General features: G+C 62.1%; 95 protein-coding genes and 1 pseudogene (1 of these 96 cut by a window edge). 51 read left to right on the forward strand and 45 right to left on the reverse strand.

Annotated features, from left to right (window positions below; translation table 11 throughout):
- Both HX803_RS10435 and HX803_RS10440 read right to left on the reverse strand, forming a co-directional pair.
- Positions 1–797 carry the 5' portion of an MFS transporter gene (locus tag HX803_RS10435; protein WP_178920329.1) on the reverse strand. The gene continues 346 nt to the left of window position 1, outside the view, so 797 of the gene's 1,143 nt are visible here — the first part of the coding sequence; the start codon lies at positions 795–797; the stop codon falls past the left edge of the window.
- A gap of 157 nt (positions 798–954) precedes the next feature.
- On the reverse strand, positions 955–2,448 hold the full coding sequence (locus HX803_RS10440) for an aldehyde dehydrogenase (protein WP_178920331.1): 1,494 nt from the start codon (positions 2,446–2,448) through the stop codon (positions 955–957).
- 230 nt (positions 2,449–2,678) lie between these two features.
- Here HX803_RS10440 and HX803_RS10445 point away from each other — a divergent pair, with 230 nt between their 5' ends.
- Entirely contained in the window at positions 2,679–3,041 is a 363-nt protein-coding gene (locus HX803_RS10445) for a cupin domain-containing protein (RefSeq protein WP_065902480.1), read from the forward strand.
- 71 nt (positions 3,042–3,112) lie between these two features.
- Here the strand turns inward: HX803_RS10445 and rpmG are convergent, their stop codons facing one another.
- Together rpmG and rpmB are read right to left on the reverse strand one after the other, a co-directional pair.
- Entirely contained in the window at positions 3,113–3,268 is a 156-nt protein-coding gene (gene rpmG, locus HX803_RS10450; RefSeq protein WP_003176906.1) for a 50S ribosomal protein L33, read from the reverse strand.
- Positions 3,269–3,279: 11 nt separating this feature from the next.
- On the reverse strand, positions 3,280–3,513 hold the full coding sequence (gene rpmB / locus HX803_RS10455) for a 50S ribosomal protein L28 (protein ID WP_003176907.1): 234 nt from the start codon (positions 3,511–3,513) through the stop codon (positions 3,280–3,282).
- Between the two features lie 458 nt (positions 3,514–3,971).
- On the opposite strand from rpmB, the gene HX803_RS10460 reads away from it, so the two are divergent.
- Entirely contained in the window at positions 3,972–5,564 is a 1,593-nt protein-coding gene (locus HX803_RS10460; protein WP_178920333.1) for an ABC transporter substrate-binding protein, read from the forward strand.
- A 74-nt stretch (positions 5,565–5,638) separates the two neighbouring features.
- Here HX803_RS10460 and radC read toward each other — a convergent pair whose 3' ends face one another.
- Positions 5,639–6,313, reverse strand: coding sequence for a DNA repair protein RadC (gene radC, locus HX803_RS10465; RefSeq protein WP_178920335.1), 675 nt, complete (start codon positions 6,311–6,313; stop codon positions 5,639–5,641).
- Positions 6,314–6,456: 143 nt separating this feature from the next.
- On the opposite strand from radC, the gene coaBC reads away from it, so the two are divergent.
- The 4 genes and pseudogenes from coaBC (at position 6,457) to argB (ending at position 10,712) form a co-directional block, all read left to right on the forward strand.
- Positions 6,457–7,665, forward strand: a complete 1,209-nt coding sequence (gene coaBC / locus HX803_RS10470; RefSeq protein ID WP_016970585.1) for a bifunctional phosphopantothenoylcysteine decarboxylase/phosphopantothenate--cysteine ligase CoaBC — start codon at positions 6,457–6,459, stop codon at positions 7,663–7,665.
- Between the two features lie 5 nt (positions 7,666–7,670).
- Positions 7,671–8,126 carry a dUTP diphosphatase gene (gene dut / locus HX803_RS10475; RefSeq protein ID WP_178920337.1) on the forward strand — a complete coding sequence of 152 codons (456 nt, stop codon included), beginning with the start codon at positions 7,671–7,673 and terminating at the stop codon, positions 8,124–8,126.
- Between the two features lie 239 nt (positions 8,127–8,365).
- Positions 8,366–9,787: pseudogene (locus tag HX803_RS10480) on the forward strand (phosphomannomutase/phosphoglucomutase); the annotation flags it as partial.
- Between the two features lie 19 nt (positions 9,788–9,806).
- The gene (gene argB, locus HX803_RS10485) at positions 9,807–10,712 is read left to right on the forward strand and encodes an acetylglutamate kinase (protein ID WP_178920341.1); all 906 of its coding nucleotides are present in this window, start codon (positions 9,807–9,809) and stop codon (positions 10,710–10,712) included.
- 173 nt (positions 10,713–10,885) lie between these two features.
- On the opposite strand, the gene pyrE is transcribed toward argB, so the two are convergent.
- Positions 10,886–11,530, reverse strand: coding sequence for an orotate phosphoribosyltransferase (pyrE, locus tag HX803_RS10490; RefSeq protein WP_176994456.1), 645 nt, complete (start codon positions 11,528–11,530; stop codon positions 10,886–10,888).
- An 82-nt stretch (positions 11,531–11,612) separates the two neighbouring features.
- On the opposite strand from pyrE, the gene HX803_RS10495 reads away from it, so the two are divergent.
- Positions 11,613–12,392, forward strand: a complete 780-nt coding sequence (locus tag HX803_RS10495) for an exodeoxyribonuclease III (RefSeq protein WP_003195493.1) — start codon at positions 11,613–11,615, stop codon at positions 12,390–12,392.
- Positions 12,393–12,450: 58 nt separating this feature from the next.
- On the opposite strand, the gene HX803_RS10500 is transcribed toward HX803_RS10495, so the two are convergent.
- Both HX803_RS10500 and rph read right to left on the reverse strand, forming a co-directional pair.
- Positions 12,451–12,819, reverse strand: coding sequence for a DUF4870 domain-containing protein (locus tag HX803_RS10500; protein ID WP_178920343.1), 369 nt, complete (start codon positions 12,817–12,819; stop codon positions 12,451–12,453).
- A 26-nt stretch (positions 12,820–12,845) separates the two neighbouring features.
- Positions 12,846–13,568: a ribonuclease PH gene (gene rph, locus HX803_RS10505; protein WP_016975928.1), complete on the reverse strand. Its 723-nt coding sequence runs from the start codon at positions 13,566–13,568 to the stop codon at positions 12,846–12,848.
- 184 nt (positions 13,569–13,752) lie between these two features.
- Here rph and HX803_RS10510 point away from each other — a divergent pair, with 184 nt between their 5' ends.
- The 6 genes from HX803_RS10510 (at position 13,753) to HX803_RS10535 (ending at position 19,050) form a co-directional block, all read left to right on the forward strand.
- Positions 13,753–14,616: a YicC/YloC family endoribonuclease gene (locus HX803_RS10510; protein WP_178920345.1), complete on the forward strand. Its 864-nt coding sequence runs from the start codon at positions 13,753–13,755 to the stop codon at positions 14,614–14,616.
- A 10-nt stretch (positions 14,617–14,626) separates the two neighbouring features.
- Positions 14,627–15,247 carry a guanylate kinase gene (gene gmk / locus HX803_RS10515; protein ID WP_178920347.1) on the forward strand — a complete coding sequence of 207 codons (621 nt, stop codon included), beginning with the start codon at positions 14,627–14,629 and terminating at the stop codon, positions 15,245–15,247.
- Between the two features lie 167 nt (positions 15,248–15,414).
- Positions 15,415–15,678, forward strand: coding sequence for a DNA-directed RNA polymerase subunit omega (rpoZ, locus tag HX803_RS10520; protein ID WP_003176920.1), 264 nt, complete (start codon positions 15,415–15,417; stop codon positions 15,676–15,678).
- A gap of 60 nt (positions 15,679–15,738) precedes the next feature.
- Complete coding sequence (gene spoT / locus HX803_RS10525) at positions 15,739–17,844, forward strand: bifunctional GTP diphosphokinase/guanosine-3',5'-bis pyrophosphate 3'-pyrophosphohydrolase (RefSeq protein WP_178920349.1); 2,106 nt, start codon at positions 15,739–15,741, stop codon at positions 17,842–17,844.
- Between the two features lie 25 nt (positions 17,845–17,869).
- Positions 17,870–18,250 carry a RidA family protein gene (locus tag HX803_RS10530; RefSeq protein ID WP_003176922.1) on the forward strand — a complete coding sequence of 127 codons (381 nt, stop codon included), beginning with the start codon at positions 17,870–17,872 and terminating at the stop codon, positions 18,248–18,250.
- 56 nt (positions 18,251–18,306) lie between these two features.
- On the forward strand, positions 18,307–19,050 hold the full coding sequence (locus tag HX803_RS10535; protein ID WP_178920351.1) for a hypothetical protein: 744 nt from the start codon (positions 18,307–18,309) through the stop codon (positions 19,048–19,050).
- Positions 19,051–19,176: 126 nt separating this feature from the next.
- On the opposite strand, the gene HX803_RS10540 is transcribed toward HX803_RS10535, so the two are convergent.
- Positions 19,177–20,028 (reverse strand): SDR family oxidoreductase, encoded by an 852-nt coding sequence (locus HX803_RS10540; protein ID WP_178920354.1) that lies wholly within the window; start codon positions 20,026–20,028, stop codon positions 19,177–19,179.
- A gap of 188 nt (positions 20,029–20,216) precedes the next feature.
- Between HX803_RS10540 and exbB the strand changes: the two genes are divergently transcribed.
- The 6 genes from exbB (at position 20,217) to HX803_RS10570 (ending at position 27,110) form a co-directional block, all read left to right on the forward strand.
- Positions 20,217–21,197, forward strand: coding sequence for a tonB-system energizer ExbB (gene exbB / locus HX803_RS10545; RefSeq protein ID WP_178920356.1), 981 nt, complete (start codon positions 20,217–20,219; stop codon positions 21,195–21,197).
- Between the two features lie 6 nt (positions 21,198–21,203).
- On the forward strand, positions 21,204–21,629 hold the full coding sequence (gene exbD / locus HX803_RS10550) for a TonB system transport protein ExbD (protein WP_003195519.1): 426 nt from the start codon (positions 21,204–21,206) through the stop codon (positions 21,627–21,629).
- On the forward strand, positions 21,626–22,375 hold the full coding sequence (locus tag HX803_RS10555) for an energy transducer TonB (protein ID WP_178920358.1): 750 nt from the start codon (positions 21,626–21,628) through the stop codon (positions 22,373–22,375). Before exbD ends, HX803_RS10555 begins: the two co-directional genes overlap by 4 nt.
- 153 nt (positions 22,376–22,528) lie before the next feature.
- The gene (locus tag HX803_RS10560) at positions 22,529–23,449 is read left to right on the forward strand and encodes a hydrogen peroxide-inducible genes activator (protein ID WP_178920360.1); all 921 of its coding nucleotides are present in this window, start codon (positions 22,529–22,531) and stop codon (positions 23,447–23,449) included.
- A gap of 8 nt (positions 23,450–23,457) precedes the next feature.
- Positions 23,458–25,533 (forward strand): ATP-dependent DNA helicase RecG, encoded by a 2,076-nt coding sequence (recG, locus tag HX803_RS10565; protein WP_178920363.1) that lies wholly within the window; start codon positions 23,458–23,460, stop codon positions 25,531–25,533.
- Between the two features lie 176 nt (positions 25,534–25,709).
- Complete coding sequence (locus tag HX803_RS10570; protein ID WP_178920365.1) at positions 25,710–27,110, forward strand: aminoacyl-tRNA deacylase and HDOD domain-containing protein; 1,401 nt, start codon at positions 25,710–25,712, stop codon at positions 27,108–27,110.
- A 132-nt stretch (positions 27,111–27,242) separates the two neighbouring features.
- Here the strand turns inward: HX803_RS10570 and HX803_RS10575 are convergent, their stop codons facing one another.
- From HX803_RS10575 to tagH, 13 genes are all read right to left on the reverse strand, one after another.
- Positions 27,243–27,617 (reverse strand): helicase, encoded by a 375-nt coding sequence (locus HX803_RS10575; protein ID WP_176994467.1) that lies wholly within the window; start codon positions 27,615–27,617, stop codon positions 27,243–27,245.
- Positions 27,618–27,741: 124 nt separating this feature from the next.
- Positions 27,742–28,665 carry a type VI secretion system-associated lipoprotein TagQ gene (gene tagQ, locus HX803_RS10580; protein WP_178920367.1) on the reverse strand — a complete coding sequence of 308 codons (924 nt, stop codon included), beginning with the start codon at positions 28,663–28,665 and terminating at the stop codon, positions 27,742–27,744.
- Positions 28,666–28,749: 84 nt separating this feature from the next.
- A complete protein-coding gene (locus tag HX803_RS10585; RefSeq protein ID WP_178920369.1) occupies positions 28,750–30,459 on the reverse strand; it encodes an SUMF1/EgtB/PvdO family nonheme iron enzyme in 1,710 nt (569 codons plus the stop codon).
- Positions 30,452–31,636 carry an ABC transporter permease gene (locus HX803_RS10590; protein WP_178920371.1) on the reverse strand — a complete coding sequence of 395 codons (1,185 nt, stop codon included), beginning with the start codon at positions 31,634–31,636 and terminating at the stop codon, positions 30,452–30,454. The genes HX803_RS10585 and HX803_RS10590 overlap by 8 nt, the downstream gene beginning before the upstream one ends.
- On the reverse strand, positions 31,636–32,340 hold the full coding sequence (locus tag HX803_RS10595) for an ABC transporter ATP-binding protein (RefSeq protein ID WP_178920373.1): 705 nt from the start codon (positions 32,338–32,340) through the stop codon (positions 31,636–31,638). Before HX803_RS10595 ends, HX803_RS10590 begins: the two co-directional genes overlap by 1 nt.
- The gene (locus HX803_RS10600) at positions 32,340–35,324 is read right to left on the reverse strand and encodes a serine/threonine-protein kinase (RefSeq protein ID WP_178920375.1); all 2,985 of its coding nucleotides are present in this window, start codon (positions 35,322–35,324) and stop codon (positions 32,340–32,342) included. Before HX803_RS10600 ends, HX803_RS10595 begins: the two co-directional genes overlap by 1 nt.
- Positions 35,321–36,040 (reverse strand): PP2C family serine/threonine-protein phosphatase, encoded by a 720-nt coding sequence (locus tag HX803_RS10605; protein WP_178920377.1) that lies wholly within the window; start codon positions 36,038–36,040, stop codon positions 35,321–35,323. The genes HX803_RS10600 and HX803_RS10605 overlap by 4 nt, the downstream gene beginning before the upstream one ends.
- Complete coding sequence (tagF, locus tag HX803_RS10610) at positions 36,041–36,694, reverse strand: type VI secretion system-associated protein TagF (protein WP_178920379.1); 654 nt, start codon at positions 36,692–36,694, stop codon at positions 36,041–36,043. It abuts the gene before it with no gap.
- The gene (gene tssM, locus HX803_RS10615) at positions 36,691–40,191 is read right to left on the reverse strand and encodes a type VI secretion system membrane subunit TssM (protein ID WP_178920381.1); all 3,501 of its coding nucleotides are present in this window, start codon (positions 40,189–40,191) and stop codon (positions 36,691–36,693) included. The genes tagF and tssM overlap by 4 nt, the downstream gene beginning before the upstream one ends.
- Positions 40,188–41,477: a DotU family type VI secretion system protein gene (locus HX803_RS10620; protein ID WP_178920383.1), complete on the reverse strand. Its 1,290-nt coding sequence runs from the start codon at positions 41,475–41,477 to the stop codon at positions 40,188–40,190. The genes tssM and HX803_RS10620 overlap by 4 nt, the downstream gene beginning before the upstream one ends.
- A gap of 6 nt (positions 41,478–41,483) precedes the next feature.
- Positions 41,484–42,818, reverse strand: coding sequence for a type VI secretion system baseplate subunit TssK (tssK, locus tag HX803_RS10625; RefSeq protein ID WP_178920385.1), 1,335 nt, complete (start codon positions 42,816–42,818; stop codon positions 41,484–41,486).
- A gap of 18 nt (positions 42,819–42,836) precedes the next feature.
- Complete coding sequence (gene tssJ, locus HX803_RS10630) at positions 42,837–43,346, reverse strand: type VI secretion system lipoprotein TssJ (RefSeq protein WP_176994478.1); 510 nt, start codon at positions 43,344–43,346, stop codon at positions 42,837–42,839.
- Positions 43,347–43,397: 51 nt separating this feature from the next.
- A complete protein-coding gene (tagH, locus tag HX803_RS10635; protein WP_178920387.1) occupies positions 43,398–44,732 on the reverse strand; it encodes a type VI secretion system-associated FHA domain protein TagH in 1,335 nt (444 codons plus the stop codon).
- A gap of 404 nt (positions 44,733–45,136) precedes the next feature.
- Here tagH and tssA point away from each other — a divergent pair, with 404 nt between their 5' ends.
- From tssA to HX803_RS10695, 12 genes are all read left to right on the forward strand, one after another.
- On the forward strand, positions 45,137–46,156 hold the full coding sequence (gene tssA, locus HX803_RS10640) for a type VI secretion system protein TssA (protein WP_178920389.1): 1,020 nt from the start codon (positions 45,137–45,139) through the stop codon (positions 46,154–46,156).
- A 54-nt stretch (positions 46,157–46,210) separates the two neighbouring features.
- Positions 46,211–46,717, forward strand: a complete 507-nt coding sequence (gene tssB / locus HX803_RS10645; RefSeq protein WP_010207547.1) for a type VI secretion system contractile sheath small subunit — start codon at positions 46,211–46,213, stop codon at positions 46,715–46,717.
- Positions 46,718–46,719: 2 nt separating this feature from the next.
- Entirely contained in the window at positions 46,720–48,219 is a 1,500-nt protein-coding gene (gene tssC, locus HX803_RS10650) for a type VI secretion system contractile sheath large subunit (RefSeq protein WP_178920391.1), read from the forward strand.
- Positions 48,220–48,391: 172 nt separating this feature from the next.
- Entirely contained in the window at positions 48,392–48,880 is a 489-nt protein-coding gene (locus tag HX803_RS10655) for a type VI secretion system tube protein Hcp (protein ID WP_005792512.1), read from the forward strand.
- A 78-nt stretch (positions 48,881–48,958) separates the two neighbouring features.
- Positions 48,959–49,474 (forward strand): type VI secretion system baseplate subunit TssE, encoded by a 516-nt coding sequence (gene tssE / locus HX803_RS10660; RefSeq protein ID WP_005792513.1) that lies wholly within the window; start codon positions 48,959–48,961, stop codon positions 49,472–49,474.
- Positions 49,471–51,330, forward strand: a complete 1,860-nt coding sequence (tssF, locus tag HX803_RS10665; protein WP_178920393.1) for a type VI secretion system baseplate subunit TssF — start codon at positions 49,471–49,473, stop codon at positions 51,328–51,330. The genes tssE and tssF overlap by 4 nt, the downstream gene beginning before the upstream one ends.
- Positions 51,294–52,337, forward strand: coding sequence for a type VI secretion system baseplate subunit TssG (gene tssG, locus HX803_RS10670; RefSeq protein ID WP_178920396.1), 1,044 nt, complete (start codon positions 51,294–51,296; stop codon positions 52,335–52,337). Before tssF ends, tssG begins: the two co-directional genes overlap by 37 nt.
- Positions 52,330–55,008 carry a type VI secretion system ATPase TssH gene (gene tssH / locus HX803_RS10675; protein ID WP_178920398.1) on the forward strand — a complete coding sequence of 893 codons (2,679 nt, stop codon included), beginning with the start codon at positions 52,330–52,332 and terminating at the stop codon, positions 55,006–55,008. The genes tssG and tssH overlap by 8 nt, the downstream gene beginning before the upstream one ends.
- Before the next feature lie 155 nt (positions 55,009–55,163).
- Positions 55,164–57,104 (forward strand): type VI secretion system Vgr family protein, encoded by a 1,941-nt coding sequence (locus HX803_RS10680; protein WP_176994485.1) that lies wholly within the window; start codon positions 55,164–55,166, stop codon positions 57,102–57,104.
- Positions 57,105–57,118: 14 nt separating this feature from the next.
- A complete protein-coding gene (locus HX803_RS10685) occupies positions 57,119–57,553 on the forward strand; it encodes a DcrB-related protein (RefSeq protein WP_178920400.1) in 435 nt (144 codons plus the stop codon).
- 12 nt (positions 57,554–57,565) lie between these two features.
- Positions 57,566–61,990, forward strand: a complete 4,425-nt coding sequence (locus HX803_RS10690) for an RHS repeat-associated core domain-containing protein (protein ID WP_178920402.1) — start codon at positions 57,566–57,568, stop codon at positions 61,988–61,990.
- On the forward strand, positions 61,987–62,613 hold the full coding sequence (locus HX803_RS10695; RefSeq protein WP_176994489.1) for a hypothetical protein: 627 nt from the start codon (positions 61,987–61,989) through the stop codon (positions 62,611–62,613). Before HX803_RS10690 ends, HX803_RS10695 begins: the two co-directional genes overlap by 4 nt.
- Before the next feature lie 112 nt (positions 62,614–62,725).
- On the opposite strand, the gene HX803_RS10700 is transcribed toward HX803_RS10695, so the two are convergent.
- The 3 genes from HX803_RS10700 to HX803_RS10710 form a co-directional block, all read right to left on the reverse strand.
- The gene (locus tag HX803_RS10700; RefSeq protein ID WP_003213368.1) at positions 62,726–63,001 is read right to left on the reverse strand and encodes an HU family DNA-binding protein; all 276 of its coding nucleotides are present in this window, start codon (positions 62,999–63,001) and stop codon (positions 62,726–62,728) included.
- A gap of 191 nt (positions 63,002–63,192) precedes the next feature.
- On the reverse strand, positions 63,193–64,341 hold the full coding sequence (locus HX803_RS10705) for an NAD(P)/FAD-dependent oxidoreductase (protein WP_178920403.1): 1,149 nt from the start codon (positions 64,339–64,341) through the stop codon (positions 63,193–63,195).
- A 36-nt stretch (positions 64,342–64,377) separates the two neighbouring features.
- Entirely contained in the window at positions 64,378–64,545 is a 168-nt protein-coding gene (locus HX803_RS10710; protein ID WP_015886569.1) for a rubredoxin, read from the reverse strand.
- A 196-nt stretch (positions 64,546–64,741) separates the two neighbouring features.
- On the opposite strand from HX803_RS10710, the gene HX803_RS10715 reads away from it, so the two are divergent.
- On the forward strand, positions 64,742–65,305 hold the full coding sequence (locus tag HX803_RS10715; RefSeq protein ID WP_178920405.1) for a chorismate lyase: 564 nt from the start codon (positions 64,742–64,744) through the stop codon (positions 65,303–65,305).
- Positions 65,305–66,195, forward strand: a complete 891-nt coding sequence (gene ubiA, locus HX803_RS10720; protein WP_178920407.1) for a 4-hydroxybenzoate octaprenyltransferase — start codon at positions 65,305–65,307, stop codon at positions 66,193–66,195. The genes HX803_RS10715 and ubiA overlap by 1 nt, the downstream gene beginning before the upstream one ends.
- A gap of 119 nt (positions 66,196–66,314) precedes the next feature.
- On the opposite strand, the gene HX803_RS10725 is transcribed toward ubiA, so the two are convergent.
- Positions 66,315–66,692 (reverse strand): hypothetical protein, encoded by a 378-nt coding sequence (locus HX803_RS10725; protein ID WP_178920409.1) that lies wholly within the window; start codon positions 66,690–66,692, stop codon positions 66,315–66,317.
- Between the two features lie 153 nt (positions 66,693–66,845).
- On the opposite strand from HX803_RS10725, the gene phoB reads away from it, so the two are divergent.
- From phoB to HX803_RS10740, 3 genes are all read left to right on the forward strand, one after another.
- Complete coding sequence (phoB, locus tag HX803_RS10730) at positions 66,846–67,535, forward strand: phosphate regulon transcriptional regulator PhoB (RefSeq protein WP_003195617.1); 690 nt, start codon at positions 66,846–66,848, stop codon at positions 67,533–67,535.
- Between the two features lie 82 nt (positions 67,536–67,617).
- A complete protein-coding gene (gene phoR / locus HX803_RS10735; RefSeq protein ID WP_218172521.1) occupies positions 67,618–68,904 on the forward strand; it encodes a phosphate regulon sensor histidine kinase PhoR in 1,287 nt (428 codons plus the stop codon).
- Between the two features lie 259 nt (positions 68,905–69,163).
- Positions 69,164–70,504 carry a hemolysin family protein gene (locus HX803_RS10740; RefSeq protein WP_178920411.1) on the forward strand — a complete coding sequence of 447 codons (1,341 nt, stop codon included), beginning with the start codon at positions 69,164–69,166 and terminating at the stop codon, positions 70,502–70,504.
- Positions 70,505–70,591: 87 nt separating this feature from the next.
- Here HX803_RS10740 and HX803_RS10745 read toward each other — a convergent pair whose 3' ends face one another.
- From HX803_RS10745 to HX803_RS10780, 8 genes are all read right to left on the reverse strand, one after another.
- Positions 70,592–71,254 (reverse strand): M23 family metallopeptidase, encoded by a 663-nt coding sequence (locus HX803_RS10745; protein WP_178920413.1) that lies wholly within the window; start codon positions 71,252–71,254, stop codon positions 70,592–70,594.
- A gap of 217 nt (positions 71,255–71,471) precedes the next feature.
- Entirely contained in the window at positions 71,472–72,380 is a 909-nt protein-coding gene (locus HX803_RS10750; protein WP_178920415.1) for a response regulator, read from the reverse strand.
- A 163-nt stretch (positions 72,381–72,543) separates the two neighbouring features.
- Complete coding sequence (gene phoU, locus HX803_RS10755) at positions 72,544–73,305, reverse strand: phosphate signaling complex protein PhoU (protein ID WP_176994499.1); 762 nt, start codon at positions 73,303–73,305, stop codon at positions 72,544–72,546.
- A 71-nt stretch (positions 73,306–73,376) separates the two neighbouring features.
- Entirely contained in the window at positions 73,377–74,210 is an 834-nt protein-coding gene (gene pstB / locus HX803_RS10760) for a phosphate ABC transporter ATP-binding protein PstB (RefSeq protein ID WP_178920417.1), read from the reverse strand.
- Positions 74,211–74,350: 140 nt separating this feature from the next.
- The gene (pstA, locus tag HX803_RS10765; RefSeq protein WP_178920419.1) at positions 74,351–76,021 is read right to left on the reverse strand and encodes a phosphate ABC transporter permease PstA; all 1,671 of its coding nucleotides are present in this window, start codon (positions 76,019–76,021) and stop codon (positions 74,351–74,353) included.
- Between the two features lie 15 nt (positions 76,022–76,036).
- Entirely contained in the window at positions 76,037–78,070 is a 2,034-nt protein-coding gene (locus HX803_RS10770) for an ABC transporter permease subunit (RefSeq protein ID WP_178920499.1), read from the reverse strand.
- A gap of 440 nt (positions 78,071–78,510) precedes the next feature.
- Positions 78,511–79,497 carry a phosphate ABC transporter substrate-binding protein PstS gene (locus tag HX803_RS10775; RefSeq protein ID WP_053258707.1) on the reverse strand — a complete coding sequence of 329 codons (987 nt, stop codon included), beginning with the start codon at positions 79,495–79,497 and terminating at the stop codon, positions 78,511–78,513.
- Positions 79,498–79,827: 330 nt separating this feature from the next.
- A complete protein-coding gene (locus HX803_RS10780) occupies positions 79,828–81,105 on the reverse strand; it encodes an MFS transporter (protein ID WP_178920421.1) in 1,278 nt (425 codons plus the stop codon).
- 377 nt (positions 81,106–81,482) lie between these two features.
- On the opposite strand from HX803_RS10780, the gene HX803_RS10785 reads away from it, so the two are divergent.
- Entirely contained in the window at positions 81,483–81,887 is a 405-nt protein-coding gene (locus tag HX803_RS10785; protein ID WP_003176975.1) for an acyl-CoA thioesterase, read from the forward strand.
- A 57-nt stretch (positions 81,888–81,944) separates the two neighbouring features.
- Entirely contained in the window at positions 81,945–82,844 is a 900-nt protein-coding gene (locus HX803_RS10790) for a D-hexose-6-phosphate mutarotase (protein WP_178920423.1), read from the forward strand.
- Between the two features lie 116 nt (positions 82,845–82,960).
- On the opposite strand, the gene HX803_RS10795 is transcribed toward HX803_RS10790, so the two are convergent.
- From HX803_RS10795 to purE, 4 genes are all read right to left on the reverse strand, one after another.
- The gene (locus HX803_RS10795) at positions 82,961–83,497 is read right to left on the reverse strand and encodes a DUF3299 domain-containing protein (protein WP_178920424.1); all 537 of its coding nucleotides are present in this window, start codon (positions 83,495–83,497) and stop codon (positions 82,961–82,963) included.
- Between the two features lie 78 nt (positions 83,498–83,575).
- Positions 83,576–83,821: a GlsB/YeaQ/YmgE family stress response membrane protein gene (locus HX803_RS10800; RefSeq protein WP_017253508.1), complete on the reverse strand. Its 246-nt coding sequence runs from the start codon at positions 83,819–83,821 to the stop codon at positions 83,576–83,578.
- A gap of 104 nt (positions 83,822–83,925) precedes the next feature.
- Positions 83,926–85,011 (reverse strand): 5-(carboxyamino)imidazole ribonucleotide synthase, encoded by a 1,086-nt coding sequence (locus HX803_RS10805; protein WP_178920426.1) that lies wholly within the window; start codon positions 85,009–85,011, stop codon positions 83,926–83,928.
- 11 nt (positions 85,012–85,022) lie between these two features.
- Positions 85,023–85,514, reverse strand: a complete 492-nt coding sequence (gene purE / locus HX803_RS10810) for a 5-(carboxyamino)imidazole ribonucleotide mutase (protein WP_003176980.1) — start codon at positions 85,512–85,514, stop codon at positions 85,023–85,025.
- A gap of 379 nt (positions 85,515–85,893) precedes the next feature.
- On the opposite strand from purE, the gene HX803_RS10815 reads away from it, so the two are divergent.
- On the forward strand, positions 85,894–86,529 hold the full coding sequence (locus HX803_RS10815) for a hypothetical protein (RefSeq protein ID WP_178920428.1): 636 nt from the start codon (positions 85,894–85,896) through the stop codon (positions 86,527–86,529).
- A 56-nt stretch (positions 86,530–86,585) separates the two neighbouring features.
- On the opposite strand, the gene HX803_RS10820 is transcribed toward HX803_RS10815, so the two are convergent.
- Entirely contained in the window at positions 86,586–87,497 is a 912-nt protein-coding gene (locus tag HX803_RS10820; RefSeq protein WP_178920429.1) for a LysR substrate-binding domain-containing protein, read from the reverse strand.
- 182 nt (positions 87,498–87,679) lie between these two features.
- On the opposite strand from HX803_RS10820, the gene aspA reads away from it, so the two are divergent.
- From aspA to HX803_RS10855, 7 genes are all read left to right on the forward strand, one after another.
- Positions 87,680–89,104 carry an aspartate ammonia-lyase gene (aspA, locus tag HX803_RS10825; RefSeq protein ID WP_178920431.1) on the forward strand — a complete coding sequence of 475 codons (1,425 nt, stop codon included), beginning with the start codon at positions 87,680–87,682 and terminating at the stop codon, positions 89,102–89,104.
- Between the two features lie 393 nt (positions 89,105–89,497).
- Entirely contained in the window at positions 89,498–90,943 is a 1,446-nt protein-coding gene (locus HX803_RS10830; RefSeq protein WP_178920433.1) for a sodium:alanine symporter family protein, read from the forward strand.
- Positions 90,944–91,020: 77 nt separating this feature from the next.
- A complete protein-coding gene (locus HX803_RS10835; protein ID WP_178920435.1) occupies positions 91,021–91,998 on the forward strand; it encodes an asparaginase in 978 nt (325 codons plus the stop codon).
- Between the two features lie 107 nt (positions 91,999–92,105).
- Positions 92,106–96,707 carry a dermonecrotic toxin domain-containing protein gene (locus HX803_RS10840; protein WP_178920437.1) on the forward strand — a complete coding sequence of 1,534 codons (4,602 nt, stop codon included), beginning with the start codon at positions 92,106–92,108 and terminating at the stop codon, positions 96,705–96,707.
- A gap of 52 nt (positions 96,708–96,759) precedes the next feature.
- Complete coding sequence (locus HX803_RS10845) at positions 96,760–97,752, forward strand: AraC family transcriptional regulator (protein WP_178920439.1); 993 nt, start codon at positions 96,760–96,762, stop codon at positions 97,750–97,752.
- Positions 97,753–97,874: 122 nt separating this feature from the next.
- The gene (locus HX803_RS10850; protein WP_178920441.1) at positions 97,875–98,915 is read left to right on the forward strand and encodes a histone deacetylase family protein; all 1,041 of its coding nucleotides are present in this window, start codon (positions 97,875–97,877) and stop codon (positions 98,913–98,915) included.
- On the forward strand, positions 98,912–100,003 hold the full coding sequence (locus HX803_RS10855; protein ID WP_178920443.1) for a polyamine ABC transporter substrate-binding protein: 1,092 nt from the start codon (positions 98,912–98,914) through the stop codon (positions 100,001–100,003). Before HX803_RS10850 ends, HX803_RS10855 begins: the two co-directional genes overlap by 4 nt.
- A 60-nt stretch (positions 100,004–100,063) precedes the next feature.
- Here HX803_RS10855 and HX803_RS10860 read toward each other — a convergent pair whose 3' ends face one another.
- Positions 100,064–102,334 (reverse strand): hypothetical protein, encoded by a 2,271-nt coding sequence (locus tag HX803_RS10860; RefSeq protein ID WP_178920444.1) that lies wholly within the window; start codon positions 102,332–102,334, stop codon positions 100,064–100,066.
- Positions 102,335–102,407: 73 nt separating this feature from the next.
- Positions 102,408–103,949: a PLP-dependent aminotransferase family protein gene (locus tag HX803_RS10865; RefSeq protein ID WP_178920446.1), complete on the reverse strand. Its 1,542-nt coding sequence runs from the start codon at positions 103,947–103,949 to the stop codon at positions 102,408–102,410.
- 87 nt (positions 103,950–104,036) lie between these two features.
- Between HX803_RS10865 and HX803_RS10870 the strand changes: the two genes are divergently transcribed.
- Genes HX803_RS10870 through HX803_RS10880 form a run of 3 tightly spaced genes read left to right on the forward strand, consistent with a single transcriptional unit; the run spans position 104,037 to position 105,800 of the window.
- The gene (locus HX803_RS10870) at positions 104,037–104,675 is read left to right on the forward strand and encodes an FMN-binding negative transcriptional regulator (protein ID WP_178920448.1); all 639 of its coding nucleotides are present in this window, start codon (positions 104,037–104,039) and stop codon (positions 104,673–104,675) included.
- Positions 104,672–105,118, forward strand: coding sequence for a GNAT family N-acetyltransferase (locus HX803_RS10875; protein WP_178920450.1), 447 nt, complete (start codon positions 104,672–104,674; stop codon positions 105,116–105,118). The genes HX803_RS10870 and HX803_RS10875 overlap by 4 nt, the downstream gene beginning before the upstream one ends.
- A 10-nt stretch (positions 105,119–105,128) precedes the next feature.
- Complete coding sequence (locus HX803_RS10880) at positions 105,129–105,800, forward strand: GNAT family N-acetyltransferase (protein WP_178920452.1); 672 nt, start codon at positions 105,129–105,131, stop codon at positions 105,798–105,800.
- Positions 105,801–105,838: 38 nt separating this feature from the next.
- Here HX803_RS10880 and HX803_RS10885 read toward each other — a convergent pair whose 3' ends face one another.
- Positions 105,839–106,114, reverse strand: coding sequence for a helix-turn-helix domain-containing protein (locus tag HX803_RS10885; protein ID WP_176994518.1), 276 nt, complete (start codon positions 106,112–106,114; stop codon positions 105,839–105,841).
- A complete protein-coding gene (locus HX803_RS10890; protein WP_178920501.1) occupies positions 106,111–107,385 on the reverse strand; it encodes a HipA domain-containing protein in 1,275 nt (424 codons plus the stop codon). Before HX803_RS10890 ends, HX803_RS10885 begins: the two co-directional genes overlap by 4 nt.
- Positions 107,386–107,674: 289 nt before the next feature.
- Between HX803_RS10890 and HX803_RS10895 the strand changes: the two genes are divergently transcribed.
- Together HX803_RS10895 and HX803_RS10900 are read left to right on the forward strand one after the other, a co-directional pair.
- Positions 107,675–110,560 (forward strand): autotransporter domain-containing protein, encoded by a 2,886-nt coding sequence (locus HX803_RS10895; RefSeq protein WP_178920454.1) that lies wholly within the window; start codon positions 107,675–107,677, stop codon positions 110,558–110,560.
- A gap of 109 nt (positions 110,561–110,669) precedes the next feature.
- Entirely contained in the window at positions 110,670–111,956 is a 1,287-nt protein-coding gene (locus HX803_RS10900; protein ID WP_178920456.1) for an autotransporter domain-containing protein, read from the forward strand.
- Positions 111,957–112,029: 73 nt separating this feature from the next.
- On the opposite strand, the gene oadA is transcribed toward HX803_RS10900, so the two are convergent.
- Together oadA and HX803_RS10910 are read right to left on the reverse strand one after the other, a co-directional pair.
- A complete protein-coding gene (gene oadA, locus HX803_RS10905; protein WP_016971699.1) occupies positions 112,030–113,838 on the reverse strand; it encodes a sodium-extruding oxaloacetate decarboxylase subunit alpha in 1,809 nt (602 codons plus the stop codon).
- 11 nt (positions 113,839–113,849) lie between these two features.
- A complete protein-coding gene (locus tag HX803_RS10910; RefSeq protein WP_016971700.1) occupies positions 113,850–115,265 on the reverse strand; it encodes an acetyl-CoA carboxylase biotin carboxylase subunit in 1,416 nt (471 codons plus the stop codon).
- Positions 115,266–115,343: the final 78 nt, after the last annotated feature.

The raw sequence follows: 115,343 nt of genomic DNA on the forward strand, positions 1-115,343 counted from the left end.
AGAAAAAGCGTGCGCCGAGGCAGGTAGTCGGCCAGCGCGCCGATAGGCAACTGCAACAGCGCGTCGCCGACCACCACCGTGCTGACCATGGCCAAGGCGATCTCGGCCGTGAACCCCTGTTGCAGGCAATACACCGGCAGTAGCGTCAGAATCATCGCTTCGAACGCGGCGAACAAGGCCACCGCCCAGGCAATTGCCGGTAGGCTCAGGCAGAAGCGCCACAGGTCGCCCAGGGTCACGCTGAAGGATTCGGCAGTCGGAGCACCGCTGCGGCCCAGCAACAGCAAGGGCGCCACCACCAGTAACCCCACGCCCACCCAGAAACCATAATCGTGGTCGGTACCCAGCGCTCCCAGCAGCAGGGGCCCCGACAGTTGGCTCAAGGCATAACTGCAGCCATACAGCGCCACCAGCCGGCCCCGCCACTGCTCCACCACCAACTGGTTGATCCAGCTTTCACCGAGGATAAACACGATGGTCAGGATCACCCCGATCATCAGCCGCAGCACCAGCCACACCGGGTAGCTAGGCAGGATGGCCAGCAGGCCGATGGACACCGCGCCCGCCCACAAGCACAGGCGCATCAGGTTGGCGGTGCCCAGCCACGATGCCATCCGGCTGGAGACCTTGGCCCCCAGCAGGACGCCAAAGGCTGGCATCGCCGCCATCACCCCAATGGCAAAGCTGCCATAACCCCAGCTTTCAAGGCGCAGGGACACCAGCGGCATGCTCACACCCAGGGCCAGGCCGACGCTGAGGACTGAGGCCAAGACGGCGAAATAAGTCGCCCAACGCATTTCCACGCTCCTGTGGATAATTCTTAAGATCACACAAAACAGCGTGGGAGCGGGCTTGCTCGCGAATGCGGTCCGTCAGCCAGTCAATCTGGTACTGATACACCGCCTTCGCGAGCAAGCCCGCTCCCACATTTTTAACCGCAATAAGCCCTGAAAATCAGAGCTTGATCCAGGTCGCCTTCAGCTCGGTGTACTTGTCGAACGCGTGCAGCGACTTGTCGCGGCCGTTGCCCGACTGCTTGAAGCCACCAAACGGGGCGGTCATGTCGCCGCCGTCGTACTGGTTGACCCACACGCTACCGGCACGCAGTGCCTTGGCGGTCAGGTGCGCCTTGGAGATGTCGGCGGTCCACACCGCTGCGGCCAGGCCGTAGACGGTGTCGTTGGCGATCTTCACCGCTTCCTCGGCGCTGTCGAAGGTGATCACCGACAGGACTGGGCCAAAGATCTCTTCCTGGGCGATCTTCATGGCGTTGGTCACACCGTCGAAAATCGTCGGCTCGACGTAGGTGCCACCGGTTTCTTCCAGGGTACGCTTGCCACCCGCGACCAGCTTGGCGCCATCGGCGTGGCCAGCCTCGATATACGACAACACGGTATTCATCTGCTGGGTGTCCACCAGGGCGCCGACGTTGGTCGCCGGGTCCAGTGGGTTGCCTGGCTTCCAACCCTTGAGGGCCTCAATCACCAGCGGCAGGAATTTGTCCTTGATGGAGCGCTCGACGAGCAGACGCGAACCGGCGGTGCAGACTTCGCCCTGGTTGAAGGCGATGGCGCCGGCCGCCGATTCGGCAGCGGCCTTGAGGTCCGGGGCATCGGCAAACACGATGTTCGGGCTCTTGCCACCGGCTTCCAGCCAGACGCGCTTCATGTTCGACTCGCCGGAGCGGATCAACAGCTGCTTGGCGATTTTAGTGGAACCGGTGAACACCAGGGTGTCGACATCCATGTGCACCGCCAGCGCGTTACCCACGGTGTGGCCGTAGCCTGGCAATACGTTCAGCACGCCTTTTGGAATGCCGGCTTCAACCGCCAGGGCCGCGATGCGGATGGCGGTCAGCGGGGATTTTTCGGACGGCTTGAGGATCACCGAGTTACCGGTGGACAGCGCCGGGCCGAGCTTCCAGCAGGCCATCATCAACGGGAAGTTCCACGGCACGATGGCGCCCACGACACCGACCGGCTCGCGGGTCACCAGACCCAGCTGGTTGTGCGGGGTGGCGGCGACTTCGTCGTAGATCTTGTCGATGGCTTCACCGCTCCAGCTCAGGGCATTGGCGGCGCCAGGGACGTCGATTTCCAGGGAGTCGGTGATCGGCTTGCCCATGTCCAGGGTTTCAAGCAGCGCCAGCTCTTCGGCATTGGCGTTGAGCAAATCGGCGAAACGCAGCATGGCGGCCTTGCGCTTGGCCGGCGCCAGGCGCGACCACACACCGGAATTGAAGGTAGCGCGAGCGTTTTCCACGGCGCGCTGGGCGTCGGCGGCGTCACAGCTGGCAACAGTGGCCAGCAGGCGGCCATCGACCGGGCTGATGCATTCGAACGTGTCACCGGAAGCAGCGGCGGTGTATTCGCCGTTGATGTAGGCGCGGCCTTCGATCTTCAGATCCTTGGCGCGTTGTTCCCAGTCGGCACGGGTCAGGGTGGTCATGCGAGTGTCCTCCTCTTATTGAATACAAGGGCCAGGCGATGTCCCCCGGCAGCCTCACAGAATTCTTGCCCGGCCAGCCAGCTGTTCGGCTCAAGGCAGCTGCCACCCTAAACCAGCGGCTGGGGATGTTTCAATATATTTGACATAACGCCGGCAAACGCCCTTGCGATGTTCATTTTAATAAACATAGACTTTGGGCTCTCCAACCGCAGGCCAGACGGGACACGCACATGAGCATCCAGGACATCGTCGACTTCAGCCAAGCCAACACCGCCCCCGATCGCTACCGCCCCGCTGCGGAAAAAATCCTCAAGGGCGACCCGGAGCAAACGATCTACAACCACTACAACAGCCCGTGCGGCCAGATGAGCGCCGGGGTGTGGGAAGGCGAGGTCGGGCAATGGAAGGTCAACTACACCGAACACGAGTACTGCGAGATTGTGCAGGGTGTTTCGGTATTGCGAGATGCCGAGGGCAATGCCAAGACCCTGCGCGCCGGCGACCGCTTCGTGATTCCCGCTGGTTTCAGCGGTACCTGGGAAGTGCTGGAGCCGTGCCGCAAGATCTACGTGGTGTTCGAGCAGAAGGCCTGATCAGAAAATCGCAGGCAAAAAAAAGCCCGACTCGTGAGAGACGGGCTTTTTTTCACAAGGAGGAAAATCAATTACTTGATTTTGCCTTCTTTGTAGATCACGTGCTTGCGAACGCGCGGGTCGAACATTTTCTTTTCGAGCTTGTCCGGGGTAGTACGCTTGTTCTTGTCGGTAGTGTAGAAGTGACCAGTACCGGCGCTAGAGATCATTCGAATCAATTCACGCATGATAGAGCTCCTTAGATCTTGCCAGCGGCACGGATTTCGGCCAGCACGACAGTGATGCCACGCTTGTCGATGATACGCATGCCTTTAGCAGATACACGCAGGCGAACAAAACGTTTCTCTTCTTCAACCCAGAAGCGGTGATGCTGCAGGTTCGGCAGGAAACGACGACGGGTTTTGTTATTTGCGTGGGAAATGTTATTCCCAGTCACCGGACCCTTACCGGTAACTTGACAGACTCTCGACATGCCTCAGCCCTCTAAAACCACATGCCCAACCCGGCATGGGTTGGCCGCTTAATCTCTCAGTCATTTGGCGCCAGGCGCCGCGTTTCTTTAGGGTCTTACCGGCTACACCTACAAGCGAAGGAACCGGGCCCCTAGAAAAGAGCGCTGCTTTATACCAGAAAGACCCCAGTGCAACAACAGCCCGTGTGTTTTTACCGGCGTAAATCTTGGCAGCAGACGCCTGAACCGTTGCCAGGAGGGGCCGCTGTAATAGCCGACCGCTCGTCGCACAGAATGATTGACAGCGCACGCCCGCACCGAAAAGTGAAGAGCGAAACGCGCTGAGGCGTCATCAAAACAGTATTTTGGCGAAAAGCACAGGCAAAAATGGGCTAGTCATTTGCCAATCAGACCACTACGGTAGTCTTTTTCCAGACTGCACTCGCAGATGGGCCTTCGATCTGCAAAGGAAACCGAATATGCGCTTCGCTGCCCTACCGCTATTGCTTGCCCCTCTCTTTATGGCGCCACTGGCCCAGGCGGCCACCAACCTGAGTGTGTGTACCGAGGCCAGCCCCGAAGGGTTTGACGTGGTGCAATACAACTCGCTGACCACCACCAACGCCTCGGCCGACGTGCTGATGAACCGCCTGGTGGACTACGACGAGGCCAGCGGCAAGCTGGTGCCTAGCCTGGCGGACAGCTGGGAAGTCTCGCCCGATGGCCTGACCTATACCTTCAAGCTGCACCCGGACGTGAAATTCCACCGCACCGAGTATTTCACCCCTAGCCGCACCCTGACTGCCGAAGACGTGCGCTTCAGCTTCGAGCGCATGCTCGACCCGGCCAACCCATGGCATCAGATCGCCCAGAGCGGATTCCCACACGCACAATCCCTGCAATTGCCAACACTGGTCAAAAAAATCGACGCGCTCGACCCGCTGACCGTGCGCTTCACCCTGGACCATGCTGACTCCACCTTCCTCGCCGCCCTGAGCATGGGCTTTGCGTCGATCTACCCGGCCGAATACGCTGACAAGCTGCTCAAGGCCGGCACCCCCGAGAAGCTCAACAGCCAGCCGATCGGCACCGGCCCGTTCGTGTTCGTTCGGTTCCAGAAAGACGCCGTGGTGCGCTACAAAGCCAATCCGGACTACTTCGCCGGCAAACCGGCTGTGGATAACTTGATTTTCGCGATCACGCCGGATGCCAATGTGCGCCTGCAGAAACTCCATCGTGATGAATGCCAGATCGCGCTGTCGCCCAAGCCCCTGGACGTGGGTGAAGCCGCGAAAGACTCAGCGTTGAAGGTGGAAAAAACCGCAGCGTTCATGACGGCGTTTGTCGCCATCAACAGCCAGCACCCGCCCCTGGACAAGCCGGAAGTGCGCCAGGCCATCAACCTGGCGTTCGACAAGGGCAGTTACCTCAAGGCCGTGTTCGAAGGCACCGCCGAAGCCGCCAACGGACCCTACCCGCCCAACACTTGGAGCTATGCCAAGGACTTGCCGGGTTATCCACAGGACCTCGCCAAGGCCAAGGCCCTGCTGAACCGGGCTGGCCTCAAGGACGGTTTCAAGACCACAATCTGGACCCGCCCCACCGGCAGCCTGCTGAACCCCAACCCGAACCTCGGCGCACAACTGCTGCAGGCTGACCTGGCCAAGGTCGGTATCCAGGCAGAGATCCGCGTGATCGAATGGGGCGAGCTGATCCGCCGCGCCAAGGCCGGCGAGCATGACTTGCTGTTCATGGGCTGGGCCGGCGACAACGGCGACCCGGACAACTTCCTCACGCCGCAATTCTCTTGCGCGGCAGTGAAGTCCGGCACCAACTTCGCCCGTTACTGCGACCCGGCCCTGGACAAGCTGATCAGCGCGGGCAAGACCACCAGCGAACAAGGCGTGCGCAGCAAGCTGTACCAGCAGGCCCAGGCGCAGATCCAGCAGCAGGCACTCTGGCTGCCACTGGCTCACCCGACGGCATTCGCGCTGACCCGCAAGAATGTCGAGGGGTACAAGGTCAGCCCATTCGGCCGACAGGACTTCTCCAACGTCAGCCTGAAACCCTGACCCCGCCCGTGTAGGAGCCGGCTTGCCGGCGATGGCGTCCCGTTTCATTGATGCTATCGCCGGCAAGCCGGCGCCTACAGCCATCCGTACTCAGCCATCGACAGCGGGTCGCCATCACCCACGATGATGTGATCCAGCACGCGCACGTCCACCACCTCCAAGGCCTTCTGCAGCAACTTGGTCATTTTTCGATCAGCCGCACTCGGTTCGGCATTCCCGGAAGGATGGTTGTGACACAGGATCAGCGCCGCCGCGTTGTAGGCCAGGGCACGCTTGACCACCTGTCGGGGGTAAACGACCGCAGAGTCGATGGTGCCCTGAAACAACGCCTCGAACCCCAGCACCCGGTGCTTCGAGTCCAGAAACAGGCAACCAAACGTCTCGTGGGGTTCATGCCGCAACAGCGCCTTGAGGTAACTGCGCACCGCCAGCGGGCTCTCCAGTACCGAATCGCTGCGCAGTTTCTCTGCCATATGGCGCCGGGACATTTCGAGCACCGCCTGCAACTGGGCAAACTTCGCCGGCCCCAAGCCTAGATGCTGACTGAACAGCGCCTGACTGGCCTCAAGCAGTGGGCACAGGCCACCGAACTGCGCCAACAAGTGGCGTGCCAGATCCACCGCACTACGGCCGGAAACGCCGGTGCGCAGGAAGATCGCCAACAACTCGGCGTCGGACAGACTCGCCGCGCCCCCCTCCAAAAGCTTCTCCCGTGGTCGCTCCGCCAAGGGCCAATCGCGAATACTCATCCCACCTCCGTGTGTACGTGCGCCGCTGTTGCCAGGCAGACGCTGTGTTATCTTAAGCCCTCTTTTTTGCCTGCGATTTCCCCTGGGGAGGGGGCGTCGCAGGCGTCACTGAACTGGCATCACTGAACTGGAAAGGCAAACCAATGCAGCGTCTGTATCGGAAACGCATCGTTCTCGGCGTCGGCGGCGGCATCGCCGCCTACAAGAGCGCAGAGCTGGTTCGCAGGCTCCTGGACCAAGGCGCCGAAGTGCGCGTGGTCATGACCCGTGGTGGCAGCGAGTTCATCACCCCATTGACCATGCAGGCCCTCTCCGGCCACCCGGTGCACCTCGACCTGCTCGACCCGGCAGCCGAAGCCGCCATGGGCCATATCGAACTGGCCAAATGGGCTGACCTGGTGCTGATCGCCCCGGCCACCGCCGACCTGATCGCCCGCCTGGCCCAGGGCATCGCCGATGACCTGCTGACCACCCTGGTGCTGGCCACCGACGCCACCGTCGCCATCGCCCCGGCCATGAACCAGGCCATGTGGCGCGACCCGGCGACCCAGGCCAACACCCAACTCCTGCAAAGCCGTGGCCTCAAGGTGTTCGGCCCGGCCTCCGGCAGCCAGGCCTGTGGCGACGTCGGCATGGGCCGCATGCTCGAAGCCACCGACCTGGCGCTGTGCGCCGCCGAGTGCTTCCAACACTTGGCCCTGACCGGCAAGCACGTACTGATCACCGCCGGCCCGACCCAGGAAAACATCGACCCGGTGCGCTACATCACCAACCATAGCTCAGGAAAAATGGGCTTTGCCTTGGCCGAAGCGGCGGTTGAGGCAGGCGCGCGCGTCACCCTCATCACGGGGCCGGTGCATTTACCGACCCCTGATCGCGTCACGCGAATCGACGTAGTCAGCGCCCGCGATATGCTGGCGGCCTGCGAAGCGGCCATTCCCTGCGACCTGTTCATCGCCTCGGCAGCGGTTGCAGACTACCGCCCGGAAGTCGTCGCCCCGCAAAAGCTCAAGAAAGACCCTACGAGCGGCGACGGCCTGCTCCTGCAAATGGTGCGCAACCCGGACATCCTGGCCACCATCGCCACCCGTCCGGACCGTCCGTTCAGTGTCGGCTTCGCCGCCGAGACCGAACACCTGCTGGACTACGCCGCACGTAAATTGAAAGACAAAAACCTCGATCTGATCGTTGCCAATGATGTCGCCAACCCGAGCATCGGCTTCAACAGCGAGGAAAACGCCTGCAGCGTGATCGACCGCGACCTGCACGCCACCCTTTTCGCCCAGACCAGCAAGGGCAAGATTGCCCGCCAACTGATCTCTTTTATCGCCCAACGGCTGAACCAGGTTTAATTCACATGCACGCTTTGCAAGCCAAGATTCTCGACCCACGCATCGGTACCGACTTCCCACTGCCGGCCTACGCCACACCGGGCTCTGCCGGCCTGGACCTGCGCGCCATGCTCAAAGAGGACACTGTCCTTGAACCGGGCCAGACCGTCCTGATTCCGACCGGCCTGTCGATCTACGTCGGCGACCCCGGTCTGGCGGCGCTGATCCTGCCGCGCTCCGGCCTGGGCCACAAACATGGCATCGTGCTGGGCAACCTCGTGGGGCTGATCGACTCCGATTACCAGGGCGAACTGATGGTGTCGTGCTGGAACCGTGGCCAGACCGCGTTCAACATCGTTGTCGGTGAACGCATCGCCCAGCTGGTGCTGGTACCGGTGGTACAGGCGCACTTCGAGCTGGTTGAGGAATTTGTTGAAACACAACGCGGCGCAGGTGGTTTTGGGCATTCCGGCAGCCACTGACTAAGCTGAATCAGGCCGGGCGCCCTCCCCGGCCCGATGCCACCGCATGGCTTTCCAGGATGAAGAATGCGCGCACCTTATCAGCGAGATTTCGTCATTGAAATCAATGCATTACACGCAAAAAAGCACGGAGCGCGAGCGCCGATGGCATTTTTGCACCACGAACTCTCTGCCGAAAACGCCGTCATACCCTTCAGTTTGAGCCCGCCGGTCAGCCACATTCAGGCCAGCTTTGCCCCCTTCAGATGGAGTTTCCCCCCGCGATGAGTACCGCAGCCCGAGTAGCCCCGACTTTTCCCGACAGCATCTTTCGCGCCTATGACATTCGTGGCGTAGTGCCCAAGACCCTGACTGCCGAAACCGCCTACTGGATTGGCCGTGCCATCGGCGCCCAGAGCCTGGCCCAGGATGAGCCCAACGTCTCGGTAGGCCGTGACGGCCGCCTGTCCGGCCCGGAACTGGTCGAGCAACTGATCCAGGGCCTTGCCGACAGCGGCTGCCACGTCAGCGACGTCGGCCTGGTGCCAACACCCGCGCTGTACTACGCCGCCAATGTACTGGCTGGCAAATCCGGCGTGATGCTCACGGGCAGCCATAACCCATCGGACTACAACGGCTTCAAGATCGTCATCGCTGGCGACACCCTCGCCAACGAACAGATTCAGGCCCTGCACAACCGCCTGAAGACCAACGACCTGACCAGCGGCAAGGGCAGCATCACCAAAGTCGACATCCTGCAACGCTACTCTGATGAAATCACCCGTGACGTCAAACTCGCACGCCGCCTGAAAGTGGTGGTGGATTGCGGCAATGGCGCGGCCGGCGTGATCGCCCCACAGCTGCTCGAAGCCCTGAACTGCGAAGTGATCCCGCTGTTTTGCGAGGTCGACGGCAACTTCCCCAACCATCACCCGGACCCAGGCAAGCCTGAGAACCTGGTGGACCTGATCGCCAAGGTCAAGGAAACCGGGGCCGATGTCGGCCTGGCCTTCGACGGTGACGGCGACCGCGTGGGTGTGGTGACCAATACCGGCGAAAACGTGTTCGCCGACCGCCTGCTGATGCTGTTCGCCCGCGATGTGGTGGCGCGCAACGCCAACGCCGAGATCATCTTCGACGTGAAGTGCACCCGCCGCCTGACGCCGCTGATCAAGGAATACGGCGGGCGCCCACTAATGTGGAAGACCGGCCACTCGTTGATCAAAAAGAAAATGAAGGAAACCGGCGCCCTGCTGGCCGGTGAAATGAGCGGCCACGTGTTTTTCAAGGAGCGCTGGTTCGGCTTTGACGACGGTATTTACAGCGCCGCCCGTCTGCTGGAGATCCTCAGCAAGGAAAAATCCACGGCGCAGGAGCTGTTTCAGACCTTCCCGAATGATATTTCTACGCCAGAGATCAATATCCATGTGACCGAAGAGAGCAAATTCAGCATCATTGACGCACTGCACGATGCGCAATGGGGCGAAGGCGCCAACCTGACCACCATTGATGGTGTGCGAGTCGATTACGCCAAAGGCTGGGGCCTGGTTCGCGCGTCCAACACCACACCGGTGCTGGTCCTGCGTTTCGAGGCGGATACCGAGGCTGAGTTGCAGCGCATCAAGGACGTGTTCCACGCCCAGTTGAAACGTGTTGCCCCTGATCTCCAATTACCGTTCTGATTTTTTACCGGAGCCCTGAATGACCCTCGAACGCGAAGCCGCTGCCAACACTGCCAAGGTCTTGTCCGAAGCGTTGCCTTACATCCGACGCTATGTCGGCAAGACGCTGGTGATCAAGTACGGCGGCAATGCCATGGAAAGCGACGAGCTGAAAACCGGCTTTGCCCGCGACATCGTGTTGATGAAAGCCGTGGGAATCAACCCGGTGGTGGTTCACGGTGGCGGCCCGCAAATCGGCGACCTGCTCAAGCGCTTGTCGATCGAGAGCCACTTCATCGATGGCATGCGCGTCACGGATGCGCAGACCATGGACGTGGTGGAGATGGTCCTCGGCGGCCAGGTCAACAAGGACATCGTCAACTTGATCAACCGCCATGGCGGCAGCGCCATCGGCCTGACCGGCAAGGATGCGGAGCTGATCCGTGCGAAAAAACTGACGGTAACCCGCCAGACGCCGGAAATGACCCAGCCGGAAATCATCGACATCGGCCAAGTGGGCGAAGTGGTTGGCGTAAACACCGACCTGCTGAACCTGCTGGTCAAGGGTGATTTCATCCCGGTGATCGCGCCAATCGGCGTGGGTGCCAACGGTGAGTCCTACAACATCAACGCCGACCTCGTGGCCGGCAAGGTGGCCGAAGCGCTGAAAGCCGAAAAGCTGATGCTGCTGACCAACATCGCCGGCCTGATGGACAAGGAAGGCAAGGTGTTGACCGGCCTGACCACCCAGCAAGTCGACGACCTGATCGCCGACGGCACCATCTACGGCGGCATGCTGCCGAAGATCCGTTGCGCACTGGAAGCGGTGCAAGGCGGCGTGGGCAGCTCGCTGATCATCGATGGCCGGGTGCCGAATGCGGTGCTGCTGGAGATCTTCACGGATACCGGCATGGGTACGCTGATCAGTAATCGCAAGCGTCCTTAACTGCCGCACATAAAAAAGCCCCGCTCAATCAAATTGAGCGGGGCTTTTTTATTTGTACTCGGTCCAAATGTGGGAGCTGGCTTGCCTGCGATGACGGCGGCACATTCAACAATTCCGTCGCCTGATACGCCGCTATCGCGGGCAAGCCCGCTCCCACATGGGGATGATTTGGGTCAGACGCCAAATTGCTCGCGGTAGGCGCGAACAGCAGGCAGATGCTGCTTGAGCTGCGGATCATCTTCCAGGAACTGCAGTACCTGGTTCAACGACACGATGCTCACCACCGGAATGCCGAAGTCGCGCTCCACTTCCTGGATCGCCGACAATTCGCCGTTGCCACGCTCCTGGCGATTCAGCGCGATCAGTACGCCGGCGGCCTTGGCGCCTTCCTGGGAAGCGATGATCTGCATCACTTCACGGATAGCGGTGCCAGCGGTGATCACGTCGTCGATAATCAGCACTTCGCCCTTGAGCGGAGCGCCGACCAGGCTTCCGCCTTCGCCGTGAGCCTTGGCTTCTTTGCGGTTGAAGCACCAAGGCAGGTCCTGGCCATGATGCTCGGCCAACGCCACGGCAGTCGCCGCCGCCAGGGGGATACCCTTGTAGGCCGGGCCGAACAGCACGTCGAACGGAATACCGCTTTCAACGATGGCGGCCGCATAGAAACGACCCAGCTGGGCCAGGGCCGAACCCGAGTTGAACAAGCCAGCATTGAAGAAATACGGGCTGGTGCGCCCGGACTTGAGGGTGAACTCGCCGAAGCGTAAAACGCCGCGATCGATGGCAAAACGAATGAAATCGCGTTGATACGCCTGCATGAAAAAAGCCTCAGATACCACGGATTTAGCTAATTAGGTAGACGGCGTGTATCATACACGCACGCGATTTTTGGGGCCATTTATGCGGATCATCAGTGTGAACGTCAATGGTATTCAGGCTGCAGTCGAGCGTGGTTTGCTCAGTTGGCTGCAAGCACAGAATGCCGACGTCATCTGCCTGCAGGACACCCGCGCCTCCGCCTTTGAACTGGACGACCCAGCCTTCCAACTGGATGGCTACTTCCTTTATGCCTGCGATGCCGAAGTGCCCACCCAAGGTGGCGTGGCTTTGTACTCGCGGTTGCAACCCAAGGCGGTCATCAGCGGCCTCGGCTTCGAGACAGCCGACCGCTACGGGCGCTACCTGCAAGCCGATTTCGACAAGGTCAGCATCGCGACCTTGCTGCTCCCTTCGGGGCAGAACGGCGATGAAGACTTGAACCAGAAGTTCAAGCTAATGGACGACTTCGCCCGTTACTTGGATAAACAGCGGCGCAAACGTCGCGAGTACATTTACTGTGGCTCGCTGTACGTGGCGCAACAAAAGCTGGATATCAAGAACTGGCGCGACAGCCAGCAATCCCCGGGTTTCCTGGCGCCGGAACGTGCCTGGATGGACGAGATTGTCGGCAACATGGGCTACGTGGATGCCCTGCGTGAAGTCAGCCGAGAGGGCGACCAGTACAGCTGGTGGCCGGATAACGAACAGGCCGAGATGCTCAACCTGGGCTGGCGTTTCGACTACCAGTTGCTGACCCCAGGTCTGCGCCGGTTCGTTCGCAGTGCGCGCTTGCCGCGTCAGCCGCGCTTCTCGCAGCACGCGCCGCTGATCGTGGACTACGACTGGACACTGACCATCTGAGGTCTTTTTCCAGGCACAAAAAAACCGACATTGCTGTCGGTTTTTTTGTGGGCGTTCATTATTTGACCAGTCGCCAGGTCAAGGGGTAGCGATAGGCGATCCCCTTATTGGCCTTGATCGCGCCAATGATCGTCAGCACTACGCTGGCGATGGCCAGGGCCGTCATCAGGAAGAACCCGATCACCGCAAAGGCCAGCACGATGCACACGATCCAGGCGATGGCCACGGTAATCTGGAAATTCAGCGCTTCCTTGCCCTGATCATCGATGAACGGGCTGACTTCCTTCTTCATCTGCCACAGGATCAGCGGCCCCACGACACTGCCGAAGGGGAACACAAACCCCAGAAACGCCGCGAGATGACACAACATCGCACTTTGACGCACTTCGTAGGAAAGCGAGGGTTGCGGCAGTTGGCTGTCATTCATGGCGTTTCTCCTTGAGGCCGACCGGCTCAGTCAGCCAGTGCGGCGTTTTGCAGTTCGAAGATCTCGGTCATGCCTTTCTGGGCCAGCGCGAGCATGGCATTCAGCTCAGCCGGCTGGAATGGCGCGCCTTCGGCAGTGCCCTGCACTTCGATGAAACCACCGGTGCTGGTCATGACCACGTTCAGGTCGGTCTCGGCCGCCGAGTCCTCCAGGTAATCCAGGTCCAGTACAGGCTCGCCCTGGTACATGCCCACCGAAACGGCAGCGATCATTTGCTTGAGCGGGTCGCCGCCCTTCAGGCCGCCGCGCTTCTTGATCACTTTGAGCGCATCGACCAACGCCACCATGGCGCCGGTGATGGATGCAGTGCGAGTGCCGCCGTCAGCCTGGATCACATCGCAGTCGACGTACAGGGTCACGTCGCCCAGCTTGGACATGTCCAGGGCTGCGCGCAGGGAGCGGCCGATCAGGCGCTGGATTTCCAGGGTACGGCCGCCTTGCTTGCCACGGCTGGCTTCACGCTGGTTACGCTCGCCGGTGGCGCGCGGCAGCATGCCGTATTCGGCGGTCAACCAGCCCTGGCCCTGCCCCTTGAGGAAACGTGGCACGCCATTTTCGACGCTGACGGTGCAGATAACCTTGGTATCGCCAAACTCGACCAGTACAGAACCCTCGGCGTGTTTGGTGTAGTTGCGGGTGATGCGGATCGAGCGGAGCTGATCGGCAGCGCGACCACTTGGACGTTTCATAGGGGATACCTGTACTGAGGACGAAAAACTGCCGAGCATTATAGAGCCGTGAACCGCTTCGGGGCACTGCTAAAAAATTCGGTTACCAATGGTCGAGTTTGGGCGCGTCCGCCCCACTGCGCTACAATCCTGCGCCTTCTTAACCATCAGCCCGTGTTTGCGGGCTGCAACGCGAGGTACCTCCATGGTGCACAGCATGACCGCCTTCGCCCGCGTCGAAAAAGCCGGCGCCCAAGGCACCCTGAGCTGGGAACTGCGCTCGGTCAACAGCCGCTACCTGGAGCCGCACCTGCGCCTGCCGGAATCGTTCCGCGACCTCGAAGGCGCCGTGCGCGAGGCTCTGCGCCAGGGCATTTCCCGCGGCAAGCTGGAATGCACCCTGCGCTTTACCGAGGAAACCACCGGCAAGCCGCTGCAGGTCGACCGCGACCGTGCCGCGCAACTGGTCGCCGCCGCCGAAACCATCGCCGGCCTGATCAAGCAGCCCGCCGCGCTGAACCCTTTGGAAGTGCTGGCCTGGCCTGGCGTGCTGGTGGCCGACGCCACCGACCCACAGGCCCTCAACGCCGAAGCCCTCGCCCTGTTCACTCAAGGTTTGAAGGAGCTGAAGGCCGGTCGCGAGCGCGAAGGCGCCGAACTGGCCCGCCTGATCAGCGAGCGCCTGACCGCCATCGAAGAAGACGTGGTCACCCTGCGCGAACTGGTGCCGCAGATGCTCGCCACCCAGCGCCAGAAGGTCCTCGACCGTTTCGCCGACATGAAGGCCGACCTCGATCCGACGCGTCTGGAGCAGGAAATGGTGCTGCTCGCACAAAAAAGCGACGTGGCCGAGGAGCTCGACCGCCTGAGTACCCATATCCTTGAAGTGCGCCGCGTGCTCAAGTCGGCGGGTGCCGCCGGTCGGCGCCTGGACTTCCTGATGCAGGAACTCAACCGCGAAGCCAATACACTGGGCTCCAAGGCTTTCGATCCGCGCAGCACCACAGCTGCGGTCAACCTCAAGGTGTTGATCGAGCAGATGCGCGAACAAGTACAGAATATTGAGTAAGGCAACTTCCATGACCCACAGCACCGGCACCCTTTACATCATTTCCGCCCCCTCGGGCGCGGGCAAGAGCAGCCTGGTCAAGGCCCTGACCGACGCCGACGAGCAGATCCGCATCTCGGTCTCCCACACCACCCGCGCCATGCGCCCGGGTGAGGTGAACGGCGTGCACTATCACTTCGTCGAGCGCACCGAGTTCGTGAAGATGATCGAGCACGGCGACTTCCTGGAGCGCGCCGAAGTGTTCGGCAACCTCTACGGCACCTCACAAAGTCACCTGCAGCAGACCCTGGACGAAGGCCACGACCTGATCTTGGAAATCGACTGGCAGGGTGCCGAGCAGGTACGTCAGCTGATGCCCAAGGCGCGTTCGATCTTCATCCTGCCGCCGTCCCTGGAAGCCTTGCACCAGCGCCTGACCAACCGTGGCCAGGACAGCGACGAGATCATCGAAGGCCGCATGCGTGAGGCCGTCAGCGAAATGAGCCACTACGTCGACTACGACTACCTGATCATTAACGACGACTTTTCCCACGCGCTGGAGGATTTGAGGGCGATTTTCCGCACCAATCAGCTCCAGCAAAAGCGCCAACAGCAGCGTTTCGGCAAATTGCTGGCCGAACTGCTCGGTTGATTGGCTCTTCCCAAAATGGCTGCAAGGGCTTTACATTGGTGCTTGCAGCGGTTTTACGAAGGCTCGCGAAAAATCAGCGCTTCCCTAAACGCTGGTGATTTTTTAAACTGCTCAGTCCGCTCGCCCAACCGGGCAGCGCGCATCTTGCATTCGCTCCGAGGAATACCATGGCCCGCGTAACCGTTGAAGACTGCCTAGAACACGTGGATAACCGCTTTGAGCTGGTCATGCTCTCTACCAAGCGTGCCCGTCAACTGGCCACTGGCGGCAAAGAGCCCCTGGTCCAGTGGGAAAACGACAAGCCTACCGTTGTAGCCCTGCGTGAAATCGCTGAAGGCCTGATGAGCTACGAGTTCATCGCCAACGCTGAAATCGTTGAAGACGAACCGCTGTTTGCAGCGTTCGAGGACGAGTCCAACGAGGCCGTCTAAGCCTATGCCTGGTCGACGTAGCACGGCGCGGGGTCACAGCCAACGGCAGGAGTTAACACTTTGCCGAGCATAGACGCCCTCGCCGATCGCTTATCGACCTACCTCGGCCCAGACCAGGTCAACCTGGTCCGCCGAGCGTATTTCTACGCCGAACAAGCCCACGACGGCCAACGCCGCCGCAGCGGCGAGGCGTATGTCACCCATCCTCTTGCGGTGGCAAACATTCTTGCCGAGATGCACATGGACCATCAGAGCCTGATGGCCGCGATGCTGCATGACGTGATCGAAGACACCGGCATCGCCAAGGAAGCGCTCAGCGCGCAGTTTGGCGAAACCGTGGCCGAACTGGTCGACGGGGTCAGCAAACTGACCCAGATGAACTTCGAGACCAAGGCCGAAGCCCAGGCGGAAAACTTCCAGAAGATGGCCATGGCCATGGCCCGCGATATCCGGGTAATTCTGGTCAAGCTGGCCGACCGGCTGCACAACATGCGCACGCTGGAAGTGCTGTCTGGCGAAAAACGCCGGCGCATCGCCAAGGAAACCCTGGAAATCTACGCGCCCATTGCCAACCGGCTGGGCATGCACGCCATTCGCATCGAATTCGAAGACCTCGGCTTCAAGGCCATGCACCCGATGCGTTCAGCGCGCATCTACCAGGCGGTCAAGCGCGCCCGGGGCAACCGCAAGGAAATCGTCAACAAGATCGAAGAGTCCCTGAGCCATTGCCTGGCGATCGACGAGATCGAGGGCGAGGTCAGCGGCCGGCAGAAACACATCTACGGCATCTATAAAAAGATGCGCGGCAAGCGCCGGGCCTTCAACGAGATCATGGACGTGTACGCGTTCCGGATCATCGTCGACAAGGTCGACACCTGCTACCGTGTGCTGGGCGCTGTACATAATTTGTACAAACCCCTGCCGGGGCGCTTCAAGGACTACATCGCGATCCCCAAAGCCAACGGCTATCAATCGTTGCATACCACGCTGTTCGGTATGCATGGCGTGCCGATCGAGATCCAGATCCGCACCCGCGAAATGGAAGAGATGGCCAACAACGGCATCGCCGCCCATTGGCTGTACAAATCCAGCGGTGACGAGCAGCCAAAAGGCACCCATGCCCGTGCCCGCCAGTGGGTCAAGGGCGTGCTGGAAATGCAGCAACGTGCCGGCAACTCCCTCGAATTTATCGAAAGTGTGAAGATCGACCTGTTCCCGGACGAGGTCTACGTGTTCACGCCCAAAGGCCGGATCATGGAGCTGCCCAAAGGCTCCACGGCGGTCGACTTCGCTTATGCGGTGCACACCGACGTGGGCAACAGCTGCATTGCCTGTCGGATCAATCGTCGTCTCGCGCCGCTGTCCGAACCGCTGCAAAGCGGCTCCACGGTCGAGATCGTCAGCGCACCGGGCGCACGCCCGAACCCGGCCTGGTTGAACTTCGTGGTCACCGGCAAGGCGCGCACCCACATCCGCCACGCCCTGAAACTGCAGCGCCGCTCCGAGTCCATCAGCCTCGGCGAGCGCTTGCTGAACAAGGTGCTCAACGGCTTCGACAGCGCCCTGGACAAGATCCCGGCCGAGCGCGTCCAAGCGATGCTCCACGAATATCGTCAGGAAACCATCGAGGACCTGCTGGAAGATATCGGCCTGGGCAACCGCATGGCCTACGTGGTCGCCCGTCGCCTGCTCGGCGAAGGCGAACAGTTGCCAAGCCCCGAAGGCCCGCTGGCGATTCGCGGCACCGAGGGCCTGGTGCTCAGCTACGCCAAGTGCTGCACGCCGATCCCGGGCGACCCGATTGTCGGTCACCTGTCGGCGGGCAAAGGCATGGTGGTGCACCTGGACAACTGCCGCAACATCACCGAAATCCGCCACAACCCGGAAAAATGCATCCAGCTCTCGTGGGCCAAGGATGTCACCGGCGAATTCAACGTCGAGCTGCGGGTGGAGCTGGAACACCAGCGCGGCCTGATCGCGCTGCTGGCCAGCAGCGTCAACGCGGCCGACGGCAATATCGAGAAAATCAGCATGGACGAGCGCGATGGCCGCATCAGCGTGGTCCAGTTGGTGGTCAGCGTCCACGACCGCGTGCACCTGGCCCGCGTGATCAAGAAACTGCGCGCCTTGACCGGGGTCATCCGCATCACCCGCATGCGTGCCTAACCCACTTCATTACAAGGAGTCACACATGACCAAGACCGTTATCACCAGCGACAAGGCCCCGGCCGCCATCGGCACCTACTCCCAGGCAATCAAGGCGGGCAACACCGTCTACATGTCCGGCCAGATCCCGCTGGACCCGAAGACCATGGAACTGGTGGAAGGCTTCGAAGCCCAGACCGTACAGGTCTTCGAGAACCTCAAGTCCGTTGCCGAAGCCGCTGGCGGTTCGTTCAAGGACATCGTCAAACTGAACATCTTCCTCACCGACCTGAGCCACTTCGCCAAGGTCAACGAGATCATGGGCAAGTACTTCGAACAACCCTACCCAGCCCGTGCCGCCATCGGCGTTGCCGCCCTGCCAAAGGGCGCACAGGTTGAGATGGACGCGATTCTGGTCATCGAGTAAAACACCCGGCGCAGCCCCCAAAGGCTGCGCCGACTTTGTTTCAGAAGGATTTCGTAATGCGCAAAGCGCTTGTAGCCTCATCGTTGCTCGCCCTGTTGCTCGGCGGCTGTGCCAGCAACCCCGCCGACCTGGATGTGAGCGGCACCTGGATCAACCAGGTCGCCATCGATGCGGCAGCCAAGGGCGGCCCTTTGCGTGAAGCCCTGCAAACCTATGGCCCCAACCTTGAATGGGAAGTGAACACCAAGGCTTCGCAGGCACGCTACTACAACGGTTTTGAAGTAGCCGAAGGCAAGTTGCTCGGTGAGAAATCCGGCGCCTGGAGCGTGGACTTCTACGGCAGCACAGCCACCGAACTCAAACGCAAAGGCAAGCAACTGCTGCAAGTGGCCAATGATAACGAGCCTGAGCAGCTGTTCGCCCGTGCCAAAGACCCTGCCCCGGAAGGCGCGCCGCTGGGCGCCAACTTCGAACGCGCACTGTATGCGGCCTACATGGGCGGGGATTGGAAGATCAAGGACGGCAACGGTGACGGCGCCACCGTACAGTTCCAGGCCAATGGCCAAGTGGCTGGCCTGCCGGGCGTCGACCAGTATTCGCTGTGCCTGGCGGGCGACTGCGCCTCCATGAGCGGCGGTTACGACAGCATCTGGCTGCAACTGAACGGCAAGGGCAACCCGTGGATCTTTGCGCGCAAGGGCAAGCAACTGGAAATCTTCCAGGCGGTAAACACTGCGCAGGCGGATGAAGTACCGCAGTTCACCCCAGGCCCTCGCCAATGGCTGCTGGAAAAACAGTAAGCACGGCATCACATAGATCTGAATGTGGGAGCTGGCTTGCCTGGGATGACGGTGTCACATCCAATGCAGATGTGACTGACACACCGCTATCGCAGGCAAGCCAGCTCCCAGATTTTTTACCGCGTTTCAGCCTTTGAGAATCGCGGCATAGCCTTCGCGATACGTTGGATACGTCGGTTTCCAGCCCAACGCCTTGACCCGTGCATTACTGCACTGCTTGCTCCCCGCACGCCGCACGCTCGCGTCGTCCGCCCATTCGGTCACGCCCAAGTACTCACGCAACCAACCCACCACCTCGGCCAACGGTGCCGGCGCATCGTCGACGCCAATGTAGACCTTATCCAACGCGCCGCCCTGCTCCACGTGCCGCAACAAAAACGCCAGCAAGCCCGCCGCGTCATCTGCATGGATGCGGTTGCCATACAAAGGCGGATCGATGGCCACGCGGTAGCCCTGGCGCACCTGGGTCAGCAGCCACTCACGGCCCGGGCCGTAAATGCCCGTCAGGCGCACGATGCTCGCGGGGATGCCGCTGCTGAGCGCCACTTGCTCGGCTTCAAGCATGACCTTTCCGGAATACCCCTGCGCCTGGGTGTCGGACGTTTCGTCGACCCACTCGCCATTCTGCTGCCCATACACACTGCTGCTGGATACAAACAGCAGGTGTTTCGGCGCCTGACCGTAGTCCTGCAGCCACTCCAACACATGCTGCAAACCTTGCACATAAGCAGCGCGATAGCCGGCTTCATCGTGATCGGTCGCCGCCGCGCAATACACCAGATAATCCACGCCACCGATCGGCCAAGTGTCGGGGCAGTCTTTGTTGAACAGGTCACCAGCGATGCCGATCACCCCCTGTGGAAGCCGCGAAATATCGCGGCGCAGGCCATGGACCTCCCATCCAGAGGCGAGCAACTGGCTAGCCAGCCGACTACCCACATCACCGCAACCGGCAATCACAACAGAAGGCGCAGACATTACAAAACTCCATGACTAAAGGCGCAGATTAGCCGCCGGAGATGACCAGCGGCCAGTAAAAGGACAAATTAAGTAACTGTATTACTTTTGTTAACAAGAATTACTTGCAATAATAACCACCCATTTGTCCTCGACCCCCACGGGTCTGGCAGGACGATCACTCATTTTTTCTCTCAGGTCCGGCCAGCATGACACGTAATACAAACCCCGCTTCGCCAACCAAGCCTCACAGCCCATCCCGCGCCTGGCGCGCGATTGCTGCGTTGCTGTTCAGCGTAATGCTGGCGCCGACCGCCGCATTCGCTGACGCCACTGCCCCAGCCGCTCCGGCTGCTGCCGAGCACAACGCAGCCACCCCGGCAGCGCCTGGCGCGGCACCTGCGGCCACCGACCCGGCCCAGGCTGCAGCCCCTGCCCCAGCCGACGACTCCGGCGTCGTGCTGGAAGAAGACAACTCCCTGGGCATGGCCCACGACCTGTCCCCATGGGGCATGTACCAGAACGCAGACGTCGTGGTGAAAGCCGTGATGATCGGCCTGGCCATCGCCTCGATCATCACCTGGACCATCTGGATCGCCAAAGGCTTTGAGCTGCTGGGCGCCAAACGCCGCCTGCGCACTGAAATCGTCCACCTGAAAAAGGCCACCACCCTCAAGGAAGCGAGCGAAACCGCGACCAAGAAGGGCACCCTGGCCAACCTGCTGGTCCACGACGCGCTGGAAGAAATGCGCCTGTCGGCCAACACCCGCGAAAAAGAAGGCATCAAGGAACGCGTCAGCTTCCGCCTGGAGCGCCTGGTCGCTGCCTGCGGTCGCAACATGAGCAGCGGCACCGGCGTGCTGGCAACCATCGGCTCCACCGCTCCCTTCGTGGGCCTGTTCGGCACCGTGTGGGGCATCATGAACAGCTTCATCGGCATCGCCAAGACCCAGACCACCAACCTCGCCGTCGTTGCCCCTGGCATCGCCGAAGCCCTCCTGGCCACGGCCCTGGGCCTGGTTGCCGCGATTCCTGCCGTGGTGATCTACAACGTCTTCGCCCGCTCCATCGCCGGCTACAAGGCCCAGGTGTCGGACGCGTCGGCAGAAGTGCTGCTGCTGGTCAGCCGTGACCTCGACCACCTGCCTACCGAGCGCAGCTCGCAACCGCACATGGTGAAAGTGGGGTAATCGGCCATGGGCCTGCATTTGAATCAAGGCGACGACGAACTCGTCGAGAACCACGAAATCAACGTCACGCCGTTCATCGACGTGATGCTGGTGCTGCTGATCATCTTCATGGTGGCAGCCCCCCTGGCGACCGTGGACATCAAGGTCGACCTGCCTGCGTCCAGCGCCAAGCCTGCGCCGCGGCCGGAAAAACCGATTTTCCTCAGCGTGAAGGCCGACCAGCGCCTGTTCCTGGGCGAAGAAGAAGTCAAAGCGGAAACCCTGGGCCCGGTGCTCGACGCCAAGACCCAAGGCAAGAAAGACACGACCATCTTCTTCCAGGCCGACAAGGGCGTGGACTACGGTGACCTGATGAGCGTGATGGATGCCCTGCGGGCAGCCGGCTACCTCAAGGTCGGCCTGGTCGGACTTGAGACGGCAGCCAAGAAATGATCACGACGCGCCACAAACTGACGCGGTATGGCACCAGCCTCGCCGTCGTGCTGGGCGTGCATGCCGTCGCGATCATCATCGCGCTCCAATGGTCTGCGCCGCATCAGGTGCAGTTGCCGCCGGCGGCCATGGTCATCGACCTGGCACCGATGCCAGCTCCGCCACCTCCGGCTCCGCCCAAGGTGATCACGCCGCCGCAGCCGCCTGCACCGGTGGAAGAGCTGCCCCTGCCGAAGTTGGCCGAGGCGCCCAAGCCAACGATCCAGGTGCCCAAGCCGGTCAAGCCAAAACCCAAGCCGCAACCGCCCAAGCCCGTGGAGAAAAAGCCCGAGCCGCCCAAGGAGAAACCCTCCGAGGAGCCGCCGAGCGAAACGCCACCGACCAACGCGCCCGCTGAAAAATCGGCCCAACCGGCTCCCGGCCCGTCGCCTCAGCAGATCGCGGCCAAGGCGTCCTGGGAAGGCACCCTGCTGGCTCACCTGCAGAAGTACAAGAAGTACCCGCCAGGCGCCTTGCAGCGTGGCAAGGAAGGCATGAACCGTCTGCGCTTTGTGGTGGATGGCGAAGGCAATGTGCTGTCCTTCGAGTTGGTGGGCCGCTCCGGCAACTCCGACCTGGACCGTGCGACCCTGGCCATGATCCGTGATGCCCAGCCACTGCCCAAGCCACCGGCTGACATGTTGAAAGGCGGCAGCATCGAAATTGTTGCGCCGTTCGTTTACAACATCGAGAAACGCCGCCGCTAACACCTGTAGGAGCTGGCTTGCCAGCTCCTACATTGATTTACTGCATCAGCAAAATCCTCCCTATTCCCCGCTCAATCCCCACCAAAGTTCTGATAACGTGCGTCTATCGATTGCAGCCGGTATGCTTGGCCCGCAACCTCATGGACGCTCGCTATGACTCTTACAGAATTACGCTACATCGTGACCCTCGCCCAAGAGCAGCACTTCGGCCACGCGGCCGAGCGTTGCCATGTCAGCCAGCCGACGCTGTCGGTGGGTGTGAAAAAGCTTGAAGACGAACTCGGTGTGCTGATTTTCGAGCGCAGCAAGAGCGCCGTGCGCCTGACTCCGGTGGGCGAAGGCATCGTTGCCCAGGCCCAGAAGGTCCTGGAGCAAGCCCAAAGCATTCGCGAACTGGCCCAGGCCGGCAAAAACCAGCTGACAGCACCGCTCAAAGTCGGCGCCATCTACACCGTCGGCCCGTACCTGTTCCCGCACCTGATCCCGCAACTGCACCGCGTTGCGCCGCAGATGCCGCTGTACATCGAAGAAAACTTCACCCACGTACTGCGCGACAAACTGCGCAACGGCGAGCTGGACGCGATCATCATCGCCCTGCCGTTCAACGAAGCGGACGTGCTCACGCTGCCGCTCTACGATGAGCCGTTCTACGTGCTGATGCCGGCCACCCACCCGTGGACGCAAAAAGACACCATCGACGCCGGCCTGCTCAACGACAAGAGCCTGCTGCTGCTGGGTGAAGGCCACTGCTTCCGCGACCAGGTACTGGAAGCCTGCCCGACCCTGACCAAGGGCAACGACGGCGCCAAGCACACCACCGTGGAATCCAGCTCCCTGGAAACCATCCGCCATATGGTCGCCTCCGGCCTGGGCATTTCGATCCTGCCGCTGTCGGCCGTGGACAGCCATCACTACGCCCCCGGCGTGATCGAAGTGCGCCCGCTCACGCCACCGGTGCCGTTCCGTACCGTGGCGATCGCCTGGCGCGCGAGCTTCCCACGGCCAAAGGCCATTGAGATCCTGGCCGACTCGATCCGCCTCTGCTCGGTGGCCAAGCCGCCTGTTGCGGGCTGATTAGCCGTATGACCGAGTTGTCACAGGTGTCGGTGACGGCACTCAAGGGTGTCGGTGAAGCCATGGCCGAGAAATTGGCCAAGGTCGGCCTGGAAAACCTCCAGGACGTACTCTTCCACCTGCCCCTGCGCTATCAGGATCGCACTCGCGTGGTGCCCATCGGCCACTTGCGTCCTGGGCAGGATGCGGTGGTCGAAGGCACCGTCAGCGGCGCCGACGTGGTGATGGGCAAGCGCCGCAGCCTGGTGGTGCGCCTGCAGGACGGTACCGGCGGCCTGAGCCTGCGCTTCTACCATTTCAGCAATGCGCAGAAGGAAGGCCTCAAGCGCGGCACGCGCGTACGCTGCTACGGCGAAGCACGCCCGGGCGCGTCGGGCCTGGAGATCTACCACCCGGAATACCGCGCCATCACCGGCGACGAACCGCCGCCGGTAGACACCACCCTCACCCCGATCTACCCGCTCACCGAGGGCCTGACCCAGCAGCGCTTGCGCCAGTTGTGCATGCAGACCCTGACGATGCTTGGCCCGAAAAGCCTGCCCGACTGGCTGCCCCTGGAACTGGCCCGTGACTACCAGCTGGCGCCGCTGGCCGATGCGATCCGCTACCTGCATCACCCTCCGGCCGATGCCGATGTCGATGAATTGGCATTGGGCCATCACTGGGCCCAGCATCGCCTGGCGTTCGAAGAACTGCTGACTCACCAGTTGTCCCAGCAGCGCCTGCGCGAAAGCATGCGCTCCCTGCGCGCGCCGGCCATGCCCAAGGCCACAAAACTGCCTGCCCAATACCTGGCCAACCTCGGCTTCGCCCCAACCGGTGCCCAGCAGCGGGTGGGTAATGAGATCGCCTACGACCTCAGCCAGAAGGAACCCATGCTGCGCCTGATCCAAGGCGACGTAGGCGCGGGCAAGACCGTGGTCGCCGCCCTCGCCGCCCTGCAGGCCCTGGAAGCCGGTTACCAGGTAGCGCTGATGGCGCCCACCGAGATCCTCGCCGAGCAGCACTTCATCACCTTCAAGCGCTGGCTCGAACCGCTGGGCCTGGAGGTGGCGTGGCTGGCCGGCAAGCTCAAGGGCAAGAACCGCACAGCCGCGCTGGAACAGATTGCCGGGGGCGCACCGATGGTGGTGGGCACACACGCGCTGTTCCAGGACGAAGTGCAGTTCAAGAACCTGGCGCTGGTGATCATCGACGAACAGCACCGCTTTGGCGTGCAACAGCGCCTGGCCCTGCGCCAGAAAGGCGTGGGCGGGCGCATGAGCCCGCACCAGTTGATCATGACCGCCACGCCGATCCCGCGCACCCTGGCCATGAGCGCCTACGCCGACCTCGACACCTCGATCCTCGACGAACTGCCGCCCGGCCGTACGCCGGTCAATACCGTGCTGGTCACCGACACCCGCCGCGTCGAAGTGATCGAACGCGTGCGCGGTGCCTGCGCTGAAGGCCGACAGGCCTATTGGGTGTGCACGCTGATCGAAGAGTCCGAAGAGCTGACCTGCCAGGCGGCTGAAACCACCTATGAAGACCTCACCAGCGCCCTGGGCGAGCTCAAGGTCGGGCTGATCCACGGCCGCATGAAGCCCGCCGAAAAAGCCGCAGTGATGGCCGAATTCAAGGCCGGCAACCTGCAACTGCTGGTGGCCACCACGGTGATCGAGGTGGGCGTGGACGTGCCCAATGCCAGTCTGATGATCATCGAAAACCCCGAGCGCCTGGGCCTGGCCCAACTGCACCAATTGCGCGGCCGCGTCGGTCGGGGTAGCGCCGCCAGCCACTGCGTGCTGCTGTACCACCCGCCGCTGTCACAGATCGGCCGCCAGCGCCTGGGCATCATGCGTGAAACCAACGACGGTTTTGTCATCGCCGAAAAAGACCTCGAACTGCGCGGCCCCGGCGAAATGCTCGGCACCCGCCAGACCGGCCTGCTGCAATTCAAGGTCGCCGACCTGATGCGCGACGCCGACCTGCTGCCCGCCGTTCGCGATGCCGCCCAAGCCCTGCTCGAACGCTGGCCGGATCACGTCAGCCCCCTGCTCGACCGCTGGCTGCGCCACGGCCAGCAATACGGCCAGGTCTGACCGCTTTCCTGTGACCCTGTGGCGAGGGAGCTTGCTCCCGCTGGGCTGCGAAGCAGCCCCGTTCCCGCCGACAACCCCCTCGCCACACGCCAACCACGTCACAAACCACAGTTAGTCGACCAACAGTTGTATCAAGCTGGTTATACTTCGGGAACTGTAAGAAATTGGATCAGGCCATGTCAGAAGTAGCCCTCGCCACAGCCCCGCTGACCGCTCCACCGGTTATTCGGGCTCTGCTCGCAAAGCTCGCCATCAGCTACACGGAAGTTGCCGAACAACCTGGCCTGAATCCCGCACGAAAGGTCCAGGCGGTGCTGCTGGAAGATGCCGTGGGCGCACTCATGGTGCTGTTCCCCCAGAGCCAGTTGCTCGACCTCAACCGCCTCGCCGAGCTCACTGGGCGCCGCCTCACCGCCGTCGCGCCGGAGCGTGTCGAACGCATGCTGGGCAAACATGACCTGAGCCTGCTGCCGGGCCTGCCGGCACTGACCACCTCGCCGTGCCTGTACGAAGGCAGCCTGCTCAACGAGCCCAGCCTGCTGGTGCATTCGGGTGAAGCCGGCCTGCTGCTGGAAATCTCCAGCGACGACTTTAAGACCATGCTCACCAAGGCCAGCGCCGGCCACTTCGGCGAGCCGCTGAGCAATATCCGCCCCAACCTCGACCGCCCTAACGATGACCGCGAGGAAATCACCCAGGCGATGCAGGCGTTCACCGCCCGCCGCATCCAGCAGCGCCTGGAAGCGACCATCGAGATTCCACCGCTGGCCGACACCGCGCAGAAGATCATCAAGCTGCGGGTCGACCCCAACGCCACCATTGATGACATCACCAGCGTGGTCGAGACTGACCCCGCGCTGGCCGCACAAGTGGTGAGCTGGGCGGCGTCGCCGTACTACGCCTCGCCGGGCAAGATCCGCTCCGTGGAAGACGCCATCGTGCGCGTGCTGGGCTTCGACCTGGTGATCAACCTGGCACTCGGCCTGGCCCTGGGCAAGACCCTCAGCCTGCCCAAGGACCACCCACACCAGTCCACGCCCTACTGGCACCAGTCCATCTACACCGCCGCCGTGATCGAAGGCCTGACCCGTGCCATGCCGCGCGCCCAGCGCCCGGAAGCCGGCCTGACTTACCTCGCCGGCCTGCTGCACAACTTCGGTTACCTGTTGCTGGCCCACGTGTTCCCGCCGCACTTCTCGCTGATCTGCCGTCACTTGGAGGTCAACCCGCACCTGTGCCACAGCTATGTGGAGCAGCACCTGCTCGGCATCAGCCGCGAGCAGATTGGCGCGTGGCTGATGCGCTACTGGGACATGCCGGACGAGTTGTCCACAGCCCTGCGCTTCCAGCACGACCCAACCTACGACGGCCAATACGCCGAGTACCCGAACCTGGTGTGCCTGGCGGTGCGCCTCCTGCGCAGCCGTGGAATTGGCTCTGGCCCGGATGAGGCCATTCCGGACGCGCTGCTTGAGCGTCTGGGGCTGACCCGAGACAAGGCTGAGGAAGTGGTGGGCAAGGTGCTGGATGCCGAAGTGCTGTTGCGTGAGCTGGCGTCCCAGTTCAGTCAGGGCTGACTCTTTAGCCAGTCAGACCGCTATCGCAGGCAAGCCAGCTCCCACAGTTGACCGAGTACATTCTTTGGAATGCGGTTGAATGTGGGAGCTGGCTTGCCTGCGATGAATCCCACTCGGTTTACCTGAAAAACCCTACTTCTTTTTCTTCGGCTTCAAATACTTGGTCAACCCCTGGAACCAGATCACCAGCGCCGGGTTGCCCTTGATCTGGATCGTCTTGTCCTGAATCCCCGTCATGAACGCCAGTTGCTTGTTCTTCGCCTGCATCGTGGCGAAGCCGAAGGCGGCGTCCTTGAACGCGATGGCGAACGCCGGCGAGGGGTGAACACCCGAGCGGCTGGTAATGCGCTGGTCTTTGACGATGAAGTGACGGGCAACCTTGCCGTCGAGGGTCTGCAACTGGAACGCCAGGTCTTTGTCACCCAACTGTTGCTGAAAGGCGGGATTGGTGCGGCTGGCTTTGCCCATCATCAGGCCCAGCACCCACAGGAGAAGACGAAATTTCATGCACACGGCCTCGGTGTAATTATTGAGTGGCCGCAGCAGTGTAACGATTTGTCTGGGGAACGCCACCGATCTCGCGCTTTAGCAGGAGATCGGTTGGCGTTTAACGCTTATAGCAACATGTTACTTAGACGTTAGGGCAAGGCACCGGCGCCCAGTCAGCCAGGTTCGGATCGCGGCAAGTGCCTTCGATCTGCGCTTTACCGGCGCTGGCCACTTGCTTGCTTTCAGCTTGCTTGGCCTGCACGGTCTGGATGCTCTTCTCGGTGGTCACCGCTTCTTTCGGCACGGTAGGCAGCACTGGCTTCTTCGCAGGCTTCACGGCTTTCTTGCCCTTGGTCGGCGCAACCGGCGGCGTGGTGTCGGCTTGGGCCACAGTCACCACGTCGGTACGCTGCACACCCACTTGCTGCAGGTCTTTCTCGTAGGCCTGGGTGTAGTTGTTCAGGTCTTCGCTGGCTTTACCGTTGACCGCAACGATCAGGTCATTGGATTCTTTCAGGCCCGCGACGATTTCCGCCAGGCGCTTGCGGCCTTCGGTGTCGTTGACGGTCTTGGCCTTGCGGTCGTTAACCAGCTTGGTAAACGCACTCTGGTAGCACTGCTGCGACGCACGGGCGTAGGCGGTGCTGCGGTCAATGTCCGAGGCGCTCTTGTTGAAGTCGGTGGAGTAAGACGCGATGCGCTGGTTGTCATCGCTGATCTGCTTCTGACGCTCGGTGTAGTAACCGGCAGCACCGCCGGCCAAGGCGCCACCTGCCGCACCGATGGCAGCGTTGCGGCCGCGCTTGTCGGAGTCGCCGGTCAGGGCACCCAACAATGCACCACCCGCCGCACCCAGGGCCGCGCCGGTGACGACCGACTTGGTCATGTCCGAATCGGTGGCACGCAGGTGCTGCACCGGCTCGTAGCAGTTGGGGTAGTACTCGACCTTGGTGCTCGACGCGACTTTGGAGGTCGGCGACGTGGCGCAACCGGTCAGCACAGTGCTGAAGCCGGCTGCGATCAGCAGCAAGTGACGCTTGGAAACCGCCTTACGGGAAAAAAGCATAGGTGTGTTCTCTTTTAAGTTTGACTTGCCCAGCACGGCCCACCGCCGCCTGAGTCCCTTCCAAGCTCGCCATACAGCCAGCGATCATCGCTGTCCGCTCGCTGCGAGCAATTCCTTCAAGATCGTTGCCGGGTCGGCCCGCTGTTGCTTGCGGTAATTGCCGACATGGCGAACGAACAGTGTTGCGCGCGTCACCAGGCTCTTGCCGAGCACTGGCTTGCGATCCAACTCTTCCTTGATCCGTTGAAACTGCGCCTGGATCACCGCATCGGTGTAACGCGTGCCGGTGGCCAGGTTGTCGATGTAGATCGCCACTGCGCCATCCAGCGCGCTGCGGCCGTTGTCGATGGCCGTGGCAAACAGCTGCGCGCTGGCCTCGTCCTTGTTGTCCAGGGCCTGCTGGCGACTCTTCTGCAGGTTGGCCAGGCGAATGTTGTAGTTGCTGATGGTCTCGGCCACCAACGCGGCCGACTGGATCAGGTTGCCCGCCGCTTCTTCGCGCTGCTGGGCGATCAGCGAGACGTTGCGCTTGAGCTCTTCGTTGACCAGCCCCAGCTCGGCTTGCAGCTTGGGGTCGACGCTGGCGGCGATGATGCTGTCCAGGCGCTTGGTCGGGTCCTGGGCGTCGTCGATGGCGTCGGTCAGCGAGGCCAGGCGGCCCTCTTTCTGCCACTGGGCAAACAGCTCCTTGTAACGCGAACGGGGCGCCGACAGCGCGCCAATCGCCACACGAAACCCTGTGGTCTCGTTGCTTTGCTCGGTGCCATCGGCGGCAAACAGCGGGTACTCGCGGCGCATGCCGGTGAACAGCGTGCCCTCGCCTTCCAGGTAGTTGCCGCCCTTGACCACAAAGCCGCCGTAGGTGCCCTGGCGGCGACCGGCGTGGACCAGCTGGAAGGATTCCTGGACCATTTCTGCGGCGTTGCCGATCACATCAAACATACCGATGGGGTTGGGCAACTTGGTGCCGATGGGCATCAGGCGAGCAGCCTGGCCGGTGCCACCGGCAACCTGGTTGAACACCGCGTAATCGGCCAGCGGGCCGTCGCTGTCGCTGCCCTCGGCGCGACGAGGAAACAGGCGCCCTTCCAGGTCCTGGCGGCTCACCGCCTGGCCACCGCGTGCGGCGAACTCCCACTCCACTTCGGTGGGCAGGCGCACAAAGCCCAGGCCGCCGTCTTCGGCCGAAGATCCGCGCCCGCTCACGGGCAGCAGGTCGCGGTGGTATTTCATCAGCCAGGCGCTGTACACCGCCGAGAAGCGCTCGGCCTCGAAGCGCGACAGTTTCACCTTGGGCAAACGCGCCGCCATGCCCGTCGGTGCATCGCACGCCGGGGCCGGCTCGCCGCTGGCCAGGGACTGCGCCTGGGACATCACTTGCGCGTACTGGCGTGTGGTCACTTCGTACTTGCCGATGAAGTACAGCATCGGCTTGAGCGGGGTCTTGGCGTCGGTCTTGGGCATCAACGGCGCGATGACCTTATTCCAGTCCTTGGGCAGGTCCTTGAGGGTGAATTGGCCGTTGATGAAGTCTCGGCGGTAGCCGGAAATGAACGACTGCTGATAACCCGCCTCGCCTTCGGCAAAGGGGTAGCCGAGGCTGATCTCGCGGTCATCCAGGGTGCCCTGGGCCAGCACGTAGGCGTAGCGGAACAGCATGTTGCCGTCGCACGGCAGCGGCAGGCTCACATCGCCTTCCAACGGCTTGGGGTTGTCCAGCTTGTCGCTCGCCTCATCGGCCCAGGCCATCGAGGCCAGGCTCAGCGCCACGCAGGCGCCCAGTAACTTATACATCTCTGATTCCTTCAGAAGCCTGGATACGCGCCACTCGCCAACCCCCACAGGCTGCCGCCACGGCGCTTACGCCCAGGACAGCAACCAGGGCCAGGCCGTAGTGACGCGCCAGCAGATGGCTGGCGTATTCGCCCGGCACCTGCACAAAGAGTTGATTCAAACCCGCCTCAGCCACGCCATACAGCGCAGCACTGAGCACGGCGGCGGCACTTGCGCTGTACAGCGCCTGCACCACCACAAACAGCAACAGCCCACCGGTGGAAAACCCCAACAGGCGCAACACCGACAATTCCCGACGCTTGCGCGCCACGGCGGCCAACGCCCCGGCGAAGATCGCCGCAAACGCCCCCACCCACGCCACCCCGGCAATCACCCAGAACACAATCGACAGGTTGCGGCTCAACGACTGCACCTGCGCGATGGTCTGGGCCTGGGTCGAGACCAACAGGTTCTGCCCGGCGAAAAACACTCGCAGCCGCTCCACATCCGCCAGGTTACGGGCGTACAAGCGAAACGCCGGATACACCCGCTGCTCACCCACACCCGCCGCTTCACCGTCCCAGCCCAACGCCGGCACTGCTCGGCCATCGCGATAATCTTCCGCCGATTCCAGCAAGCCCAGGTCGGCAAACAAACCGTCACGGGCAAAGGCTTCCAGCGGCAACACCGCCAGCACCTGCAAGCGTGTGCGCCGGGCCTCGACACGCCCCGCCACTTGCCGGGCAAAGCTTGCGTCCAACCAATCGCCAGGCCGCGCCGCCAGCTTTTCAGCGGCGGTGTGGCTCAGCACAATCTGCTCCAGCCCCATGGGCATCGGCAGGCCGTTCAATAGCGGATCACCCGAGGCCGTCGGCAGCATTTCCAGGGTCAAGGTGCCCACCTGTGCCGTCGCCGCAATCTGCCGGGTGCGCGGTACGGCAAACGCCACATCGCTGCGCTCGCCAAGCTGCTGGATAAAAGCGCTGCTGAATCGACCACCGCCCAGCGGAATAATTTCACGGGTGGCGGGGTCGGTCTCCAAACGTTCGGTCAAACTGCTAACCAGTCCAAATTTCAGGCCGAATAACACCAGCAGCGGCGCGATCACCGCCACCAGCGCCAGCACTGAACAAGCCGACAGCCAGGCGTCGTTGCGATAGTCCTGCCAGGCCAGCGACGCCACCAAACCGATACGCATCAGTACGCCTCCCCGAGGGTGGCGGTGACGCCGCCGTCGGTATCACGACGGCAACTGATGCGCCTTACCTGCAAGCCACTGGCACGGGCCAGAGGTTCGTCATGGGTGGCGATCACACAGGCGGCACGGTGCTCGCGGGCCTGGGCCAGCAACGCCTGCATCACCCGTTCGGCGTTCAGCGGGTCGAGGGAGGCGGTCGGCTCATCGGCCAACACCAATTGCGGCGCATGGGCCAGGGCGCGGGCACAGCTCACGCGCTGGCGCTGACCCACCGACAAGGCGGCGGGCTTCTTGGCCAGTTGGTCGCTGATCTCCAACTGTTCGGCCAGGCGCATCACGCTGCCGTCATCCCTCAAACCCAGCAGTTGGCGGGACAACGCAATATTGCTGCGCACATCGAGAAAGCCCAGCAAGCCACCGGTTTGCAGCACATACCCCAAGTGCTGGCTGCGCAGGGCGGCCAGCGTGGTTTGCTGATCACCGCGCCACAGCCCGGCGATGTCGTGCTGATGGAATTCAAACTGCCCGACCTGATCGGGCGCCAACACCAGCGCCAGCAGGTCCAGCAAGGTGCTCTTGCCGCAACCGCTGGGCCCGACGATTGCCACTTGCTCACCCGCACGCAGCGCCAGCGCCGGGATTACCAGGCTATAGCGCTGGCTACCGACGCCCCGGCTCTTGTGCACCGCGCTCAGGTTCAACATCACGGCAACGTCGACAGCGGCACGCGGTACAACGCATCGCCCGGCTCGGCATCGCCGAAACGGACCCAGTTGGTCACGTCATTGTGGAAGGTTTCGTAGAGGCGGATTTTCGAATCCAGCTCGTCGATAAAGTCTTCCTGCTCGGCCACGCTCAACGACAACCACAGGTCCTGGGTCATGTTCAGCGACTTACTGCGGTACGGCAGGCCTTCCAGGTATTCGCCCAGAATGCCGCCGTCGGCCAGGTTGCCGCCTTTGCGCAAAGCTTGCGGGTCGCGGCTCATGTAGGCCGAAGCGCTGGCGATTTCCTGGAAGAAATCCTTGGGGGAGGTCTGGGTCTTGCGTGCGGCATCGACGATCAGTTTCAGCGACTGCTGCAGGTCGTTGAGCTGCAACTTGGTCAACATCACGCACACCTGGAACGCCGGCAGCGCCGGGTTGGTGAGGTCGCGGTCGGCGGTCCAGGCGCTGACCAGCTGCGGCGCCTGGCTTGCGCTCTTGCGACCGAGGAAGTCCATATGCATCGCATAGCCCACCGCCGCCGACTTGTCCGCCAGGCTCGGTGCACTGCTCAGCAACGGCACCGGTTGCGGCGTGTTGCTGCGCACCTGGTGCACGAGGTTGGCGAACACGCTGCCGATCTCGTCCACCCGCTCACCCAGCTTATGCACGTCGCCACCCGGCACCGGCGTGTACAGGTCGCCGATCTGCGGGTTGGCGTCTGCCGTGAGGATGCGGTACTGGCTCTCGGCGCCGGCGTGGGTTTTCTTGCCGGCATCGGTGCGCAGGTGCAGGGCGTAGATCTTGATCTGCTTGCCCAGCGCCGCCTGGCGCACCTCGGCCTCGTTCATCTGGGTGGCGGCAAACGGGTCGTTCTTGCGCAGCGCACCCGCATCGGTCACCAAGAGGATGATGCGCCCGCCGTAGCCAGACCAGTCCATGCCATCCACCGCCTGCATCACACCGGCGAAGGCATCTTCGTTGAAGGAATGGCTGGACACGGTCGACGCCTTGACCTGGCGCGCCATGTCGAGGAAGCGTTGCGGGTCGCGGCCCTGGTCGAGGGTGATCAAGGTCTTGGCCACATACTCCAGGCCCGGGGTTTTCTTGATGCTGTTACGGAACCCCACCAAGCCAAAACTCACGCTGTCCAGCTCGCCGCGCTCGGCAATACGGGTTTGCAGCTCGTGCACCACGTCGCGCACCTGGTCGATATAGGGCTGCATCGACACGGTGGTGTCCACCACCAGCACCACGGCGGTCCGGAAGGCGTCGGCGTTGGCGCTGATCACCGGCGTGGCGGGCTTGGCCGCTGCGCCGCCGGGGTCGATGGACGCCACATTGAGCAGCTGCACCGGCTGACCGTTTTCGTCGAAGCTCTCTTTGGAATCGAAGATCGGCAACAGGTAGAACTGGTTCTGCGGCACCGCGCTCGCCGTGGGTTCCAGGGCCAGCACCTGGCCGTTGTCGTCACGGTTTTTCTGCGCCTTGGCCAATACACCTTTGGCGGCTGCCGGGTCAGCCAACAGCTTTTCCACCTCAGCGGATTGGCGCAGGAACATCACCGGTGCCCGACCCGAGCGTTCGGTGAACTTGAGCACCAGGCTCTGCTTCCAGTCGCTGACTTGGGCCGCAGGCAGCCAGCCGTCGCTGCGCCCATCGGTGGCGGCACCGACGCGAACCCACGGGCTGCCGTCAACGTCTTTGCGCTGATAGACATACAACACGGAAAACGCCGGCAACGCCTTGCCCGGCGCACTGCCGGCCTCTGCCGAAAGCTTGGCGCCGGGCTTACTCAGGACCCGCTGGAACAGGGTCTTCTTGCCCGCCATCAGCAACGGGCGCTGGCCGCCATCCACCTCGGCCACCGATGCAACGGGCGTAGGCGGTGGTGTGACCGTCGGCACCACGGCAGCCGGAGGCTTGGCGGCAGGGGTATCGCTGCCACTCAACCACCAGTAACTGGCGCCGCCAATGGCCAATGCAACCGCCACCGCAACGGCCGCCAGTGCCAACACCGGACCGCGACGCTGCTCACTGTGCTGGGTGGGCGGCACCACCGGTTGGCGCACCGGCTGGGGTTTGTCGGTGGGGATCTCGATGGACTCTGGTGTGATGCCAGCCAAGTCGAAACTGACTGGAGTCGGAACCGGTATCGGCAACGGCCGTACCAGCGTCGCTTCCGGCGAGTCTGCCGGCAGTTGATCCAGCGCACGCAGCAAGGCCGCCGCATCCGGAAAGCGTTCTGCCGGGTCCTTGGCCAACAGCTTGCGCAGCACGTCCTGATAACGGCCGTGGTGCACCGGCAACTCCGGCAGGGGTTCGGTCAGGTGTGCCAGCGCCGTGGAAAGCGCATCGGTGCCGGTGTACGGCAGCTTGCCCACCAGGATTTCGTAGAGCACCACGCCCAACGCGTAAAGGTCGGCGCGGCCATCGATCTCCTGGCCTCGCGCCTGCTCCGGGCTCATGTAGCTCGGCGTGCCCACGGCAAACCCGGCCTGGGTGAACTGGGTGCGATCGTCCAGAGACTTGGCGATACCGAAGTCCGACAACACCGCCGTGCCATCGGCGCGAAACAGGATGTTCGCCGGCTTCACGTCGCGATGCACCAGGCCCTGGGCATGGGCATAGCCCAGCGCCGAGGCAATCTGGCGGATCAGCGTCACGCCCTGCTCCGGGGTCATGCCGGCGGCAATGCGCTCCTTGAGCGTGCCATTGGGCAGGTATTCCATGGCCATGTAATACAACTCACCGACATTGCCGATGTCATGGATGGTCACGGTGTGCGGGTGGGACAACCGCGCCAGGGTCTTGCCCTCGCGCAAAAAGCGTTCGCAGAAAGTCGGATCCGCCGCCAAGGCCGCCGCCATCACTTTCAGCGCCACCTTGCGCTCCAGCGAACGCTGGGTCGCCAGGTATACGCTGGCCATGGCGCCTTCGCCGATCTCGCCGTCGATGTCATACCCCGGAATCACGATGTTCATGGCGAGACCTTCACGACAATGGCGGTGATGTTGTCCGGTGCGCCCCGGTTAAGCCCCAGGTGCACCAGGCTGCGCACGATTTCGTCGGGGGCGTCGTGGCTCAGCACTTCGCGGATTTCATGGTCTTCGACGGTCTTGTTCAGGCCATCGCTGCACAGCAGGTAGCTGTCGCCGGGGGCGATCAGCAGGTCGGTGACAGCCAGGTCCAACTGCGCCTCCACCCCGATGGCGCGGGTGACGATGTTGGCGCGCGGGTGTACGCGGGCGTCGGCTTCGCTGAGCAGGCCGCTGTCTTGCAGGTCCTGCACGTAGCTGTGATCGCGGGAGATGCCTTCCAGCACGCCATCGCGCAGGCGGTACAAACGGCTGTCGCCGGCCCACAGGCACACGCCTCGCAGACCGCGCGCCGCCAGCACCACAACGGTGCTGCCCATCAGGCTCACGCCACGGTTGGCGGTTTCTTCACGCACGGCGGCGTTGATGCGGATCAGGTCATTGCGCAGGGCCGCCGAGTACTCGTCCAGGGAACGCCCCACCGGCACGCCGCGCAGGCTGTCGACGATCAGGCTGCTGACATAGTCGCCCGCCGCATGCCCGCCCATGCCGTCGGCCACCACCCACAGGCGGTTCTCCGGCAGGTCCAGGCACGCGTCTTCATTGACCTGGCGGACCATGCCCACATGGCTTTTGCTCGCGGATTTGAACGTCGACCCCATCTACACCACACCTTCTTGTCCGAGCAAAAACTGCGCAAAATCGCCGGCGGCAGGCAGGCCCTGACACCGTAATAAACCAGGGGAAATCTGTTGCGAACCGCGACCCCACCACAGGCTCGCCCCTTCGCAGGCCTGTTCGGCCAGCGCGGCCAGGCGCCCGTGGGGCACGGTGGCGGCCACCCGTTGCAGGCCAGCGAAACGGCTGTCCACCGCACGAGCCTCACTGCTCGGCAGGCCCAGGTTGTCGAGGCCCTCGTTGAAACGTTCGAAGGTGGCGCCGGCCTCCAGGGTGCTGAGCAGCAGTTCTTCTGCTTGCTCGAACCAGGTGTCCGGCCCGCCGACCAGAGACGCGGGGTTGGTGTCGTGGTCGAGCAAGGTGACCACCGCCAGCGGAAAATAACGCCCGACCCGGTCAATGCTCGGCATCACCACACCCGCTGCGGCGTCCGGCCCGCACACGCCCGGCGCCAGCACAAAACGCCACAGTGGGCTGACCAGGTAGGTGTTGAGCCAGTCACCGCCGAGGCTGTTCTGACTGGCGAGCAAACCTGCTGCCAGCCAGCTGTCCCACGGGCCGATAAAGCTCTGGGGCAAGGCACGGCTGACAAAGTCACCCCGGCTGGCCAACTTGCCGTAGAAGCCCAGCGTCGTCATAGCCGCTCCGGCAGGCTGAAGCCGCTGAGTACCCGGCTCTTGAACGGGTTGAAGGCACTGTTGGCGCGCAACTCGTAGGCGATGCTTGCGCCGTCGACCCGCAGGCGCAGGTTGAAGCGGTCCGGCGAGTTGCCGGCCGTGAGGTCCGACTGCTCCAGCAGGCGGAACCAGGCCCACGGCCCGTCCAGGGTCACGCCGGAACGGCCACTGGCCGACGGCGGCATGATGGAAATCCGCACCACGCCAATGCTGCCGGGGTTTGGCCATTGCATGGCCACCGGGCGGCTGGGGCCGTGGTCGTAGCTCAGTTGCTGGCCATCCAGATCCAGCAGGAACTGGGTGATGGTCGGGTCCATCGACACCGGCTTGAGTTCAAAACGCACGATGGGCTGGGTGCCCCCGACGCGGAAGAACGCATCCCGGATCGCCGCCGCACGCTGGAAGGTTTGCAGCACGCCCGGCGCAATCCCCAGTTTCTGCGCCGCGCCCGGCTGCCAGCGCCAGGTCTGGGCCGAAGTGTCCACGTAAGGCTGCAGGTATTTGCGGAAGTAGTTATCCATCACCCCGCCCACCCCGAAGAACTGGCCGAAGTCGTCCAGGGTGGCATCCCGTGCACTGCCCGGCGCCATCGGGTAACGCCCGGCCAGGGACTGGCGATACACGTTGACCACTTCGCTGACCCACGCCGCGTTCAGTTGGTTACGCACCCCGCCCATCATGGTGTTGGTGGTGGAGTTGACCACCGACTTGACCATGCCTTGCACCAGCGGCGGCTGACGCTCGGCATTCAGGCTGACCCGCGTGGCCGCAGCCGCCGCCTGGTTCTTCGCCTCGCCGAGCAAGGCGTCGCCACTGGCACCGACCATGGCGCTGACCTGCACGTACAGCGCATTCATGTCGGCCAGCAGGCCATCGATGGCCGCTGGCTCACCTTCGTTTTTGCTGACAATGCTGTTGAGTTCGGCAAAGTGCGCGGTCACCGGATCATCCGCAGCAGCCGGCGCGCTGGCCGTCGGTTGCTCCTGGCCGAGCAGGCTGCCCAGGCGCTCCTTGAGCTTGTCCACGCCGCCTTCCACCGGCACACCTTTGGCGGCCAGTTGGCGCTCTTCGGCTTGCAGGTCGGTTTCCTTGGCCACCGCCACCAGCAGTTTCTTCAGTGGCGAGGTCGGGCCGGAGATCACCCGCAGCACGTCGGCCGCCTGGGCCACGCTGGTGATCGGCACAAAGTCGATATCTGCCAGCAGCGCGTCCCACTGGCGTTGATAGTCCTGGAAGTACAAACGGCGCACATCGCCGGCCAGGCTCACCACGTTTTGCTGATCCGCCTGTTCGTGGCCCAGCACCCACTGCTCTTCGGCCAGGGTGCCGGTCTGGTTCAGGCTGCTGAGCAAGAACGCCTGGCGATAGCCCTTGGCGGTGAAAAACCCACTCAACGGCTCGCCCAGGGGCTTGCCGCTTTTGCGGCTGAACACCAGCGCCGCATCACGGCCTGCAGCTTCGTTGAGGCGAAAATCCGGGATGCCTTCGGGCAGTTTCTGACGTTTGACCCGGTCATACACACGCTGCGCCACCGGCAGTTGTTGCAGTTGTCGGCGCAGGTCGTCGATCAAGCGTGGGTCCAGGCGCGCATTCGGCGGATGGCGCTCGAACAGCGCCTGCAAGTGCCCGCTCAGGGCCTGGCGCTGATCGGCCGGCAGGTCGCGCGGCAGGTTGCGGTCCCAGTCGAGGGCGATCCAGGCCTTGATGAAGTCCGGGTCGTAATGCTCGCTGTCGGCCAGCATCAGGTAGGCCTTGAGGCCTTCGTAGAGGAAGTCGGAATTGCCGCCGCCGTGCAGTTGCTCTTCGATGCGCGTCACCAGGCGTGGCGCGAACACGGCGATCAACAGCTTGCGGTAGACACTGGCCGACTCGGCTTCGAGCATGTCGCCCTGGTAAAGCCCCAGCCCTTCGGACCAGCTCGGCGAGTCACCCGCCAGGTGCTTCACCGCGTTGAGCAATGGCAGCACGGCGAGGACTTCACGCTGCGCCGGACTCAGGCTCTGTACCGCCTGCCCCAGCGGCGCGACCTTCTGGTCAACCTGGGCGATGTAGGCCTGGTTGGCGCGATAACTCACCCACCACAGGCCACTGACCACCACGACCACCGCCACGGTGGCCGCCAGCACGCCACGCGCAATCCACTTGCGTCGACGCTCGACCTTGGGGTTCACGCCCACCAGCCCGCGTTCGGCAAACGCCACGGCGGTGAAGAGTTTTTCGATGAAGTAACTGCGCCCGGTGCCGCTCTGGCGCGCCAGTTGTTGGCGGTCCAGGTTCATGCTCTGGGCCATGGCGCCGATCAGGCGATCAATCGGGCTGCCCTCCTGGGTGCCGCTGGTGAAATACACACCGCGCAGCAACACGCGCTCTTCAAAGGCATTGGGTTTGAACACACCTTCGAGGAAGCTTTGCAGGCAATCTTTCAACGCGCCGAACTGCTGCGGGAAGCCGTAGATCAGGTCGCGGCGCGCCGGGTCGCGCTCCTGTTGCAGGCGTTCCACCAGGCGTTCGTTGAGGCGCTGTTCCAGCCCGGCGAATTCGCTTTGCAGGTGCGCCAGCGGGCTGTCGCTGTTCTTGCCATCGTCCAGGGCAAAGGTCATGCCCCACACCTGGGCGCGGTCTTCCTTGCTCAGGTTGTCGAAGAACTCCATGAAGCCTGGTACCAAGTCGAGCTTGGTCAGCATCAGGTAGATGGGGAAGCGCACGCCCAACTGGGTGTACAGCTCCTGGATACGCAGGCGGATGGCGGCCGCGTGGGCGGCGCGTTCCGCGTCGGTGCCCAGCAACAGGTCCGACAGGCTGATGGCGATAAACGCGCCATCGATGGGGCGGCGCGAGCGCTGCTTTTTCAGCAGGTCGAGAAAGCCCAGCCATGCGGCCTTGTCCACCGTGGAGTTGCTGTCCTGGGTGGTGTAGCGGCCTGCCGTGTCGAGCAACACCGCCTGGTCGGTGAACCACCAATCACAGTTGCGTGTGCCGCCGACGCCGCGCACGGCACCGGCGCCCAACTGGGCCGCCAATGGGAAATGCAGGCCGGAGTTGACCAGCGCGGTGGTCTTGCCCGAACCCGGTGGGCCGATGATCACGTACCACGGCAGCTCGTAGAGGTTGCGGCGCTCATCGCCACCCAACTTCGCCTTTTTCAGCAGTGCCAGGGCCTCGTCCATGCGCTGGCGCAGGGTGGTGAGTTCTTCGGCGGTGGCCACGCTGTTGGGGTCGGCCGGGGTTTCGGCGGCCAGGCTGCGCATCACTTCGGCGGCCTGGCGACGGGCCTGGATGATGCGAAATACGCGGTAGGCGATCCACACCGCGAACACCAGGATGATCAGCGCCCAGCGGCGGCCTTCCGGCACCAAGGCATCGAGCAACGGCCCGACAAACCAGATGATCAGGCTCAAGGCGATCAGGCCCAGCACCGGGATCACCCAGCGAATCATGAAACTGAAAAACGCCTTCACTCGACGCCCTCCGCCAATACAGTGATTTCAACCCGACGATTGCGGGCACGGCCTTCGGCTGTGCTGTTGGTGGCAACAGGCTCCGTGTCGCTGCGGCCTTCGGCGCTGAAGCGCTCGGCCTGGCCAGTCTTGGCCGCCAGGATCTCCAGCACCGACTTGGCCCGCGCTTCCGACAGCGCCCAGTTGGACGGGAAGCGCAGCGTGGCAATCGGCCGGTTATCGCTGTGGCCGGTGACGCGCACCTGGCCTTTCACTTTGCGAATGGCGTCGGCGATGCGCAGCATCAGCGGCTGGTAGTCATCGACGATGCTGGAACTGGCGGACGCGAACAGCTCGTCGCCCCGGATGGTCACCACCGAACGGTCCACTGCGTCTTCCACGGCCACGCGCCCGGCCTTGATGTCTTCTACCAGGAAGCCCGCCAGGCGGGGTCGCTCGATCACCCTGGGCTGCGCCACTGGGCGGTCGATGGCTTGCACTGGAATCTCGCCCAGAGCATGGATATTTTTGAACACCGGCTCGGCATCCGACGCCAGCTTGAGGCGCAAGCCGAACAGCAACGCCAGCAACAGCGCAACGCCGATGGCCACCGCGATCCACGGCGGCATGAATTGGGCCAGCCGATCGCGGGCCACGGTCACACCGCGCCAGTGCGGCGACAGCTCACGCTCGTGCTCGCCACGGGCGCTGCGAATCGCCGCAGCGGTACGTTCACGCAACGCTTCCAGCTGGCTGCGGCCGTCGTTCATCACGCGGTAGCGGCCTTCGAAACCCAGGCACATGCACAGGTACAACAGCTCCAGCAGGTACAGGCGTTCCCGTGGGCTCTGCAGGCAGTGGTCGAGCAACTGGAAGACCTTTTCGCCGCCCCAGGCCTCGTTGTGCACGGTGATCAACAGGCTCTGCTTGCCCCAATCGCTGGTGCTGCCCCACGGCGTGCTCAGCACCGCTTCATCAAGGGCGGTGCACAACGCGTAGCGCGCCAGCAGCACTTCATTGCGCGCAATACCGGCGGCTTCGGCGCGCTCTTCGAACTGGCGCAGGTACGCCAGCAACTGCGCACGCAGGCTGGCGGGCGCCGGGTGGGCGATGGTGTTGCGCAGACGCGTCAGCAGCGCCAACAACGGGCCAGCCGCACTTTCCAGCGGGTTGAGACCCTGGCTCTTGCCGGTGAGCATCGGCGCGGCCGGCATCGACAAAGGCGCGGGTTCGGCACGCGCGGGTTCTGGCGCACGGCCACCCGGGCGCGGCATGAACTGGGTGCGGTCGTCATCATTGGGATGCATCGCGGATTATCCTCGGATCGCCCAGAAGGCCAGGTTCAAGCCCGGGAACTGCCCGGCGATGTGGAAGGCAAACCCACCGGAATTGCTCAACTGCTGCCAGTGCTCGCTGCCCCGGTCCAGTTCGTAATAGGTGGAGCCGGCGTGGTAGGGGATCTGCCGTGGCGCCACCGGCAACGGCAGCAGGCCGATGCCCGGCAGTTGCAGGTTGACCATGTCGCGGATGTGTTCCACCGAGCCGACCTTGCTCTGCTGGCCGAAGCGCGCGCGCAGGGTTTCGCCGGGCACATCGGCGCGTACCACGAGGATGAAGCTGGCGCTGTCGATCAGGGTCTTGTCGGCCAGCATCGCCACGTGGATGCCGTAGGCTTTCTCGACAATCGGGATCGGCGTGGCCTTGCTGTCGATCAGCATCGACAGGGCCTCGCGCAGCGCCGCCATCACCGGGGCAAAGCTCAAGGCCAGGTCGTCGTGCTGGTAGTGCGGGTATTCCTGGGGGCGCCGGCCGGTGGTGGAGAAGGTGGAGAATTCGCCGGCCAGGCTCACCAGCTCGCTGAAAAAACGCTCCGGGTGCAACGGGCTCAACTGGCTGAAATGCTGGATCAGCGGCTGGGCGCGGTTGACCAATTGCAGCAGCATGAAGTCGGCAATCTCCGACGCGCCACCGGCGCCCGAGGCGACCACGCGGCCGGCCAGGGCTTCGCCACGCTGGTGCAAAAGGCCCAGCAGTTCGCTGCGGAACGCCGTGAGCGGTTTGCTGGCGGCCACGTCGAGCACCGGCGGGATATAGGTGTCGTCGAGCACCAGCGCACGGTCGGCGCGTTTTTCCTTGATGCGCACCAGGCCCACGGCGGCGTAATCGCTGATGCCGTCCTGGGCGGTCAACAGGCGCAGGGCCCGGGAACCCACGGCCACCGGCGCGCGGTTTTCGAACGGCGCGTTGTCATCACGCACTTCGCGCACCTGGCTCACATAGCGCGCGGCGCCAAGGGCTTCGCCCTCGTCGACCGTGTCGCGGGCGCCTGCACGCTTGAGCGGCAAGGCCAGGTACACCAGACCGTCACGCAGGTTGTCGTCGATGTTCAGTGGGCTCGGCGCCAGGTCGTCCTGGGGGATATTGAACGGTGTGCCGTCGGGCAACAGGCCGCGTGCAGACACAATGGCCAGCTTGCCCTGGGCCAGCAGGCCCTGGTCGATCAGCAATTCGGAAAAACCCCAGCTGCCTGCCGACAACGGGCGGCTGCGGGCATCGATGAGGTTTTCCAGGTAACGGTCATGCTGCTGGAAGTGCTGCGTTCCGATGAACATGCCTTCCGACCAGACCACGCGATTGTTCCAGGACATGGGGGCTCCGATTGCTTCTTATCTGGCAGGGCTGGATGGGGGAACCACGACGTCGGCGCGCACGGCACGCACATCGAGGCTGATCTGGTATTCGGTGTATTGGCGCGCCGGCACATTGATCACCGTGCGCCATTGCGCGCGATCAAGCTCGCGGTAACCCACCAGCAAGCCGATCTGGCGGGTGGACGGGTCGAGGTCACGCTGAATGCTCAATTGCTGGCCGGGCTGCACCATCACTTCGTCCTGGTCCAGCAGGTCCAGGCCGAGGGTGGATTGCGCACGGTCGGCCAGGGCGAAGTAATCGGAACGGCCGAAGGTGGCGGCGTTTTTCAGCTCGAAGATGCGCACCCGCACCGGTGCCGCCTGGCCGTTGGCACCGGGGTTGAGTCCGGCAATCGCGTGGAAGTGCAATTCGACGGCAGCGGTGTCGGCTTCAGCCTCGGCCGGTGCGTCGGGTTTGGCGGCGTCCGTGGCACACGCCGTCAGCAGAAGCGCCGTGGCGGCTGCGAGTAAAAACCTGGGAATCATCCTGCGTCCTCAATGACGTACTTAGCTATCCGTTAATCCATGTACTGCGTGTCAGCGTCGCTGTCGGGCGCTGTGTTCTTCGTAGGCTCGGCTGAATTCGCGGCCGAACAGGTCCTGGAAGTCTTCCTGGGCCTCGCGGGAAATATTGCTGTAGAGCTCGGTGAACTGTTGCCAGTACTGGGCCTGGCGCGAACCGTTGAACAGGCTGGAGAGCCCGCCCGGCTTGCCCATGCGCTCTTCCAGCTGGGCCGGTTCAAAGCGCTTGAGCAGGTGCTTGATGGCCGCTTCCACCCCGGCCATTACCGCCAACTGGTGAGCGCGCAAGTCGTCGAAACTGTCGCGCACTGCTGCGTCCGGCGCCATGAACGCCTGGTTGCCGTGGCGAAGCAGCAGCAGTAAGGCTTCATCGGCATTCGGGGCGAATTTCAACGGGTTGTTTTCAGCGGGCTGGATCATCGTCTGCTGCATGCGGAACTCGCCCTTGAGGCTGGCCCGGGCACGCAACACATCGATCAGGCCTTCGACCATCAGGCGGTAGCTGCGGCCGATGTTTTCCATCTGGGCGCAGGCGTCGGCCTTGTCCAGGCGCAGCTGGTCCAGGCCGGCACCGCGCAGGAAGGCTTGCAGCAGGTCGGGCTGCGCGGTATCGGCAAGCACCGGCGGCGCGATGACGGGCGCAGGGGGCGGCTCAGGTGTGGCGACTGGTACGGGCGTGGCCACCACAGGCGCGGGCGCGGGCGTGTCGCCGAACAGGTCCCAGTCCTCGGGGATCACCGAGCCGGACACCACGGGTTTTTCGACCACTGGGACTGCCACGGGCGTCGGTGGGCGGAAATCGTGCTGCTCGGAAGGCACATGGTCCGCCACGGTCGGCGGCGGCACGGCGGTGGGGCTGAGGAAGTCGAACAGGTCGGGCAAGGTGTCCATCGAGGACGCGCCCTGAAATTGCGGGGCGATCACCGGCACGGGGGCCGGCGTGGGCGTGTTCACCACGGCCCCCATCAGTGCTTCGAAGCTGTTGGGTGAGTCCCCGACAAACGGCTGGCTGTCGACGGCCTGCACATTGAAGTCGATGCGGGCCTGGATCTCGTAATCGCCGATACGGATCAGCTCGCCGTCCTGCAGGGGCTCGCTGTTGCCCCGGCGCAAACGAATACCGGCGTTGACCAACTCCACGCCGTTGGTGCTGTTATCGGTTAAATAATAACGGCCATCTTTGTATTGAATAACACAGTGTTGCGAAGAAACCAGACGCTCAGGATCAGGCAATACCCAGTCATTATCCGAGCTGCGGCCAATAGCCATCGAGCCCTGGTTCAAGGACTTTTCCGGACACTGCCCAGGGGTAATCTTGTGATAACTAGTGATAGTCAAACACAGCGACATCTTGCCTCCTTGCTGATACTTCGCGCGCGGTCGGCTCCCAGGACAGCGTTTCCCGGGAGATCCCCACCAGGCCGTGCAATCGACCTTAAAAACCTGCTTTTGTCAGCATGATCGCTGATCTTAACTGGCCTCTATGACAAAAATCCTGTCCTGGTGCGCCACCAGACCCATCAGTCGCGCAGGTTGTTAAGCACCGCACATCTGTCACAGAGGGCGAATAGCTTACCTTGACAAGGCATAAGTACTACACCAAAAATGCACAACTTCTTGAATACCAGTGATGGCACTTTGAAATCAACTTGAGTTCAAAGTTCCAATATGACCAAGAAAACATGCCTAGTTCCTCGCGCAACTAATGCATGCATTGCCCGCCATCTAACGGGCTGATAGGGAGATCAATTTCAGTGGATGTGCCGTTGCTGCTCACCGCCGTTTCCGCGACTTCGCCCTGTGGCGAAGACATGGAATATGACGCGGACTTTCTCCACCTGGAGCGTGCCGCCAAGGGTCAGCCCGAGCGCAGCATGGGCGACTCGATCCTGCCCGCCGAACCTCCGGAATGGCGCAGCATCCAGCAGCAAAGCCTCGACCTGCTGGCGCGCAGCAAAGACCTGCGCATCACCCACTTTCTGGTGCAAAGCTCGCTCGCCCTGCAAGGCGTTGCCGGGCTGGCCGAAGCCCTTTCGCTGATCAACGCGCTGTTGCGCGACTACTGGGCCGAGCTGCACCCGCGCCTGGACGCCGACGACGATAACGACCCCACCGTGCGCATCAACGCCCTCACCGGCCTGACCTGCGACACGAACATCCGCCTGCTGCGCGAAAGCATCCTCACGCGCTCGCGCACCTTCGGCCCCGTGAGCCTGCGCGCCGCGCTCAACGCCAGCGGCCTGCAGAGCTTTGCCGATGAGCAACTGGGCGCCCAGCAGCTCAACGCCGCCTTCCTCGACAGCGACCCCGAGCAACTGCAAGCCACCCGCGATGCCTTGAGCGCCGCGCGCGCGGCCTGCGAAGCCATCGAGCAACAGGTCAACGATCAAGTCGGTTCCGCCCAGGGCGTGGACCTCAGTGCCCTGAAGCAGCCGCTCAAGCAAGCGCTGCAGATACTCAACCAAGCGGTGCCCGGCACCGACAGCAGCAGCGAACCCGAGGCCGTCAGTGACGACAATGCCCCCTCGGCCGACTTCGCTGCCGCCCCCGCAGTACAGCGTCCGGTCGGCGATATCGCCAGCCGCGACGACGTGCTGCGCAGCCTCGACAAGATCCTTGCGTACTACACCCGTCACGAGCCTTCGAGCCCGCTGCCGGTGCTGTTGAACCGGGCGAAGCATCTGGTGCACGCCGACTTCGCGGCCATCGTGCGCAACCTGATTCCCGACGGCATGTCCCAATTTGAAAACCTGCGCGGTCCGGACGGCGAGTAAGCCGCGCCAACGTGCAGTAACAACACCGTCGCTCAAGCGACCAGGAGCAGCAACGTGGCGAAGCAAAGTTCTCAGAAATTCATCGCGCGCAACCGTGCGCCTCGAGTGCAGATCGAGTACGACGTCGAGCTCTACGGCGCCGAGAAAAAGGTCCAGCTGCCCTTCGTGATGGGTGTGATGGCCGACCTCGCCGGCAAGCCTGCCGAGCCGCTCGCGCCCGTGGCCGACCGCAAGTTCCTTGAAGTGGACGTCGACAATTTCGACTCGCGCCTCAAGGCCATGCAGCCGCGCGTGGCGTTCCACGTGCCCAACGAGCTGACCGGTGAAGGCAACCTGAGCCTGGACATCACCTTCGAGAGCATGGACGACTTCAGCCCGGCCGCCGTGGCCCGCAAGGTCGACTCACTGAACCAACTGCTCGAAGCCCGCACCCAGCTGGCCAACCTGCTGACCTACATGGACGGCAAGACCGGCGCTGAAGAAATCATCATGAAGGCGATCAAGGACCCGGCACTGCTCCAGGCACTTGCCAGCGCGCCGAAGCCTGCAGGGGACCAGTAATCATGACCGACAATACCGCCCGCGAAGGCTCCCAGATCCTGGGTACCCAGACCGAAGAAGCCAGCGAATTCGCGAACCTGCTGCTGCAAGAGTTCAAGCCCAAGACCGAGCGTGCCCGCGAAGCCGTGGAAACCGCCGTGCGCACCTTGGCCGAACAGGCCCTGGCGCAAACCGACCTGGTGTCCAATGACGCGATCAAGTCGATCGAGTCGATTATCGCCGCCATCGACGCCAAGCTGACCGCCCAGGTCAACCAGATCATTCATCACCAGGATTTCCAGCAGCTGGAAAGCGCCTGGCGTGGCCTGCACTACCTGGTCAACAACACCGAGAGCGATGAGCAGCTCAAGATCCGCGTGCTCAACATCTCCAAACCGGACCTGCACAAGACCCTGAAGAAATTCAAGGGCACCGCGTGGGACCAGAGCCCGATCTTCAAGAAGATGTACGAAGAAGAATACGGCCAGTTCGGTGGCGAACCTTACGGCTGCCTGGTGGGCGACTACTACTTCGACCAGTCGCCTCCCGACGTGGAGCTGCTGGGCGAGCTGTCGAAAGTCTGCGCCGCCATGCACTCCCCGTTCATCGCCGCTGCTTCGCCAACCGTGATGGGCATGGGCTCGTGGCAGGAACTGTCGAACCCGCGCGACCTGACCAAGATCTTCACCACCCCGGAATACGCCGGCTGGCGTTCGCTGCGTGAATCGGAAGATTCGCGCTACATCGGCCTGACCATGCCGCGCTTCCTGGCGCGCCTGCCGTACGGCGCCAAGACCGACCCGGTGGAAGCCTTCGCCTTCGAAGAAAACACCGACGGCGCCGACAGCTCCAAGTACACCTGGGCCAACGCCGCCTACGCGATGGCAGTGAACATCAACCGTTCGTTCAAGCACTACGGCTGGTGCTCGCGCATCCGTGGCGTGGAATCGGGCGGTGAAGTGGAAAACCTGCCGGCCCACACGTTCCCGACCGATGACGGTGGCGTGGACATGAAGTGCCCGACCGAAATCGCCATCAGCGACCGCCGCGAAGCGGAACTGGCCAAGAACGGTTTCATGCCGCTGCTGCACAAGAAAAACACCGACTTCGCCGCGTTCATCGGCGCCCAGTCGCTGCAGAAACCGGCCGAATACGACGACCCGGACGCCACTGCCAACGCCAACCTGGCCGCGCGCCTGCCGTACCTGTTCGCCACCTGCCGTTTCGCTCACTACTTGAAGTGCATCGTGCGCGACAAGATCGGTTCCTTCAAAGAGAAGGACGAGATGCAGCGCTGGTTGCAGGACTGGATCCTCAACTACGTGGACGGTGACCCTGCGCACTCCACCGAAACCACCAAGGCCCAGCACCCGTTGGCGGCGGCCGAAGTGATCGTGGAAGAAGTCGAAGGCAACCCGGGGTACTACAACTCCAAGTTCTACCTGCGCCCGCACTACCAGCTTGAAGGGCTGACGGTGTCGCTGCGCCTGGTATCGAAGCTGCCCTCGGCCAAGAGCGCGTAAGTAGCTGTTGAACCGGCTCTTCTGTGGGAGCCGGGCTTGCCCGCGATGCAGGCGGCGCGGTCCGGCAGGCAGACCGCGGTGATGCCATCGCAGGCAAGCCAGCTCCCACAGAAAAGCAAAGCCCCCTTGGGCTTAACCAAATTTCGTGGCCTGGGCCACACAGGGAGAAAACATGGCTGTTGATATTTTCATCAAGATCGGCGACATCAAGGGCGAGTCCATGGACAAGGCCCACAAGGACGAAATCGACGTGCTGAACTGGAGCTGGGGCATGGCCCAGTCCGGCAACATGCATGTGGGCGGTGGCGGCGGCGCGGGCAAGGTGAATATCCAGGACCTGTCGCTGACCAAGTACGTCGACAAGGCCTCGCCGAACCTGATGATGCACTGCGCCAGCGGCAAGCACATCGACAAGGTCAAGCTGACCGTGCGCAAGGCCGGTGGCGAGAGCCAGGTCGAGTACATGGTGATCAACCTGGAAGAAGTGCTGGTGACGTCCCTGAGCACCGGCGGTTCGGGCACCGATGACCGCCTGACCGAGAACGTCACCCTGAACTTTGCCCAAGTGATGGTCGACTACCAGCCGCAGAAAGCCGACGGCACCAAAGACGGCGGCGCGATCAAGTTTGGCTGGAACATCCGTTCCAACACCAAGCGCTGATAGCCCTTGAGGCCGTGGCTTCGCGCCACGGCCACAGCCCACTTGCCCCTCTCAAACCCCGTCCGTGGAGCCGCTTTGGTGGTCACTGAAATCGCTTCCCGCGACCGTCTGCAACCGTCCCTGCTGGACCGGTTGACCGACGACGATCCGACCAATCCCAAGGAAAGCGCCGATAAACGCGTGCTATCCCTGACCCAATTGAAAGCCTCGGTGCTGCGTGACCTGGCGTGGCTGCTCAACACCACGTCGTTGCTCGATGCCGATGCCACACTGCACACCCCGGCCGGTACGTCGGTGGTCAATTACGGCCTGCCGGCACTGGCGGGCAACAGTGTTTCCAGCGTGGACATCAAGGCCCTCGAAGCCCTGATCTACCAGGCCATCGCCACCTTTGAGCCACGTATTCTGCGCCACACCCTGCGCGTCAAAGCCCGCGTCGGCCATGGCGAGATGAACCACAACGCGCTGAGTTTCGAGATCGAGGGCGACCTGTGGGCACAGCCGGTGCCGTTGCGCCTGCTGCTGCAAACCGACCTCGACCTGGAGTCAGGCCACGTGCGCGTGGTCAATGCCGACCAGCGGAGACGCCCATGAACCCGCGCCTGCTGGAGCTGTACAACCAGGAACTGCACCACGTGCGCGAAAGCGCCGCCGAGTTCGCCAAGGAATACCCGAAGATCGCCAGTCGGCTGACCCTGTCCGGCATGGACTGCGCCGACCCGTACGTCGAACGTTTGCTCGAAGGTTTTGCCTACCTCACCGCCCGCGTGCAGCTCAAGCTCGACGCCGAGTACCCGACCTTCACCCACAACCTGCTGGAAATCGCCTACCCGCACTACCTGGCGCCGACGCCGTCGATGACCGTGGTGCAATTGCAGACCGACCCGGACGAAGGCTCCCTGGCCAGTGGGTTTCCGTTGCCCCGCGACAGTGTATTGCGGGCCGCGTTGGGCCGCGAAACCCAGACCTGCTGCGAGTACCGCACTGCCCACCCGGTGACGTTGTGGCCGTTGCAAGTGGCCAATGCCGAATACTTCGGTAACCCCGCTGCCGTGCTCGGGCGTCTGGCCGCCAGCGAGCCGAAAGCCAAGGCCGGCTTGCGCCTGACCCTGCGCACGGGCGCCGAATTGCCGTTCAACAGCCTCGACCTCGACAGCCTGCCGCTGTACCTCAGCGGCGCCGACGAGCAGCCGTTTCGCCTCTATGAGCAACTGCTGGGCAATGCCTGCGCAGTGTTCGCACGCAAGCCGGGGGGCGATTGGGTCGAGCGCCTGCCCCAGGATGCGCTGCGCTCCCGCGGCTTCGACGATGCCGACGCCGCCATGCCCGTTGTCGCACGAGCGTTCCAGGGCTATCGCCTGCTGCAGGAATACTTCGCCCTGCCCCACCGCTTCCTGTTCGTCGAGTTCGCCGAACTGAGCCGTGCGGTCAAGCGCTGCGACGGCCAGGAGCTGGAACTGATCGTGCTGTTTGACCGCCACGAGCCGAGCCTGGAAGGCAGCGTCGGCGCGGCGCAGTTCCTGCCGTTCTGCACGCCGGCGATCAACCTGTTTCCCAAGCGGGTGGACCGTATCCACTTGTCTGACCGGGTCAACGAACACCATGTAATCGCCGACCGCACACGGCCGATGGATTTCGAGATTCACTCGTTGAGCGGCATCACCGGCCACGGCACCGGGCCGGAGCAACCATTCTTGCCGTTCTACGCGGTGCGCGACCCGTCGCGGTACGGCCGCGACCAGGCCTACTACACCGTGCGCCGTGAGCCGCGTGTGCTGTCCAGCGACCAGCGCCGCAACGGCCCGCGCTCGACCTATGTGGGCAGCGAGACCTTTGTCAGCCTGGTCGACAGCCGGCAGGCCCCCTACGGCCACGACCTGCGCCAGCTCGGCGTGACCGCGCTGTGCACCAACCGCGACCTGCCGCTGTTCATGAGCGTGGGCAATGGCAAGACCGACTTCACCCTGGCCGACAGCGCACCGGTATTGGCCGTGCGCTGCGTGGCCGGCCCGAGTCGGCCACGTGCCAGCCATGCCCATGACGCCAAGGCCTGGCGCCTGATCAGCCAACTCTCGCTCAACTATTTGTCGTTGAGCGAGCAAGGCCAGGGCGCCGGTGCCTTGCGCGAACTGCTGCGCCTGTACGGCGACAGCAACGACGCCGCCCTGCAATTGCAGATCGAAGGCCTGCGTGAAGTCAGCAGCAAGGCCGTGACCCGGCGCCTGCCGATGCCCGGCCCGATCGTGTTTGGCCGTGGCTTGGAAATCACCTTGGAATTCGATGAAAACGCGTTTCGCGGCACCGGCGTGTTCCTGCTCGGTGCCGTGCTGGAACGTTTCCTGGCGCGCTACGTGTCGATCAACAGTTTTACCGAGACGGTGATCCGTACCACCGAACGCGGCGAGATCATGCGATGGAAAGCCAAGCCCGGACGGCGTCCGACCCTGTGAACACACTGGATGCGATGCATCAGGAACCCTGGGAATACGATTTCTTCCAGGCGCTGCGCCGTCTCGAGTGCGAATCGCCGGAGCTGCCCCGCCTGGGCCATTCCCTGCGCCTGGCCGATGACCCGTTGCGCCTGGGCCAGCAGGCCGATTGCACCTTTGCCCCGGCCACCCTGGCGTCGGTCGACCCCGGTGGTGACGGCAAGCCGGCGCGCCTGGAGCAGTTCTTCTTCGGCCTTGGCGGCCCCAACGGCCCGCTACCGCTGCACATCACCGAGTACGTGCGCGAACGTCAGCGCAACAACGCCGACAGCACCAGCAAACAGTTTTTGGATGTGTTCCACCATCGCCTGCTCAGCCTGTTCTATCGGGCCTGGGCCGAGGCGCGGCCGACAGTCAGCCATGACCGACCGGACGATGACTACTGGTCGGCACGCCTCGCCGCTCTGAGTGGACGCGGCATGCCGAGCCTGCTCAACCAGGGGCTCATCCCGGATACCGCGAAGCTGCATTACAGCGGCCACCTGTCGGCGCAAACCCGCTACCCGGACGGCCTGAAAGCCATTCTCGGCGAGTATTTCGGCCTGCCGGTGCAGATCGAAGAGTACGTCGGCCAATGGCTCGAACTGCCCGAGCGCAGCCGCGTCAGCGTGAGCGCCAACCGCTTGGGCGTGGACTTTTGCCTGGGCAGCTTCGTGTGGGACCGCCAGCACAAATTCCGCATCCGCCTGGGCCCGCTCAAGCTTGATGACTACATGAGCATGCTGCCCGGCCAGCAGCCGTTCAACGAGCTGGTGGCGTGGGTGGCCGAGTACCTGGGCCATGAACTGGACTGGGACCTGAACCTGGTCCTGCAACAACCCGAAGTCCCGGCGCTGCAACTCAACGGCAGGTTCCGCCTGGGCTTCAACACCTGGCTTGGCCAGCCCGAGCGAGACGCCAACGACCTAATCCTGGCCCGGCATTACGCCGATCAGGCCACCACCTCAAGGAATCCAGAGCATGGGTGAAATCAGTCGCGCCGCACTGTTCGGCAAACTCAACAGCGTGGCCTACAAGGCCATCGAAGCCGCCACCGTGTTCTGCAAACTGCGGGGCAACCCGTATGTGGAACTGGCCCACTGGTTTCACCAGTTGCTGCAACTGCAGGACTCGGACCTGCACCGCATCATCCGCCAGTTCAACGTGGAACCGGCGCGCCTGGCCCGTGACCTCACCGAAGCCCTGGACCGCCTGCCGCGCGGCTCAACCTCGATCACCGACTTGTCGTCCCATGTGGAAGAAGCCGTGGAGCGCGGTTGGGTCTACGGCAGCCTGATGTTCGGCGAAAGCCAGGTGCGTACCGGCTACCTGGTGCTCGGCATCCTCAAGACGCCAAGCCTGCGCCATGCATTGCTGGGCCTGTCGTCGGAGTTCGACAAGATCAAGGCCGAGGCCCTGAGCGAACGCTTTGACGAGTACGTCGGCGACTCGCCGGAGAACGCGCTGAGCGCCAGCGACGGTTTCAATGCCGGCGCCGTACCGGGCGAAGCCAGCGGGGCCATGGCGCCGAGCGCGATGGGCAAGCAGGAAGCCCTCAAGCGCTTTACCGTGGACCTGACCGAACAAGCGCGCAGCGGCAAGCTCGACCCGATCGTTGGCCGTGATGAAGAAATCCGCCAATTGGTGGACATCCTCATGCGCCGCCGCCAGAACAACCCGATCCTCACCGGTGAAGCCGGCGTGGGCAAGACGGCCGTGGTCGAAGGTTTCGCCCTGCGTATCGTTGCCGGTGACGTACCACCCGCCCTGAAAGACGTGGAGCTGCGCAGCCTGGACGTGGGCCTGTTGCAGGCCGGCGCCAGCATGAAAGGCGAGTTCGAACAGCGCCTGCGCCAGGTCATCGAAGACGTGCAGGCGTCGCCCAAGCCGATCATCCTGTTCATCGACGAAGCGCACACGCTGGTGGGTGCCGGTGGTGCTGCGGGTACGGGCGATGCGGCCAACCTGCTCAAGCCGGCCCTGGCACGCGGCACCTTGCGCACCGTGGCCGCAACCACCTGGGCCGAGTACAAGAAGCACATCGAGAAAGACCCGGCCCTGACCCGCCGCTTCCAGGTGGTACAAGTGGCCGAGCCGTCGGAAGACAAGGCGCTGCTGATGATGCGCGGCGTGGCGTCGACCATGGAAAAACACCACCAGGTGCAGATCCTCGACGAAGCGCTGGAAGCCTCGGTGAAACTGTCTCACCGTTACATCCCGGCGCGCCAGTTGCCGGACAAATCCGTGAGCCTGTTGGACACCGCCTGCGCCCGCGTCGCCATCAGCCTGCACGCGGTGCCGGCCGAAGTGGACGACAGCCGCCGCCGCATCGAGGCGCTGGAAACCGAGCTGCAAATCATCGCCCGCGAGCATGCCATCGGCATTGCGATTGGCGCGCGCCAGACCACGACCGACGCGCTGTTGAGTGCTGAGCGTGAGCGCCTGGCGACCCTGGAAAGCCGCTGGGCTGAAGAGAAAGCGCTGGTGGACGAACTGCTCGCCACCCGTGCAACGCTGCGTGAAAACGCAGGCGTGGTGGATAGCGCTGCTGGTAATAACGAGAGCGACGAACTGCGTGCCCAACTGGTCGACCTGCAACAGCGCCTCAGCGCCCTGCAAGGCGAAACCCCGCTGATCCTACCGACCGTGGATTACCAGGCCGTGGCCTCGGTGGTCGCCGACTGGACCGGCATTCCGGTGGGTCGCATGGCGCGCAACGAACTGGAGACGGTGCTCAACCTCGACCAGCACCTGAAAAAACGCATCATCGGCCAGGACCATGCCCTGCAGATGATCGCCAAGCGCATCCAGACCTCCCGCGCCGGCCTCGACAACCCGAGCAAGCCGATTGGCGTGTTCATGCTGGCCGGCACCTCCGGCGTGGGCAAGACCGAAACCGCCCTGGCCCTGGCCGAAGCCATGTACGGCGGCGAGCAGAACGTCATCACCATCAACATGAGCGAGTTCCAGGAAGCCCACACCGTGTCGACCCTCAAGGGCGCGCCACCGGGTTACATCGGCTATGGCGAAGGCGGCGTGCTGACCGAAGCCGTACGACGCAAACCCTACAGCGTGGTACTGCTGGACGAGGTGGAAAAAGCCCACCCGGACGTGCATGAGATCTTCTTCCAGGTGTTCGACAAGGGCGTGATGGAAGACGGCGAAGGCCGAGTGATCGACTTCAAGAACACCCTGATCCTGCTCACCACCAACGCCGGTACCGAGCTGATCTCCCATGTGTGCAAAGACCCGGCGAACGTGCCGGAGCCAGAAGAGATCGCCAAGGCCCTGCGCCAGCCGCTGCTGGAAATCTTCCCGCCGGCGCTGCTCGGCCGCCTGGTGACCATTCCGTATTACCCGCTCAGCGACGAGATGCTCAAGGCGATCACCCGCCTGCAGCTCAACCGCATCAAGAAGCGCGTGGAGAGTACGCACAAGGTGGCCTTCGACTACGACGACGCGGTGGTCGACCTGATCGTCTCGCGGTGCACCGAGACCGAAAGCGGCGGGCGCATGATCGACACCCTCCTCACCAACAGTTTGCTGCCGGACATGAGCCGTGAGTTCCTCACGCGCATGCTGGAGGGCAAGGCGTTGGCGGGTGTGCGGATCAGCAACCGGGATAACGAATTGCACTACGACTTCAGCGAAGTCGAGTAACTAAAGGTGGATGCGGTCAGTGTGGGAGCTGGCTTGCCTGCGAAAGCGGTCTGACATTCAACTTTGATGTTGACTGATACACCGCTTTCGCAGGCAAGCCAGCTCCCACATTTGATCCGGTTCCGTCAGTGAAAACGGTATTTACGGGTTAACCGATGCTATTCAACCAAGCCTCACGCCTGGCCAAAGTCACCAGCCCCCTCGGGCCGGATGTGCTGCTGCTCAATGAAATGGGCGGTGGTGAAGAGCTGGGCAGGCTGTTCAACTATGAGCTGCAACTGACGTCCCTGGACGCCAACATCGACCTCAATCAATTGCTCGGCAAACCCATGAGTGTGGGCCTGCAATTGGCGGATGGCGGTGAGCGGCACTTCCACGGCATCGTCGCGCGGTGCAGCCAGAATATCGACCAGGGCCAGTTCGCCAGCTACCAGGTGACCCTGCGCCCGTGGTTGTGGTTGCTCAGCCGCACCTCCGATTGCCGGATTTTCCAGAACCTGAGCATCCCGCAGATCATCAAGCAGGTGTTCCGCGACCTGGGGTTTTCCGATTTCGAAGACGCCTTGAGCCGGCCGTACCGCGAGTGGGAATACTGCGTGCAGTACCGCGAGACCAGTTTCGATTTCGTCAGCCGCCTGATGGAACAGGAAGGGATCTACTACTTCTTCCGCCATGAGCAGGACCGCCATGTGCTGGTGCTGGCCGATGCCTACGGTGCCCACACCACGGTGCCCGGCTACGCGTCGATCCCGTATTACCCCAAGGACGAGCAGCAGCGCGAACGTGACCACATGCATAACTGGCACCTGGCGCACGAGGTGCAGCCGGGCTCGCTGGAGCTCAACGACTACGACTTCCAACGCCCCAGCGCCAGCATCGATGTGCGTTCCGCCATGCCGCGCCCGCACACCGCCGGCGACTACCCGCTGTACGACTACCCCGGCACCTACGTGCAGAGCGAAGACGGCGAACACTACGCGCGCACCCGCATCGAAGCCCTGCAAACCTTGCACGAACAAATCGAGTTCAGCGGCAATGCGCGAGGCCTGGGCTCCGGCCATTTGTTCAGCCTCACCGGCTTCAGCCGCCAGGACCAGAACCGCGAATACCTGATCGTCGGCTGCCGCTACTACATCGTCCAGGAAAGCCTGGAAAGCGGCGGCGGCTCGGGTTCGGCGCAGTTTGAAAGCAGCCTCACCTGTATCGACGCCCAACAGAGCTTCCGCCCGCTGGCCAACACCCACCGGCCTATCGTCAAAGGCCCGCAAACCGCCTTGGTGGTGGGCCCCAAGGGCGAGGAAATCTGGACCGACCAGTACGGCCGCGTGAAGGTGCATTTCTATTGGGACCGCCATGACCAATCCAACGAAAACAGCTCGTGCTGGATTCGTGTGTCGCAGTCCTGGGCCGGCAAGAACTGGGGCTCGATGCAGATCCCACGGATCGGCCAGGAAGTGATTGTGAGCTTTCTTGAAGGCGACCCCGACCGGCCGATCATCACCGGCCGCGTCTACAACGCCGAGCAGACCGTGCCCTACGACCTGCCGGAAAACGCGACCCAGAGCGGCATGAAAAGCCGTTCGAGCAAGGGCGGCACGCCGGCCAACTTCAATGAAATCCGCATGGAGGACAAGAAGGGCCTGGAGCAGCTGTATATCCACGCCGAGCGTAACCAGGACATTGTGGTGGAGGTGGATGAGAGCCACTCGGTGGGGCATGACCGCAACAAGAGCATCGGCCACAACGAGACGGTGACCATCGGCAACAACCGCCTGCGCATCGTCAAGCAGGAAGACATCCTCTCGGTGGGCCAGCGCAAGACCGATAGCATCAGCCAGAGCTATGTCATCGAAGTGGGTGAAAACCTGCGGCTGGTCTGCGGCGAAAGCATTCTGGAGTTGAACGCCAGCGGGCAGATCAACCTGACCGGCGTGCAAATCAGCTTCTATGCCAGCGGCGATGCCGAATTCAACACGGGCGGCGTGCTGCACTTGAACAACGGCGGTGGCCCCGGCGCCACGCCCGATGGCCAGGGCCAGAAAGGCGCCATCGACGCCAATATCAAAGCCGCGTTCCCCGCGCCTAAAAGCTCCTGACGAGACCTGCTTTCATGACGTATCGAATCAACGAATTCCAGTTCCAACTGCCGGCCAGCGAGCTGCAGGACGCGACGATCAATATCCTCAAGTTCCCGGAACTGGGGACTTCACTGATCGTCAGCCGCAGCCTGCTCGCCGAGGGTGAAACCCTGCACAGCAACTTCAATGACCAACTCCAGCGCCTGGAAAAACAGGTGCAGGATTTACGCTATCAACCCGGTGTCGACGTGCGTTTGGGCGCGGCCCAAGAGGTGGAAGGCATCGAGCTGCGCAGCCAATTCAACAAGGGCAATGACAAGGTGTTCCAGTATCAACTGGCGCTGGTACTACCGGGTACGCGCAAGATGCTCGCCTTGAGTTACGTGAAGGCCGACAAGCTTGGGGATGCCGAGGCGGCGCATTGGGCGTTGATCAAACACTCGCTATCGTTCGACGCTGTTTCCTGATGAGCTGCCTGCATGTCTGACGCGTTATGGGCAGCCCGTATGGGCGATGCGCTGACCCACACCTCCATGATGGCCGATATCCTCGGCGGCGTGCTGGAGGTGGCGGCCAACGTGGCGATTACTGCGCTGGCGACTGCAGCTGTAGCGGCTGCCGTGGGGGTGACAATTGCTACCGCCGGTATCGGCGGCTGCATCCTCGGTGCGGTGGTGGGCATCGTCGTCGGCATGGCCATGAGCAAGACGGGGGCCGACAAGGGCCTCAGTAAGATGTGCGAGAGCTTCGCCAATGCGCTGTTCCCGCCCGTGGTGGAAGCCACGATTGCGGTGGGTTCGACCGACACCTTCGTCAACGGCATTCCGGCTGCGCGGGCTGCGGGCTCCATTCCCTCGCACGTGGCGCCCGCTGGTACGGAGCTTGAGCAAGCGCCGCCGGAGCTCGACCCCGAGCCAAAACCCGAGCCTGGCTTCCTGGACATGGCCGAGGGTTTCTTCTCCCAGCTATGGCGGCCCACCGTCGCCACGCCTGCACCGGGTGTGGTGCCGGCCCTCACCGACATGGTCCTGTGCGCCCGCCATCCGCCGATGCCGCCACAGCTTCTGGCCGAAGGGTCTGACAAAGTCACCATCAACGGCCAGCCCGCCGTGCGCAGCGGTGATCGCAGCATGTGCGAGGCGACGGTGGTGTCATCGGGGCTGATCTCGCCAAACGTCACCATTGGTGGTGGGACGGTGGTGGTGCAGGAAATTCGCAGCGGGAAGACCCCCGGCGTTGGCTTGGCGATTGAAGCATTAATGATGCTTAAAGGAGCCAAGGGCAAGACGCTGAGTAATTTGCCGTGCATGTTGTTGGGCGGTGTCAGCTCCTTTGCCGTGAGCCAGGCCATCGGCGCCATGACAAACGCCGCCATGTCTTCACTTAACCCCGTGCATACCGCGACAGGCGCCAAAATACTGGGCGGCACGAATGAATTGGATTTTGTGCTGCCAGGTGCGTTGCCCATGGCCTGGCAGCGCGTCTATAACAGCCACGATATACGCACAGCAGGGCTCTTCGGCGCGGGCTGGAGCGTTGCCTATGAGGTAAGTGTCGAAGTCCTGATGCATCCTGAAGGCGGCGAAGAGCTGATCTATACAGATGAGCAAGGGCGGCGTATCAACCTGGGTTCGCTTGTGCCAGGCAGCGCAATGTTCAGCCCTGCAGAAGTACTGAGCTTCAGGCGCCATTACAACGGTCAGTTATTGATCGAGAGCGATGATGGGTTGTATCGCCTCTTCGATCTCACACCAGGTTCGACCACGCACCTTCGGTTGAGTCAGTTGGGGGATCGCAATGACAATCGGATTTTCGTCGGTTACCACGAGAACGGCCGCATTGCGCGCCTGCGGGACACATCGAACCAGGTCCAGGTTGAGCTGGTTTACGACCAGGATCGCCTGGAGCGAATCGAACGCCTGTACGCCGACCAGTCGCGTGAGGTTCTCGTCAGCTACCGCTACAACGCGATAGGTGAATTGGCGCAAGTAAGCAACGCGTCCGGCGAGGTTCAGCGACGCTTTGCGTACGACGCCGGTCGCAGGATGATTGAACACCAGCTCCCTACCGGTCTGCGCTGCTTTTATGAGTGGGGCCACATCGACAACACTGAATGGCGAGTGGTACGACACTGGACCGACGAGGGCGACGCCTACCAATTCGAGTATGACTTGCAAAAGGGCATCACACGCGTCACAGACAGCCTGCAACGTGTCAGTACTCGTCAGTGGAATGCCCAGCATCAGATAATCGCATTCACCGACAATCTGGATAAAACCTGGCTATTCGAGTGGAACGACGAGCGTCAGTTACTGAGCGCTACGGACCCTCAAGGAGGGCGCTACGAATACAGCTACGATGAGTCCGGCAACCTGACGGCTGAGACGGATCCACTCGGGCGTAGCGTATCCACACTTTGGCTGGAGCATTGGTCGCTGCCACGCACACAAACCGACGCCGCCGGTAACACGTGGCAGTATCGCTATGATCAACGCGGTAATTGTGTCGCCGAGACCGACCCGCTGGGCCATATGACCCGTTATCGCTATAACGCACAAGGCTTGGTGGTGGAGGTCATAGATGCAACCGGCAAAAGCAAACAGTTGAAATGGAACACGCTCGGGCAACTGACCGACCACTTGGATTGCTCGGGATTCCCGACTCGCTTTGGCTACGACCCTCACGGGTACTTGCAGGAGATTACCAATGCAATGGGCGAACGCACGCAGTTCCAGCATGACCGCCAGGGTCGGCTGATCAGCAAGCAATTTCCGGACGGTCGAACCGAATATTTCCAGCGCGACAGTGCCGGCCTACTGCTGGGTCATACAGACCCTGCGGGGCACACGACTCTTTACCAGCACAATCGCAGGGGCCAGGTCTGCCAACGTACGGATGCACAGGGTCGCCAGGTTAGCCTGGGCTATGACACGTTCGGCCGGCTACAGTCGTTGAGCAACGAAAATGGTGAGCGCTATCGGTTCACCTGGGATGCCTGTGATCGGATGATCCAGCAACATGGCCTCGACGGGGGCACAAAATCCTACGCCTACGATGGGCTGGACAACCTGATCCGCGTGACGTCCACTCCAGCGCCTTATGGCACCGGGCTCGCAATTGTCCCCCGCGCACCTGAAGCACCGATCATTCATCAATTGGAACGCGACGCCGTTGGACGACTGATCGCAAAAGTCACGGATGATGGCCGCACCGAATACCACTACGATCCACTGAACCAACTCAGCGCCGTCACGTTCAAGGAGGCGTCGGGCGCTGAACAGAGGCTTGGCTTTGCCTACAACGCGCTCGGCCAATTGCTTGAGGAACACAGTGCCTCTGGCAGCCTTCACCATCGCTATGATGAACTCGGCAACCTGATACAAACCCAAGTACCTGATGGCCGCTGGCTCAACCGCCTCTACTACGGGAGCGGTCATTTGCACCAGATCAATCTTGACGGCGAGGTGATCAGTGACTTCGAGCGTGACCGACTCCATCGTGAAGTCTTGCGCACTCAGGGTCAGCTTAGTACGCGCAGCGACTACGACCCCGTCGGCCGCTTACGTGCTCGCATACGCCGTCATGACAGCCAGCCCGCCTTGCTGCCACCCGATATGCAAAGACAGTTCGAGTACGACCCGGCTGACAATTTGATCGGAAAGCTGGATCAGCGGTCCTCTGCGCGCCATCAACAACTGTTTCATTACGACGCAACAGACCGCCTTATCGCGAGCCAAGACTCTTTGTACGGCACTCGTGAGACCTTTGCATATGACGCAGCAGCCAACTTGCTTGACAGCGTCCACCCCAGCCAGTGGAAGGTGCTCCACAACAGGTTGGTCAGCTTTCAAGACAAGCGTTATCGCTATGACGGCTTCGGCCGAGTAATCGAAAAGCGCAGCGGGCGATACGGTGTACAAAGGTTTAGCTATGACGCCGAAAGCCGCCTGGTAGAAGTACGCAATGAAAAGGGCCATGTGGTTCGGATGGCCTACGACGCGCTGGATCGGCGTATCAAAAAGACCGAACAGGATCGCAATGGTTATACCTTGAGCCAAGTCAGCTTCATTTGGGACGGTCTGCGACTGCTCTCAGAGACGCAAAATGAACGCAGCAGCCTCTATGTCTATCTCAATCAAGGACACGAGCCCTTGGCGCGAGTCGATGGATTGGGCGTGCACAAGAAGACCCGTTATTACCACAACGACCTCAATGGTTTGCCCGAGCAATTGACCGAGAGCGATGGAAACATCGTCTGGAAAGCGATCTATCAGGTGTGGGGCAATACCGTTAGTGAAGAACGGGAACCCTATTATCTGGAAGATCAGAATATTCGCTTCCAGGGCCAGTATCTGGACCGGGAAACCGGACTGCACTACAACACGTTCCGCTTTTATGACCCCGATATCGGCAGATTCACTACAGAAGACCCGGTTGGATTACTGGGTGGCATTAACCTCTATCAGTACGCCCCCAACCCTCTGGGCTGGAGTGACCCACTGGGCTGGTGCTCGACGAAGCTAGGCAAGAACATGGGGGCTCGCAAAGGTGACGGTATGGCCAACCATCACCTGATACCCGAGGAGCTGATCAAACACAAAGAGTTCGGCAAAATGTTCTCCAGGCTGAAAAAGATAGGTTGGGATCCGGATGGCGCCTCCAACGGTGCTTTCCTGCCAGGATCAAAGGACCTTGCCGCCAAAACGCAGCTTCCTGGACATTGGTCGAACCATAACAAGTACACCGATGCTGTCAGGGACAGGCTCAGGGGCTTGAACAAACAACAAGCCGGGTTATCTGACATGGACCTCGCACTGGAAGTCTCGAACATCCAAAAATGGGCGAGCGGCGGGCTGCAGAATGGCCTCTTCAAAACTGATGCAGTTACAGGACGACTTTTATGACCGGCGCCAGCGCTGATTTCTTCATCGTGAACTACCACACCAACGGGGCGGATGCGCCCAGCTTCTTTGAGTCGGACTGGACTCCTGGCGTCCCGGAGTTTCATTACCCGTCAGAAACACCGGATGAGAGTCAGTTTGCCAGTGCTTATAAAGTCAAGGCCAAGATCAAGGAGTTGAAAGCGGACCTCATGATTGAGGAGTTGCTGGCGACAGATGCCGTCTTGAACATCTGCGCAACGCTCGAAATTCCTCATATCACGCGTCAGGTCGAGATAGAGTTAAAAGGAAAAAAAACACCTGAAAAACGCTACAACCTTTTCGTTCCGACCGCCCGACTCAGCCTGCTTGATCTTGAGCATTCGGTATTCACCATCGACCGCGACAAATACACCGGCAAACTCAAGACACCAGAAGAAAGTGATGTACCCGCTATCGTTTTTGAGTCCATCGAATCATTCAAGATAAAACCAGGTATTCATCAACACCTGTTTCTATGCACGGATATTAACGAAACGGTCTGTTCGGCTGAATTCAAGGCGATGTTCGAATCCAAGGCGCTTTTTGGGCTAGCGTTCACACCGTTGGATGCCACTTATAAATTCGATCCTTGGGGGGAGTTGTAACCGGGAGGTGACTACTGGTCTGACATTCTCCAGCCTACAAAAAATGGGCACCCGACCCTGTCGGCGTGCCCATTCTTTTACCGCCCCGCCTCCCTTCGAGACGGTGTCGCTGTTACGGGTTGACGCTGTCTTTGAGCGACTTGCCCGGCTTGAACGCAACGGTGTTGCTGGCCTTGATCTTCACAGGCTCACCGGTTTGCGGGTTTTTACCGGTGCGGGCGCCACGGTGGCGTTGCAGGAAGGTGCCGAAGCCAACCAGGGTGACGCTGTCCTTGCGGTGCAGGGCGCCAGTGATTTCTTCGAGAACGGCGTTGAGGACGCGGTTGGCCTGTTCTTTGGTGAGATCCGCTTTTTCAGCGATGGCGGCTGCGAGTTCTGGTTTACGCATAAGTGAAGCCTCTTTGACGGTTTTTTGTTGTTATGTCCGTGCTGCTCTCTGCTGGAGCAGCGCCCAAGGCGCCGCAGGCTCTACTCTGCGGCAGACGGGAGTGAGGATGGCATGCCCTCGCACGCTCCGCCAGTCTCGCGGCGACCTTTCTAGGGGTAAGAACGTGCTGATTCCGACAGAACGACAGGTATTTACGCCAGCAACGGCGGAAGTTCTTTGTTCAGGGCCAGTTTTTCCATGACGGCGGTGCCGGTCAGGGCGTAACCCAGCAGGCGCCCGCCTGCGTCGCGGCACAGGGCCTTGATGTCGGCGCCCTGGCCTTCAACGCTCCACACACCTTCGGTGCCCCGTGGCGGTGGCGATACCACCAGCGGGCAGACCGGCGTCTTCACGGTGACCGGCATCGGCCCATAGCTGACGGCCGTGGCATTGCCCGCCAGGGTCTGGGCCAGGGCACGGGCGCAGCTCATCAACGGCATCACGTACAGCAGGTTCAGGCCATCAACCTCGGCGCAGTCGCCCAGGGCGTAGATATTGGCATGGGAGGTCTTGAGATGGCGGTCTACCATGATCCCACGGTTGGTTTGCAAGCCGGCAGCGGCCGCCAGGTCGACACGCGGGCGCAGCCCGATGGCCGAGACCACCAGATCGCAGTGCACCACTTCACCGTCGGACAGGTGCGCTTCCAGGCCGTCCGCCGTGCGCTGCAAGCGATTGAGCACAGGGCCCAGGTGGAAGCGTGCGCCGAGCCCTTCGAGCCCGGCCTGCACGGCAGCGGCGGCCGCCGGGTGCAGCAGGGTCGGCATGACTTGCTCGCAGGGCGCCACCAGGTCGATCTCATAGCCACCGAGGATCAGGTCGTTGGCAAACTCGCAGCCGATCAGGCCGGCGCCGAGCAGCAACACCCGGCGTTTGCCGGCAGCCGCCGCGCGAAAGCGCGCATAGTCTTCGAGGTCGTTGATCGGGAAAATCAGTTCAGCGGCGTCGCCCTCGACCGGCACGCGCACAGTCTCGGCGCCCCAGGCCAGGACCAGGTCGCGGTAGGCCACTGCTTCCTCGCCGATCCACAGGCGCTTGTGGCCGGGGTCGATGCCGCTGACGCGGGTGTGGGTGCGCACTTCGGCCTTGAGTTGCTCGGCCATCGCGCCGGGTTCAGCCATGCTCAGGCCATCGGCTTCCTTGTTCTTGCCAAAGCCGGTGGAGAGCATGGGCTTGGAGTAGGAGCGCCCGTCGTCTGCGGTGATCAGCAGCAATGGGGTCTCGCTGTCGAGCTTGCGAAACTCCCGGGCCACGTTATAACCGGCCAATCCTGTGCCGATGATCACGACAGGTGCGTTCATTCCTTTCTCCTTGTAATACGGTTCTTAAAATTCAGATCAGCCGATTTCGATCATCTCGAAATCCATCTTGCCCACGCCGCAGTCCGGGCACAGCCAGTCTTCCGGGACGTCTTCCCAACGGGTGCCAGGCAGAATTCCGTCATCTGGCCAGCCGTCTTTCTCGTCATAGATCAGGCCGCAGACTACACATTGCCACTTCTTCATTTACTTGCTTCCTCAGGGTCCAGGCTTCTTGGCCGACGGTCGATAGACCCGCGTTGCCGTGCGGCTCAGGGCGTTTTGTACTGATCGGGGCCGGCAGATGCAAGCACGATCGACGCATGGGGCCGGTTCAGCCCGGCAAAAGATCAAGACGCCATGGTAAGCTCGCCGCCTCTTTTGCTGCCAATACTGACTCACCGTGCCGCACTCAATCGCCCGTCCCGATGCTTGCCAATGGCTGACCCAGAGCCTTCTGAGCCCCTTGCCCACGCCCCTGACCCTCAATTGGCTGTTCAACGAAGACTCGCTGACGCGACGGCTGACGTGGCTGTCCAACGATGGTTTCAGCGTGACGCCGCTGTTCGAAGGCTGGCAGCCACTGCGCGAAGACGAGTGCGCGGCCCTGGGCCTGCCTGCGGCCACCATCGGCTGGGTGCGCGAGGTGTACCTGCGTGGGCACGGCCAGCCGTGGGTGTTCGCCCGTAGCGTGGCCTCACGCAGTGCCTTGCAAGGCGACGGCCTGCACATGGATGAACTGGGCAGCCGCTCGCTGGGCGAGCTGCTGTTTTGCGACCAGGCGTTCACCCGCCAAGCCATTGAGGTGTGCCATTACCCAAGCGACTGGCTGCCTGCGGCGGACAAGGCCGAGGGGTTGTGGGGGCGCCGTTCGCGTTTCGACCGTGGGGCGTTGAGCGTGCTGGTGGCGGAAATCTTCTTGCCGAGCTTCTGGCACGCGCTGCACGACCACCCGGAGAACTGCTGATGTACCAACGTCTGCTCAAGTCCTTGAACCACCTGAATCCCAGGGCCTGGGACTTCATTCAGCTGACCCGCATGGACAAGCCGATCGGCATCTACCTGCTGCTGTGGCCGACATTGTGGGCGCTGTGGATTGCCGGCAAGGGCTCGCCTTCCCTGATCAATATCGTGATTTTCGTGCTGGGCGTGGTGCTGACCCGCGCCGGTGGTTGCGTGATCAATGACTGGGCCGACCGCAAGGTCGATGGCCATGTGAAGCGCACCGAGCAGCGCCCGCTGGTCAGCGGCAAGATCAGCTCAAAAGAGGCGCTGGTGTTTTTTGCGGTGCTGATGGGCATCAGTTTCCTGCTGGTATTGCTGACCAACGCCACCACCATCCTGCTGTCCTTGGGCGGTCTGGCCCTGGCGGCGAGCTACCCGTTCATGAAGCGCTACACCTATTACCCGCAAGTGGTGCTGGGCGCGGCGTTTTCCTGGGGCATGCCGATGGCGTTCACCGCAGAGACCGGCCACCTGCCGGCCACGGCCTGGCTTCTCTATATTGCCAACCTGCTGTGGACGGTGGGCTACGACACCTATTACGCGATGACCGACCGTGACGACGACCTGAAGATCGGTGTGAAATCCACCGCCATTCTGTTCGGCGATGCCGACCGCGTGATCATCCTCACCCTGCAGGGCCTGTCGCTGCTGTGCCTGTTACTGGCGGGTGCACGGTTCGAACTGGGGGGCTGGTTCCATTTGGGACTGTTGGCCGCGGCGGGCTGTTTTGCCTGGGAGTTCTGGTACACACGGGACAAGGACCGTATGAAATGCTTCAAGGCATTCCTGCATAACCATTGGGCAGGGTTGGCGATCTTTGTCGGTATCGTCGCCGACTACGCCCTGCGCTGAAATTTTGCGGCGGCTGGGCTGACGCCTTCGCGGGCAAGCCCGCTCCCACATTCGACTGTGTTCACAAATCCAAATGTGGGAGCGGGCTTGCTCGCGAAGGTCTCAGTGGCGCCTCGGGCTCAAGGTTTGATGACGTGCCACGCCCCACCCTTGCCGTCGCCAGTCTTGTCCCCAGCCTTATGGTCATCCTTGTAGGTGTAGACCGGCTTGCCTTTGTAGGCCCATTGGCTGCTCTGGTCATCGCGGGTGATGACGGTCCAATCGCCCATGGACTTGTCGGTAGACTCAGCCTTCAGCGGCGGCCAGTTGGTTGCGCACTGATCCTTGCATACAGACTTGCCGCCTGCGTCTTTGTCGAAGGTGTAGAGCGTCATACCCTTGTGGTCGACCAGCATCCCGTCTTTCGTCATCGCGGGTTCCGCCGCGAAGGCCAGCGTCGGCAGCGTCAACGCCGCCGTGACCAGCAGGGCTTTCCAGGAAACACTGTTGATAGCCATCGGAACCTTCCTTTTGTGGTTGTAAGGATTCGGACCCAAAGCGTAGTCCAGAGAGGCGCGAATTGCCCAAGCGACTAAATTACTGTCACACGACTGCAATAATTCCGTTATCTAATGCGGCGCAAGACAGTTAAATGACAAGAGGATTTAGGCATGGTTGGCAGGAGCATTCTGATCGTTGACGACGAAGCGCCCATTCGCGAGATGATCGCCGTTGCGTTGGAAATGGCCGGCTATGACTGCCTGGAGGCGGAGAACTCCCAGCAGGCCCATGCCATTATCGTCGACCGCAAGCCGGACCTGATCCTGCTGGACTGGATGCTGCCCGGCACCTCCGGCATCGAGCTGGCCCGTCGCCTTAAGCGTGACGAGCTGACCGGGGACATCCCGATCATCATGCTCACCGCCAAGGGCGAAGAGGACAACAAGATCCAGGGCCTGGAAGTGGGCGCCGACGACTACATCACCAAGCCGTTTTCCCCACGTGAGCTGGTCGCGCGTCTGAAGGCCGTATTGCGCCGTGCCGGCCCGACCGACGGTGAAGCGCCGATCGAAGTCGACGGCCTGATCCTGGACCCGATCAGCCACCGCGTGACCATCGACGGCAAGCCGGCCGAGATGGGCCCGACCGAATACCGCCTGCTGCAATTTTTCATGACCCACCAGGAGCGCGCCTACACCCGTGGCCAACTGCTGGATCAGGTCTGGGGCGGCAACGTATACGTGGAAGAACGCACCGTAGACGTGCATATCCGTCGCCTGCGCAAAGCCTTGGGCGATGCCTACGAGAATCTGGTACAAACCGTGCGCGGCACTGGCTATCGCTTTTCCACCAAAGGCTGAGCCAGCCCCTTTCCTTCCTTAACAGCTGACAAGGACGCATGTTTAAGTGAACCAGAACTGGCATGGCACCCTGATCCGCCACATGCTTCTGTTGATCACCGGCTGCCTGTTGGTGGGCCTGGTCAGCGGTTATTACGGCTGGAGCCTGGCCGTTGGTATCGGCCTGTACCTGGGCTGGACCCTCAAGCAACTGTTGCGCCTGCATGAATGGCTGCGCCAGCACAAACCCGATGAAGCACCACCCGACGGCTATGGCCTGTGGGGCGAGGTGTTCGACAGCATTTACCACCTGCAACGCCGCGACCAACGGGTACGCGGGCGCCTGCAAGCGGTGATCGACCGCGTGCAAGAGTCCACTGCCGCGCTCAAAGACGCGGTGATCATGCTCGACAGCGACGGCAACCTGGAATGGTGGAACCGCGCCGCCGAGACTTTGCTGGGCCTCAAGACACCCCAGGACAGCGGCCAACCGGTGACCAACCTGGTGCGCCACCCGCGCTTCAAGGAGTACTTCGAACAGGAGAACTACGAAGAAGCCCTGGAAATCCCTTCGCCCACCAACGACCGCGTGCGCATCCAGCTGTACCTGACGCGTTACGGCAACAACGAACACTTGATGCTGGTGCGCGACGTCACCCGCATCCACCAGCTTGAACAGATGCGCAAAGACTTCGTCGCCAACGTCTCCCACGAACTGCGCACGCCGTTGACGGTGATCTGCGGTTACCTGGAAACGTTGCTGGACAACGTCGACGAGATCAACCCGCGCTGGAGCCGCGCCCTGCAGCAGATGCAGCAGCAAGGTTCACGCATGCAGACCCTGCTCAACGACCTGCTGTTGCTGGCCAAGCTGGAAGCCACCGACTACCCGTCGGACAACCACCCGGTGGCCGTGCAGAGCCTGCTGCAGACCATCAAGAACGACGCCCAGGCCCTTTCCGGCCAGCGCGGGCAGCAGATCACCCTGGAAGCCGACCCGGCCGTGTTGCTCAAGGGCAGCGAAGGCGAGTTGCGCAGCGCGTTTTCCAACCTGGTGTTCAACGCCGTGAAGTACACCCAGGACAAGGGCAATATCCGCATCCGCTGGTGGGCCGACGAGCACGGCGCGCACCTGAGCGTGCAGGACTCGGGCATCGGCATCGACGCCAAGCACCTGCCGCGCCTGACCGAACGTTTCTACCGTGTCGATTCCAGTCGCAACTCCAACACCGGCGGCACCGGGCTGGGGCTGGCCATCGTCAAGCACGTGTTGCTGCGCCATCGTGCGCGCCTGGAGATCAGCAGCGTGCTGGGCCATGGCAGTACCTTTACCTGCCACTTTCCCCCGGTGCAGATGACCCGTTCGCGGCTGGTCGAAAATGATGAATAACCTGAAGTAACAGTTGCCCGGTGTGGGAGCTGGCTTGCCTGCGATGACATTGGCACAGCCAATAGAGAGGTCGCCTGACACTCCGCTATCGCTGGCAAGCCAGCTCCTACAGGGGTTCGGCTATACGACTTTCCACGTCCCACCCGGCAGCGGGCACTAGGCAAGCGCCCCGTCAGCCGCTACATTGGCCGACTTGCGCCTGCCTTTGCGGCCCACCTGCCACCCCTTATTGAACACACGGAACCTGCAAAACCCCATCATGGACCCTTCCCCTGGTATCACCCTCGCCACACTCTTCGCCGACTTCGGCATGATTCTTTTTGCACTGATCCTGGTACTGCTCAACGGTTTCTTCGTTGCGGCGGAATTTGCCATGGTCAAACTACGCGCCACCCGGGTCGAGGCCATTGCCCACAAAAACGGCTGGCGCGGACAGATCCTGCGCACCGTGCACAGCCAGCTCGACGCTTACCTGTCGGCCTGCCAGTTGGGTATCACCCTCGCCTCCCTGGGCCTGGGCTGGGTCGGTGAGCCGGCGTTTGCGCACATCCTCGAGCCACTGCTGAGCGCGGTGGGCGTGCAATCGCCGGAAGTGATCAAGGGCGTGTCGTTCTTTGCGGCGTTCTTCGTGATTTCCTACCTGCACATCGTGGTCGGCGAGCTGGCGCCCAAATCCTGGGCCATCCGCAAACCCGAGCTGTTGTCGCTGTGGACGGCAGTGCCGCTGTACCTGTTCTACTGGGCCATGTACCCGGCGATCTACCTGCTCAACGCCAGCGCCAATGCGATCCTGCGCATTGCCGGCCAGGGTGAGCCTGGCCCGCACCACGAACACCATTACAGCCGCGAAGAACTCAAGCTGATCCTGCACTCCAGCCGTGGCCAGGATCCGAGCGACCAAGGCATGCGCGTGCTGGCCTCGGCCGTGGAAATGGGCGAACTGGAAGTGGTGGACTGGGCCAACTCCCGGGAAGACCTGGTGACCCTGGACTTCAACGCCCCGCTCAAGGAAATCCTCGCGCTGTTCCGTCGCCACAAATTCAGCCGCTATCCGGTGTACGACGCCGACCGCAACGAATTCGTGGGCCTGTTGCACATCAAGGACCTGCTGCTGGAACTGGCAGCCCTGGACCACATCCCCGAGTCGTTCAACCTGGCCGAACTGACCCGCCCACTGGAGCGCGTATCGCGGCACATGCCGTTGTCGCAGTTGCTGGAGCAGTTCCGCAAAGGCGGCGCGCACTTCGCCCTGGTGGAAGAGGCTGACGGCAAGATCATCGGCTACCTCACCATGGAAGACGTGCTGGAAGTGCTGGTGGGCGATATCCAGGACGAACACCGCAAGGCCGAACGCGGCATCCTGGCGTACCAGCCGGGCAAGTTGCTGGTGCGTGGCGACACGCCGCTGTTCAAGGTGGAGCGCCTGCTGGGCGTGGACCTGGACCACATCGAAGCCGAAACCCTGGCCGGCCTGATCTACGACACGCTCAAGCGCGTGCCGGAAGAGGAAGAAGTGCTGGAAGTGGAAGGCCTGCGCATCATCATCAAGAAGATGAAAGGCCCGAAGATCGTGTTGGCCAAGGTCCTGTTGCTCGACTAACCCCCCCGTAGAAGCCCGGCTTACCGGCGATAGCGACCGTGGAAACTGTGATGTTCTCACTGGCCCCATCGCCGGCAAGCCGGGCGCCTACAGGCCTGCTGCAAAATTGGGCAGCGTGCCCACCGGCTGGTTGAACTCATACGGAATCGATACCAGCCCCGCCTCCGTGGCACGCTGCACCACAAAGTGCAGGTGCGGCCCGCTGCTGTTGCCCGTATTGCCCGACAGCGCCAGCGGGCTCCCCACACTCACACGCTGCCCAGCCCTGACACTCACCGAGCCTTGCTTGAGGTGCAGGTACACCGCGTCGCTGCCATCGTCATGGCGCACCCGTACAAAATTCCCTGACGCATCATTGCCGCGCCCGACTTGCTCGTTCTCGGTCTTCACCACCATGCCACTGCGCGCCGCAATGATTGGCGTGCCTTCAGGCATGGCGATATCCATGGCGTAGCGGCTTTTGGCGTCGGTATGGCTGAAGTTGCCGTTGGGCCCTTGGGTGAGGCGAAACGGGCCGCCGCGCCAGGGCAGCGGGTAGCGGTAGGCTTGTGGTGGATAAGTCGGCTTCGGCCTTTCGAGCAGCAAACGCGCAGGCTTGCGCTCCTGGATCACGAACGCCTGGGCCCCGGGGGTTTGCCGGTCGCTGTAGACCACGTTGCCCTGGGCATCAATGGATTTGTAGACGGTCATGGCCAGGGCCGAAGGAACGACCGTGGCCAGGCCGCAGCACAGCAATACGCGCATGAGCATGGCGTGTCCCTGCCAGAATGACTGAACGGCAGGCTAGCAAGCGAACATGACGATTGTAGTGAGCGGGCTTGCCCCGCGCTGGGTGGCGAAGCCGCCCGACACCTGGCAGCGCGGTTTGACTGAAGGACCGCAGTGCCTGAATGGGGGCCGCTGCGCGGTCCGGCGCGGGGCAAGCCCGCTCACTACAAAAGCCCTGCAATCGGGCGATAGGTTTTTATCAGGCGCCTGGCACGAAGTGTTTTTGCGCCGTGCCGCGGGCGATCAGGCGGGAGATGTAGTCGAGCTTCTGCGCATCCTGGTCGATGAACCGGAAGGTCAGTTGCAGCCAGTCGCTGTCGGGCTTGGGTTCGTAGGCGACGATAGCGTGCAGGTAGCCGTTGAGGCGCGCCACTTCGGCGTTGTCACCTTGCTCAAGGTCGAGCACCGCGCTTTCCAGTACCTGAGGCAGCACTTCACCGCGGCGTACCACCAGCAGCGCTTCCTTGATGCTCAGCGCCTTGATCACACATTGCTGGTTGCCGCTGGACAAACGCAGTTGGCCCTGGCCACGACCGCCCGCCGGCGCGGCAGCAGGCGCCTGGACCGGTGGGCTGTTGAGCAGGCCTTTGCTCGGTGCGGGTGCCGCTGCAGCCACCGGTGCCGGGCGCACGGCTTCGGGCTTGCCGCCCGTCAGGGCGCTCAGGGAGTCGTTGCCGAAAGCCGAGTTCATCTTGGTCGGGGCGCTGGCGATCAGGGCGTCGAGGCGGCCGATCTTGTGCAGGGCTTGCTTGACCTTGTTCAACAACTGCTCGTTGGTGAACGGCTTGCTGACGTAGCCGGAGACGCCGGCCTGGATCGCCTGGACCACGTTTTCCTTGTCGCCACGGCTGGTCACCATCACGAAAGGCATGGCCTTCAGATGGGCTTGCTCACGGCACCAGGTCAGCAGCTCCAGGCCCGACATTTCCGGCATTTCCCAGTCGCACAGCACCAGGTCGAAGGTCTCGCGCATCAGGATGGCCTGGGCCTTTTTGCCGTTTACCGCATCTTCAATCTTGATCCCGGGGAAGTAGTTGCGCAGGCACTTCTTCACCAGGTCGCGGATAAACGAGGCGTCATCCACCACCAATACACTGACTTTACTCATCGACCCTTCACCCTATAAACGGCACGCAAGACGCCTGACTGATGGCATTTTGCCAAAACTCGGTAGTCACAGTCGGACTTTATTGCCCCGGCTGCGCAAAAAATTCATGTGCCACAAACAAAAACGCCCGGCCTGAGGCCGGGCGTTAATTTCTCGGGCAACCTTACTTATCGTCAGGTTCGCCCGGAACATTAGGGATTTGGTCGGCTGTGCCTTCAACTTCGGCTTTCATGCGCTTGAGGCCCATGTGCCGCACATCGGTGCCGCGCACCAGGTAAATCACCAGCTCGGAAATGTTGCGTGCGTGGTCACCGATACGCTCCAGGGAACGCAGCACCCAGATAATGTTCAAGACCCGCGAGATAGAGCGTGGGTCTTCCATCATGTAGGTGGCCAGCTCACGCAGCGCGGTCTTGTATTCGCGGTCGATGATCTTGTCGTACTGCGCCACCGACAACGCCAGCTCGGCGTCGAAGCGGGCGAAAGCGTCCAACGCGTCGCGCACCATGTTGCGCACCTGGTCGCCGATATGGCGCACTTCCACATAACCGCGCGGGGCTTCGCCTTCTTCGCACAGCTGGATGGCACGACGGGCGATCTTGGTGGCTTCGTCGCCGATGCGCTCCAGGTCGATCACCGACTTGGAGATGCTGATGATCAAGCGCAGGTCGGAGGCCGCTGGCTGGCGACGGGCCAGAATGCGCAGGCATTCTTCGTCGATGTTGCGCTCCATCTGGTTGATTTGGTCATCGATCTCGCGCACTTGCTGGGCCAGGCCCGAGTCGGCCTCGATCAGCGCGGTGACGGCGTCGTTGACTTGCTTCTCCACCAGCCCGCCCATCGCCAGGAGGTGGCTGCGCACTTCCTCAAGCTCGGCGTTGAACTGCGCGGAGATGTGATGGGTAAGGCCTTCTTTGCTAATCATGTGGGTGTCCTTGGAGCGTCCGGTAAGGTGCGGAGAACCGCAGCATTCAGTGCAATCAGAACCAGCGTGCTCTAGCCGTAGCGACCGGTGATGTAGTCTTCGGTCTGCTTCTTGGCCGGGTTGGTGAACAGGGTATCGGTGTCGCCGAATTCCACCAGCTTGCCCATGTACATGAACGCGGTGTAGTCGGAAACCCGTGCCGCCTGTTGCATGTTGTGGGTCACGATCACGATGGTGAACTTGGACTTGAGCTCGTAGATCAGTTCTTCGACTTTCAGCGTCGAGATCGGGTCGAGTGCCGAGCACGGTTCGTCGAGCAGCAATACTTCCGGCTCCACGGCGATGGTACGGGCGATCACCAGACGTTGCTGCTGGCCACCAGACAGGCCGAGTGCCGAATCGTGCAGGCGGTCCTTGACCTCATCCCACAGCGCCGCGCCTTTCAACGCCCACTCAACGGCTTCGTCGAGGATGCGCTTCTTGTTGATGCCCTGGATACGCAGGCCGTAGACCACGTTTTCGTAGATGGTCTTGGGGAACGGGTTCGGCTTCTGGAACACCATGCCCACGCGGCGACGCAGCTCGGCCACGTCTTCGCCCTTACGGTAGATGTTGCTGCCGTAGAGGTTGATGGCGCCTTCCACACGGCAGCCGTCCACCAGGTCGTTCATGCGGTTGAAGGTACGCAGCAGCGTGGACTTGCCGCAGCCCGACGGGCCGATGAAGGCGGTCACGCGCTGCTTGGGGATGTTCATGCTGACGTCGAACAGCGCCTGCTTTTCACCGTAGTACAGGCTCAGGCCCGGCACTTCGATGGCCACGGTTTCCTGGGCCAGGCTCAGGCTCTGCTTGTCGCGACCCAGGGCAGACATGTTGATGCCGTGGGTAGGGGTTTCGTGTTGCATGGGATGCTCCCTGTGCTACCAATTCGTTGTGTGGGAGCGGGCTTGCTCGCGAAGGCGTCGGGTCAGTCGACCTATGTGTTTCTGAGACACCGCATTCGCGAGCAAGCCCGCTCCCACATTGAGTCCGCGTTCAATTCAGATCAGCTATCCAGCGCTTTGTACTTTTCGCGCAGGTGGTTGCGGATCCACACTGCCGACAGGTTGAGCGTGGCGATCACCAGCACCAGCAGCAAGGCGGTGGCGTACACCAGCGGCCGTGCGGCTTCGACGTTCGGGCTCTGGAAGCCGACGTCATAAATATGGAAGCCCAAGTGCATGATCTTCTGGTCCAGGTGCAGGTACGGGTAGTTGCCGTCCAGCGGCAGCGACGGCGCCAGTTTCACCACACCAACCAGCATCAGCGGCGCCACTTCACCGGCGGCGCGGGCCACGGCGAGGATCATGCCGGTCATCATTGCCGGGCTGGCCATCGGCAGCACGATCTTCCACAGCGTTTCCGCCTTGGTCGCGCCCAGTGCCAGGGAGCCTTCACGCACGGTGCGAGGAATTCGCGCCAGGCCTTCTTCAGTGGCCACGATCACCACCGGCACCGCCAGCAACGCCAGGGTCAGCGAAGCCCACAGCAGGCCCGGCGTACCGAAGGTCGGTGCCGGCAAGGCTTCGGCGAAGAACAGGCGGTCAACCGAGCCACCCAGTACATACACGAAGAAGCCCAGGCCGAACACGCCGTAGACGATGGCCGGTACGCCCGCCAGGTTGTTCACCGCAATGCGGATAACCCGCGTCAGGGTGTTCTGCTTGGCGTATTCACGCAGGTACACCGCCGCCAGTACGCCGAACGGGGTCACGATCATCGCCATGATCAGGGTCATCATCACGGTGCCGAAGATGGCCGGGAAGATACCGCCTTCGGTGTTGGCTTCCCGTGGGTCATCGCTGAGGAATTCCCAGACCTTGCTGAAGTAGAAGCCGATCTTGGTCAGGGTGCCCATGGCGTTCGGCTGGTAAGCGTGCACCACTTTGCCGATGCCGATTTCCACTTCCTTGCCGTTGCCATCGCGGGCCGTCAGCGAGTCGCGGTTGAACTGGGTGTGCAGGTCAGCCAGGCGCGCTTCGATCTCTTTATAGCGGTTGTTCAGCTCGGCACGGCCAGTGTCCATGTCGGCCTGGGCGGTGGCGTCGAGCTTGCCTTCCAGCTCCAGCTTGCGACCGTGCAGGCGGATGCGCTCCAGCCCGGCGTTGATCGCGCCGATATCGGTTTTTTCCAGGCTTTTGAGCTGAGCTGCCAGCTTGTTCACACGGTCGACACGCGCCTGCAGCTCAGGCCACGCGGCCTCGCCTTCAGCAATGACCTTGCCGTCCTGTTTCACGTTGACCAGGGTGCCGTAGAAGTTGCCCCACTCGCGACGCTCGATGGCCATCAGGTCCGCAGGCTTGGTCTGGTCCTTCAACCACTCGCCGACGATCCAGGTGAAGTCGTTGCCGTTCAGGTCCCGGTTACCGACCTTGATCAGCTCGCGGGTCATGAATTCCGGGCCTTGCTCCGGCACGGGCAGACCGGCGCTTTTCAGGCGCTCACGCGGCACTTCTTCCTTCTGCACCACTTCGCCGATGACGATATGGTTTTCCAGGCCAGGCACGCTGTAGTTGGCCTGGATCAGGTCGGCCGGCCAGAAGTGGCCGAGACCACGCACGGCAATCACCGCCAGCAAGCCAATGGTCATGATGACCGCGATGGACACCGCGCCACCGCTGATCCAGACGCCGGGGGCGCCGCTCTTGAACCATCCATTCAGGGAGTTCTGTTTCACAGACTTCTACCTTTCTTAAAGCGACGAGTATTTCTTGCGCAGACGCTGACGGATCAGCTCGGCGAGGGTGTTCATGATGAAGGTGAACAGCAGCAGTACCAGTGCCGAGAGGAACAGCACGCGGTAGTGACTACCGCCCACTTCCGACTCCGGCATCTCGACCGCCACGTTGGCCGCCAGGGTGCGCAGGCCTTCGAACAGGTTCATCTCCATCACCGGGGTGTTGCCGGTGGCCATCAACACGATCATGGTTTCGCCGACCGCACGGCCCATGCCGATCATCAGCGCCGAGAAGATACCCGGGCTGGCGGTCAGGATGACCACGCGAGTCATGGTCTGCCATGGTGTAGCGCCGAGGGCCAGGGAACCCAGGGTCAGGCCGCGCGGCACGCTGAACACGGCGTCTTCGGCGATGGAGTAGATGTTCGGGATCACCGCAAAACCCATGGCCAGGCCGACTACCAGTGCGTTGCGCTGGTCGTAGGTGATGCCCAGGTCGTGGGAGATCCACATGCGCATGTCGCCGCCGAAGAACCAGGTTTCCAGGTACGGGCTCATGTACAGCGAGAGCCAGCCCACGAACAGGATCACCGGGATCAGGATCGCGCTTTCCCAGCCATCAGGAACGCGCAGGCGCAGCGACTCAGGCAGGCGGCTGAAGATGAAACCAGCCACCAGGATGCCAATCGGCAACAGCATCAGCAGGCTGAAGATGCCCGGCAGGTGCCCTTCCACATACGGCGCCAGGAACAGGCCGGCGAAGAAGCCGAGGATCACCGTCGGCATCGCTTCCATCAACTCGATCACCGGCTTGACCTTGCGGCGCAGGCTCGGGGCCATGAAGTAAGCGGTGTAGATCGCAGCGGCAACGGCCAGCGGTGCAGCCAGCAGCATGGCGTAGAACGCAGCTTTCAACGTACCGAACGTCAGCGGAGCCAGGCTCATCTTCGGTTCGAAGTCGGTGTTGGCGGCGGTCGATTGCCAAACGTACTTAGGCTCGTCGTAGTTTTCGTACCAGACCTTGCTCCACAACGCGCTCCAGGACACTTCCGGGTGCGGGTTGTCCAGCAGCAGCGGTTGCAGCTTGCCACCGGCTTCCACGATCACGCGGTTGGCGCGTGGCGACAGGCCGAACAGGCCTTGGCCATCAACCACCGGGTCGACCAGCAGGGTGCGGTGGGCGGTGCTGTGGAACACGCCGAACTTGCCGGAAGCATCCAGGGCAGTGAAGCCTTTGCGACGCTCTTCAGCGGTGATTTCCACGATGGGTGCAGTACCCATCTGGAAGGTGCGGATCTGTTTCAGGCGTTGCTCGCCGTCCGGGTCGCGGGCCATGAACCACTGGGCCAGGCCACCCTTGGAGTTACCGACGATCAGCGAGATACCGCCCACCAGTTGGGTACTGGCCGTGATCTCGGCAGCGCCGTCTTCGAGCAGTTTGTAGCGACCGTTGAGGCTCTTGTCACGCAGGCTGAACACATCGGCCAACGCGCGACCGTTGATCACGTACAGCCACTGCTGGCGTGGGTCGATGAAGATCGCCTTCACCGGCTCGGTCATTTGCGGCAGCTCGATACGCTTCTGCTCGCTGGTGACTTCACCGGTCATCATGTTTTCTTCGCGGCTCAGTGACAGCACGTTCAAGTGCGAGCCCGACGAACCGGCGACCACCAGGGAGGAGTCAGTGGCGTTCAGTGCAACGTGTTCCAGCGGGCGACCACCATCGTCCAGCACGATTGGCGTTTCACCGTAAGGGTATTCGACTGCTGGGTTGATGGTTTTCTTGCCGTCCGGGTACGACACTTTATAGGTGTGGCGGAACACCAGGGATTGACCATTGGACAAACCGAGGATCACCAACGGGCTGCCCGGTTGGTCTTTACCAATGGACACCACTTGGCTGCCAGCCGGCAACGGCAAGTCGACGCGCTTGATCTCGGCGCCACTGTCCACATCAAAGAACAGCGCCTGGCCCTTGTCGGAAACCCGCATGGCGACCTGGTTCTGTTCTTCCAGAGAGATCATCAGCGGCTTGCCGGCGTCCTGGATCCACGCAGGCGTGAGGGCATCTTCCTTGGTCAACGAGGCACCCTGGAACAAAGGCGCGACGACATAGGCGAGGAAGAAGAAGATCAGGGTGATGGCGCCGAGGACGGCGAGGCCGCCGATCAAGACGTACCAACGGGTCAGGCGATCTTTGAGCGCGCGAATGCGGCGCTTGCGTTGCAGCTCAGGCGTATTGAAATCAATGCGCTTGGGGGGAGAAGTAGTCGTCATGGTGGAATTGGCCAGATCATTCATGCGCACACCCTAGCGATCCTGTATGACAGAAAGATGACAATGCAGTGACGCAACAAAGCCGCCGCGTAGCAGGGCTGGCAGCGGACTAGAAAATGGACTGTAGGAGCCGGCTTGCCAGCGAAGCGGTGTGCCTGGCAGACCGCGTCACTTCCATCGCTGGCGAGCCAGCTCCTACAGGTGTTGCAGGCTTAGTTGCCTTCTTTCAGACCCAGGTCAGCCAGGGCCTTGGCGGCCACTTTGGCTGGCAGTGGGATATAGCCGTCTTTCACCACAACTTCCTGACCCTGCTTCGACAGCACAAGCTTCACGAACTCAGCTTCCAGCGGAGCCAGAGGCTTGTTCGGGGCCTTGTTGACATAGACGTAGAGGAAACGCGACAGCGGGTATTTGCCGTTCAGGGCGTTTTCTTCGCTGTCTTCGATGAAGTCAGTGCTGCCTTTCTTGGCCAGAGCAACGGTCTTCACGCTTGCAGTCTTGTAGCCGATGCCCGAGTAACCGATGCCGTTCAGCGAGGAGCTGATCGACTGCACGACCGAAGCCGAGCCTGGTTGTTCGTTCACGTTTGGCTTGTAGTCGCCTTTGCACAGGGCTTCTTCTTTGAAGTAGCCGTAGGTGCCGGATACCGAGTTACGACCGAACAGTTGCACTGGCTTGTTGGCCAGGTCGCCGGTCACGCCCAGGTCACCCCAGGTTTTCACGTCGGCTTTGGCGCCGCACAGACGCGTCGAGGAGAAAATCGCGTCGACTTGTTCCATGGTCAGGTGCTGGATCGGGTTGTCTTTGTGTACGAACACGGCCAGGGCGTCCACGGCAACCGGGATAGCGGTTGGCTTGTAGCCGTACTTCTGCTCGAAGGCAGCCAGTTCGGTGTCCTTCATCTTGCGGCTCATCGGGCCCAGGTTGGAGGTGCCTTCAGTCAGCGCAGGAGGTGCAGTGGCGGAGCCGGCAGCCTGAATCTGGATGTTGACGTTCGGGTATTCCTTTTTGTAGGACTCAGCCCACAGGGTCATCAGGTTAGCCAGGGTGTCGGAACCAACGCTGGACAGGTTGCCCGATACACCGGTGGTCTTGGCGTAAGCCGGAATTGCCGGGTCAACACCAGCGGCCACCGCGTGGGCGGTCGCAACGCCAGCAGCGACAAAAGTCATTGCCGCCATCAAACGCTTCAGTTTCATGCCTTGCTCCTAGCAGATAGGGATAGTTGGATCGGGGCCAAGTATCGGTAGGCCGTGTGAACACTCTATGTCTGGAATATGACAATTAGATGAAAGGCCAGCATTTGTGAAAATCCTGACAGGAAGGGCAAAGATCAATAAAACCGGGGCTTGCGGGGGAAAAGCGGGGATTTAGGCGATGTTTCAGAAACACTCTGAAAACGTTGGCATAAACAAACTGTGTGGCGAGCGAGCTTGCTCGCGCTGGAGTGCGTAGCGCTCCCGCTTTTTTCTGGGGCTGCTGCGCAGCCCAGCGGGAGCAAGCTCCCTCACCACAGGGTTATCAGTGAGTCAGCGCCCGCGTTTCCACAGGTAGCCACCCACCAGCGTCCCCATCACACACAGTACGGCGACATAGTAGGCAGGGCCCATCGGGCTTTCCTTCATCAGCAGCGACACCGCCAGCGGCGTCAGGCCGCCAAACACGGCGTAGGCAACATTGTACGAGAACGACAACCCGCTGAAGCGCACCACCGGCGGGAAGGCCTTGACCATCACGTAGGGCACCACACCAATCACGCCCACAAACAAGCCGGTCAGGGTGTACAGCGGGAAGAGCCAGTTCGGGTGCTCGATGAGGCTGTGGTACAGCGTCCACGAGGTTGCCAGCAGCAGCAGGCAACCAATCACCAGCACGCGGCCTGCACCGAAGCGGTCGGCCAGGGCGCCAGAGGCGATACAGCCCAGGCTGAGGGTAACGATGGCCAGGCTGTTGGCTTGCAACGAAACCGTCGGGCTGAAGTGGTAGACGGTCTGCAGCACGGTCGGGGTCATCAGGATGACCACCACCACACCGGCCGACAGCAGCCAGGTCAGCAGCATCGACAGCACGATGGCGCTACGGTGATCACGCAGGACCGCACGCAATGGCAACTCGGCCGCCAAGGCTTTGCGCTGCTGCATTTCGGCGAAGATCGGCGTTTCATGCAGCCAGCGGCGCAGGTACACCGACAACAGGCCGAATACGCCGCCGAGCAGGAATGGGATACGCCACGCGTAGTCCGAGACCTGCTCCGGGCTGTAGAGCGTATTGATGGCGGTGGCCACCAGCGAGCCCAGCAGGATGCCCGCAGTCAGGCCACTGGTCAGGGTGCCGCAGGCGTAGCCGATGTGACGGGGTGGCACGTGTTCGGACACAAACACCCAGGCACCCGGCACTTCGCCGCCGATCGCCGCGCCCTGGATGACGCGCATCAGCAGCAACAGCAGCGGCGCCCACAGGCCGATCTGCGCGTAGGTGGGCAGCAGGCCCATGATCAGGGTCGGCACGGCCATCATGAAGATGCTCAGGGTGAACATCTTCTTGCGGCCCAGCAGGTCGCCGAAGTGCGCCATGATGATGCCGCCCAGCGGGCGCGCCAGATAGCCCGCAGCGAAAATGCCGAAGGTTTGTACCAGGCGCAGCCATTCAGGCATGTCGGCGGGGAAGAACAGCTTGCCCACCACCGCCGCGAAAAACACAAAAATGATGAAGTCATAGAACTCCAGGGCACTGCCCAGGGCGGACAGCGACAGGGTTTTGTAGTCGCTGCGGGTCAGCGAGCGCACGAGGGGCGCAGAAGTAGACATCGGCAAGGCTTCTCTATAAAGACGGGTACTTGCCGGAACAACACCCCACGCCCGGCAAATATTCCGTGCCACGAGCACAGTTTCCGGAAAAAGCCCCATTACAGCTGGGATTTGGCGACCAAATGAACGCTGGGAGGTCGTCGCGACGCCAGCGTCTCGATATACTCGGCCCTTGCAAGCGCCAAACCCGCTGTCTTGAGGGGCTGCTGTGCCAAAACGTCGTTGGGTGCCATCCAGCCGATTTGGCAGAGTTTCCCTTTAGTACGCCTTACGAGAAACGCATCACGCGGTGTATGTTGGTGCTGAAACGTTTTTTTCGAAGACGGCTATCCACTTGAAATACCCATGAAGCGTTACGGGTCAGAGGCACCCTTGGCATGATCGAACTCGAACAAGAAGATCCTATCCCGCAAGGCGATCTCGCCCTGCAAATCACCGCGCTCCCGCGTGAAACCAACGGTTTTGGCGATATCTTCGGCGGCTGGCTGGTCGCACAGATGGACCTGGCCGGCACCGCCATGGCCAGCAAAGTCGCAGGCGGGCGCGTGGCGACCGTGGCCATCGATCGCATGGCGTTCCTGGTACCGGTGGCAGTGGGCGCGCAGCTGTCCTTCTATACCCAGGCCCTGGAAATCGGCCGCAGCTCGATCCAGATGATGGTCGAAGTGTGGAGCGATGACCCGCTGTCCAGCGAATGGCGCAAGGTCACCGAGGCGGTGTTCGTGTTCGTCGCCATCGATGGCAGCGGTCGCACGCGTTCGGTTCCGTCGCGCGCACGTTAAACCTCATTGGGTTTTGACGGTCAATTGCCCCATTGCCTGCCATAAAGAGTGCTTTGTATGCCTGTGCCCCACGTTGAAACCGTGAAAATCGACGAGCTGGACTGCTGGCGCATTCGCCACGACGGCGCCGAACTGATGATCGCCCAGCAAGGCGCGCACATCTTCAGTTACCGGCGCGAAGGCGAACAGCCGTTGATCTGGCCCAACCCTGAGGCGGTGTTCAAACAAGGCAAGGGCATTCGTACCGGCGTACCGGTGTGCTGGCCGTGGTTCGGCGTATTCGACCGCAACCCACAGAGCGTGAAGGCGATGCGCCAGAGCGAACGGCCTGCCGGCGCCCATGGCTTTGTGCGTACAGCACTCTGGGAATTGGCCGGGACCGCATTCGAAGGCGAAGCGCTGCGAGTGGACCTGGCGCTTCCAGTCCCGGCGGGCGGCTTCCCGGGATGGCCCCATCAAGTCGACCTGACGCTAAGCCTGTTGCTGGACGACCAGTTGCACATCCGCCTGATCAGCCATAACCGTGGCAGCGAGACCGCGACCCTGAGCCAGGCGCTGCACACCTACTTCGCCGTGAGCGACGTGCGCAATGTGCAGGTAGAAGGCCTGGACGGGCTGGCGTATATCGACACCGCCGATGGCTGGGCCGAGAAGACGCAGTCCGGCCTCTTGCATTTCACCGCCGAGACCGACCGCATCTACCTCGACACCCCGGCGCAACTGCACATCGTCGACAAAGACTGGCAGCGCCGCCTCCAGCTCACGGCCGAGGGTTCAAAGTCCACCGTGATCTGGAACCCGTGGACCGAACGCGCCAAGGCGTTCGACGACATGGCCGATGATGGCTGGCAAGGCATGCTGTGCATCGAAACGGCGAATGTGCTGGATGATGTGGTGACCTTGGCACCAGGCCAACACCACACCTTGGGCGTGAGCATCACCAGTATCGCGCTGTAAACCCGATCCAAATGTGGGAGCTGGCTTGCCTGCGATAGCATCGCCTCGGTGACACTGATACACCGAGGTGCCTGCATCGCAGGCAAGCCAGCTCCCACATTGATAGGTGTTGGGTTTTAGAGATCCGACTCCTTCACCACCCTCACCTTCCCCGCATCCAGCGCATACGCGGCGTCCGCCAGGTCGTTATTGACCTTCTCCACCTTCAACGTGCCCGTCACCCACAACGGCGTGTAGATATCATCCAGCTTCAAGCCCTTGGGGTAGCGCACCAGCACCAGCTGATTAGGCGGCGGTGGCGGCACGTGGATGCAGGCGCCCGGGTACGGCACGAGGAAGAACAAGGTGCTGCGGCCCTTGGCGTCGGTTTCCAGCGGAACGGGGTAGCCACCAATGCGGATGCTCTTGCCGTTCATGGCGGCCACGGTCTTGGTGGAGTACATCACCGCCGGCAAGCCTTTGCTTTGTTTCAAGCCACCTTTTTCGGTGAACGTGCCTTGGGCTTCAGGGGAGTTGTGATCGATCTCGGGCATGGCCTCGAGGGCTTTCTGATCCGACAGCGGCATCAGGTCGAGCCAGTCGGTTTCCGGCAATTCGCCGGCGTGTGCAAGGCCGGAACCCAGCAAGAGAAGAGTCAACAGAAGACGGCGCATGGAGAGGCTCGACAAATACAGGTGGCGAGCATTCTAGCCCTCTGCGCCTGCGCAGCGCAGAGGGCTTTGTCGCTTAGATCATTTCTTTTTGATCAGGCCGTAGATCACCAGCAGCACGATGGCACCGATCAGTGCACCGATGAAGCCCGCGCCCTGGCCCGCCTGGTAGATACCCAGCGCCTGGCCACCGTAGGTGGCGACCAGGGAACCGGCGATACCCAGCAGGATGGTCATGATCCAGCCCATGCTGTCGTCGCCTGGCTTGAGGAAACGCGCCAGCAGGCCGACGATCAGGCCGATAAAGATGGTTCCGATGATACCCATGGCATTTCCCTCTGAATGAAGTGAACTATGCCAAAGCCTAGTCAGGCTTTGGCATCCTGCAATCAGAGGACGACGGTTACCGAATGGTTCCCGTCGGACTCGGCTTATTGCTCGGCGATCAGCGCCTCAACCTTGAGGATCTGCGCCTGCAGCGTCGCACGGTCCTTGCAACGCAGGTTGGCGTGACCCACCTTGCGCCCGGCCTTGAAGGCCTTGCCGTAGTGATGCAGGTGGCAGTCGTCGATGGCGATGACTTTTTCCACCGCCGGCACGGTGCCGATGAAGTTGAGCATGGCGCTCTCACCGACCTTGGCCGTGGAGCCCAATGGCAAGCCCGCTACCGCCCGCAGGTGGTTTTCGAACTGGCTGCACTCGGCGCCTTCGGTGGTCCAGTGCCCGGAGTTGTGCACACGCGGGGCGATTTCGTTAGCCTTGAGGCCACCGTCGACTTCAAAGAACTCGAACGCCATCACCCCCACGTAATCCAGCTGATTGAGCACACGGCTGGAATAATCTTCGGCCAGGGCCTGCAACGGGTGGTCGGTACTGGCCACGGACAGCTTGAGGATGCCGCTGTCGTGGGTGTTGTGCACCAACGGGTAGAAGCGGGTTTCGCCATCGCGGGCACGCACGGCGATCAGCGAAACTTCACCGGTGAACGGCACGAAGCCTTCCAGCAGGCAGGCAACGCTGCCCAACTCGGCGAAGGTACCGACCACATCAGCCGCAGTGCGCAGGACTTTCTGACCCTTGCCGTCGTAACCCAGGGTGCGGGTTTTCAACACGGCCGGCAGGCCGATGCTGGCAACGGCCGCGTCCAGGTCTGCCTGGGACTGGATATCGGCGAAGGCCGGGGTCGGAATGCCCAGGTCCTTGAACATGCTTTTCTCGAACCAGCGGTCGCGGGCGATGCGCAAGGCTTCGGCACTCGGGTACACCGGCACGAACTGCGACAGGAAGGCCACGGTTTCAGCCGGGACGCTTTCGAACTCGAAGGTCACCAGGTCGACTTCGTCCGCCAGTTGACGCAGGTGGTCCGGGTCGCTGTAGTCAGCACGCAGGTGTTCACCCAATGCAGCCGCGCAAGCGTCCGGCGCCGGGTCCAGGAAAGCGAAGTTCATCCCCAGCGGAGTTCCCGCCAGGGCCAGCATGCGACCCAGTTGGCCGCCACCGATTACACCGATTTTCATCGTCAACAACCTCAGGCGATGCGTGGGTCTGGATTGTCCAGCACGCTGTCTGTCTGCTCAGCACGGAATTTTTTCAGCACCGCGTGGAACTGCGGGTGCTTGGCGCCCAGGATGCTGGCGGACAGCAGCGCGGCGTTGATCGCGCCCGCTTTGCCGATTGCCAGGGTGGCCACCGGGATACCGGCCGGCATCTGCACGATGGACAACAGCGAGTCCACGCCCGAGAGCATCGCCGACTGCACCGGCACGCCGAGTACCGGCAGGTGGGTCTTGGCCGCACACATGCCTGGCAGGTGCGCCGCACCGCCGGCACCGGCGATGATCACCTCGATGCCACGGGATTCTGCTTCATCGGCATACTGGAACAGCAGATCCGGGGTGCGGTGGGCAGAGACCACTTTCACTTCATACGGAATGCCGAGTTTTTCCAGCATATCGGCGGTGTGGCTAAGGGTGGACCAATCGGACTTGGAGCCCATGATCACGCCAACCAATGCACTCATCGTCGTGCCTCTTCTCTCTGGGCGCCCGCAGGCGCGTCAAAAAACAACAAGCCACGCGGGAAATCCGGCGTGGCTTGTTGTACGAAATTTGGCCGGTTGGACCGGCCGAAGGCCGCGCAGTATACCGTAATAATCAAGATAAACAGCCCCTGGCATGACCATCTGTCTAGCGTATCGCTCAAGACGATTTACTGACTCAAAAGTCAGCCAATTTCTATTTAAACCCATTAAATACGCCACACGAATAACCAAAAACTTACAAAACCAGACACAGTTTCCCACTAACTGTTCAGATAAGTTAATACTTCATGAAAACGCATAAATTATACGCTTGTCCCTGGCTACTTAATTTTCAACACGAAGCACGAGGGATATATCCGTGAGCGCTAATTCCATCTTCGATTTCTATCGAATCACTTCACAAGGAACCCCAACAATAACGGAAAAATCCGAGCGCCCCCCCAAACAACCGATTCATGTAAATGTAGTTTTCCACAAAGATTTGGGTTATGTCGCCGAACAGGAATTCGAGCAAACTCATTTGGCGTTGGCCAAAAAGCATATTCAGAAGATTTCAGGACGAGAAGTTGTCATCAATGTGATCCGCGACCCCAAAATGCGCGACTTCAACTACAAATCCGACAATGATGTCGAGCGTGGCCTTCGCGAGCACTGGAACAGAAACGAGAACCCAGGTCACAACCACAAATCGAAAAAGCCCGAGCTGCAGAAAACGTTATTCGTAACACCGGCCCATTTAAGCTTCAGCGAACCTGCCAAGGCCGACTCCGGCCATGAGTTTGGAATGACTTCTTACAACAATCCTCGAGGCGCAGCGCACGCACTTGGACTTTTGCTGGGCGCAACGCGCAAGGACGCGGATATCACTTATAACGGTTGGTGGAATGATACGTTTATGAAATACAACGGCGAGTCCGTTCTGCGCGGCAATGATTTGAACTACTCCGACGCGAACAAACAAAACATTCGCAAATACCTTGATAAATTCGACTGAGCCACCCTCCCAGTCAATTTCAACAGGTCACAATTGCCCCGGGCTTCATCCGCCGTTCACAGTGTTGCGCTGGCCGCCCCACCTTCAAGCTTGCGCCACAACAACCGCACATTCGCCTTGCGCACCAGCGCACAGCGATACAGGCGGATCTCCAGCGGCACGTGCCATTGCGGACCGCCGCATACCACCAGCTCACCGCGCGCCAACTCCGCACGCACACTCAACTGCGGCACCCAGGCGATGCCCAGGCCTTCCAGGGCCATGCTCTTGAGGCTGTCGGCCATGGCGGTTTCGTACACGGTGGTAAAGCGCAGCGCACGCTGGCGCAGCAGCAGGTGCACCGAACGGCCAAGGAACGCGCCGGCGCTGTAGGCCAGCAGCGGCACACTGCCCTCGCCTTCCAGGTCGAACAGCGGCTTGCCGTCGGCATCGGCGGCACACACCGGGAGCATTTCGGTATTGCCCAGGTGCAGCGAAGGGAAAATCTCGGCATCCATCTGCATGGCCGCATCCGGGTCGTAGAACGCCAGCATCAGGTCGCAACCGCCTTCGCGCAGGGCGTGCACAGCATCACCGACGTTGGTGGCCACCAACCGTGTGGCGATGTTCAAGCCTTCGTTGCGCAGTTGCGCGATCCACCGCGGGAAGAAGCCCAGCGCCAGGGAGTGCGCTGCCGCCACTTGCATGACCTCGCCCTGCCCACCTTCCAGGTGATGCAAATGGCGCAACACTTCACCCAGCTGTTCGACCACGGTGCGCGCCGTCACCAGGAACAGCTGGCCCGCCGCCGTCAATTCCACTGGCGTACGCGACCGGTTGACCAGCGTCAGCCCCAACGCCGCCTCCAGGCTACGGATACGGCGGCTGAACGCCGGCTGGGTCACAAAGCGCCGCTCTGCCGCCTGGGAAAAACTGCGCGTCGCCGCCAGGGCGCTGAAGTCTTCCAGCCATTTGCTCTCAAGGTTCATCAGTTCCTCCCACGGGTACGCACCATTTTGGCACACACGCCCGCCATGATAACCGGGTCACACGCATATTATGCCGTTTGTGCATAGGTTAGTGCTTAACAGCATTGGCCCAAAAACTTCTACAAGCCTAGCATTCGCAGCGTTCCGGCCAGTTCCGGGTCCATATCGAGATGATTTCCGTCATGTCCTCCGCTGCATCTTTCCGCACAGAAAAAGACCTGCTTGGCGTACTCGAAGTACCGGCTCAAGCGTATTACGGCATCCAGACACTGCGAGCGGTGAACAACTTCCGCCTCTCGGGTGTTCCGATTTCGCATTACCCGAAATTGGTGGTCGGCCTGGCAATGGTCAAGCAAGCGGCGGCAGACGCCAACCGCGAGCTGGGTCAGCTCAGCGAAGCCAAGCACGCGGCCATCAGCGAAGCCTGTGCCCGCCTGATCCGCGGCGATTTCCACGAAGAGTTCGTGGTGGACATGATTCAAGGCGGCGCTGGCACTTCAACCAACATGAATGCCAACGAAGTCATCGCCAACATCGCGTTGGAGGCCATGGGCCACAACAAGGGCGAATACCAGTACCTGCACCCCAACAACGACGTGAACATGGCGCAGTCGACCAACGACGCCTACCCGACCGCGATCCGCCTGGGTCTGCTGCTGGGCCATGACGCGCTGCTGGCCAGCCTCGACAGCCTGATCCAGGCGTTCGCCGCCAAAGGCGAAGAGTTCAGCCACGTGCTGAAAATGGGCCGCACCCAATTGCAAGACGCCGTGCCGATGACCCTCGGCCAGGAATTCCGTGCCTTCGCCACCACCCTGGGTGAAGACCTGGCCCGCCTGAAAACACTGGCGCCAGAACTGCTGACCGAAGTGAACCTGGGCGGCACCGCCATCGGTACCGGCATCAACGCCGACCCGCGCTACCAGGCCCTGGCCGTACAACGCCTGGCCGTCATCAGTGGCCAGCCGGTTGTTCCAGCCGCCGACCTGATCGAAGCCACCTCCGACATGGGCGCCTTCGTGCTGTTCTCCGGCATGCTCAAGCGTACTGCCGTGAAGCTGTCGAAGATCTGCAACGACCTGCGCCTGCTGTCCAGCGGCCCACGCACCGGCATCAACGAGATCAATCTGCCGGCACGCCAGCCAGGCAGCTCGATCATGCCCGGCAAGGTCAACCCGGTGATCCCGGAAGCCGTGAACCAAGTGGCGTTCCAAGTGATCGGCAACGACCTGGCCCTGACCATGGCAGCCGAAGGCGGCCAACTGCAACTGAACGTGATGGAGCCGCTGATCGCCTTCAAGATCTTCGACTCGATCCGCCTGCTGCAACGCGCCATGGACATGCTGCGCGAGCATTGCATCACCGGCATCACCGCCAACGAAGCCCGCTGCCGCGAGCTGGTGGAGCACTCCATCGGCCTGGTCACCGCGCTGAACCCGTACATCGGCTACGAAAACGCCACCCGCATCGCCCGCATCGCCCTTGAAAGCGGCCGCGGCGTGCTGGAACTGGTGCGCGAAGAAGGCTTGCTCGACGACGCCATGCTCGACGACATCCTGCGCCCCGAAAACATGATTGCCCCACGCTTGGTTCCACTGAAGGCCTAAGCGTTTGTTGCACCGCTCACCAGGTTGAGGGACTAGACACCTCTCACCTTTTGAGGGCCTGAAGGCTCGTTCTTCAGGCCCTTTTTTTTGCCTCAAGGTTGTGAAATGACGCTTATAAAAAATCCAATATCGCCCTGCAAACCCACTACCCCCGCCACAGCTAGGCTGAAACCTTTAATCGCCCCGTGCAGACGGATCACGCTTGCCTAGGTATAGTGCCGCCCCTCTTCGCGCCTGCGGCCGTCGGTAACGAGGCCCGGACACAACGCGAAAGCGCATGAATAACAACACCCGCAAAAGGATTGGGTTCCAAGCGTCGTGCACTGCCTGGTGCTGAGCGATGCGTCGGACCGTCCTGCGTTTGCCATTAGAAAAATCAGCGAGGAACACTCCATGCTCGAAGTCATCAACGACTTCCTCTCAGGGAAAGTACTGATCGTGCTCATTGTCGGGCTCGGCGGTTATTTCACGATTCGCTCGCGTTTCGTACAACTGCGTCACTTCTTCCACATGTTCTCGGTGTTTCGCGACAGCTTGAAGAACAGCTCCGACCAACTCAGCTCGTTCCAGGCGCTGATGCTCAGCCTGGCCGGTCGTGTAGGTGCGGGTAACATTGCCGGTGTCGGCATTGCCGTGACCCTGGGTGGCCCGGGCGCCGTGTTCTGGATGTGGGTCACCGCACTGGTGGGCATGTCGTCGAGCTTTATCGAATGCGCCCTCGGCCAGCTGTACAAACGCACCGATGCCGAAGGCACCTTCCGTGGCGGCCCGGCCTACTACATCCAGCACGGCCTGCAAAAACGCTGGCTGGGCATGGTCATCGCGTTCCTGTTGCTGGTGACCTTCGGTTTCGCCTTCAACGGCCTGCAAGCCCACGCCGTGACCCACTCGCTGAACAGCGCCTTTGGCCTCGACACCACCTACACCGGCCTGGCCCTGGCCGTGTTGCTGGGCATGGTGTTCATTGGCGGGATCAAGCGCATCGCCTCGATCGCCGACCTGCTGGTACCGGTCAAGACCCTGATCTACATCGCCGTGACGCTCTACGTGATCGTGCTGCAGTTCGACCACGTGCCGGCCATGCTCGCGACCATCGTCAAGAGCGCCTTCGGCCTCGACCAGGCCTTTGGTGGCCTTGTTGGCAGCGCGATCATCATGGGTGTGAAGCGCGGCGTGTTCGCCAACGAAGCCGGCCTGGGCAGTGCGCCTAACGTGGCCGCAGTCGCGTCCGTAGAACACCCGATCGCCCAAGGCGTGGTCCAGGCATTCAGCGTGTTCCTCGACACCTTCGTGATCTGCACCTGCACCGCGCTGCTGATCCTGCTGTCCGGTTTCTACACCCCGGGTTTTGAAGGCGACGGCATTGCCCTGACCCAGAACTCCCTGGCTGCTGTAGTCGGCGACTGGGGCCGCATGTTCATCTCCGTGGCCCTGGCGTTGTTCGTGTTCACGTCGATCATGTACAACTACTACCTGGGCGAGAGCAACCTGCGCTTCCTGGTGGGCAACAACCGCAAGATGCTGATGGCCTACCGTGCGGTGGTGCTGGCGCTGATTTTCTGGGGTTCGATCGAGAACCTGAGCACCGTGTTCGCCTTCGCCGACATCACCATGACGATGCTCGCGTTCGTCAACCTGTTCGCCCTGGCATTCCTGTTCAAGATCGCCATGCGCATCCTCAACGACTACGACAACCAGCGTGCAGCGGGGATCAAGACCCCGGTGTTCGACTCCAGCCAGTTCCCTGACCTGGACCTGGACCTCAAGGCCTGGCCGGCCAACCCGGTGAAACCGGACGTGGCGGTGTCGGCAGAGCTGAACGCTCAAACGCAACGCTGAAACGCTAAGCAGTGACACGCCGCCCGGCCTTGGGCATGCTCTGGGCCCGGCGGCGTTTTTCGTTCAGGAGAATCTCAATGTCAGCATCCAACCACGTCATGGTGCTCTACACCGGCGGCACCATCGGCATGCAGGCCAGCGCCAACGGCCTGGCCCCCGCATCCGGTTTCGAAGCGCGCATGCGCGAACAGCTTGCCGGCCAGCCATTGCCCGCCTGGCGCTTCCAGGAAATGACCCCGCTGATCGACAGCGCCAACATGACGCCCGCCTACTGGCAGCGCCTGCGCATCGCCGTGATCGATGCGGTGGACCAGGGCTGCGATGGCGTGCTGATCCTGCACGGCACCGACACCCTGGCCTACAGCGCGGCCGCGATGAGCTTCCAACTGCTGGGCTTGCCGGCACCGGTGGTGTTCACCGGCTCCATGTTGCCGGCCGGCGTGCCGGACAGCGATGCGTGGGAAAACGTCAGCGGCGCCTTGCAGGCACTGGGCACAGGCCTGACGCCGGGTGTGCACCTGCATTTCCACGGCGCGATGATCGCGCCGACCCGCTGCGCGAAGATCCGCAGTTTCGGCCGCAACCCGTTCGCGGCGCTGAATCGCCAAGGCGGTGCGGCCCGTGCCGATACCCTTCCCCCGGTCCTGGACTATCGCCAGCCCAAAGCCTTGGCCAACGTCGGTGTACTGCCGCTGGTGCCGGGTATTGGCGCTGCGCAGTTGGACGCCATGATCGGCAGCGGCATCCAGGCCCTGATTCTCGAATGCTTCGGCAGCGGCACCGGCCCAAGTGACAATCCAGGCTTTCTCGCCAGCCTCCAGCGCGCCCAGGAACTGGGTATTGTGGTGGTGGCGATCACCCAATGCCATGAGGGCGGCGTGGAGCTGGATGTCTACGAAGCCGGCAGCCGCCTGCGCGGCGTCGGTGTGCTGTCCGGCGGTGGCATGACCCGCGAAGCGGCGTTCGGCAAGCTCAATGCGCTGCTCGGCAGCGGGCTCGACACCCAGACAGTCCGCCGCCTGGTGGAACTGGACCTGTGCGGCGAGCTGCGCTGAGTACCCGCCTTAGATAAGCACCACCGCACCCGGCACGACGCTCCCTAGCATGGCAACGCCCCAGGTTTTACTGGGCTCGTTGCCATTCTTTCGTGCCAGGAAGCGTCATGACTTCATCCCCATCATCTGAACCCACCCAAAGCCTCACCGACACGCTGATCGCGCAAATGTCCAGCGGCCCCGCGTTTCGCGAAGTGGCCGCCCTCTTGCTGCGTGAGCAATTGCAGGCGCTGTACCCCACGCTGGACATCGACCCGAATACCGCCGTGGTCGGCACTCCGCTGTGGGACATCGAGGATGACCAGGTGGTGCCGGCCGGCCGCCATTACCAGGTGCTCACCGACGTCCTCGCCGTGCAGTCCGTACTGGCGGTGCCCACGCTCTACATCGAAGGCCAGCATTTTCTGACCCAACTGCCGGTCATTGAACCGGCGGTCCACCTGCCAGTGCGCATCCTCGATATCGCCAGCATCCTCAATACCCTGGCGCCCGTGATGTTGCGCGGCTACCAACAGGCCCAACTGGAGTACTGGAACGCCACCGAAGGTGACAGCGACCCACGCTGGCATGCGCTGTCGGATGTGCTGCGCGACCACTGGAACCTGGAGCGAATGCCCGGCTGGAGCGCTGCCGATTGCCAGATGGCACGCCAGCTGTTCCGCACACCGGACGCGGCCACGCGCAAGCGGGATGACCCGGCCGAAGGTCGAGCTTATGTGGTGGATGTCGACCAGGTCGATGACGCGGGCAACACCTCCCACCTGGATGAAAACCTGATCAGTGTGCTCATCGGCAAGCCGGAGGGCACCGAGGTGGTGCTCACCCATTCGTTGATGTCGGGGTTCAAGAAGTACCGTTCCCTAGACGAGCTGGGCAAGGACCTGCCGCTGCTGGCGAGGCATAAAAAACTGGAGTGGCGCCTGGTCGAACCTGACGGGGATTTCTTCGACTACCTGGCCAGTGCCTTCATCGGCATCCAGATCAAGGCGATTGGAGCTATCGACTTTTCCTACCTGCGCGAGCCGGACGCTTCACAACACAACCTGGCGCAACCCCCCACACCCCGCGTCAAACGGAATGCACCGGACTTGCTCAATTACATCCAGGCGCTCCCCGAGTGGCTGACCAGCGCCTCTACATCAGACCAGGCTGCGTACTCACGCCACCTCAAGGACCTGGCAACCCTGCACAGCGCCAACGAGGGCCGCACCTACGACGAAGGCATCAACCCGCTGCCTCGATACACGCTCGAACAGCTCAGCGCCGAAATGCTCAAGGACCACCCTGACGCACTCACGCAGTGGCTGAGCGACCTCGACATCGTCGTGCGCAGCCCCGTGGTCTGGGGCACTTTCGCGGTGCCGGGGCAAATCGAGACCACGGTGTTCAGCCTGGCAGAACTGGCCCTGCAAAACCTGATTGCCTTGCCGTTGGGTATCAAATCCCTGCGCCTGCGCAAACCGCTTGCGCTACCGGATTGGCTGACCGTCGACTACCTGGAAGGCCTGATCAACCGCGTGGACATCGGCAGCACCTACCCGGCGCTGATCCAGCGAACGCTGCTGGGTGATCCACAGGAGTCCGCACGCAGGCGCGCGCTCTACGTCCAGCACTTGCGCATTCAACTGCCGTTGCTGGCATTGCAATGCAAGCTGCGCGGCGAGGGAGACATCGATGAGCAAGGCTATGCGTATGTGAAGGCCGTGATGCAGGGCGAGTCCGCCGAGCGCCAGGTACAGGGCCAGCGCATCGTGATACGGGCGCTGGCGTTCGTACCGACCCGCCGACAGGGCAGTACGGCGGACCCGGTCACCAATATGTTCGTGATCGGGCCGGAAGACCCGACCGCCGGCCCCTGCCTGCTGTACCGGCCGCTGCTGGACAAACCCCTGTCCCAGTTCCCATCGCAGAGCAATCTGCTCTACGCCTTGCAGCAGTCCAGAAGCCTGCGCGATTCGGTGCTGGCGTGGCTGCCGGATGACGTGCGCGATGACTATGCCCAATACGTGTTTCCTGGCGACCTGCCGTCACCCTGGGCGGTGGTCGAATTCCTGGTGGACCCGTTCAAGCTGTGGATCATGGGCGGGCCGCTGGTGCTCGGCCAGGAGGCCATCGAGGACGATTTGCTCAGCGCGCTGTACGATGCCAACGCCAACGCCCTGATCACCCTCGCCGACCGGCAATCGGTGTCCAACGCCGAAGCGCGCTGGGCCACGTTCAAGCGTGCCGGCTGGCTGATCTTCAACAGTGCGCTGCCCTTTCTGGGGCGCACCGTCGGCGTGGCAGCCTGGATCTGGCAGATCATGGATCAACTGCAAAACGTGGTTGACGCCCAACAGCATCCCGAGCAGCAATCCACGTGGGCCGCGCTCGCCGAGCTGCTGCTCAACCTCGGCACGGCCCTGACCCTGCACAGTGTCACCCGCACCGCGCCACGCCGGCCAACGCCGGGCAAGCCTGTGATTGCGCCAAAGCAGCCCTCTCCTCCAGCGCCCGTCAGTATTACCCGATTGACGCCAATTGCCTCGGACGCACTGATCACCCATGACCAACCGTTGCACATCAGCGGCGCCGTCAACCGAGCGCCCGCCCGCCTGGCCACCGTGCTGGACAGCTTCATGGTGGTCAAACCCGATGCACTGGGAGACGCCAATAGCGAACCTGGGGCCTATCACTTTCTGCATCGCGGCGGGCAAGACTGGTACGCCCCGGTGGCACATCGCTGGTTCAAGGTGCTGGTCGACGAGAATGACGATGTGCAGATTGTCGACCCTGTGCTGCCCAGCCGTACCGGCCCGATGTTGATTCACAACAGCAGCGGCCAGTGGTTTATCGATACCCGCCTGCGCCTGCGCGGTGGCGGGCCCAAGCTCATGACCGCCAAGGCCCGCGCGCAGGCCAAGCAAAAGGCCCGGCAGTTGCGTGAGCGCCTGGAAGCTTTCGAAAGCGGCAAAAAAGCCGCCCAGAACGAGCTCCAACGCGCCCGACAGGCGTTGGACGCCGGCCCCTCCACCTCAGCCGATGCGCTCCGGCATACCTATATCCAGACCCTGGAGACCCAGCGCACGGAGTACGAATCGGCCCTGCAGATGCTCAAGGAAATGAATGTCCACGAACCCAGCGCTGAGTACGCGCCCAAGGCCCTCAACTACATCAAGGCCCAGGCCAGGCTGACCCAGGCAGCGCTCAGCGACATCCTCGCCCGCTTCACCCCCAAATGGCGCACCGTGCACGATCAGATGCAGCGCCAGATCGAAGAGCCGCAAGAGCGCCACATCGAAGACTTCCGCGAACTGCGCGAACTGGCCGGCAAGCTGCTCGTGCAATTGGAATACATGCACGGCCGCTTCACCGAACTCAAGGGCCTGGCCAGGGATGGTGCGCTGCTGCTCAATACCCTCAAGGGTTCAATGCCGGTCTACACCCCCGACGATCTCAAAGCGATACGCATATCACTGACGCGCAACCTGTGCCTTCCCGAAACCAGTATCAAGCAGACGCCGCAAGCCTGGTTGGCGATTGACCAGATTGTCGACACCGCCGACATCGCGATCCAGTGCCTGCGTGACACCCTCGAAGAGCACAGTGATCGGCGCCTGGACGAGCGCATTGACACCTTGAGCAGCCTGATCGAACAGTTTCAATTGCTGGACGAGCGCCTGCAGGATTTTCCCGTGGAGTTTTCCGAACAAGCCATCACTGATCAACTGCTTGAACTGCGCGGGGAGCTGAGCGAGTTCCAACGCCGGGCCACCAGCAACCTCGGCAGACTGAGCCTGGAAAGAACCGCGCTCAGAAACCGTCCCACCCCACCTTCTACGCCGCCGCGCCCCAGGAAACAATTTATCCACACCCGCTACAACGGCCTGCTGATCGGTGAGCCGCGCTTGAACGCCCTGGGCCTGGAAACCGGCTTGGTGGATATCCGCTCACCCCTGACCCAGCAAGTGCTGGCCACCTATCATGAGAAAACCAAAGGCGTCTGGGTGGTACGCGACCGCACCCCACCGCCGTCGGCCGGGCCCATTGCAGTGGATATGCAGCAGAGCATCAGCGAAGGCCAGCGCCTGTTGGACGAGTTGCCTGCGTTCCTTGCTCGGGCCCGTACCCACGCGAACCTCGCTGACCGTGCACCGTTTGGCATCGAGCACCTGTACCACCAGCACGCCAGCAGGCTGGAGCTGGCCCGTCACTCGATCGAAGAGGCCCTGACGCAGCGCAACATCACCGACGGCGGGGCCTTTTCAGCACCGGCCAGCGCCGTGATCAAAGCCCTCGACGGTGCCTTGGCCGATCTGTATCAGCAGAGCAATCAGCTGGTGCAACGCACGCTCAAGCTGCGCCCGCCCACCGTGCCAGGGGTTGAATGGCTCAAGCGGCACAATGCGGTGTCCATCAAGAAAACCGTGGCCCGCCGTCGCATCAAGTCCATGAAACCGGACTACCTGGACGAATACACCATCAGCGACCGCGCCACGGGCCAGGTGCTGTGGTATGCGCACTTTCACTACAGTACCCACTGGACGCCGGACAAAGCCTACCTGTCTGCTCGCCTGAAAACGCCGGACGAGTACCGCCTGGGCACCGCTGCGGATACCGCCAAGGGCCTTGATCGCATCCAGACCGTGGCGTTCTATCGCAGCGAGATCAGCCTGGAACAGGCCCGTGAACTGTTTTTCCAACGACCCAAGTCCGAGTCCGGGAGCTGACACCCGGCATGTAACTTGCTGCCCGTAAGCCATACCCCGCACAGGTTTGCCCATGCTGCATTCACACCTGACCACCCTCAACGCCGTGTCCCTGGTGTTGTCCACCTTCAACGCCCAGGGCCTGGCGAGCGAGGTATTGCTGGCCGGCAGCGGCATCGGCCTGACGGATCTGCGCCACGCCGACACGCGCATCACCACGTGCCAGGAGATGCGTGTGTGCGCCAATGCAGTGGCGCTGCGCCAGGACATCGGCCTGGAGCTGGGCCAGCGCATGCATGTGTCGAGCTACGGTCTGCTCGGTTACGCCCTGCTCACCAGTGCCACCTTAGGTGACGCTTTGCGCCTGGCATTGCGCTACCCGGCGCTGTTGGGAACACTTTTCGAGCTGCGCCTGGTGGAGGACGGGGAGCAGATCTGGCTGACCGCCGGGGACTATCGGGAAGACCCGGCGCTGGCCGCGTTCAATGTGGAGTTTTGCCTGGTGTCGATGAAGGTCATCTGCGATGACTTGCTCGGCTGCGCGCTGCCGTTGCGGGAGGCGCGCTTCGACTACCCGGCGCCGGACTATCACGCCCGCTATGCCGAGCGCTTTGGCTGCCCGCTACAGTTCGACGCCTCGGTCAGCGGGTTTGCCTTCGACCAGGCATTGCTGGAACAGCCCTTGCCCCTGGCAGACCCCATCACCCATCGAGCCATGGCCGAACGCTGTCGCAAACAGAACTCCGAGTTCACAGGGCGCCAGGCCTGGCTGAACCGTGTGCGCCAATTACTGGCTGACCAACTGCACGCCGCCCCCGGCCTTGAGGGTTTGGCCGCGCAGATGAATTGTTCTGCACGCACGTTGCGCCGGCACTTGCAGGCCCTGGGTTGCAGTTACCAGCAACTGCTCGACGAGCTGCGCTTTGAAAAAGCCAAGCTGTGGCTGGCGCAAGACCAGATGCCGATCCACAAGATCGCCGAACAGCTGGGTTTCAGCGAAACCGCGAGCTTTCGCCACGCGTTTGTGCGCTGGAGTGGGGTGGCGCCCAGCCTGATGCGCCATTGAAGGGCGAATTACGGTCACGTTCTTTGGCCACATTTATCCCCTTCTGGCCGCTCCTGCCGTTTTCATGGCTCCCGCTGAACGCAACACTGCAAGGCACAACAATGAGCCTGCGGGAGCCACCCATGCTGACGATCTACTCCGACGACCACCACCTGCACCACGGCCGCTGCGAACTGATGGACGGGCAACTGATGCCCTGTTTCGAGATGCCATCCCGTGCCGACCATGTGCTGCAACGGGTCAAGGACCGTGGACTGGGCCCGGTGCAGGCGCCACAGGACTTCGGCCTGGCGCCCCTGCAACGCATCCACAGCCGCGACTACCTCGACTTCTTCAAGGGAGCCTGGGCGCGCTGGACCGAGTTCAACACGGACGGCGACCTGCTGCCCTACACCTGGCCCGCACGCACGCTGCGCCGGGTATTGCCCACCAGCCTGCATGGCCAGTTGGGTTACTACAGCTTCGACGGCGGCGCACCGATCACGGCCGGCACCTGGCAAGCGGCCTACAGCGCGGCGCAGGTGGCGCTCACCGCACAGCGGGCGATCCAGCAAGGCGCCCACAGTGCCTTTGCCTTGTGCCGCCCGCCCGGGCACCATGCCGCCAGCGACTTGATGGGCGGTTATTGCTACCTCAACAACGCGGCAATTGCCGCCCAGGCGTTCCTCGACCAAGGCCACAAAAAGGTCGCGATCATCGACGTGGACTACCACCACGGTAATGGCACCCAGTCGATTTTCTATGACCGCAGCGATGTGCTGTTCACTTCGATCCACGGCCATCCCGAAGCGGAGTTTCCGTTTTTCCTGGGGTATGCCGATGAGTTGGGAGAAGGCGCGGGCGAGGGTTTCAATTTCAATTACCCCCTGCCGGCCGGTTCCGGTTGGGGGGCTTGGAGCGCCGCACTCGACGCCGCCTGCCAGGAGACCGAACGCTACGACGCCGACATCATCGTGGTGTCCCTGGGTGTCGACACCTTCAAGGACGACCCCATCTCCCAATTCAAGCTCGACAGCCCGGACTACCTGGCCATGGGCCAACGCATCGCACGCCTGGGCAAGCCCACGCTGTTCGTGATGGAAGGCGGTTATGCGGTCGAAGAAATCGGCATCAACGCCGTCAATGTGCTCGAAGGTTTCGAACAACAAGGAGCCACCCGATGAAGATGCTCGCCTCCCTGGCCCTGTGCGCCGCCGTGTTGAGTGGTGCGGTGCAGGCCGAAGAAAAAACCCTCAAGGTCTACAACTGGTTCGACTACATCACCCCCAAGGCGCTGGAAGATTTCAAGGCGCAGAACCCCACGATCAAGCTGGTTTACGACATCTTCGACACCAACGAAGCCCTGGAAGCCAAGCTGCTCACCGGCAATTCCGGGTATGACGTGGTGGTGCCGTCCAACGTGTTCCTGGCCAAGCAGATCGAAGCCGGCGTGTTCCAGCCGCTCGACCGCAGCCAGTTACCCAACTGGAACCACCTCGACCCCAAGCTGATGAAACTGATCGAGGCCAATGACCCGGGCAACAAATTCGCCGTGCCCTACATGTACGGCACCATCCTCATCGGCTTCAACCCGGACAAGGTCAAGGCGGTGCTGGGACCGAACGCGCCGGTTGACAGCTGGGACCTGATTTTCAAGGAAGAGAACATCAGCAAGCTCAAGCAATGCGGCGTGGCTTTCCTCGACTCGCCGTCGGAGATCCTGCCCCTGGCCCTGCAGCACCTGGGCCTGGACCCCAACAGCAGCAACCCCAAGGACTACGTCAAGGCTGAAGCGCTGCTGATGAAGATCCGCCCCTACATCACCTACTTCCACTCCTCCAAGTACATGGCTGACATCGCCAATGGCGACATCTGCGTGGCCGTGGGCTATTCGGGCAGTTTTTCCCAAGCCGCCAACCGCGCCAAGGAAGCCAAGAACGGTGTGACCGTGGACATGCGCCTGCCCAAGGAAGGCGCGCCGATCTGGTTCGACATGCTCGCCATTCCCAAAGGCGCGCAGAACCCGCAGGACGCCTACACCTTTATGAACTACCTGTTGCAACCCCAGGTGATCGCGCCGATCAGTGACTTTGTCGGTTACCCGAACCCGAACAAGGACGCGACCGAGCAGGTTGACCCGGCCATCCGCAACAACGCCAACCTGTACCCGACCGAGGCGGCCATGGCCACCTTGTATACGTTGAAGCCCTTGGGGCGAGATGCGGAACGGGCACGGACGCGCGCGTGGACCAAGATAAAATCAGGCACTTGATCGAGCCTGTTTTCTTCTAGGCATAACCTGTGCGGGAGCGAAACACACGCTCCCGTATGGCTACACAACGTCCAGAAAAATCCGCCGACCCGACGGTGTACTGATCGGCCCGCGATAGACCTGCGTGTTGCGCCCGGCATCCCTTTGCGCCTGTTCGAAGACGCGGCCCATTCTGCGCTGGGCGGCCAGCTTCAAGTGGGCCTTGGAGGGCTGGTCGGGTGGTGTCTGAAGCAAGGGGTAATGAAAGTGGGCGTACCACAGGGGACGGTAGCCGGCCAACACGTCCACCACTTCGAACTCCTGCAGATAGTCCACCGTGCCATCGATGGTTTCTTGTACGCGGCCGTTGACCCGGCGGATACAGACGGCCTGCTGCTCAAGCAGGTACTGCACATCCCCTACGGTAGGGGTCTGGCTGAACCGGGTCAGATCGATTCGCAGGCGATGCCCCTTGATCCGTAGCTGAAGGGCCTTTGCTCGCAATTGGCTGAGCAGCGCGGCAGAGTCGGCGGTACTGAGGCGTTGGGTGAATTGCGCTAGCACGGTGGCTGCGCCGTCCAACCTGCGAGCCTCATGCTCGAACTGCTCCTCGACTTCAACAGGCGGCGTACCGGGGCGTATGGCCTCGGCTTCCAACGTGCTGGCGCGAGCCAGTGAGGCCCTCGCCGCATCAAATGCTTTACGCCCGCGAACACTCAACCCCTCCACCTCGCGCTTGAGCCGGGGCGCACGGCGAATGCCCCAGACACCTTCGGCATTGGCGACGATATCCGGCCCCACTGTTTCCGGACTATCGGGGCTGTCGACCAAGCGATGAACCGGGACGTTGATGTTGATAACGGGGCTGATACGGTTGTGCGACAACACGTTAAAGTGGTTTTCGTCCTTGTTGTAGACGAGCACGGTATTGAACAGGTGCAGGCCTTTATGGACGCCCTCACGAATCAGCTCTCCCACCCGAGACGGGCGGCGAATATCAGCCAAGCGAGACTGCTGGGCCACCGAGAGCGTCTGGCGGGCACCGGCCCAATAGGTATCCAGCCGCTTGAAGCGTGGGTGCGCCGGCACGGGCTCTGCGCCCGGTAACGCGGCGGGATAAACCAGCAGCAGGGCGACAGAACGCATGCGGCCAATCCCGTCGCGCCAGGGCGCATCAGCGTTCACGGCCAGCAACGCGTTGAGCGGGCCGTCGACCTGCGCCTGGCTGGCCTGGAACAGTTCAACAAACGGTTGCTGCAGCACGGGCCCCGACGCGGGTGGGGTCGCCACCTGCTGGAAAACCTGCGCCGACCGCGGCCGAAAAACCAACCAGGGCCCTGCCTCATCGTTCTGTGCCCCGATCAGGTAGCCCGACTCATCCATCAAGCGCCTGAAAACCATCTGCTCGCCCTGCACAAAGCGATGGGTCGCGTAGGTTCTCACCGCCGCACGCAGGCGCTGATACCCCTCAAGCGTAACGCCGGCCCTCGCCTGAAGGCTGTATTCCAACGCGACCCGACGCAGTTGCAGCGCCATGTCCTGGGTAAAGCAGGCTTCGTGCGCACTGTCATCGGCCGGCAGCGCTGTGAGCAGGTGTGGCGCGCAGTATTTCTGGTGGGCACCGGCCATCGCCATCAGCCACTTGCTGTAGGCCAACCGGCCTTCAGGCGAGGCATCTTTGAGCCACAACGGCAATGTCTGGTGCAGCGCCTCTTCTTCAGGGTCCTGCTGGAAGAAATCACGGAACCGAGTCACCCAAGCCAGTTGCCGATCCAACGGCCCTAGGCGCGGTGGGTCATTGAGGTCAATCGCGTCGATACGTTGCAGCATCACTTCCAGTGCACACAACGCCCAACCTTCAAAAACGTCATGGTCTAGCCGGTCCGCGTTTTCCAGCACCTCGGGCGGCAGGGTGGGTGCAAACACCTCAAGGCCATTTGCCACGGAGTAGATCAGGGCGGTGTCGACACCCACGATCGCCAAGGCGAGATCGTTGTGGCGCCGCACGCCATAGGCCTCAATCGTCGGCGCTCGCTCACCGCTATCAGGCAAGGTGAGCACCGCCTGGAGCAGGCGGCGGATAGTCGGGTCTGTCTGTTTACGCAAAATTTTGCGCAACCGCTGCGCAAGTATTTGCGCCAACTGCTCCCAGCGATTGCTCGACGCGGTGTCGGGTCCGCAGAAAAAATCGATCAACTGCTCGGCGTAATACTCCAGCACGGACTCGGGGTCCTCATCGAGCTGGGTTTGTGTCACGCCGAGTGTGCCGAGGGTCGGGCGCAAGGCGAACAGTTGGCTGATGCGCAGTTGCAGCGAATCGACCGAGGGTGATGGGGAAAGTGGGTCGGGCATGATCGTCTACCTTGGGCAATACATAGGAAACCCTCACGGTATGGGTCTCGTTACCCGACAGGACGGTAGTTAATTACCCAGCCTGCCAACCCTCACGCAGACGCTTCAACGCATGCGCAATGTCCACCTCCGGTACGGCAGCAAACCCCATCACCAGGCCCGCGCGCTGGTCAGGGGGGGTGCAGGACTGTGGCAACCAGTAACTGCTCAAGCCGTTGACCTCGACACCCACCTCGCAGGCCTGGGCAAGCAGTTGCTGTTCACGCGCCAGGCTGTCCACCCGCACGGTCAAGTGCAGCCCCGCCGCCACGCTGGGCAGTTCGCCGACACCCGCCAACCCACTTGGCCAGCCTGCCAGCAACGTGTTGCGCCGGCTCAGGGCCGCACGGCGCATGCGTCGGATGTGCCGCTGGAAGTGCCCGGCCGCCATGAACTCGGCCATCACAGCCTGGGTGCTGACCTCGGAGTGACGCATGTCCACAGCACGGCGCCGGGAGAACGCATCGACCAACCCCTGGGGCAACACCAGGTAGCCCAGGCGCAAGGCCGGAAACGCCACCTTGCCGAAAGTGCCGACGTAGAGCACACGCCCGCTGCGGTCCAGGGCTGCCAGGGGCGATAACGGCGCACCGCTGTAGCGGTACTCGCCATCGTAGTCATCCTCGATGACCCATCCACCCGTACGCTCGGCCCAAGCCAGTAGCTCCAGGCGCCGCGCCAGACTCATCACCACACCCAGCGGGTACTGATGGGACGGCGTGACATACGCCACCCGGCAGTCCGCCAGGGTATTGAGCACCTGGCAGTCGATCCCTTCACTGTCCACCGGTACGCCGTGCAGGCGCCCGCCAGCCAGGGCGAACGCATGGCCCGCGGCTCGGTAGCCGGGGTTTTCCACAGCCACGCCATCGCCAGGCTCTACCAGCAACTGTGCACAAAGGCTGATGGCCTGCTGCGCGCCGCTGGTGATCACAATTTGTTCAGCGGTGCACTGCATGCCTCGTGAGCTGCGCAGGTAGGCCGCAATCAAGCCACGCAAACGGCTGTCACCTGCCGGGTCGCCATAGCAGAGCTGTTCCAAGTCTGGCTTGCGCCAGAATGCCCCGTTGAGCTTGGCCCAGACGTCGAATGGAAACAGATCGAACGCCGGGACACCGACCCGAAATGCCCGTGGCGGCCCTGCGGGAGGCAGCGACAGGTGGTTGGTTTTTATACGCGCCAAGCCCGGACTGTGGATAACTTCGCTGTCCAGATCTTCGGGCAAATCAGCCCATTTTGTGGATAAGGCTGGGGATAAGCCTGTTGAAAACCCTGTGGACAGTTTTGTGGATAATTTTTTTGTCGTCGGTAATTGAGCTACATAAGTGCCATCCCCCACCCGACTTTCGATAAATCCCTCTGCATACAGCTGGTCATACGCGCGTACCACGCTGTTGCGCGAGATCGACAACGCCGCCGCCAAGTCACGGGTCGCCGGCAAACGCGTGCCGCTGACCAACCGCCCGTCCAGCACGCGCTGGCGCAGGGCTTCATATAACTGGCGAGTCAGGCCCTGGCGGCGATCCAGCTCGATACCGGCAGGGTTGAAGGACAGTGGCGGTGTGATCGGCGGCATATTGGACCTATGAAATTGGCCTTAGATGGCTCTTACAACGAACCATTAGCCTGCCTAGGATGCAGGCATTCGCCAAGGAATATTTCCATGTACACACCCCGCGCCTTTGCCCTCGACGACTTGCCCGAACTGCAGCAACTGATCCAGCACACCCGCCTGGCGCAGTTGGTGACCTTTGGTGAGCAAGGCTTGCAAGCCAGTCATCTGCCGCTGCTGCTCAACCCCGATGAGGGCCCGAACGGCACACTGTACGGCCACCTGGCCAAGGCCAATCCGCAGTGGAAAGACTTGCAGAACGGCAGCGAAGCCCTGGTGATCTTCGCGGGCGCCGAAGCCTACGTCAGCCCAGCGTTTTACCCGGCCAAGGCCGAGCACGGCAAAGTCGTACCCACCTGGAACTACATTGCCGTGCACGCCTACGGCAAGGCCGAGGTGTTTACCGATGCCGAACGGTTGCTCGCAGTGGTCAGTGCGTTGACCGATCGCCACGAAAATGACCGTGCCCAGCCGTGGAAAGTCAGCGACGCCCCGGCCGACTACATCGACGGCATGCTCAAGGCCATCGTCGGCTTTGCCTTGCCGGTCGAGCGCCTGCTCGGCAAGCGCAAACTCAGCCAGAACCGCAGCCCGGCCGACGTTGCCGGCGTACGCGAAGGCCTGGCCGCCAGCAGCGATGTGCGTGACCAGACCCTCGCCCGCTTTATTCCCCAAGGAGTTTCAGAATGAGCCAGATCGACATCCGCCAGGTCACCGCCGCCGACTACGCCGCCTGGCTGCCGCTGTGGCAGGCGTATTTGAAGTTCTACGCGACCGAACTGCCAGACGCTGTCACCCAAAGCACCTGGCAGCGCCTGATCGACGCCCATGAGCCGACCCATTCCGCATTGGCCTGGCAGGACGGCAAGGCCGTGGGCATGGTCAATTTCATCTACCATCGCTCCAATTGGAGCATCGAGAATTCCTGCTACCTGCAGGACCTGTTGGTGGACCCGGCTCAGCGCGGCACCGGTGTGGGCCGCAAGCTGATCGAGTTCGTCTACGCCACCGCCAAGGCCGACGGCTGCTGCAAGGTGCATTGGCTGACTCACGAAACCAATGCCACGGCGATCCAGCTGTACGAACGCATCGCCGAACGCCCGGGCTTCATTCAATTTCGCAAAGGCCTCTAAGGAGCGCAGCATGTCCACTTCCCTCACCGACTGGAAAGGCGTCCCCGCCCCTACCGTGCAACGGCTCGAAGGGCGCTTTATCCGCCTGGAAAAACTCGACCCCGCGCGCCATGGCGATGACTTGTTCCAAGCCCTGCAAGGCCCCGGTGCCGACCCCAAGCTGTGGGATTACCTGCCTTACGGGCCGTTCCCCGAGCGCGCCGCGTTTGATGCCTGGCTCGACAACCATGCCCAGCACGCCGACCCGTATTTCTTCAGCGTGATCGACCGCGCCACCGGCCAGGTGCAGGGCATCCTCAGCCTGATGTCCATCGTGCCGGCCCAGGGCCGAATCGAAATCGGCCACGTCACCTTCGGTGCGCCCATGCAGCGCTCGCCAAAAAGCACCGAAGCGGTGTACCTGCTGGCCAAACATGCGTTCGAGCAGGGCTACCGTCGCCTGGAGTGGAAGTGCAACAACGGCAACGCCCGCTCCAAATATGCGGCTGAACGCCTGGGCTTCAGTTTTGAAGGCGTGTTCCGCCAACACATGGTGGTCAAGGGCCAGAACCGCGACACGGCGTGGTATTCGATTATCGACTCGGAATGGCCCAAGGTGGGGGCGGGCTTTGAGGAATGGTTGTCGGAGGGGAATCAGAGGGGTGAAGGCCAGCTGAAAACCTTGGCCGAGTGCCGGGCCTAGCGCCTTGTACGGTTCCCACAAAAGTGGGAACCGTTCTGTCACACCTCCCGTCGTACCTTCACCACCCCCATTTTCAGCCCGAACGGCCTGAACACGGCATTCAGCGACTTCAGTGTCTGATTGCCTTCACCATGCTCAATATGCACCAAGGTGCGCACGGAGATTTTGCACATCCTGGCGAACTGGCTTTGGTGTAGCCCGGTGACTTCGGTGCGAAGACGGCGTACGGCCTCACCCAACTCAAGTGTGCCCTGCGCCAAGCCCAGCTCAACGTCTTCAATGACCTGTGCACGCTGGTCAATGGAAATACTCATCTCAACCCCCACTCAGCCAAACGCCGGTCCAGCTCACGCAGCGCGATACGAGGATGATTCAGGGTGACCTCCGGCAGGCCGCTGGCGACGAGGATGTCGGGCAAGGCTCGCAGACGCTGCGCCTCTTCACGAAGGCGTTCATAAACCAAGCCAGGGTCAACCACCGGCGAAAGCACGTTGCAAACGCCTCGCCAATCAATGTCCCCCGCAACTTCCAGTGCCCCCGGCCACTTCGTGGTACGGGTGATGCCTTCATCATCCATGACCATTGGGGCCAGGTCGTAGATAGGCGCAAGGCGCAAGCTGTCGGCCCCCCTGATAATGGAGGTATTGCGCCCATGGTTATCGGAGTTACCGAGGATTTTATTCAGCAAATCACGACGCAGGTAATCGACGACAAGATCAGTGATTTGCTCGCTCTGACCGGCGGTTTTCCAAAGACTGGCCAGCAGTTGCACAACCTTTACATGATCCATGGAACTGCCGGGCGCCGTATTGCCCGCCGCCGAATAAATCGACTCCACCGCAAAACGCTCTACGCCCTGGTCACTGACAGCACGATCAAAGCGGTGCATCCACAAACTCGGCTTGCTGGCCTCTTCCAACGCGAGCCCTTCTGCTGCAACCGTTTCAATGCCCAGCACCTGCAATGCCTTGTAGAAGTGGTACTCGCTCCTGAGGATGTCCTGATCGCGCTGCAAGCCTTGGTTGCGGGCGAACTTGATAAACCAGTGCTGGGTAACGTGTGCATCCTCCAGGACCGCATCGGGGTACAGCAGCCCGTCATGGCTCTGAGCAAGCAGCAATTTTGGGGCTTCGCCACCCGCCCCCGTGGCGCCGCCAATGGCAGCGCCCTGCTCATAAGCGTACTCAAGAAAGCGGTTATCGCGTTCAACGACCTCTTTGCGCGCAAAGCCGACGACAGGGCGATGTGCCTCTGCACGCCCAGACTCCTTGATGCGCATATGGCCGATAGGCGCGGGCGTACTGCGCGCCAGCAGGAACAGGTCCGCACTGAGGTTGTCGGGTTTTTCTGCGCCAATACGGTTCAGGAGAAAGCGTTTTGCAGCACCTGCCGGAGCAATGTCGTACAGAAACGCGGGCGCCTGATTGAGCGACTCCCGCCCCCAGGTAGGCGGTACTCGTACGCTGACCGCCGTGGAAAACAACGTCTCAATGTGGTCCAGATGATTCTCCAGGTAGACGCTCTCGTAGGCGTAGCGACAAGGGCCGGCGAAACCGGCTTGTGGCTCGGTAAACTCCAGAATCATCGCGTCCTGCCAGACATCGGCATCGAACACCTGAAGCGTCAATTTGAATGCGGCGTCGATCTGCAATTTAATGCACCTTAAATCATCTTGAGGGCGGCCAATCTGCAATATAGTGCATAAATTCGAAAACTGCCGAGCAATTAGCGCAATATAATGCATGCGCATACCCTATATGCCACGGACGTAAGCAATAAACTGCAGATTTACAAGCCGTCACCTCTCCGACACATTCCTGTAAACACCCTCCGCTATACAGGTCGACTCGTTTCTTATAACAAGGTCGTCCGTCATGCCCCCGTCGCCCCACCGTCTTGCGTTGGCCATCACTTTATTGGCTGGCAGCGGTTTCGCTGAAGCAGACCCCGCGCCGCCGAAGAACCTGCAAATCACTGCACCCACGACCACCGGGCAAACCCTGGGTGGCAGTGATGCGTTGACCACCTCAGCCACCGGCAGCATCACCACGTCCGGCGTGGCGGTGACCTTGAAGGACGGCACCAGCGGTGCGGGCGTGGTGATCACCAACGCAGGCAAGCTGGTGTCCAGCGGCGGTCGGGGTATCGACAGCTCGGGGACGATTACCGGCGCGCGTAACTACAGCATCTACAACCTTGCGGGCGGCGTGATCCAGGGCGCCAATGATGCGCTGCGCATCAACAGCAATTTCGCCAGCGGCACGTTGTTGATCGACAACAGTGGCACCATTCGCTCGGCCACCGGCCAAGGGCTGGACCTGGATGCGATCCGCAGCAACAACGTCACCACCACCATTATCAACCGCGCAGGCGGGCTGATTCGCGGCGACGCCAGTGACGGCATGAAGACCGGCGCCAACGCCAGCATTACCAACTACGGTGAGATTTCCACGGGCAACACCTTCTCCCGCGATGACAAGTTCGACGGCGTCGATATCGATTCCGCCACCGGCGTGACGGTGACCAACTACGGCCTGATTTCCGGTGGCCGTCACGGCATCACCACCGACCTGGGCGCCACGCTGACCAACTACGGCACGGTGATCGGCCGTAACGGTTCGGGTTTTGGCTCCGACGGCGACGGCACGGTGATCAACCATGGCACCATCACTGGCGCATTTTCCGGGCTGCAGCCGGACGGCGACGGCGATGGCGTGGACATCGACAAGATCGCCCACATCGAAAACTACGGCATCATCCAGGGCGTCGGCGCAGGTGGCGTCGACAAGAACGGCTTTGCCAACGGCAGCGAAGGCATCGCCCTGGGGGGCGGCACGGTGTACAACGCCAAGGGCGCGCTGGTCAGCGGCGCCAACAACGCGATCCTGGTGGACGACGGCAGCGACGGCCCAGGCCTTGCCGCCACCACCCTGGAAAACCATGGCGTCATCCAGGGGCTGAATGGCTTTGGCGTGAAGTTCGTCGGCAACTTTGCCGACACCGTGATCAACGACGGCACCATCCGTGGCAGCAACGGCCTGGCCCTGGACCTGGGTGGCGGCGACGACAAACTGGTGTTGCTGGCGGGCAGCCGGTTTGTCGGCACAGTCGATGGCGGCGCGGGGTATGACCGCGTCACGATGGACGACGCCGCAGGCGGCAGCTTGGGTGACAGCCGCAACTTCGAGTGGCTGGACGTCAAGCAAGGTACCTGGACACTCACCGGCAGCGGTGATTTCAGTGACGGCGGCGAGATTTTCAGCGGCGCCACACTGATCAACCAGGGCGGTATCGCGGGCAACGTGACGGTCGACGCTGGCGGTGTGTATGCCGGCAACGGCTCGGTAGGCGGCCTGACCGTCAACGGTACGCTGCAGGCCAATACCACCCAGGGCCCTATCACCATTACCCGCGACCTGACCCTGGGCAGCCATTCGGTGTTGGCACTCAGTGGCAATTCACCGTGGCAAGGCCATTACACGTTGCTGCAAGCCGGCAACATCACCGGGCAGTTTGCGAAGGTCACCAGCGACTATGCGTTCCTGACCCCTACCCTGGACTACAGCACCACCCAAGTCGGCCTGACCTACACCCGCAACGACGTCAGCTTCAACAGTTTCGCCAGCAGCGCCAACGGCAGCAGCGCCGCCAACGGCTTGGCCGGCCTGGGCAAGGATAACGCGCTGTATAACGCCTTGATCACCAGCACGAGCGCTACCGCGGGCGCGGCCATCGAGCAACTGGCCGGCAGCAGCACCGCCAACCTCACCAGCGCTACCCTCGGCGCCAGCGCCCAGGTGGGCGGCAGCATGCTCGCGGCGATGCATCAACTGGGCGGTGGCGCGGGCTTGCTGGTGGGGCTCGATAGCCGTGACACCCCTGTACTCGCGGCCACCGGTGTGCCCGCCGAGGCGCGCAACCTCAACGACCCGAACGCTCGCGGCCGCCTGTGGCTGCAAGGCATCGGCAGCTACGGCAAGCTGGACGGCGAGCACGGCAACAGCGGGCTGACCCAACGTACCAAAGGCAGTGTGCTAGGCGCCGACTGGGCACTGGACAGCGACTGGCGCCTCGGTGTGCTGGGTGGCTATTCCAAGACCGACCTGGACACCACCGGCGTTGACGGCAGCGTCGACAGCTGGCACGCCGGCGTCTACGCCCTGCGCCAGAGTGGCCCCTTGGCCTTGCGCCTGGGCGCGGCCTACAGCGGGCACCAGGGTGATAGCAAACGCACGGTGGCCTTCAACGGGTTCAGCGACACACCCAAAGGCGACTACGACGCCAACAGCCAACAAGCCTTCGCCGAACTGGGTTACGCCATGGGCAGCGGCCGTCTGAGCGCCGAACCGTTCGCCAACCTCGGCTACCAGCGTTACCACCGTGACAGCTACAACGAAAAAGGCGGCGCCGCCGCGCTGCATGTCGACGGCCAGACCCAGGACAACGTCAACAGCACCCTGGGCCTGCGCCTGGCGCATCTGAGCCAGTTGGAAAACGGCATCAGCTTCACTCCGAGGGTCAGCGCAGGCTGGAAGCACACCTACGGCGATGTCGACAGCAACACGCGCCAAGCCTTCGTCGCGGGCGGCACCGCGTTCAATGTCGAAGGCAGCGCCTTGGACCGCGACAGCCTGCTGCTGGAAGCCGGCCTGGACGTCGGTTTGTCAGCCCGCCACACCCTGGGCCTGGGCTACAACGGCGAGATTGGCAGCAACAGCCGCAACCACGCGGTGATCGGGCAATGGCAGATGAGTTTTTAATCGCTGCGCACGAAAGACGACTCCTGCAAAACAGGGGTCGATGACCTGACAGTTATCCCCCCGTCACCTCGCTAGATTCCCGACCTCATTCAACAGAGGTCGGGAATTCATGCCCCATATACCCCGTAGATCAGCGTTCATCATCAGCCTTGTGGCTGCTGGCGGTTTTCAACTCGCGTATGCCCGTGGTGATATCGAATACAGACCGTACTCGATTCAACCGTATGACGCGCTTGATGAGTGGTTCTACACGCCTGAAGAACCAGCGGCCCTCCTAGACAATTACCTCGCCCGGCAGGCGACTACCCCCAATGGCTTGCAGGTCGCCAAGGTGCTCGACCCTGCGCTGATTCGCCTGCTGGAGTCAGGCCAACTGACCTCCGAACAGCTCAAAGCCCTGCAAAAGTTGGACGATGCGCTCAAAAGACAACCGGGTGGCTATGGCGCGGCCCTGGAGCAACTGGCGGGCAGTCAACATGCCAACCTGGCTGCAGCCACCCAGAACACCACACAACAACTCAGCCACCGCTTGCTCACCACTTTGCGCGAATTGCCGACTGACGAAGACGGCCACTTCTGGGTAAAAAACCTCGGCAATGAGGGCAGCCTCGACGGCCAACGCGGCAGCGCCGGTCTTAACCTGGACACCCAAGGCCTGCTGTTGGGTACGGATTGGGCGCTGGACCACGCCTGGCGGGTCGGCGTGCTGGGCGCAAAATCCACTCATCGCCTGGACGCCAGGCGCTTTGCCGCCGAGCTGGACAGCTGGCACCTGGGCGCCTATGCCGTACGCCAGGACGGCCCCCTGGCCGTGCGCCTGGGAGCGATCTACAGCAACCATGGCGGGAAGAATAAACGCACGATCGATATCCAGGGTTACAAGAACTCGCTCAATGGCAACTACGACGCCACAAGCCAGACGGCTTTCGCCGAATTCGGCTATCAGCTGGGCCGTGGGGACTTCAGCCTTGAACCGTTTGCCGGCCTTGGCTACCAGCGCTATCAACGTGACGGCTTCCAGGAGCACGGCGGGCTGACGGCGCTGAATGTCCGCGCGCAAACCCAGCAGAACGTCAACAGCACCCTCGGCCTGCGCCTGGCGAAGTCGTACAGGTTCGATAACCAGATGATCCTCACGCCGCACCTGAGCAGCGGTTGGAAACACCTGTATGGCGATGTGGACAGTCGGGTGCGCCAGTCCTTCCGATATGGCGGCGGCGCCATTGACGACTTCACCATCCAAGGCACATCCCTGGACCGCAACAGCCTCAACCTGCAGGCGGGGTTGGACCTGGCCTTGACGAACAACCATAGCGTCGGCCTGGCCTACGCCAGCGAGTCCGGCACCCACAGCAGCAGCCAAAGCCTGACCGGACAGTGGCGGATTCGGTTCTGACCCTCAAATCCCAGGCAAAAAAAAGGGGGGCACCTGCCCCCCCGAGGATTAAGCGGTAGTGTCGAAGGCTGGATCAGCCTTCGATTTCAATCAGGATTTCACCCGGGTTGACCCGGTCGCCCTTGGCCACATGAACGGCGGTGACCTTGCCGGCGATGGCCGCCTGCACTTCAGTCTCCATCTTCATGGCTTCGGTGATCAGCACGGCCTGGCCGGCCTTGACCACATCGCCTTCCTTGACCAGCACGTCGACGATGTTGCCCGGCATCGCCGTGCTGACGTGACCCGGCGCCGTGGCGTGCTTGCGCTTGCTGCCGCCACTGCTGACGAACTCGTTGAGCGGTTCGAACACCACTTCTTCGGGCATGCCGTCGATGGACAGGTAGAAGTGACGCTTGCCTTCGGCCTTCACGCCAACACCGGTGATGTCCACGCGGTAGCTTTCACCGTGCACGTCGATGACGAACTCGGTCGGTACGCCCTCGCCACCCGGGCGAGCCACGCCACCGGCTTCAGGGATTGGCAACAGCACTTCTGGCGCGAGGGTGCCCGCGTCGCGCTCTTCCAGGAATTTGCGCCCGATGTCCGGGAACATGGCGTAGGTCAGTACGTCTTCTTCAGACTTGGCCAACGCGCCGATTTCGCCGCGCAGCTTGGTCATTTCCGGCTTGAGCAGGTCAGCCGGGCGCACGTCGATCACCTCTTCGCTGCCGATGGCCTGGCGCCGCAGTTTCTCGTTCACGGTGCCCGGCGCCTTGCCGTAGCCGCCTTGCAGGTACAGCTTCACTTCGTTGGTGATGGTCTTGTAGCGCTCGCCGGCCAGCACGTTGAAGAACGCCTGGGTGCCGACGATCTGCGAGGTCGGGGTCACCAGCGGCGGGAAGCCGAGGTCTTCACGCACACGCGGGATCTCGGCCAGCACTTCGCTCATGCGGTTCAGTGCGCCCTGCTCTTTGAGCTGGTTGGCCAGGTTGGAGATCATGCCGCCCGGCACCTGGTTGACTTGCACACGGGTGTCGACGGCGGTGAATTCGCTTTCGAACTGGTGGTACTTCTTGCGCACGGCGTAGAAGTACAAACCGATTTCCTGCAGCAGCTCCAGGTCGAGACCGGTGTCGAATTCGCTGCCTTTGAGGGCGGCGACCATCGACTCGGTGCCCGGGTGGCTGGTGCCCCAGGCGAAGCTGGAGATGGCGGTGTCGATGTGGTCGGCACCGTTTTCAATGGCCTTGAGCTGGCACATCGCGGCCAGGCCGGCGGTGTCGTGGGAGTGGATGAAGATCGGCAGGGTCTGCTCGGCTTTCAGCGCCTTGACCAGCTCACCTGTGGCATACGGGGTCAGCAGGCCGGCCATGTCCTTGATCGCGATGGAGTCGCAGCCCATGGATTCCAGTTGCTTGGCCTGGGCCACGAACGCTTCGACGGTATGCACTGGGCTGGTGGTGTAGGCGATGGTGCCCTGGGCATGTTTGCCGGCCGCTTTCACGGCTTCGATGGCCACGCGCAGGTTACGCACATCGTTCATGGCGTCGAAGATGCGGAACACGTCGATGCCATTCACGGCAGCCTTGGCGACGAAAGCTTTGACCACGTCGTCGCTGTAGTGGCGGTAGCCCAGCAGGTTCTGCCCACGCAGCAGCATTTGCAGGCGGGTGTTGGGCAACGCCGCGCGCAGTTTGCGCAGGCGCTCCCACGGGTCTTCTTTCAAGAAGCGCACGCAGGCGTCGAAGGTCGCGCCGCCCCAGACTTCCAGGGACCAGTAGCCTACTTTGTCGAGCTTGTCGCAGATCGGCAGCATGTCGTCGGTGCGCATGCGGGTCGCGAGCAACGATTGGTGGGCGTCGCGCAGGATGGTGTCGGTTACGAAGATTTTCTTGCTCATTATTCTTTTCCTCACAGGCCTGCGTGGGCGGCGATGGCGGCGGCGATGGCCAGGGCCAGCTCTTCGGGTTTGCGCTTGATCGAGTAGTTGGTCAGCTCAGGATGGCTTTCCACAAAGCTTGTATTGAACTGGCCGCTGCGGAATTCCGGGTTGCGCAGGATTTCCTGGTAGTAGGCGGCGGTGGTCTTCACACCTTGCAGGCGCATGTCGTCCAGGGCGCGCAGGCCACGGTCCATGGCTTCTTCCCAGGTCAACGCCCACACCACCAGTTTCAGGCACATGGAGTCGTAGAACGGCGGGATGGTGTAGCCGGTGTAAATCGCTGTGTCGGTCCGCACGCCAGGACCGCCGGGGGCGTAATAGCGGGTGATCTTGCCGAAGCTCGGCAGGAAGTTGTTCTTCGGGTCTTCGGCGTTGATACGGAACTGCAACGCGAACCCCCGGTGCTGGATGTCTTCCTGCTTGACCGACAGCGGCAGCCCCGACGCAATGCGAATCTGCTCACGCACGATGTCGATGCCGGTGATTTCCTCGGTGATGGTGTGTTCCACCTGCACCCGGGTGTTCATCTCCATGAAGTACACCTCGCCCTCGGCGAGCAGGAACTCCACGGTGCCGGCATTCTCGTAGCCCACGGCCTTCGCCGCGCGCACCGACAGGTCGCCGATGTAGGCGCGCTGTTCGGGGGTCAGCTGAGGGCTTGGGGCGATTTCGATGAGTTTCTGGTTGCGACGCTGGATCGAGCAATCGCGCTCGAACAGGTGCACCACGTTGCCAAAGCTGTCACCGAGGATCTGCGCCTCGATGTGCTTGGGGTTGACGATGCATTTTTCCAGGAACACTTCCGCCGAACCGAACGCCTTGGTGGCTTCGGAAATCACGCGGGGGAAGGCTTGTTCGAGTTCTTCGCGGCTGTTGCAACGACGGATACCGCGCCCGCCGCCACCGGAGGTGGCCTTGAGCATCACCGGGTAACCAATGCGGTCGCCTTCGGTCAGGGCTTCATGGATATCGGCGACGTTGCCTTCGGTGCCGGGGGTGACCGGTACGCCGGCCTTGATCATGCTGCGGCGCGCTTCAGTCTTGTCGCCCATGCGGCGGATGACTTCGGCGGACGGACCAATGAACTTGATCCCACGTTCGGCACAGATGTCTGCCAGTTCGGCGTTTTCCGACAGAAAACCATAGCCCGGGTGCAACGCGTCACAGCCGGTTTCCACGGCCAGGTTCACCAGCTTGCGCGGGTTCAGGTAGCCGGCCAGGGGCTCGGCACCAATGCTGTGGGCTTCGTCGGCACGTTTGACGTGCAACGCATGGCGGTCGGCGTCGGAAAAGACCGCGACCGAGCGAATGCCCATCTCGGCGCAGGCACGCACGATTCGTACGGCAATTTCACCACGGTTGGCGATCAGGATCTTTTTTATCACTTGGAAATTCCCTTGAGCCGATTGCTGCGTTCTTCAACCCGCTAGACCCGGGTCGGCGCGTGACTAAATGTTTCATGA

Source organism: Pseudomonas sp. P7548 (assembly GCF_013386585.1).
In the GTDB taxonomy this organism is placed as follows: Bacteria; Pseudomonadota; Gammaproteobacteria; order Pseudomonadales; family Pseudomonadaceae; genus Aquipseudomonas.

Coding starts and splice junctions, on each gene's coding strand:
- rph (WP_016975928.1), bottom strand. CDS start 13,568: ATGAAACGTCCAAGTGGTCGCGCTGCCGATCAGCTCCGCTCGATCCGC.
- exbB (WP_178920356.1), top strand. CDS start 20,217: ATGACACGTAATACAAACCCCGCTTCGCCAACCAAGCCTCACAGCCCA.
- tssJ (WP_176994478.1), bottom strand. CDS start 43,346: ATGATTCCCAGGTTTTTACTCGCAGCCGCCACGGCGCTTCTGCTGACG.
- HX803_RS10655 (WP_005792512.1), top strand. CDS start 48,392: ATGGCTGTTGATATTTTCATCAAGATCGGCGACATCAAGGGCGAGTCC.
- HX803_RS10890 (WP_178920501.1), bottom strand. CDS start 107,385: ATGATTCTGGAGTTTACCGAGCCACAAGCCGGTTTCGCCGGCCCTTGT.
- HX803_RS10680 (WP_176994485.1), top strand. CDS start 55,164: ATGCTATTCAACCAAGCCTCACGCCTGGCCAAAGTCACCAGCCCCCTC.
- HX803_RS10885 (WP_176994518.1), bottom strand. CDS start 106,114: ATGAGTATTTCCATTGACCAGCGTGCACAGGTCATTGAAGACGTTGAG.
- dut (WP_178920337.1), top strand. CDS start 7,671: ATGCACGCTTTGCAAGCCAAGATTCTCGACCCACGCATCGGTACCGAC.
- HX803_RS10620 (WP_178920383.1), bottom strand. CDS start 41,477: ATGCATCCCAATGATGACGACCGCACCCAGTTCATGCCGCGCCCGGGT.
- HX803_RS10865 (WP_178920446.1), bottom strand. CDS start 103,949: ATGCCGCCGATCACACCGCCACTGTCCTTCAACCCTGCCGGTATCGAG.
- HX803_RS10530 (WP_003176922.1), top strand. CDS start 17,870: ATGACCAAGACCGTTATCACCAGCGACAAGGCCCCGGCCGCCATCGGC.
- HX803_RS10855 (WP_178920443.1), top strand. CDS start 98,912: ATGAAGATGCTCGCCTCCCTGGCCCTGTGCGCCGCCGTGTTGAGTGGT.
- aspA (WP_178920431.1), top strand. CDS start 87,680: ATGTCCTCCGCTGCATCTTTCCGCACAGAAAAAGACCTGCTTGGCGTA.
- HX803_RS10535 (WP_178920351.1), top strand. CDS start 18,307: ATGCGCAAAGCGCTTGTAGCCTCATCGTTGCTCGCCCTGTTGCTCGGC.
- tssH (WP_178920398.1), top strand. CDS start 52,330: ATGGGTGAAATCAGTCGCGCCGCACTGTTCGGCAAACTCAACAGCGTG.
- HX803_RS10495 (WP_003195493.1), top strand. CDS start 11,613: ATGCGGATCATCAGTGTGAACGTCAATGGTATTCAGGCTGCAGTCGAG.
- tagF (WP_178920379.1), bottom strand. CDS start 36,694: ATGACGACGCTGGGCTTCTACGGCAAGTTGGCCAGCCGGGGTGACTTT.
- coaBC (WP_016970585.1), top strand. CDS start 6,457: ATGCAGCGTCTGTATCGGAAACGCATCGTTCTCGGCGTCGGCGGCGGC.
- HX803_RS10500 (WP_178920343.1), bottom strand. CDS start 12,819: ATGAATGACAGCCAACTGCCGCAACCCTCGCTTTCCTACGAAGTGCGT.
- HX803_RS10790 (WP_178920423.1), top strand. CDS start 81,945: ATGCCTGTGCCCCACGTTGAAACCGTGAAAATCGACGAGCTGGACTGC.
- HX803_RS10585 (WP_178920369.1), bottom strand. CDS start 30,459: ATGTATAAGTTACTGGGCGCCTGCGTGGCGCTGAGCCTGGCCTCGATG.
- oadA (WP_016971699.1), bottom strand. CDS start 113,838: ATGAGCAAGAAAATCTTCGTAACCGACACCATCCTGCGCGACGCCCAC.
- HX803_RS10875 (WP_178920450.1), top strand. CDS start 104,672: ATGAGCCAGATCGACATCCGCCAGGTCACCGCCGCCGACTACGCCGCC.
- HX803_RS10605 (WP_178920377.1), bottom strand. CDS start 36,040: ATGGGGTCGACGTTCAAATCCGCGAGCAAAAGCCATGTGGGCATGGTC.
- HX803_RS10540 (WP_178920354.1), bottom strand. CDS start 20,028: ATGTCTGCGCCTTCTGTTGTGATTGCCGGTTGCGGTGATGTGGGTAGT.
- argB (WP_178920341.1), top strand. CDS start 9,807: ATGACCCTCGAACGCGAAGCCGCTGCCAACACTGCCAAGGTCTTGTCC.
- HX803_RS10775 (WP_053258707.1), bottom strand. CDS start 79,497: ATGAAACTGAAGCGTTTGATGGCGGCAATGACTTTTGTCGCTGCTGGC.
- tssC (WP_178920391.1), top strand. CDS start 46,720: ATGACCGACAATACCGCCCGCGAAGGCTCCCAGATCCTGGGTACCCAG.
- exbD (WP_003195519.1), top strand. CDS start 21,204: ATGGGCCTGCATTTGAATCAAGGCGACGACGAACTCGTCGAGAACCAC.
- HX803_RS10685 (WP_178920400.1), top strand. CDS start 57,119: ATGACGTATCGAATCAACGAATTCCAGTTCCAACTGCCGGCCAGCGAG.
- radC (WP_178920335.1), bottom strand. CDS start 6,313: ATGAGTATTCGCGATTGGCCCTTGGCGGAGCGACCACGGGAGAAGCTT.
- HX803_RS10830 (WP_178920433.1), top strand. CDS start 89,498: ATGCTCGAAGTCATCAACGACTTCCTCTCAGGGAAAGTACTGATCGTG.
- HX803_RS10690 (WP_178920402.1), top strand. CDS start 57,566: ATGTCTGACGCGTTATGGGCAGCCCGTATGGGCGATGCGCTGACCCAC.
- HX803_RS10575 (WP_176994467.1), bottom strand. CDS start 27,617: ATGAAATTTCGTCTTCTCCTGTGGGTGCTGGGCCTGATGATGGGCAAA.
- HX803_RS10555 (WP_178920358.1), top strand. CDS start 21,626: ATGATCACGACGCGCCACAAACTGACGCGGTATGGCACCAGCCTCGCC.
- HX803_RS10595 (WP_178920373.1), bottom strand. CDS start 32,340: ATGTTGAACCTGAGCGCGGTGCACAAGAGCCGGGGCGTCGGTAGCCAG.
- HX803_RS10820 (WP_178920429.1), bottom strand. CDS start 87,497: ATGAACCTTGAGAGCAAATGGCTGGAAGACTTCAGCGCCCTGGCGGCG.
- HX803_RS10710 (WP_015886569.1), bottom strand. CDS start 64,545: ATGAAGAAGTGGCAATGTGTAGTCTGCGGCCTGATCTATGACGAGAAA.
- tagH (WP_178920387.1), bottom strand. CDS start 44,732: ATGTCGCTGTGTTTGACTATCACTAGTTATCACAAGATTACCCCTGGG.
- HX803_RS10840 (WP_178920437.1), top strand. CDS start 92,106: ATGACTTCATCCCCATCATCTGAACCCACCCAAAGCCTCACCGACACG.
- phoU (WP_176994499.1), bottom strand. CDS start 73,305: ATGATTAGCAAAGAAGGCCTTACCCATCACATCTCCGCGCAGTTCAAC.
- phoB (WP_003195617.1), top strand. CDS start 66,846: ATGGTTGGCAGGAGCATTCTGATCGTTGACGACGAAGCGCCCATTCGC.
- HX803_RS10870 (WP_178920448.1), top strand. CDS start 104,037: ATGTACACACCCCGCGCCTTTGCCCTCGACGACTTGCCCGAACTGCAG.
- HX803_RS10510 (WP_178920345.1), top strand. CDS start 13,753: ATGGTGCACAGCATGACCGCCTTCGCCCGCGTCGAAAAAGCCGGCGCC.
- HX803_RS10835 (WP_178920435.1), top strand. CDS start 91,021: ATGTCAGCATCCAACCACGTCATGGTGCTCTACACCGGCGGCACCATC.
- HX803_RS10845 (WP_178920439.1), top strand. CDS start 96,760: ATGCTGCATTCACACCTGACCACCCTCAACGCCGTGTCCCTGGTGTTG.
- tssK (WP_178920385.1), bottom strand. CDS start 42,818: ATGTCCTGGAACAATCGCGTGGTCTGGTCGGAAGGCATGTTCATCGGA.
- tssF (WP_178920393.1), top strand. CDS start 49,471: ATGAACCCGCGCCTGCTGGAGCTGTACAACCAGGAACTGCACCACGTG.
- HX803_RS10695 (WP_176994489.1), top strand. CDS start 61,987: ATGACCGGCGCCAGCGCTGATTTCTTCATCGTGAACTACCACACCAAC.
- tagQ (WP_178920367.1), bottom strand. CDS start 28,665: ATGCTTTTTTCCCGTAAGGCGGTTTCCAAGCGTCACTTGCTGCTGATC.
- recG (WP_178920363.1), top strand. CDS start 23,458: ATGACCGAGTTGTCACAGGTGTCGGTGACGGCACTCAAGGGTGTCGGT.
- rpoZ (WP_003176920.1), top strand. CDS start 15,415: ATGGCCCGCGTAACCGTTGAAGACTGCCTAGAACACGTGGATAACCGC.
- HX803_RS10700 (WP_003213368.1), bottom strand. CDS start 63,001: ATGCGTAAACCAGAACTCGCAGCCGCCATCGCTGAAAAAGCGGATCTC.
- rpmG (WP_003176906.1), bottom strand. CDS start 3,268: ATGCGTGAATTGATTCGAATGATCTCTAGCGCCGGTACTGGTCACTTC.
- HX803_RS10785 (WP_003176975.1), top strand. CDS start 81,483: ATGATCGAACTCGAACAAGAAGATCCTATCCCGCAAGGCGATCTCGCC.
- phoR (WP_218172521.1), top strand. CDS start 67,618: ATGCTTCTGTTGATCACCGGCTGCCTGTTGGTGGGCCTGGTCAGCGGT.
- HX803_RS10570 (WP_178920365.1), top strand. CDS start 25,710: ATGTCAGAAGTAGCCCTCGCCACAGCCCCGCTGACCGCTCCACCGGTT.
- HX803_RS10795 (WP_178920424.1), bottom strand. CDS start 83,497: ATGCGCCGTCTTCTGTTGACTCTTCTCTTGCTGGGTTCCGGCCTTGCA.
- ubiA (WP_178920407.1), top strand. CDS start 65,305: ATGTACCAACGTCTGCTCAAGTCCTTGAACCACCTGAATCCCAGGGCC.
- HX803_RS10460 (WP_178920333.1), top strand. CDS start 3,972: ATGCGCTTCGCTGCCCTACCGCTATTGCTTGCCCCTCTCTTTATGGCG.
- HX803_RS10900 (WP_178920456.1), top strand. CDS start 110,670: ATGCCCCATATACCCCGTAGATCAGCGTTCATCATCAGCCTTGTGGCT.
- pyrE (WP_176994456.1), bottom strand. CDS start 11,530: ATGCAGGCGTATCAACGCGATTTCATTCGTTTTGCCATCGATCGCGGC.
- HX803_RS10590 (WP_178920371.1), bottom strand. CDS start 31,636: ATGCGTATCGGTTTGGTGGCGTCGCTGGCCTGGCAGGACTATCGCAAC.
- HX803_RS10880 (WP_178920452.1), top strand. CDS start 105,129: ATGTCCACTTCCCTCACCGACTGGAAAGGCGTCCCCGCCCCTACCGTG.
- HX803_RS10445 (WP_065902480.1), top strand. CDS start 2,679: ATGAGCATCCAGGACATCGTCGACTTCAGCCAAGCCAACACCGCCCCC.
- HX803_RS10725 (WP_178920409.1), bottom strand. CDS start 66,692: ATGGCTATCAACAGTGTTTCCTGGAAAGCCCTGCTGGTCACGGCGGCG.
- HX803_RS10860 (WP_178920444.1), bottom strand. CDS start 102,334: ATGCCCGACCCACTTTCCCCATCACCCTCGGTCGATTCGCTGCAACTG.
- HX803_RS10560 (WP_178920360.1), top strand. CDS start 22,529: ATGACTCTTACAGAATTACGCTACATCGTGACCCTCGCCCAAGAGCAG.
- HX803_RS10805 (WP_178920426.1), bottom strand. CDS start 85,011: ATGAAAATCGGTGTAATCGGTGGCGGCCAACTGGGTCGCATGCTGGCC.
- purE (WP_003176980.1), bottom strand. CDS start 85,514: ATGAGTGCATTGGTTGGCGTGATCATGGGCTCCAAGTCCGATTGGTCC.
- HX803_RS10895 (WP_178920454.1), top strand. CDS start 107,675: ATGCCCCCGTCGCCCCACCGTCTTGCGTTGGCCATCACTTTATTGGCT.
- rpmB (WP_003176907.1), bottom strand. CDS start 3,513: ATGTCGAGAGTCTGTCAAGTTACCGGTAAGGGTCCGGTGACTGGGAAT.
- pstB (WP_178920417.1), bottom strand. CDS start 74,210: ATGCAACACGAAACCCCTACCCACGGCATCAACATGTCTGCCCTGGGT.
- HX803_RS10745 (WP_178920413.1), bottom strand. CDS start 71,254: ATGCTCATGCGCGTATTGCTGTGCTGCGGCCTGGCCACGGTCGTTCCT.
- HX803_RS10850 (WP_178920441.1), top strand. CDS start 97,875: ATGCTGACGATCTACTCCGACGACCACCACCTGCACCACGGCCGCTGC.
- tssG (WP_178920396.1), top strand. CDS start 51,294: ATGGAAAGCCAAGCCCGGACGGCGTCCGACCCTGTGAACACACTGGAT.
- HX803_RS10780 (WP_178920421.1), bottom strand. CDS start 81,105: ATGTCTACTTCTGCGCCCCTCGTGCGCTCGCTGACCCGCAGCGACTAC.
- HX803_RS10600 (WP_178920375.1), bottom strand. CDS start 35,324: ATGAACATCGTGATTCCGGGGTATGACATCGACGGCGAGATCGGCGAA.
- HX803_RS10800 (WP_017253508.1), bottom strand. CDS start 83,821: ATGGGTATCATCGGAACCATCTTTATCGGCCTGATCGTCGGCCTGCTG.
- HX803_RS10740 (WP_178920411.1), top strand. CDS start 69,164: ATGGACCCTTCCCCTGGTATCACCCTCGCCACACTCTTCGCCGACTTC.
- HX803_RS10705 (WP_178920403.1), bottom strand. CDS start 64,341: ATGAACGCACCTGTCGTGATCATCGGCACAGGATTGGCCGGTTATAAC.
- HX803_RS10750 (WP_178920415.1), bottom strand. CDS start 72,380: ATGAGTAAAGTCAGTGTATTGGTGGTGGATGACGCCTCGTTTATCCGC.
- gmk (WP_178920347.1), top strand. CDS start 14,627: ATGACCCACAGCACCGGCACCCTTTACATCATTTCCGCCCCCTCGGGC.
- HX803_RS10440 (WP_178920331.1), bottom strand. CDS start 2,448: ATGACCACCCTGACCCGTGCCGACTGGGAACAACGCGCCAAGGATCTG.